Raw genomic sequence first — 112548 nt, 5'->3', positions numbered from 1 at the left:
CGCGCGGCGGCCATGAGCCCGGCGTACGCCGTGAGCCCCGGCATGCCGAGCACCCCGAGGTAGGCGGAGCCGGGGGCCAGCGCGGGGTCCACCACGGTGGCGGAGCCGGCGTCGAGCAGCGCGTGCTCGCGCCACCCGGCCCCGTGCAGCACCGTGGCGCCCACGGGCAGCTCGGGGGCGGACGAGGCGACGACCTCGCCCACGGCGCCGCCGTCGAGCGGGCGGTCCACCTGGAACGGCGGGACGTAGGACTTCACGTCGTTCATCCGGCCGCGCATGTACGGGTCCACGGACATCCAGCGGTTGGCGACGACGACCTGCCCGGGGCCGGGCTCGGGCAGCGCGACCTCCTCGAGCCGGAAGTTCTCGGGCACGGGGGCGCCGTCGGGGCGGGAGGCGAGCACGACCTGGCGGGTGCTGGTGGGCGGGGTCATCGGTTCTCCTGAGGGGACGAGGGGTGCGGGGAGGGCGGGGGCGGGGGATCAGTCCTCGGCGACGGTCACGCGGACGTCGACGTTGCCGCGCGTGGCGTTGGAGTACGGGCACACCTGGTGGGCCTTGTCGGCCAGCGACTGCGCGGTGTCCTGGTCGAGGTCGGGGAGCACGACCTCCAGGGTGACCTCGAGGCCGAAGCCGCCCTGACCATTGCCGCCGATGCCCACGCGGGCGCCGACGCTGGAGTCGCCGAGCCGGACCTTCTCCTGCCGGGCCACCATCTGCAGGGCGGAGTGGAAGCAGGCGGCGTAGCCGGCGGCGAAGAGCTGCTCGGGGTTCGCGCCGTCCCCGGAGCCGCCCATCTCCTGCGGGACGGCCAGGCCCAGGTCGATCCGGCCGTCGGTGGTGCGGGTGCGGCCGTTGCGGCCGGAGCCGGTGGCGAGGGCCTCGGCGGTGTAGACGGTGTCCATGCTGGTCACTCCCGGGTGTCGGTGTTGTCGGTGGTCGTGCTGTCCTCGTCGGCGGGGGCGCCGATCCTGCGGGCCAGATCGCGCAGCGCAGCCATCTCGGCGGCGGTCAGCCCCGAGGCCTCCAGGACCCGCCGCTGCACGGCCGGGGCGCGCTCGCGCAGCCGGTGGCCGGCCGGGGTGAGGTGGACGGTGACCCGCCGTTCGTCGTCGTGGCTCCGGCGGCGCTCGAGCAGGCCGCCGGTCTCCATCCGCTTCAGCAGCGGGGAGAGGGTGCCGCTGTCCAGGCGCAGGCGGGAGCCGAGCGCCGAGACGGTCTGGCCGTCCTCCTCCCACAGCGCGAGCAGCGCGAGGTACTGCGGATAGGTGAGGCCGAGCTCCGCCAGCGGCTCGCGGTAGGCCGCGGTCGTGGCGCGGGAGGCGGCGTAAAGCGCGAAGCACAGCTGCGCGTCGAGCCGGAGGTCTGCGTCCATGCCCTCATGGTGGCACAGCTTTCAGTTGGGCACAACTAGGTTGTGTCCAACCTATCGAAGGGAGCGGTCAGCGGGTCGCCTCCTCCAGGTGCTCGAGCACGTGCCGGTACGGGTGCCCGGTGGCCTCCGTCAGGCCCTGCTCGCACGTGCGGTTGAGCGACGCGTAGGCGTCGAAGCGGCGCCCGGTCACCTCACGGGCCTCCGCGGCGGTGGCCGAGGCCGTGAGCTCGGGGTGCAGCATGCCGCGGTCCCCGGCGTAGCCGCAGCAGCCCCAGTCCGCCGGCACGACCACGTCGCCGCTGATCGCCCGGGCCAGGGTCTCGAAGGCCCCGGTGGCGCCCAGGTGCACGCTCGAGCACGTGGGGTGCAGGGCCATCGACCCGATCGGCCGGCTCACGGTCAGCCGCCCCAGCACCCGGTCCGCCACGAACTCCACCGCGTCCACGAACCGCAGCGCGTGGTACTCGCTGGGCGCCGCCGCCAGCTCGGCCATGGTCTCCAGGCCCTCGGTGCAGGACGCGGCGTCGCAGACGACCGGCAGCTCGCCCTGGCGGGTCGCGGCCCACAGGCCCGCCAGCGTCCGCTCCGACATCGTGGCGTACCCCGTGGGCAGGCCCTTGGACTTCCACGGCGTCCCGCAGCACAGGCTCCCGATGCCCTCGGGGACCGTCACGTGCACCCCCGCGCGGTCGCACAGGGCGAGGAACGCCTGGGAGGCGGTCAGGGCCTCGCCGTCCCCGGACCGGGCGGCCGTGCCGAACATCGCGTTGATGCACGCCGGGAAGAACACGGCCTCCGCGGCCGGGTCCTGCCGCCGCGGCCGGGGCGGGCCGCCGGCGGGCAGCGCGTCCTGGTACTGCGGCACGTGCTCGGCGCCCAGCACGGCCCGGGCCGCGGCGGTCGCGGCGGCCGGCAGCACCGTGGGCAGGGCCTTGGCGGCGGTCAGGCCGAGGCCCGCCCCCGTCGTCGTCGCCCCCCACGCCCTCGCCGCCGCGCCCCAGCCGGCGTCCGCGACCCGGCTGTGGTCCTCGGCGCGCAGCCGGCGCACGAGGTCCCCCGTGTTGATCAGCACGGGGCAGGCCGTCACGCACATCCCGTCCACCGCGCACGTCTGCAGGCCCTCGTAGTCGTACTCGGCGCGCAGCCGGGCGGCGAGCTCGGCGTCCCCGCGCTCCTCGGCCGCCGCGATCTCCCGGCGGCCCACGATGCGCTGCCGCGGCGTGAGGGTGAGGTCCTTCGAGGGGCAGACCGGCTCGCAGTAGCCGCACTCCACGCACCGGTCCACCTCCTGCTCCACCGTGGGGGCGGTCTTGAGGTCCCGCACGTAGACGGTGGGGTCCTCGTTGAGCAGCACGCCCGGGTTCAGCAGTGCGCCCGGGTCCACGAGCCGCTTGAGCTCCACCATGACGTCGTAGAGCTCGTCCCCGTACTGCCGGCGCACGAACGGCGCCATGTTGCGCCCCGTGCCGTGCTCGGCCTTGAGCGAGCCGTGGTGGTCGAGGACCAGGGCCACCATGTCCTCGGTGAAGCGCTCGTAGCGGGCCAGCAGGTCCGGGCGGTCGAACTGCTCGTTGAGCATGAAGTGCACGTTGCCGTCCTTGGCGTGCCCGAAGATCACGGAGTCCCGGTAGCCGTGGGCGTCGAAGAGCTCCGTGAGCTGCTCGCACGTCTCGCCGAGCTCCGCGACGGGGACGACGACGTCCTCGAGCAGTGCGTTCGACCCGCTCGGCCGGGCCCCCGCCACCGTGGTGTAGAGGCCCTTGCGCACGGTCCACAGCGCGGCGCGCGCGGACCGGTCGTCCGTCAGGGCGGGCGGCGCCGCGAGGTCCAGGGTGCGGAACAGCTGCGCGGCGCCCGCGGAGAGCTCCTGCGCCTCCTCCCGCGTGCGGCCCTGGTACTCGACGAGCAGCGCCGCGTGGTCCTGGACGTCCACGTCGAGGATCTGCGCCGGGGCCAGGCCCGTGCGCTGGGAGACCTTCAGGGACGTGGCGTCGAGCAGCTCGACCGTGGCGGAGCGGGCCGCCACCAGCGCGGGGACGGTCCGGGTGGCCGCGGCGAGGTCCGGGAACACCAGCAGCCCGGTGGCGGCGAACGGCAGGATCTCCACCGTGCGGAAGACGGCCTCGGCCACGAAGCCCAGGGTGCCCTCGCTGCCGACCATCAGGTGCTCGAGGATCCGCGCCGGCTCGTCGTGGTCCAGGAAGGAGTTGAGGCCGTAGCCCATGGTGTTCTTCATCGAGAACTGCCGCTGGACCGTGCGCACCGACCCGGGGTTGCCGCGCACCCGGTCCCGCAGCCGCAGCAGGCCCTCGTGCAGGCCGGGCTCGAGCTCCCGCAGCCGCCGGTCGGCGTCCGGGTCCGCGGTGTCCACCCGGGTCCCGGAGGGCAGGACGAACACCATGGACTCGAGCGTGCGGTACGTGTTCGTCTCGGTCCCGCACGCCATGCCCGAGGAGTTGTTGGCCACCACGCCGCCGATCGTGCACGCCGCCTCGCTCGCCGGGTCCGGCCCCAGCCGGCGCCCGTGCGAGGCCAGCCGGGCGTTGACCTGCCGGACCGTGGCCCCCGGCTGGACGCGGACCCGCCGGCCGCCGTCCAGCACCTCGATCTCCCGGAAGTTCCGGCGGACGTCGACCAGCACCTGGTCCGTCACGGACTGCCCGGACAGCGAGGTCCCGCCGGAGCGGAAGGTCAGGCCCAGGCCGTGGCGGGCCGCCGTGCGGAAGAGCCCGCCCATGTCCGCGGCCGAGCGCGGGCGCACCACGGCGGCGGGCTGGAGCAGGTAGTGCGAGGCGTCGTGGGCCAGGGCGCGGTGCTCGAGCTGCGAGGTCACCACCGCGTCGCGGCCGCAGCTGCTCCGGAGCTCCTCCAGCAGCTCCGCGGGGACGGGGGCGGGGCCGGACACGGGGCCGGGGGAGCGGCGGGTGCTCGGGGCGATCATGGGGTCTCCTGACGGGGAGTCGGGGCGGCCGGTGTGGTCCGTGCCACATCTTATGGTAGGACCACAGGGTCGCGCGGCTCCCGCCCGCGACCACGTCGCCCGCCCCGGAACCGGGGCGGGGGGATTGTGGGCGGCGCCGATATGGGGGAAGCTCGGGCCACGGGCCGGAGCGCCCTGGAACCGACTCCCGGAGGAGACCACCATGGACCCCATCTGCCCCTCCTGCGGCGGACCCCTGCGCCAGATCCCCGAAGACCAGTGGCCCGAGGGCGGGCCCGTCCCCGAGGGGACGGTCGAGATGTACCTGTGCGACGAGACCAACCACCGGATCATCGTGGCGGTCCCCGAGATCTCCGGGTGAACCGCCCGGCGCCGGACGTCCGGAGGGTCGTGGTGGTGCACGGCTACGACGCCGCCCCCGACCAGCACTGGTTCCCGTGGCTGCGCGACCGGCTGACCGCCGAGGGCGTGCGGACGGACGTCGTGGAGCTCCCGGAGCCGTCCTTCCCGGAGGCCGGGGCGTGGCTGGCCGCCGTGGCGCGGGCGGTGGGGGAGCCGGACCGGCACACCCACCTGGTCGGTCACAGTCTCGGCTGCGTCACCCTCCTGCGCCACCTCGCCGGCCTGCCCCGGCCCTGGGAGCTGGGCGGGCTGGTGCTCGTCGCCGGCTTCACGGGACCGCTCGGGTCCGTGCCGCTTCTGGACGGGTTCCTCGCCGAGGACGTGGGCGTCTCCGCGGTGCGCGCGCACGCCCGGCGCCGGCTGGTGCTGCGCTCCGACGACGACCCGACCGTGCCGCCGGCGGCCACCGAGGCGCTCGCGGAGCGCCTCGGCGCCCCTGTGCAGGTGGTGCCCGGGGCCGGGCACTTCTGCGGCTCCGACGGCGTCACCCGCCTGCCCGCCGTGCTCGACGCCCTGGAGCCGCGCCGCGGCCCCGGGGCCGCGGCGCGCGCGGAGACCGGGGGCCCGCTCAGTCCGTGAGCGTCAGCAGCACGGCCTCCGGCGGGCAGAACAGCCGGATCGGGGCGAAGCGGGACGTGCCCAGGCCCGCCGAGACGTTGACCGGCACCCCGCCCTGGGTGATGAGCCCCTTGCAGCGCTCCGGCTCGAGGTCGCAGTTGCTGACCAGCGCCCGTCCGCCCGGCAGACAGACCTGCCCGCCGTGCGTGTGCCCCGCCAGCACCAGCTGCGCGCCGTCCGCCGCGAAGCGGTCCAGGGTCCGCAGGTAGGGGGCGTGGGCCACCCCGAGGCGCAGGTCCGCCGTCGCGGGGTCCCCGAAGCCGGGGTGCCGGTCGTAGCCCAGGTGCGGGTCGTCCACCCCGGAGAGGTCCAGGGTCAGGCCCGCGACCTCCATCCGCGCGGCGCGGTTGATCAGCGGCGTCCAGCCGGCGGCGTCGAACGCGTCGTGCATGTCCTGGGTGGGCAGCCGGGGCGCCTCGTCCCGCCCCTCCCCGGAGGTGTCGCGCCACAGGTAGCGGAACGGGTTCTTGGGCCGCGGCGCGAAGTAGCAGTTGGACCCCGGGACGTAGGCCCCGGGGAAGCGGAACAGCGGCTCGAGGACGTCCAGCAGCCACGGCAGGGCCCCGGGGTGGGAGAGGTTGTCCCCGGTGTCCACCACGAGGTCCGGCTCCAGGTCCGCGAGCGAGTGCACGAACCGGCGCACCGCGCGCTGGCCCGGCCAGACGTGCAGGTCCGACAGGTGCAGGATCCGCAGCGGCGCGCTGCCCGCGGGCAGCAGCCGGAGCCGCTCCGTGCGCAGCTGGAAGCGGCGGCGCTCGACGGCGACGCCCCACGCGCCGAGGCCCGCCGCGGTGACGGCACCGGCGGCCGTCACCGCGGCGGCGGTCCGCAGGGCGGGCGCGAGCGTGCTCCGGGGGGTGTGTACGGGATCCATCGACGGTGCCGGGATCAGCCGGGCTCCGAGGTGCCGTTGCGGCCCTCGAGCACGTCGTCGTCGGGCTCCTCGAACTCGTCCGTGTCGTAGTCCCGCGCCACCTCGCGCATGAACCGCTGCCACTGGCCGCCGGCGTAGGTGGAGCCGTCCACCCAGTCGTCGCCCTCGGTGCGCTCGCCGCCGATGGACAGCCCGTTCAGGGACCGGGAGCCGAACTCGTAGTTGCCGACCCACGACGCGGTGGCCAGGCCCTGGGTGTAGCCCACCATCCAGGTCTGGGTCGAGTTGTCCGTGGTGCCCGTCTTGGCCGCGGAGGCGCCCGGCAGGCCGATCTCCCGCTGCCAGCCCGAGCCGCGGATCAGGGTCTGGTTGAGCGCATAGTTCACGCCGTCGGCCACGTCCTCGCTGATGACGCGCTCGCAGGACGTCTCGGGGATGTCGTACTCCTTGCCCGTGTAGTCCACGACCCGCTCGAGGGCGCGTGGTTCGCACATCTCGCCGCGGTTGGCGAACGCGGAGTAGGCCCGGGCCATGGTCATCGGGGAGATGTCCACGGAACCGCCCAGCAGGGACGCCAGGACCGTGGTGTCCACGGGCTCGCCGTTCTTGCCGTTGACGATGCCCAGCGACTCGGAGATCTCGCCGATGTCGCACAGGTCGAGGTCCTCCGCCATCGCGTAGATCGCGGTGTTGATCGAGTTGTACAGGCCGAAGTCGGCCTCCATCTCCCGGGTGTAGCCGGGCTCCGCGTTCTGGATCTCGAAGCCCTCGCCGTTGTTGCCGGGCTCGATCTTGTAGCCGCGCTCCAGGCAGGACGCGTCCCACCGGTAGTCGGCGGGCCACTTGGTCCGGGTGGCGTCGATCTCGTCCTCGGCGCCGTTGCCGGCATCGATCCAGGCGGCGTAGGTCAGCGGCTTGTAGGTCGAGCCGACCTGGAAGCCGCCGGCCCCGCCCATCCACGAGTCCACGTTGAAGTTGTACGTGGTGTTGGAGTCGCCCTCCGCCGTGGAGTAGTAGGTGTTCTGCGCCATCGCCACGATGTCCCCGTTGGAGGGCTCGAGGGAGACGAGCGCGGTGGAGACGTTGTCCGGGTTGTCGTCCCGGGGCTGGGTCTCGTTGACCGACTCCTGGGCCGCGCGCTGGGCCTCGATGTCGAGCGTGGTGGTGATGGTGAGCCCGCCCAGCTGCAGCGTCTTGAGCCGCTCCTCGGGGGTCTCGCCGAACGCCGAGTCCTGGAGGATGGAGTTCTCCACGTAGTCGCAGAAGTAGGGGGCGATCTCGGCGGCCGTGCACCCGGAGTTCGTGGGGTTGAGGTCCACCTCGATCGGCTCGGCGGCCGCGGCCGCGTGCTCCTCCGGGGTGATCGCACCGGTGGTGAGCATCGTGTCCAGCACGATGTTGCGCCGCTCCGTGGCGGCCTCCGGGTTCGCGGCGGGGTCGTAGTAGTTGGGGGACTGCACCATCCCGGCCAGCACGGCGGACTGGGCGATGCTCAGCTCGGACGCGGGGATGCCCCAGTAGTACTGGGCGGCCGCCTCCACGCCGTAGTTCTGCCCGCCGAAGAGCACCATGTTGAGGTAGCCCTCGAGGATCTGGTCCTTGCTCAGCTCCTGCTCCATGGACAGGGCGAGCTTGATCTCCTTGATCTTGTCCGTGTACCCCTTGTCGGCGCCGATGGTCGTGGCCTCCTCGCCGGCCCGCACCTGGGAGTCGATGAGCAGGTTGTTCACGTACTGCTGCGTGATGGTCGACGCGCCCTGGCGGGCGTCCGGGCGGATGATGTTGTTGCCCAGGGCCCGCAGGATGCCGCCGAGGTCCACGCCGCCGTGCTCGTAGAAGTCGCGGTCCTCGATGGCGAGGATCGCGGCCTCCATGTGCGGGGAGATCTCGTCCAGGCTCACGGGGGTGCGGTTCTGCGCGTAGAACGTGGCGATCTCCGTCCCGTCCCGGGACACCACGGTGGAGGCGCGCGACATCGGCCCCGCCTCCATCTGGGCCGGGAGGTCCTTGAACCACCCGATGGAGGCGTTCGCGGCGAGGCCCGTGGCGGCTGCGGGGGGGACCAGGAGACCGGCGGCCACGATGCCGGCGACGATGCTCGTGGCGATGAACGCCACGACGTTGCCCAGGGCCGACGGTGCCTGCGCGGCAGGGTACTTGCGGGAAGCCATTCGGACAGTCTACAAGCGCGAACCCGGCCGCGGTCTGTGTGCCGCCCGTCACGGCGGAGCGCGTCCGGGCGTTCGTGGCTACGCTGGGGCCATGACTACCTGGGAATACGCCACCGTGCCGCTCATGATCCACGCCACCAAGCAGATCCTCGACAACTGGGGCGACGACGGGTGGGAGCTCGTCACCGTGCTGCCCGGCTCCACCCCCGCCGACGTCCCGGCGGGCAACGTGAACGCGCCCGTCCAGACCAACCCCATCGCCTACTTCAAGCGCCCCAAGGGCTGACGGCCGGACGCCGCCGACCCCGAGAACCCCGGAGGACTTCCATGCGCAACGGCTCCGCCGTCGAAACCCGCATCGCCGAGCTCGGCCTCGAGCTCCCGGCGGTCGCGGCCCCCGTGGCCGCCTACGTGCCCGCCGTGGTCACTGGCTCGTGGGTGCACACCTCGGGCCAGCTGCCCTTCGTGGACGGGCAGCTGCCCGCCACCGGCAAGGTGTCCGCGTCCGGGGCGGCGGGCACCGTCTCCCCCGAGGACGCCCACGAGCTCGCGGCCCGCGCCGCCCTCAACGCCGTGGCCGCGGTCAAGGAGGCCGTCGGGGACCTGGACCGGGTGGTCCGGGTCGTCAAGGTCGTCGGCTTCGTCGCCTCCGACCCCGGCTTCACCGGCCAGCCCGGCGTGATCAACGGCGCCTCGGAGCTGCTGGGCCGGATCTTCGGCGACGCGGGCGTGCACGCCCGCTCCGCGGTGGGCGTGGCGGTGCTGCCGCTCGACGCGCCGGTCGAGGTGGAGCTCGTTGCCGAGTTCCGCTGAGCCGCCGGTCCCGTCCCCGCGGACGGGGCGCCTGCCCGTGGTGCGCTGGTTCGAGATCCCGGAGGGCCAGCGCGAGGCCGCACAGGCGTGGCTCGAGCGCGGCGCCGGCATCCCGGGCAGCGCCCCCTCGCCGGCCGCCGCCGTGGTGTTCGTGCGGGACGGCGACCACGGCGTGGAGACCTACCTCACCTACCGGCCGGGCAACTCCCCGCTCGGCACCGTGGGCTTCCCCGGCGGCACCCTCGAGTCCCACGACGACGACCCCCTCGACTGGGCGGGCCCCAGCCCCTCGGACTGGGCGCGCAAGCTCGGCATGGAGGGCGACCTCGGCCGGGCCCGGCGCGCGGTGGTCGCCGCGGTCCGCAAGGCCTTCGAGGAGGCCGGCGTGCTGCTCGCGGGGGCGGACTCGATGAGCACCGTCGAGTCGGTGGAGGGCGCCGAGTGGATGCGCTCCCGGGAGGCGCTCGCGGTGGGGGACGTGTCCCTCGCCCAGGTGCTGGGACGGCGCCGCCTGGTGCTGCGCTCCGACCTGCTCAAGCCCCTCGCGCACTGGGTCACCTCCGACTTCGCCCATCGCCGCTACGACATCCACTACTTCACCGCGGTGGTCCCCGACGGGCAGGCCCCGTCCGTGCTGGAGTCCAAGGGCGTCTGGGGCCGGTGGGTGGACGCCGCCCAGGCCGTGGCCGACCCGCAGGGCAGCTGGCTCGGGGACCTCGTGGGGCGGCAGGACACCGTGGGCCGCACGATCGACGACCTCTCCTCGCCGGGCGTCCAGTGCATGCTCGAGTCCGTCGCCGAGTGCTCGTCGGCGATCGCCTTCCTCGCCAAGAAGCGGGCCGTGGTGGCCCGCAACCCGGTGCTCGAGGTGCACGAGGGCCGGCCCGTGCTGCGCCTCGACCTCTCCTGAGGCCTCGCCCCGGCCGTCCCGGCCCGCCCGCCGTGACCGGGCACGGCAGCGGCCCGGTCACCCGCGAGGGCGACCGGGCCGCTGCCGTGGGGCGGGGCTCAGCGGCTGCGCTGCTTGAGCCGCTGCAGGTCGAGGATCACCACGGCGCGCGCCTCGAGCCGGATCCAGCCGCGCTGGACGAACTCCGCCAGCGCCTTGTTCACCGTCTCGCGGGACGCGCCGACGAGCTGCGCCAGCTCCTCCTGGGTCAGCTCGTGCGCCACGAGGATGCCGTCCGTGGCGGGCCGGCCGAACCGGTCGGCCAGGTCCAGCAGCGCCTTGGCCACGCGGCCGGGCACGTCGGAGAAGACCAGGTCGGCGAGGCTCTCGTTGGTGCGCCGCAGCCGGCGGGCCAGGGCCTGCAGCAGCTGCGCCGAGACGTCGGGGGAGCGCTCGATGACCTTCTTGAGGTTCTCATGCTTGAGCCCGGCCAGGCGCGTCTCGGACACAGCGGTCGCGGACGTGGACCGCGGGCTGGGGTCGAACAGGGCCATCTCGCCGAACAGCTCGCCCGGGCCCATGATCGCCACGAGGCTCTCGCGGCCGTCCGGGGCGGTGCGGCCGAGCTTGATCTTCCCCGAGATGATGAAGTAGAGCTGGTCGCCCGGGTCGCCCTCGTGGAACAGCGTGGAGCCGCGCGAGAGGTCGACCTCGGTGAGCTCCTCGGTGAGGGCGGCGAACGCCTGGTCGTCCAGGGACGCGAACAGGGGAGCGCGGCGGAGGACGTCGATATCCATGGTTCTCCTCAAGAAGTGCCGCCGCCGGGCCGTGGCCCGCGGCGGCCGATGTCAGCGGGAGTCGCCCGCACCAGTGTGTGAGCGACCTAACGTACCTGACGTTCACTGTAGTGTCTCCGGCGCGCGATTCCCAAGGACGGGCGTGGCGGGCCGGGTGCGGCGACAGGAACGCCTCACGCATCTCACAGCCGGGCTCCCTATGCTGGTGGCTCGCTCCCCGGCCGCCGGCCCCACAGAACTCGCAGAGGAACCCGATGTCCCCGTCCTTCAACCTGCTCGACGTCCTGCTGGCCGTGGTGCTGCTGGGCTACCTCTTCTACGGGTTCAGCCGCGGCTTCTTCAACTCCCTGTTCTCCCTGGCCGGGCTCGTGCTCGGCGGCGTGGCGGCGTTCTCGGCCGCCCCGTGGGTCAGCGCGCAGGTGGATCCGCAGTACCGGGTGGGCGCCGTGCTCGTCACCGTGATCGTCCTCCTGGTGGTGGGCCAGATGCTGGGCGGGGTGCTGGGCCGCGCCCTGTCCGCCGTGACCGAGCGGATGCGCCTGGGCGCGCTCAACCGGATCGCCGGGGCGGCCCTGGACGTCGCCGTCGCCGCGCTCGTGCTCTCGCTGCTCGGCTCGCTCGTCGGCCAGCTCGGCGTCCCGACCCTGTCCCAGCAGGTGGCGTCCTCCACCGTGCTGCGCACGATCGACGAGAACACCCCCGGGCCCGTGCGCGAGGCGGTGACCGAGGCGCGCAACGCCGTGGGCGGGGCCACCGGCATCCGGCAGCTGGACGCCCTGCTGTTCCCCGCCGAGGAGGCCCCCGACGAGAGCGTCAGCACGCCCGCCTTCCAGGAGGCCGGGCAGTCCGTGGTGCAGGTCTACGGCATGGCGGTCGAGTGCCGGCAGAACCAGACGGGCTCGGGCTTCGTGACCGCCGCCGGGCAGGTGGTGACCAACGCCCACGTGGTGGCCGGGGTGGACGAACCGGTGGTGCAGACCCGGGACGGCCAGGTGCACTCCGCCGACGTGGTCCACTTCGACCCGGCCACCGACCTGGCCGTCCTCTCCGCGCCGTCCCTGCCGCTGCGCGCCCTGGCGCTCGGGGAGGACCCCGCGTCCGGGGACGTGGTCGCCTTCATGGGCTACCCGCTGGGCGGGCCGTTCGAGGCCGGGCCAGCCACCGTGCAGGGCACGGCGCTCGCCCCCGTGCAGGGGACCGGCGGGACCATGGAGATCATCCAGCTGGCCGGGCAGGTCCAGCAGGGCAACTCCGGCGGCCCGCTCGTGGCGCAGGACGGCACGGTCGTCGGCGTCGTCTTCGCCAAGGCCCTCGAGGGGCAGGTCGGCTACGCCCTGACCCTGGACGAGCTGCGCGGGGCGCTCGACGCCACCGGCGGCAGCACCCGGGCCGTGGACTCCGGGGCCTGCGCGGCCTGAGGCCCTAGCCCTCCAGGGTCCGCAGCAGGTGCTCGACCGCCAGCTCGTAGCCGAGGGCGCCCGCCCCGGCGATCACCGCGTCCGCCTGCAGCGACACGTAGGAGGTGTGCCGGAACGGCTCGCGCCGGTGCACGTTGGACAGGTGCACCTCCACCACCGGCAGCTCCGCGGCCTCGAGCGCGTCGTGGATCGCGATCGAGTAGTGGGTGAACGCCGCCGGGTTGATGATGATCGCCGCACCCTCGGTCCGGGCCTCCTGGATCAGGTCCACCAGGACGCCCTCGTGGTTGGACTGGTGGAACGCCACGTCCCGGCCGCCCGCGGCGGCCCGGGCGCGCACGGCCTCCTCGATGTCCGCGAGCGTCGTGGTGCCGTACACCTCCGGGCGCCGGACCCCGAGCAGGTTGAGGTTGGGGCCGTTGAGGACGTAGATCGGTCTGCGCGTGGTGGTCATGCCCGCATCCTCTCATCCGGGCACCGGGCCGGCCCCCGGACGCCGCAGCGCCCCCTCGCGCGGCAGGGGCGAGGGGGCGCTGCGGAGCGGGGCGCGCGGGACTACCGGGCGAGCGAGTCCACGATCTGCTGCATCACGGTCTGGTCCGCGAGGGTCGAGACGTCGCCGACCTCGCGCTCCTCGGCCACGTCCTTGAGCAGCCGGCGCATGATCTTCCCGGACCGGGTCTTGGGCAGCTCCGGGACGATGAGCACCTTCTTGGGCTTGGCGATCGGGGAGATCTCCTTGCCCACGTGGGCGCGCATCTCCTCGGACAGCTCGGCCTTGTCCCGGTCCTCGGCCGCGGCCTGGTCGGAGAGGATCACGAACGCGATCACGGCCTGGCCGGTGGTCTCGTCCGTCGCGCCCACCACCGCGGCCTCCGCCACGGACGGGTGGGAGACCAGGGCGGACTCGATCTCCGGGGTGGAGAGGCGGTGGCCGGAGACGTTCATGACGTCGTCCACACGGCCGAGGATCCACACGTCCCCGTCGGCGTCGCGCTTGGCGCCGTCACCGGCGAAGTACATCTCGCCGAAGCGCGACCAGTAGGTGTCCACGTAGCGGTCGTCGTCGCCCCAGATGGTGCGCAGCATCGCGGGCCACGGCTCGCGCAGCACGAGGAACCCGGAGGTCTCGTTCGGCACGGGCTGCCCGTTGTCGTCCACGACGTCGACCTTGATGCCGGGCATCGGCACCTGGGCGGAGCCCGGCTTGGCGACCGTCACGCCCGGCAGCTGGGAGATCATGATGGCGCCGGTCTCGGTCTGCCACCACGTGTCGACGATCGGGCAGCGGCCGCCGCCGATGACCCGGTGGAACCAGGTCCACGCCTCGGGGTTGATGGCCTCGCCCACGGTGCCGAGCACCCGAAGGGACGAGAGGTCGTACTCCGCCGGGATCTCCTCGCCCCACTTCATCATGGTGCGGATCGCGGTGGGGGAGGTGTACATGATGGACACCTTGTACTTCTGCACGATCTCCCAGAAGCGCCCGCGGTGCGGGGAGTCCGGGGTGCCCTCGTAGATCACCTGGGTGGAGCCGTTGACCAGGGGCGCGTAGGCGACGTAGGAGTGCCCGGTGACCCACCCGACGTCGGCGGTGCACCAGTAGACGTCCGTCTCCGGCTTGAGGTCGAACACGTACTTGTGGGTGAACGCGCCCTGGGTGAGGTAGCCGCCCGTGGTGTGCATGATGCCCTTGGGCTTGCCCGTGGTGCCCGAGGTGTAGAGGACGAACAGCGGGTCCTCGGCGCCCTGCTCGGAGGGGGTGTGCTCCGTGGAGGCGGCCTCGACGGCCTCGTGCCACCACACGTCCCGGCCCTCGGTCATCTCGATGTCGGCCTCGTTGCGGCGGACCACGAGCACGTGCTCCACGGTGGAGCCGCCGCGGGACAGGGCGTCGTCCACGGCCGGCTTGAGCATGGAGGGCTTGCCGCGGCGGAAGGTCCCGTCCGCGGTGACCACGAGCTTCGCCTCGCCGTCCTCGACGCGGGACAGCAGCGCGTCCGCGGAGAACCCGCCGAAGACCACGGAGTGGATCGCGCCGATGCGGGCGCAGGCCAGCATCGCGATGACGGCCTCGGCGATCATCGGCAGGTAGAGGGCCACGCGGTCGCCCTTGGTCACGCCGAGGCTCTCCATGGCGTTGGCGGCCTTCGACACCTCGTCCTTGAGCTGGGCGTAGGTGTAGCTGCGGCTGTCGCCGGGCTCGCCCTCGAAGTGGATGGCCACCCGGTCCCCGTTGCCGGCCTCCACGTGGCGGTCCACGGCGTTGTAGCACGCGTTGAGGGTGCCGTCCTGGAACCACTTCGCGAACGGGGGGTTGGTCCAGTCGAGGACCTCGGTGAACTCCTTGTTCCAGCTCAGCAGCTCCCGTGCCTGGCGGCCCCAGAAGTCGACACCCTCCTCCTCCGCCTGCCGGTACAGCTCCGCGGTGGCATTGGCCTGGGCCGCGAACTCGGGGCTCGGGGCAAAGGTCTTGGTCTCGACAGGTGTGGTCTCCGAAGCCATGTGGTCTTCCCTTCTCGTGGCACACCGCGCACGGACCCCCGGAGGCACCGGACGTCCGTGTCACAGCTCACATAGTGTCGTTTTCACCCTAGACGATCGGTGCACCCGGTTCCACAGGGGCCACGCCGCGCCGAGTCACGGAAGCGCTCCGGGGGCCCCGCCTAGAATCGTGGCATGGTCCTCCCCGCTGTGCCCCGTCCGCCCGCCCACCTGCGCGTCGTGGACCCCGCCAAGGCGCGCGCCGGTGCCGCACGGCGCCGCCGGACCGGCGCGCCGGAGTCCCCGCTGGCGCGCAAGCGGCGGGCCCGCCGGATCAACGCGGTGCTCGCCGAGGCGTACCCGTACGCGGTCGCCGAGCTGGACTTCCGCTCCCCGTACGAGCTGCTCGTGGCCACGGTGCTCTCCGCCCAGACGACGGACGTGCGCGTGAACGCGACCACGCCGCGGCTGTTCGCCGCCTGTCCCACGCCGCGGGCGCTCGCCGAGGCGGACGAGGCGGAGATCGAGGAGATCATCCGCCCGCTCGGCTTCTACCGGGCCAAGACCCGGGCGATCCGGACGCTCGCGCAGAAGATCGTGGACGACCACGACGGCGAGGTGCCCGGGCGGCTGGAGGACCTGGTCACCCTGCCCGGCGTGGGCCGCAAGACCGCCAACGTGGTGCTCGGCAACGCCTTCGGGATCCCGGGGATCACCGTGGACACCCACTTCGGCCGGCTGGCCCGCCGCTTCGGCTGGACGGAGGAGGAGGACCCGGTCAAGGTCGAGCGGGACGTCGCCGCGCTGTTCGAGCCCCGCGACTGGACCGACCTGTCCCAGCGGCTCGTCTACCACGGGCGGCGCATCTGCCACTCCCGGCGGCCCGCGTGCGGGGTGTGCCCCGTCGCGGACCTCTGCCCGTCCTACGGCGAGGGACCCACGGACACGGCCCAGGCGGCGGCGCTGCTCAAGTACGAGTTCGCCCCGGGCCGGGAGGAGCTGCTGGAGCTGTTCCTCGCCGGCCGGACCCGGGCCGAGCTGCAGGCCGACGGCTGGCCCCTGAGCTCGTGAGCGGCACCGACGGGCGAGGAGGACGGCGCACGGGCGACGCCTACCAGGACCTGCTGCGGGTGGCCCGCAACGGCCGGCTGCTGCAGATGGAGGACCGCGAGCCGTGGCGGATCGGCCGGATCGACGAGAACTACCGCCGCTCGGCCGTGCTGATCCTCTTCGGGGCGCTCGACGACCTGCCCTCGCGCGCCGCCGAGCACGGGGAGGGGGTGGGCCGGGACCTCGACGTCCTGCTCGTCCAGCGGGCCGCCACGCTGCGCTCCCACCCCGGCCAGGTGGCCTTCCCGGGCGGCCGGCTGGACCCCGAGGACGGCGACCTGCACGAGGTGCTGTCCGTGCCCGGGGGAGAGGTCAGCGCCGCCCACGTGCGCGCCGCCGTCCGCGAGGCCGAGGAGGAGACCGGGCTGGACCCGCGGGGTGTGGAGGTGCTCGGCGCCCTCGCCCCGGTGCCGCTGCCCGTCTCCAACCACCTCGTCACCCCGGTGCTGGGCTGGTGGCGGGAGTCCTCGCCGGTGGACGTCGTGGACCACGCCGAGTCCTCCCTGGTGTTCCGCGTCCCCGTGCTGGACCTCATCGACCCGGCCAACCGGCACTCCGCCACCGTGACGCGCGGGCGGCAGACCTACCGCTCGCCCGCCTTCACGGTCCCCGTGGCCGGCACCGCGTCCACCGTGACCGTCTGGGGGTTCACCGGGGTGCTCCTGGACCGGGTGCTCACGGCGCTCGGCTGGGCCGTGCCCTGGGACGCCGGCCGGGTCCGGCCCGCCCCGCTCTAGCACGTCCCGGGCGCATGACGCCCCCGGTGCGCAACATTGCCGGTGCACCGGCAAGCCGCCTTACGATGCCAGGGTCCCCCGTGTCCACGACCCCCCCAGGAGGCTCCCGGTGGCCTCGCCCCGACCCGGCACTGAACGGCCCCGGCTCGCCGAGCAGCTCAGCGCCGCCCGTCGCCGCCGCGGCCTGTCGGTGCGCGCCCTGGCGGCCTCGTGCCGGGTCCCCGCCAGCACCATCCAGGGCTGGCTCAGCGGGGCGCACCTGCCCGGACCGGCCCTGCGCGGGGAGTTCACGGCCCTGCTGGACGCCCTCGGGCTGACCGACGAGCGCCCGGCGGAGCTGTGGTGGGCGGACGTCAACCGCTCCCGCACCCCCGTCCGGCCGGACTCCACCCCGTACGTGGGCCTGCGCTCCTACCGTCCCGAGGACGAGGCGCACTTCTTCGGCCGCGCCGCGGAGATCGCCGTGCTCGGCGAGCGGGTGGCCCGGCTCGCCGACGCGGACGGGCCCCGCATCCTGGCCGTGGTCGGGGCCTCCGGGGCGGGCAAGTCCTCGCTGCTGGGCGCCGGACTGCTCGGCCGGCTGCGGGCCGGGGGCGGGCCCCTGCACGGATGGAGCGCCGTGGCCACCACCCCGGGCCTCGACCCCGTGCACCGGCTCGCGGAGGCCGTCGGGACGGCACCGGACCTGCTCGTCGTCGACCAGCTGGAGGAGCTCTGGACGGGCGCCCGGGACGACGAGGAGCCCGGGCGCTTCCTGGACCGGCTCGCCGCGGCGAGCCGGGACCGGGTGGTCGTGGTCGGCCTGCGGGCGGACTTCTTCGGCACGGCCAGCCGGCACGCCGAGCTGCGCGCCGCCCTGGAGCGGCCGGTGCTGCTCGGCGCGCTGACCCGGGAGCAGCTCGAGCAGATCGTGGTGGGCCCCGCGGCCGCGGTCGGCGCCCGCGTCTCCCCGGACCTGGTCGAGGTGGTCCTGCGGGACGTCGCCCCCCGCGGCACGGAGGTCGGCGTGGGCCTGCTGCCGCTGCTCTCCCAGGCGATGCTCGGGACCTGGGAGCATGCCCGCTCCCGGGAGCTGACGGTGGCCGACTACCACGCGGCGGGCGGCATCACGGAGGCCGTGGAGCGCCGCGCCGAGGAGGTGCACGCCCGGCTGGGCCCGCGTGAACAGGAGGTGGCCCGGGCTGTGTTCCTGCGGCTGGTGCGCGTGGTGGGCACCGGGACCTCCGCCACGGTCGTGCGCACCCCGGTGCTCCGGGAGGAGCTGCCGGAGGGCGGGGCGGCGGTGGTCGAGGACTTCGCCCGCGCCCGGCTGCTGACCATCGACCGGGACGAGATCCAGCTCAGCCACGAGTCCCTGCTGGACCACTGGTCCCGGCTCAGCCGCTGGATCGAGGACAGCCGCCGCGACCTCTACGTCCGGCAGCAGCTGCAGCGCGCCACGCAGATGTGGCTGGCCAACGACCGCGATCCCCTTGCGCTGATCCCGCTGGGCCAGCTCGCGTCCTTCCGGGACTGGACCGGGGACCCGCGCCAGCAGGCGCTGCTGAGCCCGGCCGAGCGGGAGTACCTCGAGGAGAGCGAACGCCACTACGAGGACGCCCTGGAGCGGCAGAAGCGCAGCGCCCGGGAGATCGAGCGGCGCGGCCACGTGGCCCTCGTCCTGCTGGCGCTGGCGGTCTGCGCGGCCGTGGTGGCCGGTGCCCTGGGCCTCCGGGCGGAGCGCTTCCAGACCGTCGCGGAGACCGCCCGCGACGAGGCGCTCTCCCGCCAGACCGCGCTCGAGGCCTCACGGATCCGGGGCGAGTCGCCCAACCTGGCCTCGCAGCTGAGCCTCGCGGCCTACCGGATGGCCCCCACCCGGGAGGGCACCTCCGCCCTGATCGACGCGACCGCGGTGAACGCCCCGGAGCGGTGGCTCGGCCCGGACGGCGCGTCCCGGCTCGCGGCGCTGGACGACGGCTCCGTCGTCGCCCGGGCCTCGGGGGACGGCCGGCTGTCCGTGTGGCGGGACAGCGGCAGCCTGCACGAGAACCGGGAGGACCTGGCCGTGGTCGACGGTGCCCCCGGGCTCAGCGACGTGGACCTCCGCGCGGTGGACGGCCGCGTCCTCGCGGCGGTGGGCGGGCGCGGGCACGTGAGCCTGTGGGACGTCACCGACCGCCCGGCCCGTCGGCTGGGCGGCCTCGCCGTGGACGGGGGGACGCCGGTCAACGCGGTCGTCCTCTCGCCCGACGGCCGGCAGCTGCTGGCCGGGGCCCGCGGCGAGGTGCTGCGCTGGTCCCTCGACGACCCCCGCGCCCCCGTGCGGCTGCCGGCCCTGGCGCTGGGGGAGGACGCCGACGTCCTGGCCCTCGCGGCGGCGCCCGACGGCACCGTGTACGCGGGCGGGACGTCCGGGGAGATCGTCCGGTACGCCACGGACGGCCGCCGGGCGCAGCGCCTGGACCCGGTCCCGACCGGGCGGGTCGTCCGGGCCCTGGACCTCGGCGACGACGGCGCGCGCCTCGCCGCGGGGCTCAGCGCCCGCGAGCTGCGCCTCTACGACGTCGAGGGGGAGCAGGTCTCCCGCTCCGGGACCATCACGGACTTCGGCAGCTGGATCAGCGACGTCGCCCTCACCCCGGACGGGGAGCACGTCGTGGCCGCCAGCTTCGACCAGAGCGCCTACGTGCACCGGCTCTCCGACCTCGCGCGCGTGGACTCCTTCCCCACCGCCGCCCGGGTCACCAGCGCGCTGCGCGTGGGCGACCGGGTGCTCACCACCTCGCAGGACGGCACCACGCGCGCCTGGGACCGGCGGGGACCCGTCATCGAGCGGCGGGGCGAGCCCGTCTACCAGCTCTCCGTGGACCGGGAGCACACCGTGCTGAGCGCCGTCGGCATCGGCCCCGACATCGTCTCCCTCTTCGACGTCACGGAGGAGTCCCCCCGGCCGCTGCCGCCCCCGGAGGCCCCCGCCGGGGAGGCCCTCTGGTACGCGGGGGCCGTGGCCCCGGACGCCTCGTTCGTGGCCGGGGGCACGGAGGACGGGGACGTCCTCGTGTGGCCCCTGGAGGACGGGCGCCCGCAGGCGCCGGAGCGGGCCGACGCCATCGGCGCGGGCGTCACCGGCACCGACGTCACGACGGACGGCGGCACGATCGCGGCGTGGTCCGAGGTCGGCGCCGAGATCGCCCTCCTCCGCCGCGCCCCGGAGGGACCGGTCCGGCGGGTGGCGAGCATTCCGATCGGCGGCACGGAGGCCGCGCGCTTCGACGCGGACGGCACGCTCCTGGCCGCCGCCGACGACGTGAACGGCGTGGAGCTCTGGGACGTCACCGACCCCACCGCACCGCGGCGCACCGCGGAGCTGGCCCTCGACTCCGTCGCCACCTCGATCGCGTTCTCCCCGGTGGAGGAGCTGCTGGCCGTGGGCACCGAGGGGGGCCGGGTGCGCCTCTGGGACGTCACGGATCCCGCCGACCCCCGGCCGGTGGCGGAGACCTCGGACGCCCTGTCCTCCGTCAAGGGACTGCACTTCTCCGAGGACGGCGCCCTGCTGGCCGGCGCCTCCGGCGACAAGTTCGTGTGGATGTGGACCGTGGGCGCCGCGGACCTGGAGGTCCACGCAGCCCTGTCCGCCGCCGGCGACCGGATGAACGACGTGCGCTTCGTCGGGGACCGCCTCGTCGCCACCGGCGACGACGGCGTGGTGCGCAGCTGGCTGGTCGACGCCGAGGACGCGGTCGAGGCGATCTGCACCAACCGGGGCGACCCCATCACCGAGGACGAGTGGCGCCGGCACGTGACGGGCGCCCCCTACCGGGACCTGTGCTGAGTCCCGTGCGGAGTCCTCTGCGGAGCCGGCTGCCGAGTCCCGTGCTGGGCCCTCTGCCGGGTCCTCTGCCGGGGGCGGCTCACTTCGCGTCCGCGTAGGACTCCACCACGGCCACGCTGACGGGGAACTCCACGGGGATCCGCCCGAACACCAGCCGGGCCGCCTGCTCGGCGCAGCCGCGGACCAGCTCGGCGGCCCGTTCGGCGTCCTCCCGTGCGCAGTGCAGCACGACCTCGTCGTGCAGGAAGAACACGAGCTCCGCGTCGACGCCCTCCCGCGCCAGCGCCGAGCGGATGGCGCCCATCCAGCACACGGCCCACTCGGCCGCGGTGCCCTGGACCACGAAGTTGCGGGTGAACCGGCCCTGGCCGCGGGCCATCGCCCCGGCGCGCCGCTCGGCCTCCGCGGTGGCGGTGTCCCGCTGCGCCGCGTCCCACTCCGGGCCCGGCCGCGGGGACCAGCGGCCCAGGTGCGTGCACACCTGCCCGCCCGTCTCGCCCACGCGCGCCGCCCGCTCCACGTAGTCGACGGCGCGGGGGAACATCCGGGCGAGGTGCGGCATGAGCCGGCCCGACTGGCCGGTGGTGGCCCCGTACATCGCGCCCAGCATCGCGACCTTGGCCTGCGGGCGCTCGGTCAGCTCCGAGCCCCGCTCCTCGCCGAGGTCCGCGATGGCCTGGTAGAGGTCGCGGCCGCGGGACGCCGCGGCCAGGGCGTCGTCGTGGGCCAGCGCCGCCAGCACGCGCGGCTCGAGCTGGGCGGCGTCGGCCACCACGAGCACGCGTCCCGGGTCCGCCCGCACGGCGTCCCGCACCACGTGCGGGATCTGCAGGGCGCCCCCGCCGCGGGCCGACCAGCGGCCGGTGACCACCCCGCCCACCACGTACTCCGGGCGGAAGCGGCCGTCCCGCACCCACGTGGCCAGCCAGTGCCACCCGTTGGCGCTGAGCAGCCGGGCCTGCTTCTTGTGCTCCAGGACCGGCTCGATCAGCTCCTGGCGCCGGGCGGCCAGGCCGGGCACGGCCCGCGCCCACTCGACGAGCTCCCACTGCCGGGTGCTCGTCACGTCGATCCCCGCCGCCCGCATGGCCTTGAGCAGCTCCTGCGGGGAGTCCGGGTTGAGCCCCGGGGCGTGCAGCGCCTCCCGCAGCCGGGCCACGGTCGCCTCCATCCGCGGGGGCCGCTCCCCGGGCGCCGGCTCGGGGCCCAGCGCGTCCTCCAGCAGGGCGCGGTGCACGTCCTCCCGCCAGGGCACCCCGGCGTGCTGCATCTCCGCGGCGATCAGCGCGCCCTGGGACTCCGCGGCCAGGAGCAGGGTCAGCCGGCGGGGGTCCACGGCGCCCGACACCGCGGTGAGCTGCGCGCGCAGCTCGTCGACCAGTGCCGCGGTGCCGGGGCCCGTGGCCCGGGGCAGGTCGAAGAGGCTCGACTGGTCCTCGGCGGGGGACGGCGGCGGGAGCAGCCCGGGGGCCTCGTCGGCGGGCAGCGGGGCCAGCACCGGCTCGTAGGGCAGCGGGGACCCGGCGCCGGACCCGTGGGCGGTGGCGGCTGTGGCCAGGATCGCCTGGCACAGCCGCAGGTCGTGGCAGCGCTCCACGCGGGCGCCGGCGGCCAGCAGCTGCGGATAGACCGCGCCCGTGCGCTCCCAGGTCCAGCGCGGCGGGGTGGACCCGTCCCGCCGGGCGGTCTCCTCGCGCTCGGCGACGAACGCAGCCAGCTCCCCGGCGGGCACGTCGATCCCGGGGCCGTCCGGGGCGCCGGTGCCCGTCAGGGGCTGGACCCGGTGCCCGCCGCCGCCGTCCTGCGCTGGTCCCACCACGATGTGCATCCGCCCATTGTCCTGCACGGGTCCGTCACGCTAGGCCGGTGCCCGGACTGCACACGCCACCGGGCCCGCGGGGACCCGGTGCGCCGTCCACAGCGGCGCCCCGGCCGCCGACGGCCTGGCCCCGGCCGCCCCGACAGTGGGGCCATGAGCACCGCCGCCCACCTCCCCGCCCCGGCCCCTCCGCTGCCCGCCCCCGGAGCCCGTGCCCGCACCGTGCGCCTCGTCAGCGACGACGCCGGGCTGCGCGCCACGGTCGAGCGCGTCTGCGCCGCCGCCGGCGCCGACCTGCTGGCCGACCCGCCCGGTGCGCCGCCGCCGGGCACGACCGCGGACGTCGACCTCGTCGACGTGCGCCATGCCGTGCGGGGCCGGGTCCGGCCCGGCACGGTGCTCGTGGGCCGGCCCGAGGACCCGGGGGTCTGGGACCGTGCGGCCGAGCTCGGCGGCTGCGCCGTGGCCGTGCTGCCGGACGCCGCCGGGTGGCTCGCGGACCTGTTCACGGCCGGCCCGGGCGGGTCGGCCGGCCCCGCGGGCACGGGACGGGTGCTGGGCGTGCTCGGCGCCGTGGGCGGGGCCGGCGCCTCCACGCTGGCGTGCTGGCTCGCCGACCGGGCCGCGCACGAGGACCGGCCGGCCGTCCTCGTGGACGGGGACCGCGCGGGCTGCGGCATCGACGTCCTGCTGGGGCTCGAGGATCAGGACGGTCTGCGCTGGCCGGACCTGCTCCGGATCGCCGGGGCCGTGCACGCCGAGCAGCTGTGGCCGGCCCTGGCCCGGACGGGGCAGCTGCGCTGGCTGTCCTGGGACCGGTCCCTGCCGGACGGGACCGCCGCGCCGTACGCCGCCGTGCTCGAGGCGCTGCGCCGGGCGGCGGCCCTCGTCGTCGTGGACCTGGGACGGGCGGGGCCGGGCACGGCGGACACCGCGGCCCTGTGCGACGAGGTCCTCGTGCTGACGCCCCGGACGGTGCGCGGCGTGCTGGCCGCCCGGTGGGCCGCGGGCCTCCTGACGGGCGCCACGGCCCGTCTGGTCCCGGCGGGGCTCGACGTGGCCGACGTCGACGACGCCCTCGCCGCCGCCACGACCGGGCTGCCGGTCGCGGGCTCCGTGCGCTTCTCCGGCGCGGTGCCGGAGGCCGCCGAGACGGGCCGCCTGCTCGAGGCGGGCCGCTCCCGCCGGCTCGCCCGGGACGTGGCGCACCTGCTCGAGGCCGCCGGGGTCCCCCGGTGAGCGCCGCGCTCCCCGGCCGGCCGCCCGCGCTGCCGCCCGCCCTGCTGGACGACGTGCGGGACCGGCTGCTGTCCGCCCCCGGTCCGGTCACGGACACCGACATCGCCGAGGCCGTGCGCGCCGGCGGCAGGGTGCTCGGGGCCGCCGGCACCCTGCGCGCGGTGCAGGCCGTGCGCGCCGAGCTGACCGGTCTCGGCCCCCTCGAGCCGCTGCTGCCGCACCGCGGGCTCACCGACGTCTACGTCAACGGGCCGGACCAGGTGTGGCTCGAGACCGAGTCCGGGGTGCGGCGCGTCCCGTCCCCCTTCGGCTCCGACGCCGAGGTGCGCGCCCTGGCCGTGCGCCTCGTCACCGCCGCGGGACGGCGGCTCGACGCCGCCCACCCGTGCGCGGACGTCCAGACGGCCGCCGGCTACCGGGTGCACGCCGTCCTCCCGCCCGTGTCCACGGGAGGGACCCTGCTCTCCGTCCGCTTCCGGAGCACGAGGACCCTGTCCCTGCCGGACCTCGTGGCCGCGGGGACCGTCGACCCCGGCACCGCCGGGCTGCTGGTGGGCGCCGTGCGCGCGGGCGCCGGCTTCCTGGTCAGCGGCGCCACCGGTGCGGGGAAGACGACGGTGCTCAACGCCCTGCTCTCCTGCGTCCCCGAGCACGAGCGGATCGTGCTCATCGAGGACGCCGCCGAGCTGCGCCCCGAGCACCCCCACGTGGTCGGCCTGCAGGCACGCCACGCCAACACCGAGGGCGCGGGCGGCATCGACCTGGCGGAGCTCGTCCGGCAGGCCCTGCGGATGCGGCCGGACCGGCTCGTGGTGGGGGAGTGCCGGGGCGCCGAGGTCCGCGAGCTGTTCACGGCCCTGAACACCGGCCACGCCGGGGCGGGAACCGTGCACGCCAACTCCGCGGAGGCGGTCCCCGCCCGGCTCGCGGCCCTCGGCGCCCTGGCCGGGATGAGCCGGGAGGCCGTCACGCTGCAGGCCGCGAGCGCCCTCGACCTGGTCGTGCACGTGGCGCGCGCGGGAGGACGCCGGGAGGTGCGGGCCGTGTCCCTGCTCGAGGACCGCGCCGGCGCCCTCGTCACGGTGCCGGCGGCGCTCCGGGACCGCGACGGGGTGCGCCGCGGTCCCGGCTGGGACGGGCTGTGCGCCCTGCTCGGGCCTGCGCCCGCCGCCGGCGAGGAACCCGCGGGGCAGCGGCCGTGAGCACCACCGCGGTCCTCCCCCTGGCTCTCTGCCTGTGCCTCGCCGGGGGCGCGGCGGCGCTGCTCGCCGGACCGGTCCACCGTGTCCGGTCGGTCGCGCGGGCGCACGCCGGCGCGGTCCCCACGGTCCCGTGGCAGGCCCGGTTCCGGCGCGACGCCGCGGCGGAGGCCGCCGAGTGGATCGCGCTGCTGCGCCGGCTGGCCGCGCTGCTGCAGGCGGGCCGCTCCCCGGCGGCCGCCTTCGACGGCGCGGGCCCCGCCGGGGACCGGGGTCCCCGCACGGGTACCGGCCGGCACCTCGAGACGCTGTGCGCCTCCGTGGCGGCCGCCGCCCGGCTGGGGCTGGGCGTCTCGACCGCCCTGGCGGCGGTGCCCGCCCCGGCGCTCGGCCACCGCCCGCTGGAGCGGCGGGCGGCCGCCACCACGGCCGAGCTCTGCCTGTGCTGGGAGGTCTCGGAGCGCACCGGCGCGCCCCTCGCGGCGCTGCTCGGCGGCCTCGCCGACGCCCTCGAGGCGGAGCTGGACGCCGAGGCGGCACGCGGCACCGCCCTGGCCGGCCCCCGCTCCACCGTCCGGATCCTGACGTGGCTCCCGGTGCTCGGGATCGGGCTGGGCATGCTCATGGGCGTCGACCCGCTGCGCACGCTCCTCACCACCCCGTGGGGGCTGGCCGCCCTCGTCGCCGGTGCGGTGCTCACGGGCCTCGGACGGGTGTGGACGCGCACGCTGATCGGCCGCGCCGAGGCGGTGGGGGCGCGATGACCGCCCTCGCGGCACCCGCTGCCGGACTGCTCCTGCTGGTCGCCGCGGTGCTGGCCGTGCTCCCGTCCCGCGCCCGGCTCCGGGGGACGTCCGGGCCGGCCGCCCGCCGGCCGCCCGGCACGGACGTCTCCGCCGGCGTCCTCGTGGAGCTCACCGCCGCCATGCTGGACGCCGGCCTGCCCCTCGGGGAGGCCGTGGCCGTGCTGGGCGGGAGCCGGAGGGACGCCACCGGGGTCGTGCTGGAGGGGGTGGGCGCCCGGCTGCGGCTGGGGCTTCCGTGGCACACGGCGTGGGCCTCGGCGGGGGAGCTGCCCACGCACCTGGCCGACTACCGCGAGGCGCTCACGTTCACCGCGACCTCCGGGGCGCCCTCGGCCCGGAGCCTGCGCGCGCAGGCGGCCCAGGTGCGGCGGGCGGCCTACCGGCGCGCCGAGCGGGCCGCGGAGTCGCTGTCGGTCCAGCTCGTCCTGCCGCTGGGTCTGTGCTCCCTGCCGGCCTTCGTCTGCTGGGGCGTCCTGCCGGTCGTGCTGGGGCTCGTCCCCGAGGTGTTCGGATGACACGCCGCGCCCGGAGCCGCGGGCCCCCGACCGCGGGGACCGCGCCCGCTCCGCACCGGGTCCACGCCGTGCGCGGCCTCCGGGAGCGCTCCGGCGCCGCCGAGCCTCCCGTGCCGCACCGCCGTGCTGCACTGCTCGTCCCGCGTCCGCACGCGCTCGTCCCGTGCGGACCGTCCGGTGGGGCTCGTCCAGCACACCCCGTCCTGCACCTGTTCGTCCTGTTCGTCCTGCTCGAAAGGAACGTCATGTCCCAGCTCCAGATCTCCCGGCCCCGGTCCGCGCGGAAGCGCCGCAGCCTCCCGGGGCTCGCCCCGCGGACCGTCACCGGGGCCCGCCCCGCCGCGCCGTCCGTCCGCGGGACCACCGGGGCGCCGCCGCGCCCGCCCGCCCGCACCGGGGACGCGGACCTCGGCGCGACCACCGTGGAGTACGCCATGGTCGTGCTCGCCGCCGCGGCCTTCGGCGGCGTCATGGCCGCGGTGCTGTCCTCCGGGCAGGTGCGCGAGCTCCTGACCGCGATCGTCGAGAAGGCGCTCGGCGTCTGAGTGTCCGCCCCGCAGGGACCGCGGCGCCGCACCCGGTGCCGCGGCCCCTGCGGGCGGGCCTTTTCCGTTCCGCCCGGCCCCCGCCACCACGCACCCCGTCCCGCCCGAGGAGACCGCCATGACCGCCGACCGACCCCGTTCCCGTCCAGCCGCCGGTCCGCGCTCGCGGGCTCGTTCCCGGTCCCGTCCCGGGACCCGTTCCTGTCTCCGCTCCCGATCCATCCCCTGGTGCTCTCCCGGGTCCCGGTCGCGGCCCCCAGCGCCGGACCGCGGCGCCGTCACCGCCGAGACCGCCGTGCTCCTGCCCGCGATCGTGCTGCTCCTGGCCGTGCTCCTGGCCGCCGCCGCGGCGGGGATGACCCTGATCCGGTACGAGGAGGCGGCGCGGGCCTCGGCCCGGGCCGCCGCCCGCGGCGAGAGCGCCGCCGTGGTCCGCGCCACGGCGCTGCGCGTGGCCGGGGAGGACGCCGCCGTCCGACTGGGTGGGGGCGGCGGGACGGCGACGGTCACCGTCACCGGCCCCGCCCCCGGCGTCCTCGGGACCTGGGGTGGCTGGGAGCTGCGCGCGGACGCCGCCGCGGAGACCGAGGGAGCCGGGGCCGCCGGTGCACACAGTGGCTGAGCGCACGGTGACTGAGTGCCTGATGTCTGAAAGCCCGGTGGCTGAGCGCCCGGTGCCGCGGGGCCCGCGGGGGCGCCGCCGCGGTCGTGACCGGGACGGCGACCTGGGGAGCGGCACAGTGCACGCGCTGACGCTCACCCTGGTGCTGGGCGTGCTGCTGCTGACCGTGCTGCTGCTCGCGCAGGCGGGCATCGCGACCCACCGCGCCGGCAAGGCCGCCGACCTCGCGGCGCTCGCCGCCGCCGACACCGCCCGGGGCCTGGTGGCCGGCGACCCGTGCGGCACCGCCGAGCGCGTGGCCCGGGAGAACGGGGCGCGGCTCGAGCAGTGCGAGCTCGTGGAGCCGGAGCGCGTCGTCGTCGACGTGCGCACCACCGTGGCCCTCGACGGGCCGCTCGCCCGGATCGGGTCCGCCCGCGGCGTGTCCCGGGCGGGGCCGCCGGAGGCCACGGGCCCTCCGTGAGGACTCAGGTCCCGGGGGCGTCCTGCAGCACCGCGTCGATCAGCCGCACCGCGCCGGCCTTGTCCAGGGGGTTGTTCCGGTTCCCGCACTTGGGCGACTGCACGCAGGACGGGCACCCGTGCTCGCACTCGCACGAGGAGATCGCCTCCCGGGTGGCGCGCAGCCACGCCACGGCCGTGGCGTAGCCGCGCTCCGCGAAGCCCGCGCCGCCGGGGTGGCCGTCGTAGACGAAGACCGTGGGCAGCTCCGTGTCGGCGTGCAGCGCCGTGGAGAGCCCGCCCACGTCCCAGCGGTCGCAGGAGGCCACGAGCGGGAGCAGGCCGATCGCGGCGTGCTCGGCCGCGTGCAGCGCCCCGGGCACGTCGGGCTCCTCGATCCCCGCGCCGCTCAGCACGGGACCCGGCACGGTGAACCACACGGACTTGGTGAACAGGTCCCGGGCCCCGAGGTCGAGGGGCTCCTCGCCCAGGACCTCGTTCGAGACCACGGCCTTGCGCTGGAACGAGACCACCTTCGTGGTGACCTGCACCTGGCCGAAGTGGACGGTCACCGGCCCCCAGTGCTCCGAGCGCTCCTCGGCGACCACGCTCACCTGCGTGACGTCCCGCGCGGTGGTGTAGAAGTCCGGGTGCGCCCGCGTCACGGCGGCGACCGAGCCCGCCTCGTCCAGCTCGTCCACGATGTAGGTCCGGCCCTGGTGCACGTACACGGCCCCCGGGTGGGCCTGGTAGTGGGACTGCGGGGCGTCCATCGTGCCGAGCACCGCACCGGTGTCCGTCTCGATGATCCGGATCGGCCCGCCGCCGTCCGAGCGCAGCGAGACCATTCCTGCCGCGGACTCCGGGTGCGTCCAGTACCAGCCGTTCGGGCGGCGGCGCAGGTGCCCGCTCGCCACGAGGGAGCCGAGCACCTCCGGGGCCGTGGGCCCGAAGCCGGCCACCTCCTCGGCGCGCAGCGGCTGCTCGGCCGCGGCCGCGCACAGGTGCGGGGCCAGCACGTAGGGGTTCGAGGGGTCGAAGACCGTGGCCTCGACGTCCACGTCGAAGATCGCCTCCGGGTGGTTCACGAGGTACGTGTCGAGGGGGTCGTCGCCGGCCACGAAGGCCGCCAGGGCCTCCTGCCCGGCGCGGCCCGCCCGGCCGATCTGCTGGAAGAAGGACGCCCGGGTGCCGGGCCACCCCGCCACGACCACGGCGTCCAGCCCGGCCACGTCGATGCCCAGCTCGAGGGCGGACGTGCTGGCGATCCCGAGCAGCCGCCCGTCGCGCAGCGCCTCCTCGAGCTCGCGCCGCTCCTCGGGGAGGAACCCGGAGCGGTAGGCCGCCACCCGGTGGGCCAGCGAGGGGTCGACCTCCTCCAGCTGGCGGTGGGCGATCTGGGCGATCGTCTCCGCGCCGCGGCGGGACTTGATGAACGCGATGGTCCGGACCTGGTGCAGCACCAGGTCCGTGAGCATGTCGGCGGTCTCGGCCAGGGCGGTGCGGCGCACCGGGGCGTCGTTCTCGCCGCCGCCGTCCGTCTGCTCCGGCTCCCACAGCACCACGGTGACCGGCCCGTGCGGGGAGAAGTCCGTGGTCACCGGCGTCACCTCGGCCTCCGGGACGCCGACGAGGCGGGCGAAGGAGGCGTGCGGCTCGAAGGAGGTCGCGGACGCCCCGATGAAGACCGGGTCCGCGCCGTAGGCGCGGCAGATCCGGCGCAGCCGCCGCATCAGGTTGGCCACGTGCGAGCCGAAGACGCCCCGGTACGAGTGGGCCTCGTCCACCACCACGTACTTCAGGCGGCGGAAGAACCGGGACCAGCGCGCGTGGTTGGGCAGCACCCCGTAGTGCAGCATGTCCGGGTTGCACAGCACCACGTCGGCGTGGTCCCGGACCCACCGGCGTTCCGCGGGGTCCGTGTCGCCGTCGTAGGTCGCGGCGCGCAGGGTCGGGAGGCGGAGGGCGTCCAGGCCCTTGAGCTGGTCGGCGGCCAGGGCCTTGGTGGGGGAGAGGTAGAGGGCCGTGGCCTCGTCCGGGTGGTGGAGCATGCCCGGATGGGCCAGCGCCGCGAGCCGGCCGCGGTGCACGGCGTCGGCCACGGGCGCCTGGTAGGCCAGGGACTTCCCGGAGGCGGTGCCCGTGGCGACCACCACGTGCCGGGGGGCCAGCACCGCCTGGACCTGGTGCAGGTACGGCGCGTGCACGCCGAGCCGTTCGTAGGCCGCGACCACGTCCGGATGGAGATGCTCGGGCCACGGCGCGGTCACGGCGTCCCGGTCCGGGAGCTCCCGCACGTGGCGCACCTGCTCCGGCGCGTCGCCGCGGCCGAGCAGGGGGATCAGGGAGTCGTGGTCGGAGGACGGCACCGGTTCATTGTGCCACCGCCGTCCCGGCGGGCCCATGGAGGGCGGGCCGCCGGGACGGCGGTGCACGGGGGCGGGCCGGGCCCTCAGGACTGCCGCGCGGCCTCCCGGGTCCGCCGGTGCACGCGGGCCTCCCACGGCCGCAGCAGCCCCTCCTCGCCGGGGGCGACGACGCCGGGACGGTTGCCGATCAGCAGCTCGGCGCCGGCCCAGCCGGCGGGCAGGTCGGCACGGACCGGCTCGCCCGAGACGTTGGCGAGCACCAGCAGCTCGACGTCGTCGAGCCGCCGGGTGAAGGCGTAGACCTGCTCGTGGCGGGGCAGCAGCATGGTGAAGTCGCCCAGGGCGACCACGGGCTCGGTGTGCCGCAGCCCGATGAGGCGCCGGTAGTGGTGGAACACCGAGCCCGGCTCGGCCCGGGCGGCCTCGGCGTTGACCTCGTGGTGGTTCGGGTTGACCGCGATCCAGGGGGTGCCGGTGGTGAACCCGGCGTGCTCCCCGCCGGTCCACTGGACCGGGGTGCGGGCGTTGTCCCGGCTCGACCAGCGCAGCCCGGCCAGCACGGTCTCCGGGTCCGCCCCGGCGGCCACGGCGTGGCGGTGGTGGTTGACCGACTCGATGTCGCGGAAGTCCTCGATCGTGTCGAACGGCGCGTTGGTCATGCCCAGCTCCTCGCCCTGGTACACGTAGGGCGTGCCGCGGTGCAGGTGCAGCAGCGTGGCCAGGCACGTGGCCGAGGCCACCCGGTGCTCGGGGCCGTCGTCGCCGAAGCGGGAGACCGCACGGGGCTGGTCGTGGTTGTTCCAGTACAGGGAGTTCCAGCCGACCTCCTCCAGGCCCTCCTGCCAGCGGCCCAGCGAGGCCTTGAGGTCCGTCAGGCGCAGCGGGCGCGGGTCGAACTTGCCCCCGGGGCCGTGGTCCAGGCCCACGTGCTCGAACTGGAAGACCATGTCCACCTCGGCCCGGGCCGGGTCGGTGAACAGCTGGGCCTGCTCCACGGTGACCCCGGGCATCTCGCCCACCGTGATGAGCTCGGCGTCCCGGCCGGCGAAGACCTCGCGGTGCATCTCCTGGAGGAACTCGTGGATCCGCGGGCCGCAGAGGTAGGACGCCGAGCCGTCGCCCCAGGGCGTCCCGTCCACCGGCGGCCCGTCGTGCAGGTGACCGTCCTCGGCGACGTCCTTGCTGATCATGTTGATGACGTCCATGCGGAAGCCGTCCACGCCGCGGTCCAGCCACCAGCGCATCATGGCGTGCACGGCCCGGCGCACCTCGGGGTTCTCCCAGTTGAGGTCCGGCTGCTTGGCCGAGAACAGGTGCAGGTAGTACTCGCCCGAGGCCTCGTCGAGCTCCCAGGTCGGCCCGGAGAAGAAGCTCTGCCAGTTCGTGGGCTCGGCGCCCGGGGCGCCGGGCTCCATCCCCTTCCGGGGGGCGCGCCACCAGTACCAGTCCCGCTTGGGGGAGTCCGGGGAGGAGCGGGACTCGACGAACCACGGGTGCTCGTCGGAGGTGTGGTTGACCACGAGATCCATCACCAGTTTCATGCCGCGGGCGTGCACCGCGGCGAGCAGCTCGTCGAACTGCTCGAGGGTGCCGAAGACCGGGTCGATGTCCTGGTAGTCGCTGATGTCGTAGCCGTTGTCGTCCTGCGGGGAGGAGTAGATCGGTGAGAGCCAGACGACGTCCACGCCCAGGTCCTGCAGGTGGTCCAGGTGGGCGATGATGCCGCCGAGGTCGCCGATGCCGTCGCCGTCGGAGTCCGCGAAGGACCGCGGGTAGATCTGGTAGACGACCGCGTCGGTCCACCACGCGGGGACGTCCCCGGCGCCGCTGCCGGTGCCGGGGCGCTGGGCGGTGCCGGGGCGCTGGGCGGTGATGTCCTGCTGCTGGTGATCGGTGCTCATTCGACTGCTCCTCGGGTCGTGCCGCGGACGGCCGGTCGAGGGAGGGGCCGGCACCCGGGACGGTGCCGTCGCTCCGGTGGGACCGGTCTCGGTACCGACCCAGTCTGCTCGAACGACCTCCTCCGGCGACACCGAGCAGAGGTCAACACTTTCGTACAAGAAATGTGTTGAGATGAACACGGTGCACCCGAACTGTGCACTGCCACGCCTCGGGTGCACCGCACCGGAGCGTCCGCCGGAACCAGGAGACACGATGACCGAGATGCTTCCCGACCGCCGGCGGCGGGAGATCCTCGACCGCGTCCGCGCGGCCGGCGCCGTGCGGGTCGCCGACCTGGTCGCCGAGCTGGGCGTGTCGGACATGACGGTGCGCCGGGACCTGGACCGGTTGGCCCGGGACGGGGAGCTGCAGAAGGTGCACGGCGGGGCGAAGCTGCCCGCGGGGTCCTCCGCGGCCGAGCCGGGCTTTCCGCACAAGTCCGAGCTGCAGCTGCCGGAGAAGGCCGCGATCGCCGCCGCGGCCGAGGCCATGGTGGAACCCGGGATGTCGGTCTCGCTGAACTCCGGGACCACCACCTTCGCCCTGGCCCGCGCCCTGCGCCGCGTCTCCGGGATCACGGTGGTGACGAACTCCCCGCGCATCGCCGACGTGCTCCAGGACGCGCCGGCCACGGGCCAGACCGTGGTCCTCCTCGGCGGCGTCCGCACCCCCTCGGACGCCCTGGTGGGCCCGCTGGCCACTGCGGCCCTGCGCACCCTGCACGTGGACCTGTGCTTCCTGGGCGTGCACGGGCTGTCGGTGCGCGACGGGCTGACCACCCCGAACATGATGGAGGCCGAGATCAACCGCCTCTTCCTGGAGCGCTGCGACCGCAGCGTGGTGCTGGCCGACTCCACCAAGTGGGGTCTGTCCGGTCTGCACCGCATCGCCGGTCTCGAGGAGGTCGACACCGTCGTGACCGACGACGGCCTCGACGCCGCGGACCGCGAGACCCTGAACCAGCACGTCCCCGACCTGCGACTGGAGCCCGTCCGATGACACTTCCCCTGCCCACCGGACGCGCCGGGACCCTCGCGCACCGCACTCACCACCTCGCCGACGGGCGGGAAGCCGTGTTCTTCTGCGACCGCGGCACCCCGCCCGTGGAGCACGTCGTGGACCACAGGCCCCTCGACGCCCGGTCCGGTGGCGGCGAGGTGCGCTTCGACCGGCTGACGGGGGAGTGGGTGGCCGTGGCCGCCCACCGGCAGGCGCGCACCTATCTGCCCCCGGCCGACCAGTGCCCGCTGTGCCCGAGCGCGGGCGGGCGGGAGTCGGAGATCCCCGCGGAGGACTTCGACGTCGTCGTCTTCGAGAACCGCTTCCCCTCGCTGGGTCCGGAGCTGGCCGAACTGCCGGACCCGCGGCTGGTGGGGGAGCGGTCCCTGTGGGGCGCCCCGTCCCCGGCCGTGGGGCGCTGCGAGGTGGTGGTGTTCACCCCCGAGCACCAGGGCTCCTTCGCGTCCCTGCCTCCCGAGCGGGCGCGCACCGTGGTGGAGGCCTGGGCCCAGCGCACCGAGGTGCTCTCGGCCATGGCCGGCGTCCGGCACGTCTTCCCCTTCGAGAACCGCGGCGAGCAGATCGGCGTGACCCTGCACCATCCGCACGGGCAGATCTACGCCTATCCCTATCCGGCTCCGCACGCCGCCCGGCTGGCCGCCCGCTCGAGGGCCCACCTGGCCGCCACGGGACGGGCGCTGATGGGGGAGGTCCTGGCCGACGAGACCGCCTCCGGGGACCGGATGGTGATCGAGGGCGAGCACTTCTCCGCGTTCGTGCCCTATGCCGCGCGCTGGCCACTGGAGGTCCACCTCGTCCCGCACCGGCAGGTGCCGGACCTCGCCGCGCTCACCGGGCCCGAGCGGGACGAGCTGGCGGTGGTGTACCAGGACCTGGTCAAGCGCGTCGACCGGCTCTACACGACCCCGACCCCCTACATCGCCGCCTGGCACCAGACCCCCGTGGACGCGGCGGACCGGGAGGCCGGCCGGCTGCACCTGCAGCTCACCAGCCCGCGCCGGGCCGAGGACAAGCTGAAGTTCCTCGCCGGCTCCGAGGCCGCCATGGGGGCGTTCATCAACGACGTCACCGCCGAGCAGACCGCCGCACGCCTGAGGGAGGCCGCACGATGACCCGCCGACAGACCGCTCCGCCGCCCGCGCACGACGACGCCGTCCGGGCCGAGCAGCTCGCCCGGCGCTTCGCCGAGGTGTACGGCCACGTCCCCGACGGGGTGTGGCGGGCCCCGGGCCGGGTGAACCTCATCGGGGAGCACACCGACTACAACGAGGGCTTCGTGCTCCCGTTCGCCATCGACCGCTCCGCCATGGTCGCCGTCCGGCTGCGCCGCGATCCCGGGCCGGCGCCGGAGCACGGGCAGGAGCCCGGACCGGGGCACGGCGAGGAACGGGAGCCGGCCGGGCACGACGTCGTCGACCTGGCCTCCACCTGGGCCCCGGACGGCTCCGGGCTGTCCCGGGCCCGGTTCCGGATCCCGGAGCTGCGCCCGGGGACGGTCCCCGGGTGGGGGGCCTATCCGGCCGGGGTCGTGCACGTGCTCGCCGGCCTCGACGGGGTCCGGGTCCCCGGCTTCGAGCTGCTGCTCGACTCGACCGTCCCCGTGGGCGCGGGCCTGTCCTCCTCCCACGCGGTGGAGGTCGCCACCGTCGTGGCGCTGGACGACCTGCTGGGGCTGGGCCTGGACCGCCCCGCGATGGCGCGGCTGACGCAGCGGGCGGAGAACGAGTTCGTCGGCGCCCCGACCGGGATCATGGACCAGTCGGCCTCGCTGCGGGGCCGGGCGGGAGCCGCGCTGTTCCTGGACTGCCGCACCCAGGCAGCCGAGCTCGTGCCGCTGCCGGTGGCCGAGCACGGGCTGACGGTGCTGGTGCTGGACACGGGGGTCGCCCACTCCCACGCCGACGGCGGCTACGCCGCCCGCCGCGCCGCCTGCGAGCGCGGGGCCGCCGCCCTCGGCGCGGCCTCCCTGCGCGACGTCCCGGAGCAGGCCGAGCTGACCGCGCTCGACGAGCAGACCGCCCGCCGGGTCCGGCACGTGCTCGGCGAGAACCGCCGGGTGCTGGAGACCGTCGAGCGGCTGCGGGCCGGTGACGTCCGGGGCATCGGGGAGCTGCTGGTCGCCTCCCACGCCTCGCTGCGGGACGACTACGAGGTGTCCTGCCCGGAACTGGACCTGGCCGTGGACACCGCCCTCGCCGCGGGGGCCCTGGGCGCCCGGATGACCGGCGGCGGCTTCGGCGGGTCCGCGATCGCCCTCGTGCCCGAGGAGCGGGCGGACCGGGTGCGGAGCGCGGTCGCGGAGGCCTTCGCGGAGGCGGGCCGCCGGGCGCCGGACGTCTTCGCCGTCGTTCCGGGGGAGGGGGCCGGCCGGGTGCGGTGACGGGCCCCGCCCGGGGCCGCCGGTCACGTTCAGGACACGGGTCACCGCCGTGGGGCCCGCGTGCCAGAATGACCGCATGAGCAACCCCATGAACATCTCCGGGCGCAACCCCGACAAGGAGGCCCGCGCGCACCGGCCCCCGGTCACGGAGCTGTCCCCGGAGCAGTGCTGGGAGCACCTCTACAGCGCCCGCTTCGGCCGGATCGCCACCATGGACGGCGACGAGATCGAGATCACCCCGATCAACCTCGTGGCCGACGACGGGAAGATCTACTTCCGCACGGCCAAGGGCACCAAGCTGCTGCACCTGGTGCTCAACGAGCACGTGGCCGTGCAGGTCGACCAGGCGCAGGGCGGGGAGGCGTGGTCCGTGATCGTGCGCGGCACGGCCCGCCAGCTGACCGATCCGGAGGAGACCGCCCGGGTTGACGAGCTGCCGCTGCGGCCGTGGCTGGAGACCACCAAGCTCGAGTACGTCGAGGTGGTCCCCACGAAGGTCACCGGCCGCGTGTTCCACCTGGGCCACTGACCCCGCACCGCGGACCGGGGTCCGGCCCGGCGCCGGGGGTCCCGCCGCGCTTGTAGCCTGGACCCGTGGCACAGCACCGGATCGTCCTGCACTACGTCTTCGTCCCGCTCCCCGACCCCACGGCCGTGATGCTCTGGCAGCGCGCCCTGTGCGCGGGCCTGGGCCTGCGCGGCCGGATCATCGTGTCCCCGCACGGGCTCAACGCCACCGTGGGCGGTGAGGTCGGGGCGCTCAAGCAGTACACCCGGGCCACCCGCTCCTATCCCGGCTTCCGGGACACGGTGTTCACGTGGTCGGACGGCTCGGCCGAGGACTTCCCGCGGCTGTCGGTCAAGGTCCGCGACGAGCTCGTGTCCTTCGGCGCGCCGGGCGAGCTCCGGGTCGACGAGCACGGCGTCGTGGGCGGCGGCACCCGCCTGGCCCCCGCCGAGGTGGACGAGCTCGTGGCCCGCCGGGGCGAGGACGTCGTGTTCTTCGACGGCCGCAACGCCCACGAGGCGCGGATCGGGCGCTTCCGCGGGGCCGTGGTCCCGGACGTGGCGCACACCCGCGACTTCGTGGCCGAGCTGGACTCCGGGAAGTACGACCACCTGAGGACCCGGCCCGTGGTCACCTACTGCACCGGCGGGATCCGCTGCGAGGTGCTCTCCGCGCTGATGCGCGACCGCGGCTTCGAGGAGGTCTACCAGCTCGACGGCGGCATCGCCGCGTACGGGCGCGAGCGCGGGGACCGGGGGCTGTGGGAGGGCTCCCTCTACGTCTTCGACCGGCGGATGCACGTGCCGTTCACCCCGGCCGCGGTCACGATCGGGCGCTGCGACCGGTGCGCCGGCCCCGCGAACCGCTTCGTCAACTGCGCGGACGCGTCCTGCCGCGCCCTCGTCCTCGCGTGCCCGGCCTGCCACGAGGAGCACCCGCAGCTCACGTGCCCCGCGGGGTGCGGGACCGCCCCGCGCCCCGCACCCGACGACGGCGCCCCGGTCGCCTCGGGGGCCGCCCCGGCACCCGTGCCCGGCGGCGGCGCGCCGGCCGCCTCCCTGCCGGTCCCGGCGCTCTCACCCGACGACGGCGCCCCGGTCGCCTCGGGGGCCGCCCCGGCACCCGTGCCCGTGCCGACGAGCGCCGCATGAGCCCCGCCGCACCCGGTCCCTCCGCGGCGCCAGCCTTCTCCCGGGTCCCGGGCACCCCCGTCTCCGACGACCCGCGGGCACCGGCCGCCCTGCACGACGCCCTCCGCCGCACGGGCTTCACCCACGACCGCGTGGCGGAGCTGCTGGGGGAGGCGGCCATGGACGCGCTCGCGCGGGACCAGGCGGTGCCCGCCCTGCGGGTGCTCGAGCCGGCCCTCCGCACGCCGGGGCACCCGGACCGGGCGCTCGCCGGGATCACCACCCTCTTCCTGCTGGGGCGCACCGTCCCCGCGGAGACGCTCGAGCCCGCCCCGGTGCGTCCCGAACAGCTCGTGGGCCTGGGCCTCGCGGAGGAGACGGCGGGCGGGCTGCGCTCCACCGTGGACCTGCGCCCCCACGCCTCCGACGACGGGACGGAGCTGTACGTCGCGAGCGACCTGGGCGAGTCCCAGCGCCCCGGTGCGCTGCGCCGGGACCACGTGCTGGGCATCGGGCAGGCGTCCCTGACGCTGGCCCAGACCACCGACCGCCGCCGGGTGGACCGGGCGCTGGACCTGGGGACCGGCTGCGGCATCCAGGCGTTCCACCTCCTGGCGCACGCGGGGCACGTCACCGCGACCGACGTCTCGGACCGGGCGCTGGGCTTCACCCGGTTCAACCTGCTGCTCAACGCGGCGGCCCTCGGCATCGACCCCGGCCGGCTGGAGGACCGGGTGAGCCTGCGCGCGGGCTCCCTGCTCGAGCCCGTGCGCGGCGAGCAGTTCGACCTCGTGGTGTCCAACCCGCCGTTCGTGATCACCCCGCGGCCCGCCGGGGAGGCCCCGCAGGACCGCTACACCTACCGGGACGGCGGCCTGCCGGGGGACCGGATCGTGGCCGACCTCGTGCGCGAGCTCCCCGCGGTCATGGCCCCCGGGGCCACGGCCCACCTGCTCGGCAACTGGGAGGTGCTCGCCCCGCCGCCGGGGGACGCGCGCCCGGCCGCCGAGCGCTGGGCGCTGCGGCCCGAGCAGTGGGTTCCCGGAGGCGTGGACGCGTGGTTCGTCCAGCGGGAGCTGGCCACCCCGGAGGAGTACGCCGAGACGTGGCTGCGGGACGCGGCGGAGTCCCGCGACCTCGAGCACTACGAGCGCGCCTACCGCGCCTACCTCGACGACTTCGCCGCCCGCGGCGTCGAGGCCGTGGGCTTCGGGATGATCCGCCTCCGCCGCCCGGCCCCGTCCCGCCCCGGGGACGTGCTCCGCCGCTTCGAGCACGTCCCCCACCCGGTCCAGCAGCCGCTGGCCCCGGCGCTCGCCGCCGCGTGGGAGCGGGCCGACTGGCTCGCGACGCACCCGCAGGACTGGCTCGACGCCCGGCTCGTGGCCCCCGAGGACGTCACCGAGGAGCGCCACCAGCGTCCCGGCGCGGAGCACCCCGGCGTGATCCTGCTCCGGCAGGGGGCCGGGCTGCGCCGGACCGTGGTGCTCTCGAGCGAGGCCGCCGGCTTCGCCGGGGCGTGCGACGGCGAGCTGAGCGCCCGGCAGATCCTCGGGGCGCTCGCCGCCCTGCTGGACTGGGCCGGCGAGGAGCGGCAGCGGCTGACCGAGGAGGTCCGCCACCTCGTGCTCGACGGCTTCCTCGTGCCGCAGGAACCGGTGCCGTCCCCGGCGTGAGCGGCCGTGCCGGGCCGCTCCCAACGGCGTCCCGGGCGGTGCCGGGGCGGTCGGGGTCGTGGGCCGCGTCGCGGGCGCAGGAGCTGTGGGCGGATGAGCAGGCGGCGCCGCGGCCGCCGGGGTGGAAGGATGGGGGCATGAGCATCGGAGACAACCTGAGCCCCATCAAGACCCTCGACAAGGACGCCGTCTGGCAGCTCCTCGAGAAGCACCCGTTCGGGCGGCTCGCCGTCGAGGCGGCCGGACTCGTGGACATCTTCCCCGTGAACTACGTGGTGCACCAGCACAAGCTGTACTTCCGCACCGCCCAGGGCTCCAAGCTCTCGAGCCTGATCGTCAACGACCAGGTGGCGTTCGAGATCGACGAGGTCTCGGAGGACGACGTCGTGCGCTCCGTGGTGGTGCACGGGCGGGCCCGGCGGCTCGAGACCCGTGCCGAGGTGGACGCCGCGGAGGAGCTGCCGCTGAAGCCGTGGGCGCCCACGCTCAAGTACAACTTCGTGGTCATCGACGTGGAGACCGCCACCGGCCGCGAGTTCACGATCGGCGCCGAGCCCGAGCGCTACCCCTCCTGAGCGCGGCCCCGGCCGCGGCCCGGCCGATCGGAGCCGTCCGGGCCCCGGGCGGCCGGGCGCCCGGTCCGGGAGCCGCCGCGGCCCCCGGCCGGGCCACCGGGCGGGGACCGACGGCGGTGAGGCGTTATGGTGGAGCGCAACGGCGGGCCGACGCCCGCCCGTTCGACCCGACGTCCAGCAGCGCCGCGGCCCGCGGCACCGCGGAGCGCAGCAAGGAGTACCGTGCCAACGAAGGCCACCCAGAGCCCCGGAACGGGCAAGAGCCTGCTCATCGTGGAGTCCCCCTCGAAGGTCAAGACCATCGCCGGGTACCTCGGCGACGCCTACGAGGTCGAGTCCTCGATGGGGCACATCCGTGATCTCCCGCAGCCCTCGGAGCTGCCGGCGGAGCTCAAGAAGGGGCCCTACGGCAAGTTCGCGGTGGACGTGGAGCACGGCTTCGAGCCGTACTACGTGGTCAACCCGGACAAGAAGAAGAAGGTCACCGAGCTCCGGCGCAAGCTCAAGGACGCCGACGCCCTCTACCTCGCCACCGACGGCGACCGCGAGGGGGAGGCGATCGCGTGGCACCTCCTGGAGGTGCTCAAGCCCAAGGTCCCCGTCTACCGGCTCACCTTCCCCGAGATCACCCGCGAGGCCATCGAGCGGGCCTTCGGCGAGCTGCGCGAGCTCGACCAGGACCTGGTCGACGCGCAGGAGACCCGGCGCATCCTGGACCGGCTCTACGGCTACGAGATCTCCCCGGTGCTGTGGCGCAAGATCGCCTCCGGCCTGTCCGCAGGGCGCGTGCAGTCCGTAGCCACGCGCCTGGTGGTGGAGCGGGAGCGGCAGCGCATGGCCTTCGTGCCCGCCGACTACTGGGACCTCAGCGGGACCTTCGCCCGCACCGCCGGCGAGGACGCCGGCACCGCCTTCAGCGCCCGGCTCTCCTCCGTGGACGGCAAGCGGGTGGCTGGGGGCCGCGACTTCGGCGACGACGGCGTGCTCAAGGGCGCCGTCGACAAGCTCGCGCACCTCGACGAGCAGGCCGCCCGCGAGCTGGCCGCCGGCCTCGAGGACGCGGCGTTCACGGTCCGGTCGCTGGAGACCAAGCCCTACACCCGCCGCCCGGCCGCGCCGTTCACCACCTCCACGCTGCAGCAGGAGGCGGCGCGCAAGCTGCGCTTCACGTCCCGGACCACCATGCAGGTGGCGCAGAAGCTGTACGAGAACGGCTACATCACCTACATGCGCACCGACTCCGTGGCGCTGTCGGACCAGGCGGTCACGGCCGCCCGGCGCCAGGCCACGGAGCTCTACGGCGCGGACTTCGTGCCCGGCTCCCCGCGGCTCTACAGCTCCAAGTCGAAGAACGCGCAGGAGGCGCACGAGGCCGTGCGCCCCGCCGGGGACTCCTTCCGCACCCCCAACCAGGTCCGCGGCGAGCTCTCCGCGGACGCCTACCGGCTCTACGAGCTGATCTGGAAGCGCACCGTGGCCTCCCAGATGGCCGACGCCAAGGGCTCGACGGCGACCGTGCGGCTCGGGGCGACCTCGTCCACCGGCCGGGACGCCGAGTTCTCCGCGTCCGGCACCGTCATCACCTTCCGCGGCTTCCTGGCCGCCTACGAGGAGGGCCGGGACGAGGACCCCGCCACCGACAAGGACGGCGGCAAGGACGGGGACAAGCGGCTCCCGCGGATGGCGGAGGGCGACCGCCTGGACGCCACCGACGTCGAGGCGGACGGGCACCGCACCTCGCCCCCGCCCCGCTACACCGAGGCGTCCCTGGTCAAGGTCCTCGACGAGCTCGGCATCGGCCGGCCCTCGACCTACGCGGCCGTCATCTCGACGATCATGGACCGCGGCTACGTCCGGGTGCGGGGCTCCGCGCTCATCCCCTCGTGGACCGCGTTCTCCGTGGTGCGCCTGCTCGAGGAGCACTTCTCCGACTACGTGGACTACGACTTCACGGCGGAGATGGAGGAGGGCCTCGACCGGATCGCCCGCGGCGAGGAGGACAGCACCGACTGGCTGCAGGACTTCTACTTCGGCTCCCAGGGCCACGAGAACGGGCTCAAGCCCATCGTCGACGACCTCGGCGAGATCGACGCGCGCGCCGTGAACTCGATCCCCGTGACCGAGGACATCACCCTGCGGGTCGGCAAGTTCGGCCCCTACCTCGAGGTGGCCGGGACCCTGGACCCGGAGACCGGGGAGCTCACCGACCCGGTCCGGGCCAACGTGCCGGAGGACCTCGCCCCCGACGAGCTCACGCCCGACAAGGCCCGCGAGCTCATCGAGACCGGCAAGGCCGACGGCCGCGAACTCGGCCGCGACCCCGTGACCGGGCGCACCATCGTGGCCAAGGACGGCCGCTACGGGCCCTACGTCACCGAGGTGATCCCCGAGCCCACCGCCGAGGAGCTCGCGGCCCAGCCCGTCGAGTACTACAAGAACGGCAAGCCCAAGCCCCCGAAGAAGCCGGTCAAGGAGAAGCCCCGCACGGGGTCCCTGCTCTCCACGATGACCCTGCAGGACGTGACCCTCGAGGACGCCCTCAAGATCCTGTCCCTGCCGCGCACGCTGGGCACGGACGCCGAGGGCAACGAGATCACGGTGCAGAACGGCCGGTTCGGCCCCTACCTCAAGAAGGGCGGCGACTCGCGCTCGCTGCAGTCCGAGGAGCAGCTGTTCACGGTCACCCTCGACGAGGCCCTGAAGATCTACGCCCAGCCGAAGCAGCGCGGCCGCGGCACCGCGAAGCCGCCGCTCGCGGACCTGGGCACCGACCAGATCACGGAGCGGCCCATGGTGATCAAGGACGGTCGCTTCGGCCCGTACATCACCGACGGGGAGACCAACGTGACGGTTCCGCGCGGTGAGACGGTGGAGCAGATCACCCCGGCGCGCGCGAGCCAGCTGCTCGCGGAGAAGCGCGCCCAGGGCCCCGCCCCGAAGAAGACGGCGCGGTCCTCGGCCAAGGGCACGACGAGGACCGGCACGAAGAAGAGCACGGCCAAGAAGCCCGCGGCGGCCAAGCCCGCCCGCGCCGGGTCCAAGGGCTGAGCCGTCCCGCGCGGGGCGGACACGGAACTCGAAGGAGCACCACGGCATGCGTCTCGGAGTCCTCGACGTGGGGTCGAACACCGTCCACCTCCTCCTGCTCGACGTCTACCCGGGCTCCCGGCCCGAGCCGTACGCGTCCCACAAGCTCGGCCTGCGGCTCGTGCAGTACCTCGACGCGGACGGCCGCATCTCCGACGCCGGCCGGGACGCCCTCACGGCGTTCGTGATCGAGGCCCGGGACTTCGCCGTGGACAACCGGGCCGAGGACTTCCTGGCGTTCGCGACCTCCGCGATCCGCGAGGCCGGCAACGGGGCGGAGGTGCTGGACCACGTGCAGTCCCGCTCCGGCGTCACCCTCACGGAGCTGGCCGGGGACCAGGAGGCGGCCGTCACGTTCTTCGCGGTGCGCCGCTGGTTCGGCTGGGGCGCGGGGACCGTCCTGGACCTCGACATCGGGGGCGGGTCCTTCGAGATGGCCCTGGGCGACAACGCGCTGCCCACCGTGGCGACGTCCGTGCCGCTGGGCGCGGGGCGTCTCACCCGCACGTTCATCGCCGGCGACCTCGCGACCCCCAAGGAGATGAAGGCGCTGCGCAAGCACGTGCGCCAGGAGCTCAAGCCCGCCGTCGAGAAGGTCCGCGCCGCGGGGGAGCCCACCTGCGTGGCCGGCACGTCCAAGACGTTCCGTTCCCTGGCGCGGATCTGCGGGGCCGCACCGTATGCGATGGGCCCCTACGTGCCCCGCACCCTCCACCTCGAGGACTTGCGGCTGTGGGCCCGCCGGATGGAGGCCATGTCCCCCGACGAGCGCGCCGAGCTCCCGGGCGTCTCCGCCATCAGGGCCGCGCAGATCCTCGCCGGAGCCGTGGTGGCCGAGTCGGCCATGGACGCCTACGGCGTCGACTCGATCCGGATCTGCCCGTGGGCGCTGCGCGAGGGTCTGATCCTGCGCCGGCTGGACCAGCTGAACAGCCACTCCGACGTCCGCACCGTGGACCCCCGGCACCTGGTGGGTGCGGCATGAGCGAGCAGCCGGGCCCCGCCGCGGAGCCGTACCGCCCCCACGTGGCGCTGTCCACCAGCTCCCTCTATCCGCTCGGGGTCCCGGAGACCTTCGAGGCCGCCGTGGAGCTGGGCTACGACAGCGTGGAGGTGCTCGTCACGCACGAGCGGATGAGCCAGCTCACCCACCAGCTGCAGGACCTCGTGCAGCGCCACCAGCTCCCCATCTCGACCATCCACGCGCCCACCCTGCTGCTCACCCAGCAGGTGTGGGGCAAGTCCTGGACCAAGATCCAGATGGCCGCCGCCCTCACCGAGCAGGTGGGCGCGGAGGTCGTCGTGGTCCACCCGCCCTTCCGCTGGCAGCGCCGGTACGCCGCGAACTTCGTGGAGGGCGTGCGGGTGGTCTCCCAGGCCACGGGCGTGAAGATCTCCGTGGAGAACATGTACCCCTGGCGGGTCCGCGGCCGCGACACCGTGGTCTACGCCCCCCACTACAGCCCGCTGGGCCAGGACTACGACTGGGTGACGTGGGACTTCTCGCACGCCGCGACCGCCCGGATGGACTCCCTGGCCGCCATCCAGGAGCTGGGCCCCCGGCTCGGCCACGTGCACCTGACCGACGGCTCGGGCGAGACCACGACCGACGAGCACCTGCTCCCCGGCCACGGCGTCCAGCCGGTCGCCGAGTCCCTCCGGTACCTCGCCTCCACCCGGTGGCAGGGCATCATCGGGGTCGAGGTCTCGACCCGCCGCTCGAAGAGCCCCGAGGAGCGCACCCAGTGGCTCGCGGCGTCCCTCGAGTTCGCCCGCCGGCACACGAGCCTGTCCGACGACGCCGACAGCTCCGCCGAGCCCGGCAGCACTGCTGAGCCCGGCGGCACTGCCGAGCCCGGCGGCACCGGGAGCTCGGGCGGCACCGGGGGCCCTGCCGGTGCCGACAGCGCCGAGGCCACCGGGGTCGGCGACGGCTGACTCCCGGAGCGCGCGCCGGCCCGAGCCCACCGCCCCGCCCGCGCCGCGCCCGACCGCTCCCGTGCCACCGTTCCAGTCCGACCGTTCCCGTTCCACCGTTCCACTGCCACCGATGAGAGGACCTCACCGACCATGACTCCTGTGCTCGCCTTCCTGGGCTGCGGCTCCATGAACGGATCCATCCTGCGGGGGGTGCTGGCCTCCGGCGTGCCCGTCGACCGGGTCCGGGCCACCGTCCGCTCCGCGGAGAGCGCGCGCCGGCTCGAGGACGAGACGGGCGTGCGGCCCTACGTCACCGGGGAGGACCCCGAGGCGAACCGGCGGGCCGCGCAGGAGGCGGACGTCGTGCTGCTCGGGGTGAAGCCCGTCGGCATCCTCGAGCTCGCCCGCGAGATCGCCCCCGCGCTGCGCCCCGGCACGGTCGTGGCGTCGGTGGCCGCGGGGATCTCCGTCGGCGCCCTTGAGCGCGCCCTCCCCGCCGGCCAGCCGGTGGTGCGCACGATGCCGAACACGCCCTCCAGCGTGGGCCGCGGGGTCGTCTCGGTGACCCCGGGCAGCGCCACCGCCCCGGAGCAGACGGAGGCCGTGCGCCGGGTGCTCGAAGCCGTGGGCACCGTGGTCGAGGTCCCCGAGGAGCAGGTGGACGCCGTGACCGGGGTCTCGGGCTCCGGGCCCGCCTACGTGTTCCTGCTGGCCGAGGCCATGCAGCACGCGGGGGAGCGGATGGGGCTGTCGCCGGACGTGGCCCGGGTCCTCGCGAAGGAGACCGTCTCCGGGGCCGGGGAGCTGCTGCGCCCCGCGGAGGCCGACCCCGCGGCCCTGCGCAAGGCGGTCACCAGCCCCAAGGGCACCACGGACCGGGCCATCACGACCTTCCAGGAGAACGGTTTCGAGGACCTCGTCGCCTCCGCCGCCCGCGCCTCCGCGGACCGCTCGGCGGAGCTCACGCGCGAGTTCAGCGACTGAGCCGGCGCCGCGGGGACCCCGGGATCAGGGGCGGGCCGCGAAGCGCTCCAGCAGGTCCACGTGCCCCGAGACGATCAGCAGGTCGCGCGAGGTGACCTTGGTGTCGGGGCGGGCGTAGGTGAAGTCCTCGCCCGGGGACTTCACGCCCACCACGGTCACGCCGTACTTCGAGCGGACGTTGGAGTCGCCCAGCGTGAAGCCCTGCACCTCCCGCGGCGGATACATCTTGACGATCGCGAAGTCGTCGTCGAACTCGATGTAGTCCAGCAGCCGGCCCGAGACGAGGTGCGCCGTGCGCCGCCCCGCGTCCGCCTCGGGGAAGATCACGTGGTGCGCCCCGATGCGGGAGAGGATCTTGCCGTGCGAGGGCGTGATGGCCTTCGCCCAGATCCGGCTCACGCCGAGGTCCACGAGGTTCGCCGTGATCAGCACGCTCGACTCGATGGACGTGCCGACGCCCACCACGGCCGAGTCGAACTCGGCCGCCCCCAGCTGGCGCAGGGCGTCGATGTCGGTGGCCTCGGCCTCGACCACGTGCGTGAGCTGCCCCGAGAGCTTCTGGACGAGCTGGGCGTCCCGCTCCACGCCCAGGACCTCCCGGCCCTGGCGGGCCAGCTGGAGCGCGGTGGCCGTGCCGAAGCGGCCGAGGCCGATCACGAGCACGGGGACGCTGTGGGACGAACGGTCAGCCAATGATGGGCCTTTCCTCGGGGTACTTGTACAGGCGCCGGCGCGAGCGCAGCGCCAGGGCGGCGGCCACGGTGGTGATGCCGATGCGCCCGACGAACATGGTCGCCGCGAGCACGTACTTGCCCTCCGGCGGAAGCTCCGCGGACAGGCCCACGCTCAGCCCGCACGTGGCGTAGGCCGAGATCACCTCGAAGAGCACCCGGTCCAGGGGCGCGTCCGAGACGGCCAGCAGGATCCCGCAGGCCACCAGCACGATCGTGGCCCCCATCATGGTGACCGAGATCGCGATCCGCAACGCCTCCTCGGGGATGGTGCGGTAGAACGCGATGACGGACCGGTCACCGCGGGCCTCGGCCAGGACCGCGAGGAACAGGACGGCGAGCGTGGTGACCTTGATGCCGCCGGCCGTGGACGCCGAGCCGCCGCCCGCGAACATCATGGCGTCCGTCATCAGCAGGGTCTGCGGCAGCTCGCTGTTGGTGTCCACGAGGGCGAAGCCCCCGGAGCGCATGTTGACCGAGGAGAAGAACCCGTTGAAGATCTTCTCGCCCACGGGGAGGTCCCGCAGTGTCCCCGGGTTGGACCACTCGAACGCGGTGTACATGATCCAGGCCAGCACGAGCAGCGCCGTCGTGGTCGTCACGGTGAGCTTCGTGTTGAGATTCCACCGGGTGAACCGCAGCCCGACCTGCCGCACCACCAGGATCACGGGGAAGCCCAGGGAGCCGATGAACACCCCGAGGGCGATGGGCACGACGATCAGCCACGCCGTGGTGTAGGGCCCGAGGCCGGCCTCGTTGGGCACGAAGCCGCCGTTGTTGAACGCCGAGATCGCGTAGAAGACGCCCTGCCACAGGGCCAGGAGGAACGGCTCGCCCTCGACGAGGAAGCCGACCGTGAGGACGGCGGCGAGCACCGCCTCGATGCTCACGGACGTCAGCACGATGATCTGCAGGAGCGAGCCGACCTCGCCGAGCCGCCCGATGTTGAGCGCCTCCTGCGTCAGCAGCCGCGAGCGGAGACCGAGCTTGCGGCCCACGGCGAGCGCCAGGATCGACGTCATCGTCAGGGTTCCCAGCCCGCCGATCTGCATCGCGACCATGATCACGAACTGCCCGAAGAAGGACCAGTTCGCACCGGTGGGGACCGTGGTCAGGCCCGTCACGGTGACGGCCGACGTCGCCGTGAACACGGCGTCCTCCAGCGACGTCTCGATCCCGGGGGCGGACGAGACCGGCAGCCACAGCAGCAGGGAGAAGGCGGCGACCACGACGGCGAAGACGATGAGCGCCAGCCGCGCCGGGGAGGACGCCGCGATCCGGTCCACGAGGTCGCGCAGCGAGGTGAGCAGCCAGAACCGGCCGCGCTCCTCCGGGCGGATCCAGGAACCGCGCTGCAGGTTGCTCACGGGTCCTCCTCCTGGTGTCCGGGCCGCCGGGGCGAGGCGGGGCGGCCCGGCGGCCGCCGCGACCGCTGACAGTATCGCACTGCCGGTCGCGCGCGGGCGTGTCGACACATAGGCGGGCGCGGGCGGGCCCCGGGACCCCGTCCGGCGTCCCGGGTGGTCTAATGATCGGTGTGACTCCTGCTACACCCGGGCCCGGCGCCCCGTACCCCACCCGACTGTTCTGGGACCCCGCCCTGCTCGAGTACAACTTCGGCGACCACCACCCGATGCACCCGACGCGGCTCGAGGCCACCTACCGCCTGGTCCAGGAGTTCGGCCTCGACCGGCGGGACAACGTCACCGTGGAGGCGCCCGAGGTGGCCCCGGACGAGGTCCTCAACCTCGTCCACCCGCAGCACTACGTGGACTCGGTCCGGGCCGTCAGCGCCGACCCCTCCGTGGAGATCCCGGAGTGCGGGCTCGGCACCGAGGACACCCCCGCCTATCCGGGGGTGCACGAGGCGAGCGCCCGGCTCGTGGGCGGCTCCTACCAGGGGGCCGCGGCCGTGCTCGCGGGGGAGGTGGTGCACGCCGTGAACTTCGGGGGCGGGATGCACCACGCCCACGCCGAGAAGGCCAGCGGCTTCTGCATCTACAACGACTGCGCCGTGGCGGTCCAGCACCTGCTCGACCAGGGGGTCCGGCGGGTGGCCTACGTGGACGTCGACGGCCACCACGGCGACGGGACGCAGTCGATCTTCTACGACGACCCACGCGTCCTCACCGTCTCGCTGCACGAGACGGGCCTGACCCTGTTCCCGGGCACGGGCTTCGCCAACGAGACCGGCCGCGGGGAGGCCGAGGGGCACTCCGTCAACGTGGCGATGCCCACGGCCTCCGACGACTCGATGTGGCTGCGCGCGTTCGACGCCGTGGTCCCGCCCCTGCTGCGCCAGTTCGGGCCCGAGGTGATCGTGAGCCAGCACGGCTGCGACTCCCACTTCGCGGACGAGCTCACCCACCTGCGGGTCAGCGTGGACGCGCAGCGGCAGACCGCCGTGGCCGTGGCCGGCCTGGCCCACGAGCTGTGCGAGGGCCGGTGGATCGCCACCGGCGGCGGCGGGTACAACTGCTACGACGTGGTGCCCCGGTCCTGGACGCACCTGGTCGGCGTCGCCGCGGGCCACCCGATCGACGTGCGCACCGCGGTGCCGCAGCCGTGGCGCGAGTACGTGCGCGAACGCTACGGCGCCGACGCGCCGCGGGTCATGGGCGACGAGGTGGACCTGTGGTGGCGCTCCTGGGAGGTGGGCTTCGACCCGAACGACGAGACGGACCGGACCATCATGGCGACCCGCAAGGAGGTCTTCCCCCAGTGGGGGCTGGATCCGTGGTTCGACTGAGCGCGCCGCCCGCGGGCCCCGGCGGGCGCGGGAGCGACCGCGCAGGCGGTCGCGGCGGCGCGGACGTGCCGGTGCCGGGAGCCGCACGGCATCCCGTTTACAGTGTTCGGATGGGCAACAACGACGTGTTCGCGGTGATCGCCGACAAGACCAGGCGAGGGATCCTCACCGCGCTCAAGGACGGCGAACGACCCGTGGGGGACCTCGTGGACGAGCTGGGAGTGTCCCAGCCCACCGTCTCCAAGCATCTGAAGATCCTGCGCGAGGCCGGTATGGTGTCCATGGAGGCACAGGGGCAGCGACGTCTCTACGCCGTGCAGCCGGAGCCGCTGGCCGAGGTCACCGCATGGGTCCACGAGGTCGTGGGCGGGGCGGCCCGCGAGGCGGCCGCGCCGACGCGCGCCCCGGACGACGCCGCGGTGGCCGCCGGCGTCGCCGTGACCGCCGGGGCCGACGCGGTCGGGACGACCGCGCGGGACACGGAGGTGACGCCCGGGAGCGGCTTCGCGGACGCCGAGCCGGCTCCCGCGCCGGCCGTCGTGGCCGGTGCGGAGCCGGCCGTCGAGCGCGGTCCGGAGCCGTCCGCCGGCAGGCCCGCCCGCCCGACCAGGGGGGCGGGGGCCCGCGCCGCGGACATCCTGTCCAGCCTCTCCGGCCTGCGCCGCCGCACCAGGAACCCGCGGCGGTGACCGGTCCGGCCCACCCGATCCGAACGAGGAGCACCATGCACGAGGACCTGTACCCGATCCGCCAGGCCGTACTCGCCCGCAATCCAGGAGAGGTGGAGTTCCACCAGGCCGTGGACGAGGTCTTCGACTCCCTGGGGCCCGTGGTCGCGCGCCACCCCGAACTGCTCGACGCCGCGGTGCTCGAGCGGATCTGCGAGCCGGAGCGGCAGATCATCTTCCGCGTCCCGTGGACCGACGACCAGGGCCGCGTGCACATCAACCGCGGTTTCCGCGTGGAGTTCAACTCCGCGCTCGGGCCCTACAAGGGCGGCCTGCGCTTCCACCCGTCCGTGTACCTGGGCATCGTGAAGTTCCTGGGCTTCGAGCAGATCTTCAAGAACGCCCTCACGGGCATGCCCATCGGCGGCGGCAAGGGCGGCTCGGACTTCGACCCGAGCGGGCGCTCCGACGCGGAGATCATGCGCTTCTGCCAGTCCTTCATGACCGAGCTCTACCGCCACATCGGCGAGTACACCGACGTCCCCGCCGGTGACATCGGCGTGGGCGGGCGCGAGATCGGCTACCTGTTCGGCCAGTACAAGCGCATCACCAACCGGTACGAGTCCAGCGTCCTCACCGGCAAGGGCCTCAGCTGGGGCGGTTCCCTGGTGCGCACCGAGGCCACCGGGTACGGCACCGTGATGTTCGCCGAGGAGATGCTGCGGACCCGCGGGAAGTCCTTCGACGGACAGACCGTGCTGGTCTCCGGCTCGGGCAACGTGGCGACCTTCGCGATCCACCGCGCGCAGCAGCTCGGCGCCACCGTGGTCACCGCCTCGGACTCCAGCGGCTACGTGGTGGACCCGGACGGCATCGAGCTGGACCTGCTCCGCGAGGTCAAGGAGGTCGAGCGCGGCCGGATCTCCGAGTACGCCGAGCGCCGCGGCGGACGCGCCCGGTTCATCGGGAAAGGCTCCGTGTGGGACGTCCCCGGCACCGTGGCCCTGCCGTGCGCCACCCAGAACGAGCTGGACGGCTCCCACGCCAAGAAGCTGCTCGAGCACGGCGTGCTCGCCGTGGCGGAGGGCGCCAACATGCCCACCACCGGCGAGGCCACCCGGCTGTTCCAGGAGGCGGACGTGCTCTTCGGCCCGGGCAAGGCGGCCAACGCCGGTGGTGTGGCTACCTCCGCGCTGGAGATGCAGCAGAACGCCTCCCGCGACTCGTGGACCTTCGAGTACACGGAGGAGCGGCTCGGCCAGATCATGAAGTCGATCCACGACACGTGCGCCGAGACCGCCGAGGACTACGGCATGCCCGGCAACTACGTGGCCGGCGCGAACATCGCCGGCTTCGTCAAGGTGGCCGGCGCCATGATGGCGCAGGGCCTCATCTGAGCCCCGGCCGGTCCGGGTCCCACGGGGCCCGGACCGGCCGCGGACCGCACTTCCGACACGTCCGGACCCGCGATCGCCCCACGGAGGGCCGCGGTGGTCCTACCCTGGAGACTATGGCAACGCATCGGCAGGTCCTGCAGTGGCTGGAGAACGAGCTGTTCGACGGCCATCTCGTGCTGGGCCAACAACTGCCCTCGGACCGCGACCTCGCGGCCATCCACCGCGTGTCCCGCAGCACCATGCGGGAGGCGCTCAAGACCCTGGAGGCCCAGGGCATCGTGCGGCTCTTCGACGGCCCGCGCAAGTCGATCCTGCCCATGCTGGTGCGGGAGCCGGCGGCCTCCGCGGGTCCCGCGCTGCAGCTGCACATGGCCACCTCGGACTACCCGCTGCGGGACATCGTGGAGACCCGGGTGCTGCTCGAGACGTGGGCCCTGGAGCGCTCGGACCCGGAGCACCCGGCCATGGCCGAGCTGCGGGCGCTGCTCGAGCAGATGGCCCGGGACGACCTGTCCCTCAAGGAGTTCCACCACCTCGAGGTGAGCTTCCACATCGCACTGTGCAAGACCGCCGGCAACTCGGTGGTCTCGGCCCTGATGTCCTCCCTGCGGGACTCGATCTACGAGTACACGATGGCCCTCGTGGGCCACGTGCCCCTGTGGAGCACCACCTCCGAGCGGCTGCGCGCGGAGCACCACGCCATCTACTCCGCCGTGGCGGCCGGCGACCGCCGGCTCGCGTCCCGGCTGGTGGCCGAGCACATCGAGTACCAGTACCGGGAGGCCGGGGTGGACCCCGACCAGGAGCAGCGCACTCCGGGCCCCGCGCCGGACGCGCCCGCCGAGCTCAACCCGCCCGGCGCCGCGGCGGAGCCGCGGGAGCCCGCCGCGGACGAGCCCGGCGGCGGCCCCGCGCAGGTGCCCCGCAGCGCCTGAGGCGTCCGCGGCCGGGCCGAATGCAGCAATTTCCCGCCGAGACGGTAGGGTGTCAGTGAACGTTTGCCCGGCTGTCACCGTCCGCAGGCCGGCACCCCCGGTTCCCGCCTGTCGCGCGGAGCTCCCGGGGACCACCACCGAGACATGAAGATGCGAGGGATCCTATGGGTTCAGTGATCAAGAAGCGCCGCAAGCGGATGTCCAAGAAGAAGCACCGCAAGCTGCTCCGCAAGACCCGTCACCAGCGCCGCAACAAGAAGTGACCCTGCGCTGAGCGCGCCACCGGGGCCGCCGTCCACTCCTGGACGGCGGCCCCGGTGCGTTCCCGGGACGCTCCGGCGGGGTCGTAGCATGGCCTCATGACCCCTCCGCAGCCTCCCGCCGTGACCCTCCTCACCCGCCCGGGGTGCCACCTCTGCGAGGCCGCCCGGGAGTCCGTGGGCCGGGTCACCTCCGCGCTGGGCCTGGGCTGGGCGGAGGTCGACGTCGACACCGACCCCGAGCTGGCCCGCCGGCACGCCGAGGAGATCCCCGTGGTGCTCGTCGACGGCGTCCCGCGCGACTTCTGGCAGATCGACGAGCGGCGCCTCGCCCGGCTGCTGCGCGAGCGCCTGGCCGGCTGAGCCGCCACCGTTTTGGGGCCCGTGCGCCCGGTCTGGGATCATGGGAGCCATGCCCTCCTCGACGGTCCATCTGCTGCGCCACGGCCAGGTCCTCAACCCGGACCGCATCGTCTACGGCAGGATGCCCAGCTACGGCCTCACGGAGCTGGGCGCGCGCATGGCGGAGGCCGCCGCCGCGGAGCTCGCCCGCCGCGTGAACACCGGCTCGCACATCGTCCACCTCGTCTCCTCCCCGCTGCAGCGGGCGCGGGAGACGGCCGCTCCCGTGGCCCGGGAGCTGCACCTGCCGGTGCACCCGGACGAGCGCGTCATCGAGGCCCACAACCACTTCGAGGGCCTGCACGTGGACGTCCCCGAGCTGCTCAGGCCCCGGCACTGGCCGCATCTGCGCAACCCCCTGCGCCCGTCCTGGGGCGAGCCCTACCGGCAGCAGGTCGCGCGCATGGTGGAAGCCGTGCTGGACGCCGGGCGCACCGCCGTGGAGCGCGGCGGCAGCGGCGCCGAGGCCGTGCTGGTGTCCCACCAGCTGCCGATCTGGCTCACCCGGCGCTCCGCCGAGGGGCGTCCCCTGCCGCACGACCCCCGCCGGCGGCAGTGCAACCTCGCCTCCATCACGTCGCTCGTCTTCGACGACCTCGACGCCGGCCGCCCGCCCCGGGTGGTCTACACCGAGCCGGCAGCCGCCCTCTACCCAGGGGTCAACCAGCTTCCCGGTTCATAATGGCCGGGCGCCGCCGCCCTCCCCGTCCCGTCCAGAGCACCAGGTGATCCGCCCGTGACCTCCCGCCCCTCGCCCTCCTCCCGCCCGTCCCGCCGCCGCGTGCTCTCGCTCGCGGGCCTCGGCGTCCTCGGGCTCGCCCTCGCCGGGTGCACGGAGGAGGACTCCCTGGCCCAGCAGGCGAACTCGGGGGACCAGAAGGGCTACATCGCCGGGGACGGCACGGTCTCCGAGTACCCCGCCGCCGAGCGGGGGGAGCCGGTGCAGTTCTCCGGCACGCTCTTCGACGGCACGGCCCTCTCCGCCGCGGACCTGCGCGGGAAGCCGGCCCTGCTGAACTTCTGGTACGCCGGGTGCGCCCCGTGCCGGGTCGAGGCCCCCGACCTCCGCGAGCTCGCCGAGCGGTTCGAGGGGCAGGCCGCCTTCTACGGGGTGAACCTGCGCGACGAGCAGGCCACCGCCCGGGCGTTCGAGCGCACCTTCGAGATCCCGTACCCCTCCTTCGAGGACAAGGACGGCGGCGTGCTCATGGCGCTGAGCGCCTACGTGCCGCCGCAGGCCGTGCCCACCACCCTCGTGCTCGACGCCCAGGGGCGGGTGGCCGCCCGCATCCTCGGCATCGCGGACCGCTCCGTGCTCGAGACCCTCCTCGAGGACACGGTGGCCGAGGCGGCATGACGGCAGGCAATCCCTTCGCCGAGATCGTCCTCGACGGCTCCCTCCTCGTCGCGCTGCCCGTGGCGCTGCTCGCGGGCCTCGTCTCCTTCGCCTCCCCGTGCGTGCTGCCCCTCGTGCCCGGCTACCTCGGCTACGTCACCGGCCTGACCGGCGCGGACCTGCAGGAGCAGCGGCGCGGCCGCGTGCTCGCGGGGATCACGCTGTTCGTCCTCGGCTTCTCCGCCGTGTTCCTGCTGATGTCCGTGCTCCTGGCCCAGCTGGGCGCCTACGCCTGGTTCCTGGGGCAGAACTGGATCACCGTGGTCCTCGGCGCCCTCGTGATGCTCATGGGCGTCGTGTTCCTCGGCGGGTTCTCCTTCTTCCAGCGGGACCGCAAGATCGAGCGCCGCCCCCCGCCCGGGCTCTGGGGCGCCCCCCTGCTCGGCGTGACGTTCGGCCTCGGCTGGGCGCCGTGCATCGGCCCCACCTTCGCGGCCGTGCAGGCGCTCGTCTACGTGGACGGCGCCTCGACCGGCAAGGCGGCCGTCCTCACGGTCGCCTACTGCCTGGGCCTGGGCGTGCCGTTCCTGGTCCTGGCCATGGCCCTGCGCCGGGGCATGGGCGCCATGGGCGTCTTCCGCCGGCACCGCCTGGGCATCCAGCGCGCCGGGGGCGGCCTGCTCGTGCTGGTCGGCCTGCTCATGGTCACGGGCGCCTGGACCGCGTTCGTCTCGTGGGTCCAGGCCGAGCTCGTCACCGACTGGGTGATGCCGATCTGAGCACCTCCGAGCCCCGGCCCCGTCCCGACCGCAGAAAGGCCGGCATGAGCACCACAGCGCCCCCGTCGTCGTCGGGCCCCTCGACCCCGGACCCGTCCGGGGCGCGGAGCCCGGACGTCGAGCTCCCGGCCCTCGGGCCCCTCGGCATGGCCCGGTGGGCCTGGACGCAGCTGACCAAGATGAACACCGCACTGTTCCTGCTGCTGCTCCTCGCGGTCGCCGCGGTGCCGGGATCGATCTTCCCGCAGCGGATCCAGGACCCGGCGGCGGTCCAGGACTATCTCGACAACAACCCGGTGCTGGGGGAGTGGCTGGACCGGGTGCAGCTGTTCGACGTCTTCTCGTCGGCGTGGTTCTCCGCGATCTACATCCTGCTGTTCGTCTCCCTCGTGGGGTGCGTCCTCCCGCGCGCGGCCAAGCACTGGCGGGCGTGGCGGGCCGAGCCCCCGCGCACCCCGCGGCGGCTCGAGCGGCTGCCCGAGCACCGCTCCCTCGCCCTCGGCGGGCGCGACGGCGCCGAGCCGCCCGCCCCGGACGACGTCGTCGCCGACGCCGCCCGGCTGCTCAGGAGGCGGGGCTACCGGGTGGCGGTGCGGGACACCGGGACCGCCGCCCCGTCGGTGGCCGCCGAGCGCGGGATGTGGAAGGAGGTCGGCAACATCGTCTTCCACCTGGCCCTGCTGGGCGTGCTGGTGTCCGTGGCCGTCGGCTCCCTCTTCGGCTACAAGGGCCAGCGGGTGGTCGTGGAGGGCGAGTCCTTCGTCAACACCCTCATCGGCTACGACTCCTTCACCCCCGGCACCAACTACGACGCCGACTGGCTCGAGCCCTTCTCGGTGCGGCTCGACAGCTTCGAGGCCGTGTTCAACCGGGACACCACCGACCCGCGCAACTACGGGGCGCCCCTGGACTTCACCGCGGAGGTCACGGTGCAGGACGAGCCCGGCGCCGAGCCGCGGCAGGAGGTCCTCAAGGTCAACCAGCCGCTGAACGTGGACGGCGTGAAGAGCTATCTCGTGGGCAACGGCTACGCCCCGGTGATCCGGGTGACCGACGGCAACGGGGACGTCGCCTTCGAGGGGCCCGTGGTGACGGTCCCCTCCGACGGCGTCTACACGTCCTCGCTCGTGCTCAAGGTCCCGGACGCCCGCCCCGACCAGCTCGGGTTCGTGGGTCTGCTGCTGCCCACCGCCGTGGGCGGGGACGGCGAGATGCCCCGCTCGGTGGACCCGGGCCTCGCCAACCCCCGGCTGATCCTCTCCGCCTACCACGGCGACCTCGGCCTGGACAGCGGCGAGCCCCAGAACGTGTACGTGCTCGACGTCGAGCCGCTCACGGAGCTCAACGCCATGACCAGCGAGAACGGCGCGATCACGCTCGACGCCGCGAACCCCGTGCACGAGCTGCCCGACGGCAAGGGCACGGTGGAGTTCCTGGACGTCAAGCGCTACGTGGGCCTGGACATCCACTACGACCCCGGCAAGACGGGCGCGTTCGTCTCCTTCGTCGCCGCGTTCGCCGGCCTGCTCATGTCCCTGTTCATCGCCCGCCGCCGCGTCTGGGTGCGTGCGGCCGAGGGCGTCGACGGGGACGGCCGGGCCTGCACGGTGCTGGAGTACGGGCTGCTGGCCCGCGGCGAGGACCCCCGGCTGAGCGCCGAGGCCGAGCGGCTGGACCGGCTGTGGACCGAGCAGTGGCAGGACGCCGGCGTGCGGGACACGGAGAGCACGGCGACCGCCGCGGCGGTGAGCACGAGCACGACAACGAGCACGGGATCGACCCCGGCAACGAGCACGACAACGAGCACGGCAACGGCCCCGGCGACGACCGCGGGGACGACCGCGGCGACGACCACGGCGGCGGACCGCCGGGTGCGGACCGGCAGCCGGCCGGAGACCGGGCCCGACGCCCGGTCCGGCCACGAGTGAGAGGATGGGCGGCATGACCGTCGTCAACGAGACCCTGGGCGCCTGGAGCCAGCTGTTCATGCTCCTGGCCGCCCTGACCTATCTGGTGGCCTTCGTGGCTTTCGCGTGGGACGTGGCGTCCCACTCCCGGACCCTGCGCGGGGCCGGGGGAGACGAGGAGCACGAGCTGGTGGGCGCCGCGGCGGCCGCCTCCGCGGCGTCCCCGCAGGCGGCCTCGGAGCCCGCCGACGCCCGGGCCGGCCACGGCGCGGGCCACCGCGGGCGCGGCTACCGCACGGGAGCGCGCTCGGCCCTGGCCGGGCACGTGGCGGACGAGGAGATGCGCTACACCGGTGAGCGCCGGCCCGCCGCCCGCGTGGCCGTGGCCGTCATGGTCCTGGGCTTCGCGGTGCACACCGCCGCCGTGCTCAGCCGGGCGTTCGCGGCCGGACGGGTGCCGTGGGGCAACATGTACGAGTTCTGCACCACGGGCGCCCTGGTCGTCGCGGGCGTGTACCTGCTGTCCCTGCTGGCCCGGGACCTGCGCTTCGTGGGCTCCCTCGTGTCCGGGCTCGTGGTGATCATGCTCTGCGCGGCCACCATCGGCTTTCCCACCCCGGTGGGACCGCTGCAGCCCGCGCTGCAGTCCTGGTGGCTGGTGATCCACGTGTCCATCGCCGTGGCCGCCTCCGGGGTCTTCACCATCACGTTCGCGATGGCCGTCCTGCAGCTGCTGCAGGCTCGGCGCGAGCGGGTCATCCTGGCCGGCGAGGGGACCGGCGCGGGCTTCCTCGGCCTGGTCCCGTCCTCCCAGGCGCTGGAGAACCTGTCCTTCCGGCTCAACGCGGTCGGGTTCGCGTTCTGGACCTTCACCCTCGCCGCCGGCGCGATCTGGGCCGAGCAGGCGTGGGGGCGCTACTGGGGCTGGGACACGAAGGAGGTCTGGACCTTCGTGATCTGGGTGGTCTACGCCGCCTACATGCACGCCCGCGCCACGCGGGGCTGGACCGGCAACCGCTCGGCCTGGCTCTCGATCGTCGGCTACCTCTGCGTCATCTTCAACTTCACCGTGGTCAACACGGTCTTCCCCGGCCTGCACTCCTACTCGGGGGTCTGATCCCGGCCGCCCCCGCCGGGCGACGACGAACGGCCCGCACCGGGAGGTGCGGGCCGTTCGTCGTGGTCGGGGCGGTCGCGGCAGGGACGTCGGGCCGGGGCGGGTCCACTGCGGGGCGGTTCCGTCACGTGGTCCGGTCTGGCGGTCCTCCCGCTTGGTCCTGACGGGAGGTCCTGCCCGGTCCGGCCGGGTGGTCCTGCCCGGGTGGTCCCGCCCGGTGGTCTCGCCGGGTGGATCAGTCGTGCGGGGGCCGGTTGCCGGGGGAGCCGTCGGTGGGCCCGTCCGAGCGGCCGGCGGACGAGCCGTCCGAGGGCCCCTCGTCGGGGCGCCCGCCGGGACCGTCGTCCGGGCCGGTGTCCCCGTCCGCGCCCGGCCCGCCGTTGCGCCGCAGCTCCTCCTCCCACTGCCGGAGCTTCTCGGCCTTCTCCTGCTGCCGTCGGCGCTCCTCGAGGTTGCGCAGGAACTGGGGGTCGTCGTCGGGGCCCTTGCCGCGCACGGGGCGCGCGGACTCCGCGGTGCCCTTGGGGCGCCCGAGGAACAGCCACAGGACGGCGCCGACGAGCGGGAGGAGGAGGATCACCGCGATCCAGCCGCCCTTGCGGAGACCGCGCATGTCGCTGCTGTCGGTCCGGGCGCACTCGATGAGGGAGTAGACGATGACGCCCACCGCCAGTGCGGCGGCGCCGATGATGAGGATGGCTCTGCCCATGCCGACAATCGTAGGGGAGTTGCCTGGACGCCAGCTCAGCGCCCCGGGAGTTCCCGGGAGTTCTTCAGTGCGGCCCCGGTAGACTGGGCGCGTGAACTTCCTGAAGTACTCCCTGCTCCGGTTCGCGCTGCTCGTGCTGGCCTTCCTGCTCAGCATGTGGCTGGGCGTGGGCCTGGTCCTGTCCGGGGTCGCCGCGGTGGCGATCTCGTTCGCGGTCTCCTACCTCTTCTTCCCGCGCCTGCACGCCGCCGCGGGGGAGGAGTTCCACCGCTGGTTCGCCCGGGCGCCGCGGCCCCGCAACCGGGTGGCGCTCGAGGACCAGGAGGTCGAGGACGCCTACGTGGACCGGCGGCTGCGCGAGGACGGCCGCGAGGTCTGAGCGCCGGTCGCGGATCCCCGGCGGGGCCTCACCACTGCCGCAGCAGCACCGCCAGCAGGAAGAGCACGGCCCAGCCCACGTTGAGCACCCCGCACTGCCGGAGCACGGGAATGAGCCGGCGCCGGTCCTGCACCCGCAGCACCGTGGCCACGGGCGCCCAGGCCACCGGCACGAGCAGCAGCACGAGGAGCATCCACGGGTTGTAGGGCACCAGGAACAGCACCAGGGCGAACGCCACGGCGATCTCCGCGGTGAACACCACCCGTGCCAGCGGGTCGCCCAGCCGCACGGCCAGCGTCCGCTTGCCGACCTCCCGGTCCCCGGGCAGGTCCCGGATGTTGTTGGCCATCAGCAGGGCGGTGGCGATCAGGCCGGTGGACAGGGCCGCGACGAACGCCTCGAGGTTGAGGGTGCCGGCCTGGGTGAGCGTGGTGCCGAGCACGGCCACGAGGCCGAAGTAGACGAACACGAACAGGTCCCCGAGCCCGCGGTAGCCGTACGGGCTCCGCCCCCCGGTGTAGCCCCACGCGGCGAGCACGGCCGAGAGGCCGACGGGGATGAACCACCACTGGCGGCTCAGCACCACCAGGACCGCGCCGGCGAGCGCGGCGAGGCCGAAGCACAGCAGCGCCGCCGCCTTCACCTGCCCCGGCGCGGCGGCCCCGGACCCGGTCAGGCGCAGGGGGCCCACGCGGACGTCGTCGGTGCCGCGGATGCCGTCGGAGTAGTCGTTGGCGTAGTTCACGCCGATCTGCAGGAAGAGGGCCACCAGCAGGGCGAGCAGCGCGCGGACGGGCTCGAAGGAGAACAGGGCCTGGGCCGCGGCGGAGCCGGCCACCACGGGGGCGAGGGCCATCGGCAGCGTCCGGAGCCTGGCTCCCTCGATCCACTGTGCTGGCGTGGCCACGGGGTACCTCCGTCGAGAACGACCCGCACGGGATGCGGGATGCGGGATGCGGGCCACGGCGGGGGTCCGGGGCCGCGGACCATTGTGCCACGGCCCCCGTTCCGGACCCCGGTCCGGATCCGGGCCGGGGCGGGTGCTCAGCCGAGCAGCCCGGCCACGGCCGCGCGGTCCGGCTTGCCGGTGGGCAGCAGGGGCAGCTCCTCCGGCCAGGCCCAGCGCCGGGGCACCGCGGCGGCTCCGTGCCGGGCGCGCACCGCCTCCTCGAGCTCGGCGCGCAGCCGCCGCCGGTCGGCGCCGGGAGCGGCGACGACCGCCGCCCCCACCGCCTGCCCCCACTCGGCGTCGGGCACGCCCAGCACCATGGCCTGGCGCACCGCGGGGTGCTCGGCCAGCACGGCGGTCACGAGTCCCGCGGCGACCTTGACCCCGCCCGTGTTCACGACGTCGTCGACCCGCCCGTGCACCGTGAGCACGCCGTCGGGGGAGAGCTCGCCGAGGTCGTCCGTGCGGTACCAGCGCGTGCCGGCGGTCTCCCGGAAGTGCCGTGCGGTCTGCTCGGGGTCCCCGGCGTAGCCGGCGGCCACGACGTCCCCGCCGAGCCAGATCCGGCCCGGCCCGGGCCCGCGGGCGGACCCGGGGCGCGGGGCGTCGTCGTCCCCCGCCGTCCCGACGTGCACGGAGACGCCGTCCAGCGGCACGCCGTCGTAGACGCAGCCCCCGCACGTCTCGGACATCCCGTAGGTGGCGACCACCCGGACGTCGGCGTCCCGGGCGGCCGCGAGCAGGCGCGGGGGAGCGGCCGAGCCGCCGAGCAGGACCGCGGAGAAGCTCTTCAGCGCCGAGACCGCGTCCCCGTTGCGCACCCCGGACGCCGGGTCCAGGATCCGCTGCAGCTGGGTGGGCACGAGCGAGGTGAAGCGCACCGGGTCGTCCAGCTCCTCGGCCGCCGCGGCGAAGGCCTCGGGGGTGAAGCGGGCCGCCGGGTCGAGGACCACGGGGTCCGTCCCGGCGTAGAGGGAGCGCACGAGCACCTGCACGCCCGCCACGTAGTGGACGGGCAGGGCGAGCAGCCACTGGCCCACCCCGCCGGTGCGCACCGCGGTGGCCATCGAGGACGCCGCGAGCGCGTCACGGGTGAGGACCGTGCGCTTGGCCCGGCCGGTGGACCCGGAGGTGCGCACGACGACGGCGGGGCCCTCGCGCGCCAGCGCCCGGGTCAGCGGGGACAGCAGCCGCAGGGGGTCCCCGGGCACGGGCCCGTCGAGCACCACGGCGTCGCCGGGGACGGTCAGCTCGGCCATCGCGGCCTCCTCCTCGTGCCGCCGGCCGGACCGTGACCCGGGGACGGGCCGTGGCCCGGCGGCGGGCGCCCTAGAAGTAGTAGGGGAAGCCGGACCAGTCCGGGTCGCGCTTGCCCAGGAACGCGTCCCGGCCCTCGACGGCCTCGTCGGTCATGTAGGCCAGGCGGGTCGCCTCGCCCGCGAAGACCTGCTGGCCGACCATCCCGTCGTCGGGCAGGTTGAACGCGAACTTCAGCATCCGGATGGCCTGCGGGGACTGGGCGGCCACGTCCCGGGCGGCGTCGATCGCCGCGTTCTCCAGCTCCGCGTGCGGGACGACCTCGTTGACCGCGCCCAGCTCGTGCATCCGCTGCGCGTCGTACTCCCGGGCCAGGAAGAAGATCTCGCGGGCCGCCTTCTGCCCCACCTGACGGGCGAGCAGCGCGGAGCCGTAGCCGGCGTCGAAGGAGCCGACGGTCGCGTCCGTCTGCTTGAACCGCCCGTGCTCCCGGGAGGCGATCGTGAGGTCGCAGACCACGTGCAGGGAGTGCCCGCCGCCCGCGGCCCAGCCGGGGACCGCGGCGATGACCACCTTGGGCATGGTGCGGATCAGGCGCTGCACCTCGAGGATGTGCAGCCGCCCGGCGCGGGCCGGGTCGATGCTCTCCGCGGTCTCGCCCCCGGCGTAGCGGTAGCCGTCCCGGCCGCGGATGCGCTGGTCCCCGCCCGAGCAGAAGGCCCAGCCGCCGTCCCGGGGGGAGGGCCCGTTGCCGGTGAGGACCACGGCGCCCACGTCGGAGGACATCCGCGCGTGGTCGAGCGCGCGGTAGAGCTCGTCGACCGTGCCCGGGCGGAAGGCGTTGCGCACCTCGGGGCGGTCGAAGGCGATCCGCACCCACGGGAGGTCCCGGACGACCGTGCCGTCCGGGGCCCGCTCCACGCCGCGGTGGTAGGTGAGGTCCTGCAGGTCCCGGAAGCCCTCGACCGTCCGCCACTGCGCGGGGTCGAAGAGCTCCGAGACCTGCTCGGGGAGGTCGCTGCCGGTGGTGGGGGTGGAGTCAGTCACGCCCCGAGTCTACGTGCGGCGCCCGCCCGGGGGCGGGCGCGGGAGCGAGCGCCGCCGCCGCGCGGGACGCGGGCGCCGGGACCTGGCTAAGCTCGGAGGATGGCTGAGACCCGGACGAGCACTCTGCACACCACCCCCGTCGGGGACGACGGCGAGCCCGTCGTCTTCCTGCACGGCCTGTTCGGCCGGGGCAAGAACTTCACCCGGATCGCCAAGGACCTCCGGCCGGACTTCCGGAGCCTGCTGGTGGACCTGCCCAACCACGGCCGGTCGGAGTGGACGGACCGGGTGGACTACGCGCAGATGGCCGACTCCGTGGCCGAGACCCTGCGGGACGACTTCGCCGCGGCGGGCCCGGTCGCCGTCGTCGGGCACTCCCTCGGCGGCAAGGTGGCCATGGTGCTGGCGCTGCGGCACCCGGAGCTCGTCTCCCGGCTCGTCGTGGTGGACATCTCGCCCACGCGGACCGGGGGCGGCGAGGGCGAGTTCGCGCACCTGCTGGACAGTCTCGCGGCCGTGGACCTGAGCGCCCTCGAGCGCCGCTCGGACGCGGACGAGGCCCTCAAGGAGCCCATCCCGTGGGACACCACCCGCAGCTTCCTGCTGCAGAACCTGCGCAGCGGCGAGGACGGCTTCTCCTGGGAGCCCAACCTCGAGCTGCTGCGGACCAGCCTGGACGCCATCGGCGGCTTCCCGGACACCGGGGACGCCGTCTACGAGGGGCCCGTGCTGTGGATCGCCGGCGGGCGCTCGGACTACGTCCGGGACGAGCACGCACCGGTCATGCGCGGCCTGTTCCCCCGGGCGCACCGGGTGACGATCCGCGAGGCAGGCCACTGGGTGCACTCGCAGGCACCGGAGAAGTTCGCCGAGGTGCTGCGCGGGTTCCTGGCGCACACCGGGGACTGACCGTCCGGCCCGCGCCGGGCACGGCCGCTGCGGACGGTGGCCGCCCGCGACGGCCGGACCGGCGCGACCGGCCCCCTGCGGCGGTGTCAGACTGGGGACCGTGAGCACCGCACCCTTCGACCTCGCCCGGATCGGCGCCGGCCTGCCGGTCGCCGGGGTGCTCGGCGAGCTGCGCGCGGCGCTCGGGCACGGTGCCGCCGTGGTGCAGGCCCCGCCCGGCACCGGCAAGACCACCCTGGTGCCCCCGCTGGTCGCCGACCTGCTGCACGAGCGCGCCACCGGGGCCGCGCCCGGCCGGGTGGTCGTCACCCAGCCCCGCCGGGTCGCCGCGCGCTCGGCGGCGCGCCGGCTGGCGCACCTGGCGGGCACCCGGGTGGGCGGGCTCGTCGGCCACACGGTGCGCGGCGACCGGCGCGCCGGCCCCGGCACGCTCGTCGAGTTCGTCACCCCCGGCGTGCTCCTGCGCCGGCTGCTGCAGGATCCGGGGCTGCCCGGCACGGACGCCGTGGTCCTGGACGAGGTGCACGAGCGCGGTCTCGAGTCCGACCTGCTCGTCGGCCTGCTGGCCGAGGTCCGGCAGCTGCGCGAGGACCTCGTGCTCGTCGCGATGTCCGCGACCCTCGACGCCGCGCGCTTCGCCGGCCTGCTGGGCGAGGACGGCCCGGCCCCCGTGGTCGACTGCCCGGCCGCCCTGCACCCGCTCACGGTCCGGTGGGCCCCGGCCCCCGGCCGGCGCACCGACGAGCGCGGGGCGACCCGCCCGTTCCTCGACCACGTCGCCCGGACGGCGGCCGGCGCCCACGCGCAGGCGCTGGCCCGGGACGCCGCCACGGACGCGCTCGTGTTCGTCCCCGGGGCGTGGGAGGTCGCCCAGGTGGCCCGGCGGCTGCGGGAGACCTGCCGGGGGACCGAGGTGCTCGAGCTGCACGGCCGGGTGGGCGCCGCCGAGCAGGACCGGGCGACGTCGGGGCGCGGACCGGGCGACCCGCCCCGCGTGGTCGTCTCCACGTCCCTCGCCGAGTCCTCCCTGACGGTCCCGGGCGTGCGCCTGGTGGTCGACTCCGGGCTGTCCCGGGAGCCGCGGCGCGACGCCGGCCGCGGAATGACGGGACTGGTCACGGTCGCGGCCTCCCGGGCCTCCGCGGAGCAGCGGGCGGGCCGCGCCGCCCGGCTCGGGCCCGGGGAGGTCGTGCGCTGCTACGACGAGCGCGCCTGGGCCGCGATGCCCCGCCACCTGACGCCCGAGCTCGCGGCCGCCGACCTCACGGGCGCCGCCCTGCTGCTGGCCTGCTGGGGCGCCCCCGGCGGACGGGGCCTGTCCCTGCCGGACCCGCTGCCCGCACCGGCCCTGGCCGATGCCCTCGCGGTGCTGCGGGGGCTCGGCGCCCTCGACGACGACGGCCGGGCCACCTCGACCGGCCGACTGCTCGCGGCCGTGCCCGTGGACCCGCGCCTGGCCCGCGGCCTGCTCGACGGCGCCCGCGCCGTGGGCGCCCGGCCGGCGGCCGAGGTCGTCGCGATGGTCTCGGACGACCACCGCCCGCCCGGCGGGGACCTCTCCCGGCTGCTGGCCGAGCTGCGCTCCGGACGGGCCCCGGACGCCCGCCGCTGGGCGAAGGAGGCCCGCCGGCTGGAGCGCACGGCGAGGGACGCGGCGCCCTCCGCGGCGCCGGCGGGGACCGGAGAGGTCCCGGCCGAGCTCGTGACCGGCGCCGTGGTGGCGCTGGCGCTGCCGGAGCGGGTCGCCCGGAAGGTGGGGGACACGTACCTGCTCGCCTCCGGGACCCGGGCCGGGCTGGCGCCGGGCAGCGCCCTGGCGGGCCAGGAGTGGCTGGCCGTCGCCGACGTCACCCGGGCGGCCGGACAGGCCGCCGCCGGGACCGGGGCGGTGGTGCGGTCCGCGGCCCCCCTCGACCGTCCCCTCGCCGAGCGCTGCGCCGAGCACCTGCTCACCGACGAGGTGCGCACCCGGTTCGAGGGCGGGCGGGCGAGCGCCCGCCGGGTCCGTGCGCTCGGGGCGATCGAGCTGTCCTCGACCCCCGTGCGGCCTGCCCCGGCGGCGGCGCGGGCGGCGGTGCGCGCGGCCCTGGCCGAGCAGGGCCTCGGCCTGCTCGGCTGGTCGGACGGCGCCGACCGGCTCCGGCGCCGGCTCGCGCTGCTCCACCACCGGCTCGGGGAGCCGTGGCCCGACGTGGCCGACGCCGCCCTGCTCGACCGGCTCGACGAGTGGCTCGCCCCCGAGCTCGACGGCCTCGCCGGGGGCGGACGGGCGGACCTCGCCGCGCCCCTGCGCCGGCTGCTCCCGTGGCCGGAGGCCGCCCGCCTCGACGAGCTCGCGCCCGAGCGGCTGGCCGTGGCCAGCGGCAGCCGGGTCCGGATCGACTACCCGGCCGCCGACGACCCCGAGGGCCGGCCCGTGGTCAGCGTCAAGCTGCAGGAGTGCTTCGGGTGGGCGGCGTCCCCGACGGTCGCCGACGGCCGGGTCCCCGTCCTGTTCCACCTGCTCTCCCCGGCGGGCCGGCCCCTGGCCGTGACCGACGACCTCGCCTCGTTCTGGTCCGGTCCCTACGCCCAGGTGCGCGCCGAGATGCGCGGCCGCTACCCGAAGCACCCGTGGCCCGAGGACCCGTGGGCCGCCCCCGCGACCGCCCGCACGGCGCGCCGCTCCTGAGCCCGGGTCCCGGGCCCGCGCACGGCGGGTGGCGTCCGCGTGTGATCTGCGTTACGGTGGGGTCACCGCACCTGCCGAGCGCGTTGATCCAGCGCGCACGGACCGGCTCGCCCACCTCGCGATCCCCGGTCCGGGGCACGCACCGGCCGGACCCCCGCGACGCGATCGTTCCCGCGGGCCCGGCACCGGTCACGGTTCCGCCGGGCAGCACCAGCCCTCCCCGCTCGGGTGCCCCGGCACGCTCTTGCACCGCAGCACGCTGCACCTCACGGAGAACGGGTACGCCCTCATGACTGCCACCTCGATCGAGACCTCGTCGACGACCCCGACCACCTCGTCCCTGCCGCTGGTTCCCCAGGCCGCCGTTCCCGCGGTCGGCCCGGAGCTCGCCCGCTCCTGGCTGCTCGTCAACGGCGCCCAGGCCGAGCGGTTCGCGGCGGCCCGGGCGAGCGCGGCCGACGTCGTGGTCCTGGACATCGAGGACTCCGTGGCGCCCAAGGACAAGGAGCGGGCCCGCCGCAACGTCATCAGCTGGCTGGACGCCCAGGACGAGAACGGCGAGCAGCACCACGCGTGGGTGCGGGTCAACGGCTTCGGCACCCAGTGGTGGGAGGAGGACCTCCGGGCCCTCGCCGGGGTCCGCGGCCTCGACGGCGTCATGCTGGCCATGGTCGAGTCCCCGGAGCACGTCACCCGCACCGCGGAGCTGCTCAAGGACACGAAGATCGTCGCGCTCGTCGAGACGGCCCGCGGCGTGCAGCACCTGCAGGCCATCGCCGGCGCCCGCTCCACGTACCGCCTCGGCTTCGGCCTGGGCGACTTCCGGCGCGACACGGGCTTCGGCGAGAACCCCATGACGCTGGCCTACACGCGCTCGCAGTTCACCATCGCCTCCCGGGCCGCCAACCTGCCCGGGCCCATCGACGGGCCCGCCGTCGGGGCGCTCGGGCCCAAGCTGGCCGAGGCCACGTCCGTGACCCTGGAGTTCGGCATGACGGGCAAGCTGTGCCTGATGCCCGAGCAGACCGCCACGGTCAACGAGGGCCTGAGCCCGTCCCTGTCCGAGCTGTCCTGGGCCACGGAGTTCCTCCAGGAGTTCGACGCCGACGGCGGGGAGATCCGCAACGGCTCGGACCTGCCCCGGCTCGCCCGCGCGAAGAAGATCCTGGGCCTGGCCGGCGCCTTCGGCCTGAGCATCCCCGAGGGCTACGACGTCCACTTCGAGGCGCCGACCGACACGTACCACTGCTGATCCGGTGGTGAGGGGCCGGTTCCCGGCCCCGCCTCGCGCGGGAGCGCATCCCCTCCCGCCGCGTCCGACGGACCGGTGGGCGCCGTGCAGACACGGCGCCCACCGGTTCTTCCGTGCCCGGCCCCATTCCGGCCTGTGCCGCCCGGGCGGGCCGGACTACATTGAGGGCGTGCAGACTCCACGCCCCGCCCCGCAGCCCCCGGCGTCCCAGCCGCACCGCCGGCGGCCGGGCACGGCGGCCCCGGCCGTCCTCTCCGCCGTCCTCCTCGCGACCGGCTGCTCGGTGCTCGGCCCCGACGACGGCCGGGAGTCCGCCGAGCAGGTCGCCGCGGCCCTGAGCGCGGGCAGCGTCGCGGAGCTGTCCTTCGGCGACGTCGGCGGCGCGTCCGCCCAGGAGCAGTACGAGCAGGCGGTCGCCCGGCTCGGCGAGGCCGCCCCGGCCGTCGAGGTCGCCGCGGTCGAGGACACGGAGGAGGAGGGGCGGCGCGAGGCCACCCTCTCCTGGTCCTGGGACCTCCCCGGAACGGAGCAGGACTGGTCCTACGACTCCGTCCTCCCGCTGGTCCGGAGCGGGTCCGGCGAGTGGGTCCCCGAGTGGTCCCCGGCCGTGGTGCGGCCGGGACTGGAGGAGGGGGAGGCCCTGCGCGCCCGGACGGTGGACGCGGACCGCGGGGACATCCTCGGGGCGGGCGGCGAGACGCTGGTGACGGAGCGGCCCGTCCGGCGGGTCGGCATCGACCGGTCGCGGCTGGCGGGGGCGGACCCCGGCGAGGCCGCGCGCCGGCTCGCCGAGGTCGTGGACCTCGACGCCGACGCCTACGCCGAGGCCGTCGAGCAGGCCGGGCCCGAGGCGTTCGTCGAGGCCCTGCCGCTGCGCGAGGAGGACTTCCGGGAGCTGGACGCCCGGCGGCTGGAGGCGGTCCCGGGGCTGCTCGCGGTCGAGGACGAGATGCCGCTGGCCCCGTCCCGCGGCTTCGCCGCCGACCTCCTGGGCGGCGTGGGCGAGGCGACGGCCGAGGACGTGACGGACTCCGGCGGGGAGCTCGCCCCCGGGACGGCGATCGGCCACGGGGGAGTCCAGGAGCGCTTCGACGAGCGGCTGCGCGGCACGCCCGGCGTCGTCGTGGAGGAGATCGTGACGGAGACCGGGGGGAGGTCCGGGGAGGAGCCCGGGTCCGGTGCCGACGGCGTGCGGCCGGCCGCCGGCGAGCCGCTGTTCGAGGTGCCGCCGCAGGCCGGGGAGCCGGTCGTGGTGACCCTGGACCGCGGGCTCCAGGCCACCGCGGAGGAGCTGCTGGCCGGGATCGAGTCCCCGTCCGCGGTCGTGGCGGTCCGGCCCTCCACGGGCGAGCTCGTCGCCTCGGCCAACGGGCCGGGCTCGGAGGGCTACTCCACCGCGCTGCTGGGCCGGTACGCCCCCGGCTCCACCTTCAAGGTCGTCACGGCCCTGGGGATGCTCCGGGAGGGCGACACCCCCGGGACGGAGGTGCCGTGCCCGCCGTCCACGACCGCGGCGGGCGTGCGGATCGACAACGTCGAGTCCTATCCGGACGAGTTCACCGGCTCGATCACCCTCACCGAGGCCCTCGCCCACTCCTGCAACACCACCTTCGTGGACCAGCACGAGCGGATCGGCCAGGCGGACCTCGCCGAGGCCGCGGCCGCGCTCGGGATCGGCGTGCCCGCCGAGTCGGCCGTGCCCGCGTTCTGGGGCGAGATCCCGCAGGACGAGCCGCCCGCCCAGCACGCCGCGGCGATGTTCGGGCAGGGCCGCACGCTCGTGTCCCCGCTGAGCATGGCCCGGCTCACCGCCTCGGTGGCCGCCGGGCAGCTGGTCACCCCCCGGCTGGTCAGCACCGAGGGCCTGGCCCAGGACGACGCCCCCGGCGCCACCAGCACGGCCGCTGCCGGATCCGGCCCGCAGGAGCCCCTGACCGCCGAGGAGGCGGAGCAGCTGCGCACCATGATGCGGGCCGTCGTCTCCTCCGGGCACCTGGGCGTGCTCCAGGAGCTCGAGCCGGACACCGCGATCGGCAAGACCGGCACGGCCGAGTTCGGCGAGGAGGACCCGCCCCGGACCCACTCCTGGGTGATCGCCGAGCACGAGGACCTCGCCGTGGCGGTCTTCGTGGAGGACGGGGACCTGGGCTCGGTCACCGGCGGCCCCATCATGCGCGACTTCCTGGCCGCGGCGGCCTCCGCGTCCCGCGCCGGCTGAGGGACGCCGGGGCGAGGCGCCGGCGTCCCCCTTCCGCGACCGGCGCCGCTGGCCCAGGATGGGAGGACACCGTCCGCCGCCGCGGACCGCCGAGACCGTCAGGAGCCCCTCGTGCCCGAGACCGTGCCCACCACCCCCGCGAGGACCAAGATCGGCGTGGTCGGCGCCGGGTCCGTCGGCTCGTCCCTGGCCTACGCGGCCCTCATCAAGGGCGTCGCCCAGGAGGTGGCCCTCTACGACCTCGCCGGGGACCGGGTCCGCGCCGAGGGCCTGGACCTGGCCCACGGGGCTTTGTTCACCCCCAGCTCCCGGGTGACCGGCTCCGACGACGTCGCGGTGCTGGCCGGCTCGGACGTGGTCTTCGTGACCGCCGGGGCCAAGCAGCGGCCCGGCCAGACCCGGATGGAGCTGGCGGGCGCCAACGCGGCGATCCTCGAGGGGCTGATGCCGCGCCTGGTGGAGCAGGCGCCCGAGGCCGTGTACGTCCTGGTGACCAATCCGTGCGACGTGCTCACGGTGATCGCGCAGAAGCTCACCGGGCTGCCCCCGGAGCAGGTGATGTCCTCCGGGACCGTGCTGGACACCTCCCGGCTGCGGTGGCTGCTGGCCGAGGAGGGCGGGGTGTCCACCACGAGCGTGCACGCCACGATCGTCGGCGAGCACGGGGACACCGAGTTCCCCCTGTGGTCGAACGCGAACATCGGGCAGATCCCGCTGCGCGAGTGGACGGTCGAGGGGCGCCGCCCCTTCACCGACGACCGGCTCGACGAGATCACGCACCGCACGATCAACGCGGCGTACACGGTGATCCAGGGCAAGGGCGCCACCAACTACGCGATCGGCCTGGCCGGGGCGCGCGTGGCCGAGGCCGTGCTGCGGGACGAGCACGCCGTGCTGCCGGTGTCCACGGTCCTCGACGACTACCGGGGGATCAGCGGGGTCGCCCTGTCCGTGCCGTCGGTCGTCGCCCGGCGGGGCGTCGTGGAACGGCTGGTCGTGCCCATGGACGAGCAGGAGCTGGCGATGCTGCACCGCTCCGCCGAGGTGATCCGGGCCACGCTGGCCTCGATCGGGTACTGAGCCGCGAGCAGCCGCGGGCCCTGGGCGGGAGGCCGGCCCGCGAACGGCACCGGGGCCCGTTCCGACGTGCGGAACGGGCCCCGGCGCGCGGGCAGCGAGAGGTCAGCGGTTGGCCATCTCGTCCTGCGCCGCGTGGGTGAGGCGCACGGCGTCGTCGAACTCGCGCTCGACCTCCTCGTCGCGCCGGTAGGTGGCCTTCGAGACCAGCATGGCGGAGACGAGGCCCACGACGAAGCCGGGGATGATCTCGTAGAGGTCGGCCCACGGGGTCACGGTCCACACGAACACGGTGACCGCGCCCAGGACCATGCCGGTGATCGCGCCCAGGTTCGTGAGCTTGCGCCAGAACAGGGAGAGGATCACGACCGGGCCGAACGAGGCGCCGAAGCCGGCCCACGCGAAGGCCACGAGGCCGAGGATCGTGTTGTTCTGCTCCCAGGCCAGGAACGTCGCCACGACGGCGACGGCGGCCACGCCCGCGCGGCCCATCCACACCTGCTTGCGCTCGGACGGGGACTGCTTGACGGTCAGCTTGTACAGGTCCTCCACCAGGGCGGAGGAGGAGACGATGAGCTGGGAGGAGACCGTGGACATGATCGCCGCGAGCACGGCCGCCAGGACGAAGCCCGCGACGACGGGGTGGAAGAAGACCTGCGCGAGGTCCAGGAACACGGACTCGGGATCGGTCGGGCTCTCGTCGGGGCGGTTGCCGTAGTAGGCCAGTCCGACCAGGGCGGTGGCGACCGCGCCGATGACGCTCAGCACCATCCAGGTCAGCCCGATCCGGCGGCCGGTCTTGGCGTCGGAGGGGGAGCGCATGGCCATGAAGCGGACGATGATGTGCGGCTGGCCGAAGTAGCCGAGACCCCACGCCAGGGCCGAGACGACGCCGATCACGGTGGCGCCGCGCACGAGCGAGAGGGCGTCCGGGTCCACCGCGGTGATGTTCTCCGCCATCTGCCCGAAGCCGCCGACGTTGATGATCCCGACGACCGGGACCATGATCAGGGCGATGAACATGAGGATGCCCTGTGCCACGTCGGTGTAGGTCGCGCCCAGGAAGCCGCCGAAGAGCGTGTAGGCGATGGTCACGCCCACGACCAGGAGCAGGCCGGCGTGGTACGTGGAGCCGAAGGACGACTGGAAGAACAGCCCGCCGGCGACCATGCCGGAGGAGACGTAGAACGTGAAGAACACCAGGATGATGAGACCGGAGACGATGCGCAGCAGCCGGGACCCGCTCTTGAGCCGGTTGTCCAGGAAGGACGGGATCGTGATCGAGTTGTGCGAGACCTCGGTGTAGGAGCGCAGCCGGGGCGCGATGAACTTCCAGTTGACCCACGCGCCGATGATCAGGCCGATCGCGATCCAGGCCTCGACCAGGCCGGAGAGGAAGACCGCGCCCGGCAGGCCCAGGAGCAGCCAGCCGGACATGTCGGAGGCGCCGGCGCTGAGCGCGGCGACGCCGGGCTTGAGGTTGCGCCCGCCGAGCATGTAGTCGTCGAGGTTCTTCGTCCTGCTGTTGGCGTAGAGGCCGATGCCGATCATGGCGGCGAAATAGATGACGATCGCGATCGTCTGGGATATCTCTTGGGTCATGGTGTCCTTTCCGCCCGGAGCCGGCCCGGTGGAGCGCAGCGTCCAGGGGGGTGGGTGGAACAAAGGTCCCACAGGACTTTACGCCCGCTCCGAGGCAGTGGCCAGCCACTACGGGTATAGGCGTCGGGGCGCCGGCACGGCGGGCGGCCCGCTCAGGCGTCGTCGTGCGCCTGCAGGAACTCGTAGACCTCGCGCTCGTCGACGCCCGGGAAGGCCCCCTCCGGGAGGGCGGCCAGCACGTGCGAGTGCGCCCGGGTGTTGGGCCAGGCGTGCCCGGCCCACACGCGGCTGAGCTCCTCGGGCGGACGCCGGCAGCACGAGGGGTCGGGGCACGTCGACACGGTGCGGTGCGGGGTGTCGCGGCCGCGGAACCAGCGGGCGTCGGTGAAGGCGACGCCCACGCCGATCGAGAACGCGCCCTGGCCCGAGAGCTCCGTGCGCGTGGAGCACCAGTACGTGCCGGAGGGGGTGTCCGTGTACTGGGCGAACGCCGTGAACTGGTTGGGCTGGTCGAACACGGTGCGCCCGGACCACTTGCGGCACGAGATCTGGCCCTCGATCGCGCCGGTGTGGTCCGTGGGGAACGCCAGGCCGTTGTTCTCGTAGGCCTTGTGGATCACCCCGGACGAGTGCACCTTGTGGAAGTGGGTCCGGATGCCCAGGTGGCGGGTCGCCAGGTTCGTGAAGCGGTGCCCCGCCGTCTCGTGCGAGACGGCGAAGCGGTCCTTGAGGTCCTCCAGGAACAGGTCCCGGTTCCGCTTGGCCTCGAGCAGGAACGGGACGGTCTTGTCCTCCGGCAGCATCACCGCGGCCGCGAAGTAGTTGCTCTGCACCCGCTGGGCGAGGAACTCGGCGTAGTCCTTCGGGGGCTCGTGGCCCAGCACCTGGTGGCCCACGGCCTGGAGCAGCACCGCGCGGGGGTCGTGGTCCGCCCGCGGGCTCTGCACGAGGTAGATCCGCCGGTTGAGCAGGTCGGTCACCGAGCGCGTCGAGTGCGGCAGGTCGGTGACGTGGTGGATGCTGTAGCCGAGCCGGCCCACCATCTCGGAGATCACGGAGTTGGACACGGGGCCCGAGGAGTAGCCGCCCAGCGTCAGCAGCTCCTTGGCGGCCTGCTCCAGGTCGGGGAAGTAGTTGTCCTGCTCCCGCATGAGCCGGCGCAGCTGCACGTTGGCCCGGCGGGCCTCCTCCGGGGTGGCCGAGTTCTTCTCGAGGGCCTCCGCCAGCCGCTCCTGCAGGCCCACGAGGGCCTCGAGCACCTCGGTGGACAGGGCGGAGCTGACGCGGACGGTCGGCAGCCCCAGCTGCTCGTAGAACGGGGAGCGCTGGGCGCGCTCGAGCTGGATCTCGAGCGCCTCGCGACGGTTCCCGGGCTCGGCCCCGAGCAGGGCGTCCACGCTCGTGCCCAGGACCTCGGCGAGGCGCTGCAGCAGGCTGAGCCGGGGCTCGCGCCGCCCGTTCTCGATCACGGACAGCTGCGACGTGGCGGTGCCGGCCCGGTCCGCGAGCTCCGCGAGCGTCAGCCCCCGGTCCTTGCGCAGCGCCCGGATGCGCCGGCCGAGACCGATCAGGTCGGTGGTGCCGGACTGCTCGGCCGACGTCGGTTCCTCGTAGCCCCAGGCGCTGGTCGTCATTTCTTCACCCTACGTGAAAAACGACGAAAGTTCACGAAGAAATGTGGGGTTCACCCGGTCCGAACTGGGGCAAAGTGGGATGTGTCACCGCGGGAGAGCGAACTTCCCGGTGACCCACAAGCCGACGAGCACCCGTCCACGGACCACTCAACGAGGAGCCGACATGTCCTACCCCAACGCCCCCAAGACCGCCGACGAGATCCGCCAGGAGTGGGACGCCGATCCCCGCTGGGCGCAGATCACCCGCGAGTACACGGCGGAGGAGGTCGTCCGCCTGCGCGGCACGGTGCAGGAGGAGATGACCCTGGCCCGCCGCGGCGCCGAGCAGCTGTGGGAGAAGCTGCACACCGAGGACTTCGTCAACTCCCTCGGCGCCCTGACCGGCAACCAGGCGGTCCAGCAGGTGAAGGCCGGCCTCAAGGCCATCTACCTCTCCGGCTGGCAGGTCGCCGGCGACGCGAACCTCGCGGGCCAGACCTACCCCGACCAGTCGATCTACCCCGCGAACTCCGTCCCGGCGGTCGTGCGGCGGATCAACAACGCGCTGATGCGCGCCGACCAGATCGAGCACTCCGAGGGCACGAGGACCGTCGAGGACTGGCTGGTCCCGATCGTGGCCGACGCCGAGGCCGGCTTCGGCGGCCCGCTCAACGCCTACGAGCTCATGAAGTCCATGATCGCCGCCGGCGCGGCCGGGGTGCACTGGGAGGACCAGCTGGCCTCCGAGAAGAAGTGCGGCCACCTGGGCGGCAAGGTGCTCATCCCCACCCAGCAGCACGTCCGCACCCTCAGCGCGGCCCGGCTCGCGGCCGACGTCGCCGACGTCCCCTCGCTGATCATCGCCCGCACCGACGCGGAGGCGGCCACCCTGATCACCTCGGACGTCGACGACCGCGACAAGCCGTTCGTCACCGGGGAGCGCACCGCGGAGGGCTACTACAAGGTCCGCAACGGCCTCGAGGCCTGCATCGCCCGCGGCAACGCGTACGCCCCGTACGCCGACCTGCTGTGGATGGAGACCGGCACCCCGGACCTCGAGCTCGCCAAGAAGTTCGCCGAGGGCATCCACGCGGAGCACCCCGACCAGATGCTCGCCTACAACTGCTCGCCGTCCTTCAACTGGAAGAAGCACCTGGACGACGCCACGATCGCGAAGTTCCAGCGGGAGCTGGGCGCGATGGGCTTCAAGTTCCAGTTCATCACCCTGGCCGGCTTCCACGCCCTGAACTACTCGATGTTCGACCTGGCCCACGGCTACGCCCGCAACCAGATGACGGCCTACGTGGAGCTGCAGGAGCGGGAGTTCGCGGCCGAGGAGCGCGGCTACACCGCCACCCGGCACCAGCGCGAGGTCGGCACCGGCTACTTCGACCTGGTCTCCACCGTCCTCAACCCGGAGTCCTCCACCACGGCGCTGGCCGGCTCCACCGAGACCGCCCAGTTCTGAGCTGAGCGGCGGCGACCGGCCGGGGGCCCGACAGGGTCCCCGGCCGCACCGCATCCGACGACGACCCGCTCCGATCCGCACCGGAGCCGCCCCACCCGATCTTCCCCAGGACACTCTTCAGGCGAGGAACCAGCCATGATGACCATGACCAGCAATCCCGTGACGATCAACGGCGTGACCCTGACCGGTCACCACGTCCCCCGGCAGAACAGTGTGCTCACCCCCGACGCGCTCGGCTTCCTGGCGGCCCTGCACCGCGAGTTCGAGCCCCGCCGCCGCGAGCTGCTGGCCGCGCGCGAGGAGCGGCGCAAGGCGATCGCCCGCGGCACCGACCCCGCCTTCCTGCCGGAGACGCGGCGGATCCGCGAGGACGACTCCTGGCGCGTGCCGCCGCCCCCGCCCGGGCTCGAGGACCGCCGCGTGGAGATCACCGGCCCCACCGAGCGCAAGATGACCATCAACGCCCTCAACTCCGGGGCGAAGGTGTGGCTCGCGGACATGGAGGACGCCAACACCCCGCACTGGACCAACGTGGTCACCAACCAGCTCAACCTCATCGACGCGCTCGAGGGGACCATCGAGTTCACCAACCCGGACGGCAAGAAGTACACGCTGAAGAACAAGGACGCCCGGTCCAACCCGACCGTCGTGGTGCGGCCCCGCGGCTGGCACTTCGAGGAGAAGCACCTGTCCGTGCGGGACGAGCCCATCGCGGGCGCCATCGTGGACTTCGGCCTGTACTTCTTCCACAACGCCCGCCGGCTCAAGAAGCTCGGGCTGGGCCCGTACTTCTACCTGCCCAAGACCGAGTCCCACCAGGAGGCGCGGCTGTGGCACGACATCTTCAGCCGTGCGGAGTCCATGCTCGGGGCGGACCGCGGCACCATCCGCGCCACCGTCCTCATCGAGACGATCACCGCGGCCTTCGAGATGGAGGAGATCCTGTACGAGCTCGGCGAGCACGCCGCGGGGCTCAACGCCGGGCGCTGGGACTACATCTTCTCGATCATCAAGAACTTCCGGACCCGCGGACCCCGCTTCATCCTCCCGGACCGCAACGCCGTGACCATGACGCAGCCGTTCATGCGGGCCTACACCGAGCAGCTCGTGCGGGCCTGCCACCGCCGCGGGGCGATGGCCATCGGCGGGATGGCCGCGTTCATCCCCTCGCGCCGGGACGAGGAGGTCAACCGCACCGCGATCGAGAAGGTGCGGGCGGACAAGACCCGTGAGGCGAACGACGGCTTCGACGGGTCGTGGGTGGCCCACCCGGACCTGGTGCCGGTGTGCCGCGAGGTCTTCGACGAGGTGCTCGGCGAGAAGCCCAACCAGCTGGACCGGCTCCGCGAGGACGTGGTGCCCGACGACAAGGCGCTCATCGACATCGCCTCCGCCGAGGGGAAGATCACCGAGGAGGGGATCCGCAACAACATCGAGGTGGGGATCCGCTACATCGAGGCGTGGCTGCGCGGCAACGGCGCGGTGGGCATCCACAACCTCATGGAGGACGCCGCGACCGCTGAGATCTCCCGCTCGCAGATCTGGCAGTGGGTGAACACCCGGGCCATCACCGACGAGGGCGAGGAGATCACCCGGGACTGGGTCCAGGAGCTGATGGAGGAGGAGTTCGCGCGGATCGAGCGCGCCGAGGGCGACCGGTTCGACGACGCCCGCTCCATCTTCGAGGAGGTGGCCCTGGGCGACGACTACCCCGCCTTCCTGACCACCCCCGCCTACGAGCGCTTCCTGGCCGAGCCCGAGGACCCGCACGCCCCGGAGGAGGCCGAGGCCTCCGCGTCCGCGCGCTCCTGAGCGGTCCACCGGGCCGGGTCCACGACCCAGGGCTCCCGGGGCAGGAGGTCCTCGTCGAGGACGGCGAGGACGTCCCGGGCCGTCCGGACCGGGCCCGGGAGGCGCAGCGACGCGGCCGTCCAGGCCAGCACCTCCTCGGCGCCGTGACCCGCCGCCGCGAGCTCGGCGAGGGTCACGGCGCCGTCGCGCTTGGCGAGGCGCTGCCCGTGCGCGTTGAGCACGAGCGGGACGTGCACCCACTCCGGCTCGTCCAGCCCGAGCACCGAGGCGAGGTACGCCTGCCGGGGGGTGGAGGGCAGCAGGTCGTCGCCCCGGACCACCTGGTCCACGCCCTGGTGGGCGTCGTCCAGGACCACCGCGAGGTTGTAGGCGGGGCGGCCGTCGTTGCGCAGCAGCACGAAGTCGTCGACGAGCCCGGTGTACGCCCCGGCCCAGCGGTCCACGACCGTGCGGGAGCGCACGTCCGCGCGCAGCCGCACCGCAGGAGGACGCTCCTGCCGGCGCCGTGCCCGCTCGGCGTCGCCGAGGTCCCGGCACGTGCCCGGATAGGCGCCCGGCGCCCCGTGCGGCGCGCTCGCGGCCGCCTGGATCTCCCGGCGGGTGCAGAAGCACTCGTAGGTGCGCCCCGCCGCGGTGAGCCGCTCCACCACGGCCCGGTGCTCGGCCTCCCGCGAGGACTGCAGCAGCGGCGGGCCGTCCCAGTCGAGGCCCAGCCGGGCGAGGTCCGCCAGCTGCCGCTCGGCCGACCCCGGCCGCACCCGGTCGATGTCCTCGACGCGCAGGACGAAGCGCCGGCCCGTCGAGCGCGCGAGGGCCCACGCGAGCAGCGCCGTGCGGAGATTGCCGAGGTGGAGGTCCCCCGAGGGCGAGGGAGCATAGCGGCCGGCGCCTCCGACCGCACGGTCCGAGGCGGAAGTGGTCATGGGTGCCAGGATAGCCAGCGGCGGTCGGTACCCTGGTCGAGTGGCGCGCATCAACGAAATCCGCGACGGCGTCTTCGCCGTGAGCACGGACAACTGGAGGCTCAACTCCGGCGTCGTGCTCGGGACCCGGCGCGCCCTCGTGATCGACACGGGAGCGGGCCCGCGCCAGGCCCGGGAGATCCTGGGGGCCGTCCGCTCGCTCACGGGCCTGCCGCTGACGGTCGTGAACACCCACGCCCACTACGACCACTTCCTGGGCAACGCCGTGTTCCAGCGCGCCGGGGCCGAGGACTTCTGGGCCCACCGCGGCTGCGCGGCGGCGATCGAGGCGCACGGGGACTTCCAGCGCTCGTTCGTGGGCATCCACGAGCCCGAGATGGCCGCCGCCGAGGGACCGGACACCCGTCTCGTCGTGCCCAACCGGCACCTGCCGGGCACGGGCCGGCGCCCCGCCCTCACCCGGGTGGACCTGGGGGAGCGCGCGGCCGTGCTCTTCTCCTTCGGGCCGGGCCACACCGACAACGACCTCTGCGTGGGCGTCGACGACGTCGTGTTCACCGGGGACCTCGTGGAGCAGGGCGCCGACCCCAGCTTCGACGACTCCTACCCGCGGGGCTGGGCCTCGGCCCTCGAGAACCTGGCCGCCCTCGACCGGTACCAGGTCTTCGTCCCCGGCCACGGCAACCCCGTGGAGCGCGGCTACGTGCTCCAGCAGGCCCGGCTCATGCGCACGGCGATCGACCGGGTGGACGCGAGCGAGGCCGCGGCGGCGCAGCCCGACGGCATGCGCCCCGTGACCGCCTCGATGTTCCGCCTGCCCTACAACGCGGGGGCGGCACGGATCCTGCTGGACCGGCTCGAGCGGATCAGGGCCGAGGACGCCGCGACCGAGGAGCTTGCAGCGCTGTCAGCGCCGCAGCCGCCAGCAGACTGACGCCCAGGATCGCCGCGCACGCCGCGACCGCGGCCCAGCCGCCGCCCGGGACGCGCAGGGCCGCCCAGAGCGGCAGCAGGCCGGCCAGGATCGATCCCGCGCCGAGGACGGCCAGCAGGACGGTCAGGCCCCCGCCCGGCGCCGGACGCTCCACGGGCCCGGTCAGCCGCAGCACCAGGCCGCCCAGGGCCGCCCAGCCCGCCACGACCAGCAGCGCCGCCACCACGTCCGAGGGCCGGTGCCAGCCGTTCAGCAGCGTGGCCACCCCGGTCGCGGTCATGGCCCCCGCCCCGAGGAGCGCGACGAACGGCCGGGACGGGGCGGGCGCCGCGAGCAGCACCACCGCCACGGCGGCGGCCGCGGCGGCCGTGTGCCCGGACGGGAAGGAGTTGACGGCGGCCTCCTGGATCCCGAGGTCGGGCTTCTCCAGCAGCACCCGCTTGAGCAGCTGGACCGTCAGGTTGGAGAGCAGGACGACCGCCGCCCCGACCACGGCCGGGGCGAGGCGCCGGGAGCGCACGGCCAGGACCGCGAGGCACAGGGCCGAGACCGCGCCCACCGCCCACGGGACCGCGTCGAGCAGCTGGCCGACACGGTCGGACAGGTCCGGGAAGGCGTGGTTCGCCTGGCGCAGGGCCAGTTCGTCGAGCCACTGCCCGGTCGCCGTGGTCAGGGCCACGACCCCGACCAGCGCCGCCGCCGCCCACGCGGCGGCGGCGCCGAACAGGTGGCCCAGGACCTGCAGGACGGTGGGAACGGGGCGGCGGGCGGTGGTGGTCATCGAGCTCCTGGGCGGTGGGGCGGGGCGTGCGGGTGCCGGCACGGCCACGGCCGTGCCGGCACCCGCGGAGCCCTCATTCTTCCACGCACGCATCGGAGCAGGCTGAGAAGCGCCCCCTAGGCTGGGGGCATGCTCCCTGCCGCGGACCTGCCCCCGCTCGACGACCTGCTCGCGGACGCGCACGTCGTCGCCCTCCCGATGCGCGTGCGCTTCCGCGGCATCGACGTGCGCGAGACGGTGCTCCTGCGCGGCCCCGCGGGGTGGGGGGAGTTCGGCCCGTTCCCGGAGTACGGCGACGCCGAGTCCGGCGCGTGGCTGCGCGCCGCCGCCGACGCGGCGTGGCACGGCTTCCCGGCGCCCCGGCGCACGCGCGTGCCCGTCAACGCGACCGTGCCCGCCGTGCCGGCGGCCCGCGTCCCGGACGTGCTCGCCGGCTTCGGGGGCGGTGTGCGCGCGGTCAAGGTCAAGGTCGCCGAGCGCGGCCAGGGCCCGGAGGACGACGACGCCCGGGTCGCGGCGGTGCGGGCCCTGCTGCCGGAGGCGGAGCTGCGGGTGGACGCGAACGGCGGCTGGGACGTGCCCACGGCGCTCGAGGCCCTGGAGCGGCTGGGGCGGCACGGGCTCGCGTACGCGGAGCAGCCGGTGCCCACGATCGAGGGTCTCGCGGCCGTCCGGGCGGGCCTCGCCGACCGGGGCGTGCCGGTGCTGGTGGCCGCGGACGAGTCCGTGCGCAAGGAGAGCGATCCCCTGGCGGTGGCCCGGGCGGGCGCCGCCGACCTGCTCGTGGTCAAGGCGGCCCCGCTCGGCGGGGTGCGCCGGGCCCTGGAGGTGGTCGGGCAGGCCGGGCTGCCCGCGGTGGTCAGCTCCGCCCTGGACTCCTCGGTGGGCATCCGGGCGGGTCTCGCGCTCGCCGCCGCCCTGCCCGAGCTGCCGTACGCGTGCGGGCTCGGGACCGTGTCCCTCATGCGGGCGGACGTCCTGCGGGATCCGCTGCGGCCGGTGGGCGGGATGCTCGAGCTGCGGGACGCGGTCCCGGACCCCGCGCTGCTGGAGCGCCACGCGGTGCCCGCCGGCCGGCGCCGGTGGTGGCTGGAGCGGGTGCGCCGGGTGCACGCCCTGGTCGCGGCTCAGGGCTGAGCGGCGCCTCCCAGGACCTCGGCCCGCAGCCGGTCCAGGTCCACGGGCTCGCCCTCGCGCAGCCCGTGGCGGCGGACCCACGCCCGGGCGGCGCGCCAGACGTCGTCGCAGCCGAGCTCCACGTCGGGGTGGGCGGCGCCGATCCGCGTCTGGGCCGGGTGCTCGGGGTCGTCGCCCGTGAAGGAGAAGACCGCCACGGGACTGCAGGCGAGGCCCACCACCCCGCGGACGGAGGCGATGACGCGCCCGTGCAGGCAGTCCCCCGGGTGCAGGTCCCAGGCGCGGTGGACGTGCCGGCAGTCCACGGCCGCGCGCCGGTGCCCGTGCGCGTGGCGGTGAGCGGGTTCCCAGTGGTCATGCGGGGTGATCGGTGCCGGCCCCGGTTCCGTGTGCATTCCGCGCCTCCCTCGACGGCGTCCGGCCCGCCCGCGTCCGTCCACGGTGGCACGGCCCGTGGGCGGGTGGGGCAGAAGGAGGGGGGTCTTCCGGAGTTCCCGGTCACGGTCCGGGGCGCTGGACGGATGGGGACGGCCTGACGGCACGAGCATCCCAGAACCGGGGCGGGGGCGGAATCGGCCGGCGCATTGTTTCTTCCTGTGAACGCGCACCAGGGACGGACGCACTGACCAGGAGGGGGTCCGTCCCCGGCCGGTCACCGCTCGTTCACCCGCGGTTCGTGCGGCAGCCCCCGCCCCCTCACCGGGCGGTGGTGCAGTGGCGGAGCACCCGTTCCCCGACCGCGGTCCGCCGCGGCCCCGACCCTCCCTGGGGGAGCCATGACCGACACCGCCAAGCGCACCTTCCTCCCGCTGCTGGGCCACACCCGTGGCAAGCGCAGCCCCCTCACCTGTCAGCTGAAGTGCGGCAGCGCCTGCGCCGGCCCGGAGTGCAACACCTCCGGCAACGGCTATTTCCGCGACATCGCGAGCGCCGCCCTGACCCGCCGGTCCGCCCTGGGCCTGGGCGCCGCGGCGGCCGTGACCGTCGGCGTCGCCGGGGCCGTCCCCGAGGCCGCCCAGGCCCATGGCCGCGGCCGCTCCGGGCTGTCCTTCGCCCCGATCTCCCCCGTGCCGAACACCGTGGACGACCTCACGGTCCCCGAGGGCTTCGACTGGTCCCCGATCATCCGCTGGGGCGACCCGCTGTTCGCGGACTCCCCGGAGTTCGACCCCTATGCGCAGACGCCCGAGGCCCAGGCGCGCCAGTTCGGCTACAACTGCGACTACCTCGACATCCTCCGCGACCGGGGCGGGCGCACGGCCGTGCTCGTGAGCAACCACGAGTACACCAACGAGAACCTCATGTTCCCGGCCGAGCAGCAGGACGACCTCCAGCGCGTGGCCGGGGTGGCCCTGGCCGCGCACGGCATGTCCGTGGTCGACCTGACCCGCGCCGGCGCGGGAAAGCCCTGGTCCTACGTCCGCGGCGGCGCCCGGAACCGGCGCATCACGATGAGCACCCCCTTCCGGGTGGACGGGCCCGCGGCGGGCTCCGACCTGCTGAGGACCCAGGCCGACCCCGCCGGGGAGCTGGTGCTGGGTACTCTGAACAACTGCGCCGGCGGCACCACCCCGTGGGGCACGGTCCTGTCCGGGGAGGAGAACTTCAACCAGTACTTCAAGGGCAACGGCTCGCCCGAGCAGCAGCGCTACGGGATCTCCGCCGAGGCCCCGAGCCGCCGCTGGCACAAGGTCGACCCCCGCTTCGACTCGACCGTGCCGGGCTACGAGAACGAGCCCCACCGCTTCGGCTGGGTCGTGGAGATCGACCCCCAGGACCCGGCCTCCACCCCCGTCAAGCACACGGCCCTGGGCCGCTTCAAGCACGAGGGCGCCAACGTGCGCGTGGCCGGGGACGGGACCGTGGTGGCCTACTCCGGCGACGACGAGCGCTTCGACTACCTCTACAAGTTCGTCTCTGCCCAGAAGTACGTCGTGGGCGACCGCGCCCACAACATGACGCTGCTCTCCGAGGGCAACCTCTACGTGGCGCAGTTCACCGGGGACACGGAGGCCGAGATCGACGGCTCCGGCCGGCTGCCCTCCGACGGCGCGTTCGACGGCTCCGGGCGGTGGCTGCCGCTCGTCGTGGACGGCGAGTCGGCCGTGGACGGCATGTCCGTCGAGGAGGTCCTGGTGTTCACCCGCCTGGCCGCGGACCGGGCCGGCGCCACCAAGATGGACCGGCCCGAGGACGTCGAGCCCTCCCCGCACACCGGCAAGCTCTACGTGGCGCTGACCAACAACACCAACCGCGGCACCCCGGGCAAGGCGGGCCCGGACGAGGCCAACCCGCGCACCCAGAACCGCGACGGCCACGTGCTCGAGCTCACCGAGCGGAACAACCTCGCCGCCGCGCTGGAGTTCGACTGGAACCTGCTGATCGTGGCCGGGGACCCCTCGAAGAACGCCTCGGCGTACTTCGCCGGGTTCCCCGCGGACCAGGTGTCCCCGATCTCCTGCCCGGACAACCTGGCCTTCGACTCCGCGGGCGGCCTGTGGGTCTCCACCGACGGCGCCCCCGGGACCATCGGCTACAACGACGGGCTGTTCAGGGTGGGCCTGTCCGGGCGCGAGCGCGGCAACGTCGAGCAGTTCCTCGCGGTGCCCCAGGACGCGGAGACCTGCGGCCCGGTCGTTCACGACGACGACCGGATGGTGTACGTCAACGTCCAGCACCCGGGGGAGGACGGCTCCTTCGAGGAGCCCCGCTCCTACTTCCCGGACTACGTGGTGGAGACCCGCCAGGGCGAGGGCGAGTGGTCCCTGCCGCGGCCGTCCGTGGCCCAGGTCTTCGCCGTGGGCCGGGGCGGGGAGCCCGAGTTCCCCGGTGCCATCCACGACGGGCCGGGCCGGGGCCGCAACCAGCACAAGCGCCGCAAGAACGGCGAGCGCGGGCCCCGCTACCGCGGCTACAGGGGCAAGGCCACCCCGGAGACGAGGACGGCGGCGAGGACCGCGGCCCGCTCCTACTGAGCCCTGCCTCCCGGGCCCTGTCTCCCGAGCCCTGTCCCCGGCGTCCTGCCCCCGACGTCGTTCCGGAGACCTCGGGGCCCACCGCTCCCCGGTCCGCCCCGCGGCGTGCCGGGGAGCGGTGCCCTGCCGGACTACCCTGGTCTCCTGTGACCACACCGTCCCTCGACACCGCCCGCACCGTCCTGGAGGAGCTCGTCGACGCCGGGATGCGGCACCTCGTCGTCGCCCCCGGCTCCCGGTCCGCGCCGCTGGCCTACGCCGCGGCGGCCGCCCAGGCCGCCGGGGCGCTCGAGGTCCACGTGCGGGTGGACGAGCGGGGCGCGGCGTTCACCGCCCTCGGCATCGCCCGGGCCACCGGCCGGCCCGCCGGGGTGCTCACCACCTCCGGCACGGCCGTGGGCAACCTGCTGCCCGCGGTGCTGGAGGCCGACCACGCCGAGGTGCCGCTCGTGGTGCTCTCCGCGGACCGCCCGCCGGAGCTGCGGGGCACCGGCGCCAACCAGACCACCCGCCAGCCGGGGATCTTCGGCGACCACGTGCGTGCCGCCGTGGACCTCCTCCCGGAGGACGACGTGCCGGCCCGTCTCGCGGGAGTCCTCGACGCCCTGGCCGGCCGTGGGCCGGAGGGGTCCCGGCCCACGGGGCCGGTCCAGCTCAACGTGGCCCTGCGCGAGCCGCTGCACCCGGGGCCGGAGGACGGCCCGGAGCTCGCCGCCCGGGCGGCCCGGCTGGCGTCCCGGCGGGGAGCCCGGCCGGACCCGGGCCCGGCCGCCGTGGCCGCCGGGCCCGTCCGCGCGCCGCGGCCGGATGCGGGAACGGCGTGCTCCGTGGTGGTCGCCGGGGACGGCGCCGGTCCCGCCGCGGCCCGCTTCGCCGCGGCGTGCGGGCTGCCGCTGCTCGCGGAGCCGTCGTCGAACGCGCGGTGCGGCCCGCACGCCGTGGGGGCCTACCGGCTGCTCCTGGACTCCCCGCTGGGCCGGCGGATCGAGCGCGTCCTGCTGGTGGGCCGGCCCACGCTCTCCCGCCCGGTCGGGGCCCTGCTCGCCCGGGAGGACGCCGTCACGGCGGCCGTGCGGCCGGCGCCCGTGGCCTGGTTCGAGCCCGGGCGGCGCCGCGAGCGGGAGCTCACGAGCTGGACCGAGGCGGCGGCCTTCACGGGCCGCGGCGCCCCCGGCTGGGCGGACGCCTGGCGGCAGGCGGGTGCTGCCGCGGACGAGGCCGTCGTGCGGCTGCTCTCCGCCGGGACACCGGCGGCCACGGGCCCGGCCGTGGCCGCCGCCGTGTGGGAGGCCTGCCGGCGGGACGGGTCCGTGCTCGTGGCGGGCTCCTCCAACCCGGTGCGCGACCTGGACCTCGCCGCCCGGCCCGGCCCCGGGTCCCCGCTCGTGCTCGCCAACCGGGGCCTCGCCGGGATCGACGGGACGGTGGCCACCGCCACCGGCGCGGCCCTCGGCACCGGCCGGCCGGTCCGCGCCCTCCTGGGCGACCTGACGTTCCTGCACGACGTCTCCTCCCTGCTGCTGGGCCGCGGCGAGCGCGAGCCCGACCTGCAGCTGGTGGTCGTCAACGACGGCGGCGGAGGCATCTTCACGACCCTCGAGCACGGCGCCCTGGGGGAGCAGGAGGAGTACCGGGCGGTCGTGGAGCGGTTCTTCGGCACCCCGCACGAGGCCCGCCTCGAGGCGCTGTGCGCCGGCTACGGCGTGGCCCACCGGCGCGCGGAGGACCTCGCCGAGCTCGAGCAGGCGCTCACCGCGCCCGTGCGCGGGCGATCGGTCCTGGAGATCGTGGTGGACCGGAGCGGCCTGCGGGACCTCCACGCCGCGATCCGCGCCGCAGTCGCGCAGGCCGCCGGGCAGGCGGCCGCGCAGTCCGTCGCGCAGTCCGTCGCACGGACCGCCGGCGAGCGCTGAGGGGCTCGCGCCGGGCCGCTGCCGGGTCCGGAGGAGCGCGCCCCGGACCGGGGGACGCGGACGGGCCCCGTCCCCCGGGAGGGGGGACGGGGCCCGGAGGCGGTGCCGCGGCTCAACCGCGGACGGTGGGCGCCTGGTGCCCGGCGGGGGCGTGGTGCTCGACGAGCTCCTCCACCTGGTGCTCGGCCTCCTCCAGCTTGCGCTGGTGGGGCACCACGAGGGTGACGACCGCGCCGAGCAGGGCCACACCGGCGAAGACGTAGAACGCCTGGGGGCCGCCGAAGCCCGCCGCGGCGAGCCAGCCGCCGATGATCGGGCCGAAGATCCCGCCGAACCGGCCCATGCTGGCGCAGAAGGCCACGCCGGCGGCCCGGGCGTTGGTGGTGTAGTAGTTCGACTGGAACCCGTAGACCAGGACCTGGGTGCCGATGGTGCCCACGCCGGCCACGCCGATGAAGACGAGCAGCAGCGGCAGCGGGAAGCTGAACGTCATGAGGATCAGGGCCACCGCGGCCAGGGCGAACGTGGTGGCGATCATCCGCTGCGGACCGGTGCGGTCCGCGAAGCGGGAGGCCAGGAGACCGCCGACCAGGGCGGACCCGTTGAGCACCAGGACGAAGTACAGCGGGCTGAGGCTGTGCCCGTAGCCGTTCATGATGACGGCGAGCCAGGTGTTGAGCCCGTAGGTGAGCAGCAGACCGCAGAAGGACATGAAGCCCAGCAGGATCGAGGCCAGGGCGAACTGCTTGGAGAACACGGCCGCGTAGCCGGTCCGGCGCGGTGCCGCGCCGACCTTCCGGATGACCTGCTCCTCGATCAGCGGGACCCCGGTCCGGAGGGCGACGGCCTCGGCCCGCTCGGTGTGGCCGCGGGCCAGCAGCCAGCGCGGGGACTCGGGGAGCTTCCAGATCATGAGCGGGACCAGCAGGACGAGGGGGAGGGCGCCGATCATGAACAGCCCGCGCCAGCCCAGGTCGGAGAGGAGGGCGATGCCCACGACGGCGGCGAACACGCCGCCGGCCGGGATGCCGGAGTAGACGATGCCGTTGTAGAACTGCCGGCGGCCGCCGGGGGCGAACTCCGCCATGGTGGCGCCGGCGGTGGCGATCACGAGGCCGAGGCCGATGCCCGTGAGGAAGCGCATCGCGCCGAAGGCGAGCACGCTCGTGGTGAGCGCGGTGACGAACATGCCGATCGAGAACCAGGCGACCCCGGCGATCAGCAGCCGGCGCCGGCCGAAGAAGTCGCCGACGGCCCCGCAGATGAGCGAGCCGATGAGCACGCCGATCAGGGCGTAGGAGCCCACCAGGCCGGCGACCGCCGGCTCCAGGGTGCCGATCTGCGTGGGATCGGCGAGCAGGCCCGGCAGGACCACGCCGTAGACGACGAGGTCGTAGCCGTCGAAGAGCAGCGCGAGACAGATCACGAACGCCACGAAGCGGGCGGTCCTCCGCTCGAGCTGCGGGTTCTCCGCGATGTCGATGTGTGGTTGGGTCATGTTCCCCGGACCTCTCTGGGCAGCGCGTGGACAAGGCAGGAAGGCGGAGGAGCCGAGAGCGTTCCCCCTGGTGCTCTCCAGCCTGACAGAGCTGTGATCCGGGTCATATGAGGCAAAGACCCAGGGATCCACCAGGGGGGCATTCAGTGTCTGAGAATATCAGTGGGAGCGTCCCGAGTGATTGCGGATATGAGTCCGGGCCCGTCGTCCGAGGACGACGGGCCCGGGGCGTGCTGCGCAGTGCTCAGTGCTCCGTGCTCACCGCTCCGGCGCCTGCACCTGGGTGGGGTTGAGCACGCGGGCGAGGAAGGACTGGGTGCGGGGCTCCTTCGGCTCGCCGATGACCTGCGCGGCGGGGCCCTCCTCGACGACCACGCCGCCGTCCATGAAGACGACCTTGTCGGCGACGTCGCGGGCGAACTCCATCTCGTGGGTGACCACGAGCATCGTCATGCCCTCGGCGGCGAGATCGCGCATGATGGCCAGGACGTCGCCCACCGTCTCGGGGTCCAGGGCGGAGGTCGGCTCGTCGAAGAGCATCAGGGACGGGTCCATGGACAGGGCCCGGGCGATGGCCACGCGCTGCTGCTGCCCGCCGGAGAGCTGGTCGGGGTAGCTGCCGGCCTTCTCGGACAGGCCCACGCGCTCGAGGTTGCCGCGGGCGATCCGCTCGGCCTCGGCCTTGTCCCGCTTGAGCACCTTGAGCTGGGCCACGGTGCAGTTCTCGAGGACGCTCAGGTGCGGGAAGAGGTTGAACTGCTGGAAGACCATGCCCACGTGCCGGCGCATCCGGTCGACGTCGGCCTCGGGGTCGGTGACGTCGAAGTCGCCGATCGTGATCCGGCCCTGCTGGGGCGTCTCGAGCAGGTTGACGCAGCGCAGCAGGGTGGACTTGCCGGAGCCCGAGGGGCCGATGAGGCAGACCACCTGGCCGGCGCCGACGCTGAGGGAGATGCCCTTGAGCACCTCGAGGGAGCCGTAGGACTTGTGCAGGCCCTCGATCACGACGGAGGCGGCGCCGGCGAGGCCGTCGGCGGGGCCGGGCTGCGGGCTGGGGGAGGATGCAGTGCTCACGGTCAGGCTCCTAGGACTTCTTCATGCGGTCGGTCTTGGACTCGAAGCGTCGGGTCAGGATGCCCAGGGGCACCGTGATGACGAGGTAGGCGACGCCCGCCACCACCAGCGGGGTGAGGCCGGCGCCGGCGCTCGAGATGGCCTCGCGGCCGTACTTGGTGAGCTCGTACTGGCCCACGCCCATGCCCAGCAGGTAGACCAGCGACGAGTCCTTGGTCAGCAGGATCACCTCGTTGGTCAGCGGCGGCAGCACGATCCGCAGGGCCTGCGGGATGACGATGGTGACCATCGCCCGGGCGTGGGACATGCCCAGGGAGCGGGCGGCCTCGTACTGGCCCTTCGGCACGGCCTGCAGGCCCGCGCGCAGCGACTCGGCGATGTAGGCTGCGGCCACGAGGCCCAGGGCGATCATGACCGTGACGTAGTGGTTGAAGCGGAAGCCGAAGGCCAGCGGGATGCCGTAGCCGAAGGCGAGGAAGACCAGCAGGGCGGGCACGCCGCGGAAGAACTCGATGTAGAGCGTGGCCAGCCACCGGTAGGGCGCCACGGAGGAGAGCTTCATGAGGGCGAGCACCACACCGCCGGTGAGGCCCACCACGAAGCCGAGGAACGTGTAGATGAGGGTGTTCTTCAGCGCCACGACGAGGATGCCGGGGAACTGCTGGGCCGCGATCGCCGGGTTGAACACCTTCTCGACCAGCAGCGGCCAGTCCGCGATCGCGATCAGCGCGAGGGCGAGGAGGATCAGGACGGCGTACTGGACGCCGCGGGAGAGACGTGCTCTCTGGTGCATGGTCATGGCCATGGATGGGTCCGTTCTGGGTGGTACGGGTGGGACGGTGTCGGGGCCGGTGTCCCGGGTGCGGGTCACCGGCCCCCGGGTCAGTTCTCCTGGACGGGGATCCACGTCTCGACGATCCGCTCGAGCGTGCCGTCCTCCTCGATGCGGTCCAGGGTGGCGTCGACCGCCCGGAGCATCGCCTCGTCGCCCTCGGCCACGGCCACGCCGAGCTGGTCGTCGAGCTCCGCGGTCTCCTGGACCACGAAGTCCGGGTCGTCCTGGGCGTGCTGGGCGATCGCGGTCACGTCGTCGAGCACCGCGTCCACGCTGCCGGTGCTGAGCCCGGTGAACAGCGTGGTGGCGTCCTCGAACTGGACGGTGTTCAGGCCGAGCTCCCGCGCCTGCGTCTCGCCGACCGTGCCCTGCATGACCCCGACCCGCACCTGCTCCTCGCGGGCGGCGTCGATCGAGTCGACACCGTCCTCGCCGTCGGTCACGAGGCCGACCTCGTTGTCGTAGTAGGGGTCGGAGAAGTCCATCACCGTCTGCCGCTCCTCGGTGATGGACAGGGCGGAGATCGCGACGTCGCACTGGTCGGTCTCGAGGGCCGCCCCGGACTGGATCGACTCGAAGGCGAGCGTGACGTTCTTCATCTCCACCCCGAGGTCCTTCGCGATCTCCCGGCCGAGGTCCATGTCGAGGCCGACCATCTCGCCGCCCTCCTCCATCTCGAACGGCGGGTAGTTGGACTCCGAGCACACGGTGAGGAACCCGGGCTCCACCAGGGCCACGGCCGAGGACGAGGTGGCCCCGGCGGTCTGCCCGCCGCCGTCCGCGGCGTCCCCGGAGGAGCTCTCGGACGTGCAGGCGGTCAGGGCCAGGGCGGCGAGGGCGGACAGCGCCGCCAGGGCGTGCGCGCGGGACGGGCGGGTGGTCGGACGGGGCATGCGGAGATCCTCCGGTGGGAGCAGTGGTCGTCGGCGCGGTCGGGCCGGGCACGGGGCCGGCCCTGCGGGGCGGTGGCCCCGACCGTGTTCGGGCACCAGGATACGGTGCGATCCCCGTGGCGGCTCAGCCGGCGGACAGCCCGGGGGCGGGCACGAGGCGCTCCGGCGCCCCGGCGGCCCGCTGCCCCAGGGCCTGGAGCATGGGCCGCAGCTTCGCCCAGGTCTCGGCCAGCTCGGACTCGGGGTCGGAGGCGGCCACGATGCCGCACCCCGCGTAGAGCCGCACGGTGCGCTCGTCCTCCTGCACCGCCCCGCGCAGGGCGATGCCCCAGTCCCCGTTGCCCGCCGCGTCGAGCCAGCCGACGGGGCCCGCGTACAGTCCCCGGTCCATCTGCTCCAGCTCCGGGATCGTGGCGGCGGCCACGGCCGTGGGCGTCCCGCAGACGGCGGCGGTGGGGTGGAGGGCCTCGGCGAGCTCGAGGGAGGACGGCGGGTCCCCGGCCGGGCCCGGCCGCAGCGCGGCGGTGACGTCCGAGGCCAGGTGCCACACATTGGGCAGCTCGAGGATGAACGGCTCCGGGGAGGTCGTGACGGCGTCGGTGTAGGGGGCCAGCGACGCCTCGAGGGAGTCGATCGCGAACCCGTGCTCGTGCTGCTGCTTCTCCGACTCCCCGAGCACCCGCGCGGCGTAGTCGTGCGGGTCCTCCCCGGGGGGCGCGGCGTCCCGGTCCAGGGTGCCCGCGAGCACGCGGGCGTGCGCGACGCCGTCCAGCACCCGCACCAGCATCTCGGGGGTGGCCCCCATCAGCCGGCCCGCGCCGGAGGGGTCCCCGCCGAGGCCCACGCAGTACGTCCAGCACTGCTCGTAGCGCCGGGCGAGGTCCCGGACCACGGCCACGGCGTCCAGCGGGGCGTCCGTGCGCGCCACGACGTCCCGGGCCAGGACGAGCTTGTCGAGCCCGCCCGTGCGGATGCGCTCCACGCCCTCGCGCACCGCCTCCGTCCACTCGTGCTCGCCCAGCGTGCCCGGGGACAGCCGGACCACGGCGGGGGCCGCGGGCCGATCGCCGGCGGCGGGCGCCCGGCCGGGAAGGGAGCCGGCTCGGCGCAGCCACGCGGCCGCGACGTCGTCGGCGCTCAGCGCGAAGGGCGTCCCGGGGGCCACGGCCACCACGAGGCTCGCCCACGCGACGTCGCCGCGGCGCCCCACGAGCAGCTCCGGGACCACGAGCCCGGAGTCCACGGCGGAGCTGGTCGCGAACGTGAACGCCCCGAAGGCGGCGAGCCCGGTCCCGGGCACGCGCACCCGGTCCTCGACCACGGCGGCGGCGGCGACGTCGTCCCACCACACGCGCGCGGCCGTGAACCGGTCCGCGCCGCGCACCGTGTGCTCGGCGGCCCGGCCCCACGCCACCAGGCCGCGCCCGTCCACCGTCCAGGTGAGCAGCTCCGGCCCCGCCAGCAGCTCCCGCAGGTCCGGCAGGGCCGCGGGGTCCGCGCCGAGCGCGGACAGCGGCACCGTGAGGGCGTGCAGCACGGGGACCGCGGGGGCGGCGGCGGGATCGGCGGCGGGGTCGGTGGAGGACATCGCCCACCAGTCTAAGCCGCCCGCCGGACAGCCCCGGGCCCGGCGGGCGCGGGGCCGGCCCCGGCGGGCGGGTCCGGCGGACGGGCCGGGCGGGGGCGTCGGAGCGAGGTGCGACAATGGCCGGGTGAACCGAGCAGACCTGTCCAAGCAGCCGCACGAAGTCTCCGCCATGTTCGACGACGTGGCGCCCCGCTACGACCTCGTCAACGACATCCTCTCGCTGGGGCGGACCCGCGGATGGCGCCGGGTCGTCGCGGAGGCCGTCGGCGCCGTCCCGGGGGAGCGGGTCCTCGACCTCGCCGCCGGGACCGGGACCTCGTCCGAGCCGTACGCGGACGCGGGCGTCGACGTCGTGGCCGCGGACCTCTCGCTCGGGATGCTCGAGGTGGGCCGCGCCCGCCGCCCCGACATCGAGTTCGTCCAGGCGGACGCCACGCGGCTGCCGTTCGCCGACGCCTCCTTCGACGCCGTGACCATCTCCTTCGGGCTGCGCAACATCCAGGACTTCCGCCGCGCGCTCGCCGAGATGCTGCGGGTCGTCCGCCCGGGCGGCCGGCTCGTGATCGGCGAGTTCTCGACCCCCACGGCGGCCCCGCTGCGCACCGTCTACACGGAGTACCTCATGAAGGCGCTGCCCGGGATCGCCGCGCGCGCGGCGTCCAACCCGGAGGCCTACCGCTACCTCGCCGAGTCCATCGCGGCGTGGCCGGACCAGGAGGACCTCGCCGCCGAGATCCTCGCGGCCGGCTGGACCGGGGTGCAGTACCGCAACCTCACCGGCGGCATCGTGGCCGTGCACCGGGCCGTCAGGCCCACCGCGGACGCCCCCGCCCGATGAGGGCCCTCGTCCTCGGCGGCGGGCCGGCCGGCGCCACGGCCGGGTACTGGCTCGCGGCGCACGGCATCGAGGTCACCGTCCTGGAGAAGACCGCGTACCCGCGGGAGAAGGTCTGCGGCGACGGGCTGACCCCGCGCGCCGTGCGCGAGATGCAGCTCATGGGCCTCCCGCACGGGCCCGAGCTCGGCTACGCCCGCAACCGGGGGCTGCGGCTGGTGGCCCGCGAGCGCAGCGTCGAGGTGCCGTGGCCCGCGCTGAGCGACTTCCCGTCCTACGGGCTCGTGCGCACCCGGCTGGGTTTCGACGAGCAGCTGGCCGGGCACGCCCGCGGCGCGGGGGCCCGGGTGCTCGAGCGCCGGGCCGTGACCGGGGTGCTGCGCGACGGCTCCGGGCGCGTCGTCGGCGCGCGCGCCAACGTCCTCGACGCCGCCGGGCGGCGCACCGGCGAGACCGAGGAGCACCGCGCCGACGTCGTGCTCGCCGCCGACGGCAACTCCTCCCGCACCGCGGTGTCCGCCGGGCTGCACAAGCGCGACGACCGGCCGATGGGGGTCGCGGTGCGCGCCTACTACGAGTCCCCGCGCTCGGACCTGGACTGGATGGAGGGCTGGCTCGAGCTCACCGACGGCACCGACCCGGACCGGGCGCTGCTGCCCGGCTACGGCTGGGTCTTCGGCGTCGGCGACGGCACGGCCAACGTGGGCCTCGGGATCCTGGACAGCTCCCCGGCGTTCGGGGCGCTGGACTACCGCAAGGTGCTCGCCGACTGGACCGCCTCCATGCCCGCCGAGTGGACGTTCGACGACGAGCACCGCCGCGGGCGCGTGCTCGGCGCGGCCCTGCCGATGGCCTTCAACCGCACGCCGCACCACGTGCCGGGGATGCTGCTGCTGGGCGACGCCGCGGGCCTCGTCTCCCCGTTCAACGGGGAGGGCATCTCCAACGCCATGGAGTCCGCCCGCTACGCGGCCGAGCACGTCGTGGCGGCCGCGGCCGCCAACGGCCCGGCCCAGCGCGAGCTCGTGCTCGCCGGCTACCCCGGCCGGGTCCGCCAGGAGTGGGGCGCCCACTTCACGCAGGGCCGGGTGCTGGCCCAGCTCATCGGCAGCCCCGCCGTGATGCAGGCCGCCGTGCGCACCGGCATGGCCGTGCCCGCGCTGATGCGCTTCGTGGTCCGGGTCATGACGGAGCTCTCCGACCGGCCCGCCGCCACGTGGGAGGACCGCGTGGTCGCCCTCCTCGACGCCCTCACGCCCGCGACCGGCAACACCCGCCCCCCGAAAACTCGCTAGAGTGGTGGACCGTGACTGAAACCTCCTCCTCGAGCGCCGACGGCCCCGCCACGGGCCTCGGCACCGATCAGGTGAGGCTGCCCGCCGGCTTCGACCTCATCGCGTCCGACGACCGGCTGGGCCCGGTCGTGCTGCGGTCGCTCGCCCGGATCGAGGAGCGGCTGGACGACGCGGTGCGCAGCGCCGACCACCTGGCCGACGTCACCTCCCGGCACCTGCTCCAGGCCGGCGGCAAGCGGGTGCGGCCCCTGCTGACCGTGCTGGCCGGGGAGATCGGCGGCGGCATCAACGACGCCGTGCTCGAGTCCGCGGCCGTCGTCGAGCTCACCCATCTGGCCACCCTCTACCACGACGACGTCATGGACTCCGCGCCGCTGCGCCGCGGCGTCGCGACCGCCCAGACGGTGTGGGGGAACTCGGTGGCCATCCTCACCGGCGACCTCATCTTCGCCCGCGCCTCGTCGATGGTCTCCGAGCTCGGCCAGCGCGCCCTCAAGATCCAGGCGGACACGTTCGAGCGGCTCGTGCTCGGCCAGCTGCACGAGACGGTCGGCCCGCGCGAGGGGCAGGACCCGCTGGAGCACTACCTCGACGTCCTCGCGGGCAAGACCGGCTCCCTCATCGCGGCGTGCGGCCACTTCGGCACGGTCCTGGCCGGGGCCGAGCAGGACGTCGTGGACGTCATGGTCGAGTACGGGGAGAAGGTCGGCATCGCCTTCCAGCTCGCCGACGACGTGATCGACGTGACCGGCGAGGACGAGGTCTCCGGGAAGTCGCCCGGCACCGACCTCCGGGAGGGCGTGCCCACCCTGCCCGTGCTCATCCTGCGCCGGATGGCGGGGGAGGGCGACGCCGAGGCGGTGCGCGTCCTCGAGCACCTCGACTCCGACCTCACCTCGGACGAGGCCCTGGCCCGGGCCGTGGCCGCGGTCTCGGGCCACCGCGCCACCGAGGAGGCGTGGCGGATCGCCCGGCAGTGGGCCGACGAGGCCATCGCGTCGCTCGAGCCGCTGCCGGACACGGTGGCCAAGCGCGCGCTCGTGGCCTTCGCCCACGCCGTCGTGCACCGCGAGGCCTGAGCCGGCCCGCCGTGCCGGATGTGGTTCCCGCGGTGCCACGGGCTAGCCTGTAGCCGTCCGCAGACCACTTCCCGCACCCGAGGACGACCATGACCCCACAGTCCCCACCCGGCCGTGCCGCCGCGCCCCGCGAGGCGTTCTCCAGCCGCACGGTCTTCATCCTGGCCGCGATCGGCTCCGCCGTCGGCCTCGGCAACATCTGGCGCTTCCCCTACATCGCCTACGAGAACGGCGGCGGGGCGTTCCTGATCCCGTACCTCGTCGCGCTGCTCACGGCCGGGCTGCCGCTGCTGATGCTCGAGTACGGCATCGGGCACCGCTTCCGCGCCTCGGCCCCCCTGGCCTACCGCCGCCTGCACCCGAAGACGGAGTGGATCGGCTGGTGGCAGATGGGCATCAGCTTCGTGATCGCCGTCTACTACGCCGTCATCCTCGGCTGGGCGATGCTCTACACCTACTTCTCGTTCGGCAAGGCCTGGGGCGACGACCCCGGCACGTTCTTCGTCTCGGAGGTCCTGCAGAGCTCCGAGGAGATCACCGTGGGCCTCGACTTCGTGCCGAACGTGCTGGCCGTCACCGCCGTCGCCTGGATCGCGCTGCTCGTGGTGCTCCTGCTCGGCGTGCAGAAGGGCATCGGCCGGGTCAACCTCGTGCTGATCCCGCTGCTGGTGCTGATGTTCCTGACCATCGTGGTCATCGCCCTGACGCTGCCGGGCGCCGCCGACGGCCTCAACGCCTTCTTCACGCCCAACTGGGCGGCGCTCACCGACAGCGCCGTGTGGGTCGCCGCCTACGGACAGATCTTCTTCTCGCTCTCGGTGGGCTTCGGCATCATGATCACCTACTCGTCCTACCTCAAGCCGAAGACGAACCTCACCGGCTCGGGGCTCGTGGTCGGCTTCGGAAACTCCAGCTTCGAGATCCTCGCCGGCATCGGCGTCTTCGCGGCGCTGGGCTTCATGGCCGGGGTCTCCGGCGTGGGCGTGGACGAGGTCGCCACCTCGGGCATCGGCCTGGCGTTCATCGCGTTCCCCACGATCATCTCCCAGGCGCCGCTCGGCACGCTCCTCGGCGTGCTCTTCTTCGCGACCCTCACCTTCGCCGGCTTCACCTCGCTCGTGTCGATCGTCGAGGTGGTCGTGGCGGCCGCCCAGGACAAGCTCGGCCTGCGCCGGCGCACTGCCGTGCTGGCCGTCGTGGTGCCCATGGCGCTGATCTCCCTGTCCCTGTTCACCACCACCACGGGGCTGAACCTGCTGGACGTCACGGACAACTTCGTGAACCAGTTCGGCATCGTCGCGGCGGCGCTGGTGTCGATCATGCTGCTCACGGCCGGCTTCTCCGCGCTGCCCACGCTGCGGGACCACCTGAACTCGGTGTCCTCCTTCAAGCTGGGCCGCACCTGGATGGTGGTGGTCGGCGGGATCACCCCGATCATGCTGGGCTACATCCTCATCAACACGCTCACCACCACCCTGGCGGAGGGCTACGGCGGGATGCCCGCGTGGTTCGTCAACACGTTCGGCTGGGGCACGGCCCTCGCGATCGTCGTCGTCGCCCTGCTGCTCTCCCGGCTGCCGTGGCCGGCCGCGTCCGCGGCCTCGGACCTCAGCCCGTCCCCGGCCATCGTCGACGCGTCCGTGGACCGGCGCCGGCTGCAGGGCGGCCAGCCGCTCTCGCGCTGGTCGGACACCGCCCTGCGCACCCCGGCCCTCGACCAGGACTTCTCCTACCGGGCCCTCGCCGAGGGCCCGGCCGGGTCCCCGGGCCGGCACGCGGAGGTCCCCGCCGAGGGGGCCGGCCGGGCGCCCTGGAGCTCGGGCACCCCGTCCAGCACCACCGGATCCCAGGAGGACCCCCGATGACCACTCCCGCCATCATCATGCTCGTCGTCGCCGTGTGCACGGTGTGGGGCGGCTTCATCGCCGCCGTGCTCCACCTCCGGCGCACTCCGGAGGTCGACGAGAACGACCAGGGCTTCGGCAGCGACGACTACGCCCGCACCACCTGATCCGCGCCGGTCCCCGGCACCGCACCGCAGGAGGCCCCCGGCGCCGCACGGCGCCGGGGGCCTCCTGCGTGCCCGGGGCCGCGGCACCCCGTGCGGCCCCGGCGACGGGCCGGCGCGGTGCTCAGGCGCGGCGGACCCGCGGGGCGCGCACCGCGTCCAGCACGAGCAGCAGCACCGCGAGCCACACGAAGCAGAAGCTGACCCAGCGCTCCACGGGCATCTGCTCGCCGAACACGAGCACGGCCAGCAGGAACTGCCCGATGGGCGCCACGTACTGGATCATGCCCACGGTGCTCAGCGGCAGCCGGGTCGCGGCGACCCCGAACAGGATCAGCGGCACGGCCGTGATCACGCCCGCGGACAGCATCAGCAGGAGGTGCCCCGTGCCCTCGGTGCCCAGCGTCAGCCCGCCGTCCGCCCCGAGCAGCCCCACGACCAGCGCGGCCAGCGGGGTCAGTGCCAGCGTCTCGACGGTCAGGGTCACGATGGCGGGGTAGGACCCGCCCATCCGGTTCTTCACCAGGCCGTAGAAGCCGAAGGAGAAGGCCAGGCCCAGCGACAGCCACGGCACCCGCCCGTAGAAGACGGCCATCACCACGACCGCCACGAATCCGATGCCCACGGCCGTCCACTGCAGGGCCCGCATCCGCTCCCGCAGCACCACCACGCCGAGCAGGATGGCCACGAGCGGGTTGATGAAGTAGCCGAGGGACGCCTCCAGGGTGTTCCCGGTGGTCGTCGCGACCGTGTAGAGCAGCCAGTTGACCCCGATCAGGAGGCCGGCCACGGCCAGGGCCCCGAGGGTGCGCGGGGAGCGCAGCGCCCGGCCCAGCGGGGACAGCTGCCCGGTGAGCGCCAGCAGCAGCAGGCAGAAGACCAGGGAGAACAGCACGCGCAGCGCGACGATCTCCACGGGCGTGGCCGGCTCCAGCGCCACGAAGTACAGCGGCAGCAGGCCCCAGACCCCGTAGGCGGCGAACCCGGACAGCACCCCGGCCCGGGTCCTCGACTGCTCGTCGGGATCCGGGCCGGGCGCTGTGTTGTATGCGGTCACGCTCGAGGGTACCGCCGGGGCTCAGAGGCCGAAGAATCGGCTGAAGAACCCCTTCTTCCGCTCGCCCTGCTCCTCCTCGGCGGTCTCCTCGCCCTCCACCACGGGCTCCGCCGTGGCGCTGCCCGGGACGCCGGGGCCGGCCACGACCTCGCGCTCGGCCTCGGGCTCCGCGACGGGCTCCCGGTGCTGCGCGGCCGCGGGCTCGGGCGCCTCCTCGGGGCCCGGCCGGACCGGCTCGGGGCCGGGCACCACCGTGGTGCTCACCCGGCCCGGGCGCACGTCCCGGCCGGAGGGCTCCTGGTCGAAGGGCAGGTCGGCGGCATCCGCGTGCGCGGCGACCGGCTCCTCGGCCTCCCGCGGCTCCTCGACGGGCTCCTCGATCGGCTCCGGGCGCTCCTGCGCGTGCTCCGTCCCGACGAACTCGGGCACCTCGAGGGGCTCGGGCTGCTCCTGCGGAAGCTCCGCGGGGACCGGGGTCTCCTCGGGCGCCGCGGCCTGCCGCGGCTCGGCCTCCTGCCGGGCGGCCGTGGCCTCGGCGGCGGCGCGGTCCTCGCGCAGCGTGGCGGCGCGGGCCCGGGCGTCGGCCGCCAGGTCCGCGAGGATCTCGGGGCCCACGGCCGGCTCGGCGGGCTCGACGCCGGAGATCTGGTGGTCGTCGAACCAGAACCGCTGGGCACCGTCCCGGACGGTGACCACGCACGTGGCCTCGGTGTCCCACTCGACGTGCGCGCCGCGCAGCTTGGCGTAGGAGTCGACGGCGAGGTTGTGGTCCACCGCGGTGTCCGTGGTCAGCGCCTCGGCGATGACCCGCATCATCCGCTCCACGGTGAGCTCGGGCAGCTCGAACTCCGGCCCGTCCAGCAGCAGCCACGCCGTGACGCCGCCGCCCGCGCCCGCGGGGTAGTGCGCGTACACGCCCGTGACCGCCTTGGCCGCCAGGGTCAGCCGGCGGGCCAGGCCCTCCGCCACGGGCAGCTCGTCGGTGGACAGCTCGTCCACGCCCAGCCGCTCCCCGGCCTCGCGGGCCTGCACCGCGGCGGAGACGACCTCGGCCGGGAAGTGGCCCAGCTCCTGCCAGGACCAGATCCAGGTCCCGCGGGAGGCGGACTCGGTGCCCAGCAGGTAGGGGGTCAGGGTCACGGGGGGCTCGGTCTGCAGGGTGAACGCCGGCGCGGAGAAGTCGACGTCCCACCCGGCGCCCTGGGTCAGCTCGGCCAGCCTGGCCTGGTACTCGGTGGAGATGAAGATCGACTCGTCGATCAGGTCCTGCAGCGTTTTCGTCATGCGTCCAGGCTAGCAACCCTCACGGGTGCAGGAGCGTCACGGCGGGCGCCGCCCGGTGGGTCGGCACCGCCCCGGCGGCCGCCCCGTCCCCGGGCGGCCGGGGACCGCTTGGGTAGGGTGGGGGCGAGGCCCCCGGGGCTCGGCGACGCCGCGTCGGGCCCTGCGCCCGTCCCGTGACCACCACGATCCGAGCAGGCCCCCTCGCGGGCCGGGAACGAGCCACCGCATGAGCGAGACCCCCGCCACCCCGACCCCCGGACCCGCACGGCAGGAGCTGCTGAACACCATCGGCTCGTGGGTGCTCTCCGTGCTGCGCGCGGAGCCGGGCTGGGACCGGATGGTCGTGGACCTCAAGTTCCAGGGGGGACGCGTGCACCTGCGCGTGCGCGAGCAGCGGGGCCAGGAGGTGGTGCCCGGCACCGCGGGTCCCATCAAGGAGGACAGCGCCGTCATCCCCGCCGTCGAGCAGCTGCGCGAGAGCGTCCACGTCCCGGGGCGCGGGACGTGGTTCACCGCCACGGTCGTGATCCTCGCCGAGGGCTGGCCCGAGCCGACCCACCGGATCGGGGGGACCTACGACCTCGACGGCGAGCCCCGCCAGTGGGGGAGCGAGGGCCCCTTCACGGGACAGGACGTCCTGGCGCACCTCGAGCGCTTCCCCCGCACCCGCGCCCGGATCCCGGCGTGGGCCGCCGAGCTCGCCGCGCGGGACGGCGTCGAGCTGCCCGTCCTCCCGGCGGACGCCGAGCAGCAGGACGACACCGGAGGCGTCGTCCACCCCCTGGTGCGGGCGGCCGTCGACCGGTTCGTGAGCGCCCCCGACAACACGGCCATGATCGAGGTCCTCCGCCAGTGCATGGCGGGCTCCCTGCTGCTGGACGTCACCGCGAGCGACCTCGTGGAGGGCCCGGACGGGCAGGCCGTGGGGCCGGAGTCGACCCTGCGCGTCCAGACGCTGGGGGAGCCCGACGGCACGCGCTCGCTGGCCGTGTACACGTCGGCGGCCGAGGCCCAGGCCATGTTCGACCGCCACCACCCGGACGGCGGGAGACCCGTGCTGCTGCGCGAGTCCGCCGTCAAGGTGCTGAAGATGCTCGCGGACGACCCGCAGTACGACCACCTGGTCATCGACCCGGCCCGGCAGGGCTGCCGGATCGGCCGCCCCCAGGTGGAGTGGGCCATGCGGGCCCCGCGAAACGACGCCGTGAAGACCGCCATGCTGGAGAACAACATGTCCCAGCTGCTCGCCGGGCTCCTGGCCCCGGAGGCGGTGCTGCTGCTCGGGGCCCGAGTGCAGGACGGACGGGCCGTGCCCGTCTACGCGAAGCCCGCGGAGGAGGGCTCCGCACCGGACACCCTGATGCTGTTCACGTCCGCGGCCGAGATCGCCGTGCTGGACAGCACGCTCGAGGTCCGCTCCGCGCCGGCCCGCCAGGCGCTGCGCTTCGCCCTCGACGCCGGGGCGCGGAAGGTCAGCATCAACGCGCACCCCCCGGTGGCCACGCTGACCGCCGAGCAGCTCCGGGAGCTCCTGGCCCTCGTGGAGAAGGAGCAGGCCGGTCAGGAACGGGCGACGGAGGAGCAGGGGCCCGGGGCGCCCGGCGGGGAGGACACGCAGGGTCCGGCCGGGGCCTGAGCCCGGGACGGGCCGTTCAGCCCGCGGCGGGGGCGGGCCGCGGGGAGGCAGGGCCCGCCGCGAGGCAGTCGGCGCAGATGCCCTGGTAGACCACGTCGGCGGCGAGCAGCTGCATGCCGTGGTGCTCGGAGGGCGTGAGGCACGGGGTGTGGCCGACGGCGCAGTCGACGTCGGCGACCGTTCCGCAGCGCACGCAGTACGCGTGGTGGTGGTTGTCCCCGGTGCGGGTCTCGTACAGGGCGGGCGACGCGGGCGGCTCGAACTTGCGGAGCATGCCCACGGCGGTGAGGTCGGAGAGGACCACGTAGACGGACTGGAGCGTGATCGCCGGCAGCGCCGTGCGGACCTCGGCGAGGACTTCCTCGGCGGTGGAGTGCGGGTGGCGGTCCACCGCGTCGAGGACGGCCAGCCGCTGCTTGGTGACGCGGCGGCCGTGGGAGCGCAGCAGGTCCGACCACGCGGCGGCCCGGGCGGCGTCCGGTGCGGGGCGATCCGTGGTCTGCATCCCTCCAGAGTAGCGTTATCACGATGGACTCACAATAGTGGGGCAGGCGTGCCCGGGCGGCGTCCGCACCGGCCGATCTCCCGTGACGGTTCTGGTCGCGCGGCGTCGGCACGACCTTTCACCTGCCTCTGACCAGGGCTTACGATGTGCGCGGGGGACGGGGGTCCGGTGCTGTCGTCGAGGCGTGCGCGCCTGCGAGCCGGACGGGACGTTTCCGGAGCTCTTTCTTCGCTCTGTCCTCCCGAACGCCCGCGACCACCACGGAGTACAGACATGACGCGTCCTGCCCACGCCCCCTCGCACGGCCCCACCGGCGGATCGGAGACCTCCCGCGACGACGTCCTCCTCGACGCCGCCCACTCCGGGGACGCCGAGGCCTTCCGGGCGCTGCGGGAGCGGTACCACGGCACGGCCCTCGCCGTGGCGCGGTCGCGGACCGGCAGCGAGGAGGAGTCCGAGCGCCTCGCCGCGGCGGCCTTCGAGCGGATCGAGCAGATCGTCCGCGAGGGCGGCGGACCGCGCGCCTTCCTCGGCGCCTTCGTCGTGTGGATGGTCGGGCGGGAGGCCGACGGCGGCACGCGGCCGGTCGCGCTGCCGGACGACCCCTCCGACCCGGCTTCACTGGTCCGGGTCTTCAGCGGACTGCCCGCCGAGTGGCAGGGCCTCCTCTGGCGCACCGAAGTGCTGGGCCACAGCCCCCGCCGGGCCGCGGCGGCCCTGGGGCTCGGTGCGGTCGCGTCCGCCGGCCTGCACCGCGACATGGTCCGGGGGCTCCGCGGGCTCTACGCCCGGGCGGCCTCGGAGCGTGCGGCGGGGCAGGACTGCGCGGAGTTCTCCGGGGAGCTCGCCCACTTCGTCCGGGGCACCCGCGGGCAGCGGAGCCGGCACGACGTCAAGGCCCACCTGGGCGGGTGCGCCCGCTGCACCGCCGAGTACCTGAGCCGTCAGGACGTCGGGACGGGTCTGCGCACGTGGACGCTCCCCGTGCTGGCCGGCCTGCCGCTGTGGGGCACCGAGGCCCTCGAGCTCGCCACCGTCGTCGCCGGGGCCGGCGATGCCGCGGCGGCAGATGCCGGCACGGGCGCCGCCGGGACAGGCGCGGGAACCGCCACCGTCGCCGGGGCAGGAGCGGCCGGGGCGGGCGCCGCCGGTGCCCGCCCGGACGAGGCGCCGGGCACCTCGGCGTGGTCCGGCCGCAGGACGAAGGTCCTCCTCGGCGTCGGTGCCCTGGCGACCGCCGTGGCCGTCGCCGCGGTAGGGGTCTCCGGCGGCGGGGACCCCGTGCCCGCCGCGGACGGCGTGGCCGCCGAACAGGCGCCGCGCACCGCCCAGGACCTCGAGCGCTCGAGCGCGGAGGACGCGGCGGCCCGGGACGCACGGACCGACGACGACGAGGCCGGTGACTCCGGGCCGGAGCGTGAGCCGGGCTCGGTCGAGGCGGGGGAGCCCGGGGCCGGTCCGCTCGACGTCCCGGCCGGAGCGCCGGAGGCCGCCGCCCTGGTCGCCGCGGCCGACCGCGGCACCGGCGAGGCGGGCACCGCAGCGTCGGAGGCCGGCGGCGACGCCGCGGCCGCCACGGGCCCCTCGGCGGGGGACCGGGCGCCCCTCCCGGAAGCCGTCGGGGAGCGCTCGGCGCCCGGGCGCGACGGGGCCCGGGCCGCGGAGGCCCCGGCTCCCGGCGCCGCGGCCGTGGGCGGCTCCGCCCAGGACCCGGGCGCCCAGGACCCGGGCGCCCGGGTCTCGGCCGCCGAGGACTCGCCGGCCGGCGCGCCGTCGGCGCGCCGGTCGGAGGCGCCCTCGGCCGCTCCCGCTCCGGCGCGGAAGGCGGCCGCTCCGGCGCCGGCCCCTTCGGTGAGCTCCCTGCCGACCGTGGAGGCCAGCCCCGCGCCGCTCAGGGCTCCGGCGCCCCCGGCCCGGACGACCGCACCGCCGAGCGACCCGGCGCGCCCGGGGACCGCTCCCCGGGCCGGCCATCGGCACGCGCACGCGGAGACCGGCGCCCGCGGAGGGCACCACGACGAGCGCAAGCGGGGGCACCGCGAGCGGAGCTGGGACGACGACCGGCGCGAGGGCCGGGGCGAGGCCGGCCGTCAGGGCCGGGACCAGCACCGGGGGCAGCACGGCCGGTCCGGCGGCGACGACCGGGAACGGGGCCGCTCGCCCCGCTGAGCGCAGGTCCCCGCCGGCGCCCCGGCATCCTCCCGGGGCCAGTGTTACGAACGGGAACGGGCCGTGACGGGCCGCCGTGCCGCCCTCCGCCGCGGCGCTCTACCATGGGACCGGGGGACCGGGGGGTCCACAGTCAGGAATCGTGCGCCGTCGGCGTGCGCGTCGTCATCGTGATCGTCGGGGCCGCGTCCCCGCGGTGCCGCTCCCGGGTCGCCCGCACCGCAAGGTGACCGAGCGTTCCCGAGACCCACGGAGATCCCATGACGCGCACGACCGAGCCGCTCGCCCAGGGGCGCACGCCGCGCACCGACGAGGAGCTGCTCGCCGCGGTGCGGGCGCAGCGCCCCGACGCCTTCCCGGACCTCCGGGACCGGCACTGGCACACCGCCGTGGTCGTGGCCCGCCTCCACACGCCGAGCCGTCAGGACGCGGAGCAGCTGGCGGGCACGGCCTTCGACCAGGTCCTCGCCGAGCTCGACGAGGGGGCCGGCGGCGAGGACGGGCCGGGCGTCTTCCTGCGGGCACGGCTCGTCGCCGTCGTCGGCCGGGCCGGCGCGGAGCAGGAGCACGCGGCCGAGAGCGTCACGGGCGTCTATCTCGGCCTCCCGGCGTCCTGGCAGGCGGTGCTGTGGCACCTCGAGATCGAGGCCCTCGAGCTCGAGCGGACGGCTGCGGTGCTCGGGCTGAGCCCGGCCGCCACCACCGCGCTGCACCTCGAGGCGCGCGCCGGGCTGCGGGCCGCCTACCGCCAGGCCCGGCAGGACCTCCCCGCCCTCCCCGGCTGCGCCGACTGCGCGGCCGATCTCGGCGCCTTCGCCGACGGCGGCCTGCCCGCCGAGCGGGCGCAGGCCGTGCGGTCCCACCTCGACGAGTGCCCTCGCTGCACCGCCGACCACCTCTATCTGCAGGACACCGAAGCGGGCCTGCGCGGCTGGCTGCTGCCCGTGCTCGCCGGCGTGCCGCTGTGGGACACCCGGACCGACGAGCTCGTGGAGCTGATCCGGACCGCGGGACGGATGAGCGCCGGACGCCTGGGCGCGGCTCCGGGCACCGACGTGGCCGGTGGAGCCCTCGCCGCCGTCCACGTCTCCCGGCGGGGCCGGAAGGTGCTGCTCGGCGCCGGCGCCCTGGCGGCCGCCGCGGCGCTCGCCGGAGTGGCCGCGACGGGCTCCGGGGGTCTCGGCGACGGGACGACGCAGGCCGCGGGGGACACCGGCGGCGCCGGCGGCACAGCCTCCTCAGCGCCCGCCACGACCTCGGGGGCCGACGACGGCGCGGCCGCCGCGGCACGGGCCCCCGGTGCCGCGGTGCCGGGGCGTGCCGGCACGATGCTGTCCCTGCCGACCGCCGAACCGTCGCCCGGACCCCTGACCGAGGCCGCGGCCGAGGCGCGCACCGCGCGCGCGAGCAGCGGCACGATCATCACGGCCGCCGCGGCGGAGGGACCGGCCGCAGAGGGAGCCGAGGACGGCGCCCGCTTCGGCACGCAGGCGGAGCCCCGGACGCCGCGGAGCGCCCCGGACGACGACCGTGCGCCGCGTTCCGCGACGCCGGGCGCAGAGCGCCCGGAGGCAGGGTCCCCGGGGACGGCGTCCCCGGACGGCGGCGGCACATCCGCCGCCGGAGGAGGCGCCGGCGCCCCGGTCCCGCCCGCGGACGCCGGCGACACCCCGACCGGGGACCCTCCCGAGGAGCAGCCGCCGGCCCCTGGCACGCCTGCGCCCGAGGAGCCCGCAGCAGAGACTCCCGCGCCGGAGCCGGCGGTGCCCGGAACTCCGGCTCCCGAGGACCCGGTCACCGAGGCCCCGGCTCCTGTGGACCCGGCGACCGGGGCTCCGGCTCCCGCGGACCCGGCGACCGGGGCCCCGGCTCCTGCCGACCCGGTGAGCGAGGCCCCTGCGTCCGTGGCCCCGGCTCCGGTCGCACCGGCGACCGGAGCACCCGCGCCCGGCACCCCGGTGCCGGAGGCGCCCGGGTCCGAGGCTCCGGCCGCCCCGGCGACCGGGGCTCCGGCGGCCGGAGCGCCCGCGCCCGGCACCACGACCCCGGCCACCGGGGCGACCGGGGCAGCCGACCCGGCGCCGGGAAGCTGATCGCGGACCGTTCCGGGACGGAGCAGGAGGATGCCCCGGGCACGCTGGGAGATCCCTGCGCGTCCCCCGGGACGGGAAGACGGACGCCGCCCGCGAGGTTGTGCTCAGCGGAAGACCCACTCCCCCTGACGAAGGAGCCGCAGCCGCGATGCACCACCACAACAACGGACTCAAGACCGTCCTGCTCCTCGGCGGCTTGTGGGCGGTGCTGCTGGCCATCGGGTGGTTCGTGGCGAGCGGTACGGGCAGCAGCGTCTTCATCTGGGTCTTCGCCCTGATCGGCCTGGCGTCCACGGCGTACAGCTACTGGAACAGCGACAAGCTCGCACTGCGCTCCATGCGGGCCATCCCGGTCACCGAGCAGCAGGCGCCGGGGTACTACCGCATCGTGCGGGAGCTGTCCCAGCGGGCGAACCAGCCGATGCCCCGCTTGTTCATCGCGCCGACGATGAGCCCCAACGCCTTCGCCACCGGGCGGAACCCGGAGAACTCCGCGGTCTGTGTGACGGAGGGCATCCTCCAGATGCTCGACGAGCGCGAGCTGCGGGGCGTGCTCGGCCACGAGCTGATGCACGTCTACAACCGGGACATCCTCACGTCCTCGATCGCCGCCGCCGTGGCCGGCATCATCACCTCGGCCGCGCAGTTCCTCCAGTTCACGGCCATCTTCGGCGGCGGCCGGGACGGTGACCGCGGCAACCCCCTCGTCGGGCTGCTCCTGGCCTTCCTGGCGCCCCTCGCCGCGACCGTCATCCAGCTCGCGGTCTCGCGCACCCGCGAGTACGACGCCGACGAGGACGGCGCGCAGCTCACGGGGGACCCGCTGGCCCTGGCCTCCGCCCTGCGGAAGATCGAGATGGGCACGAACGCCCGGCCGCTGGACCCCGCCGACCAGAAGCTCGTCAACACCTCGCACCTGATGATCGCCAACCCGTTCCGGGGCGGCGCGGCGAGCCTGTTCCGCACCCACCCGCCGACCGCGGACCGGGTGGCACGGCTCGAGGGCATGGCGGGGATCGGCCGCCGCTGACCTCGCCCGGCAGGACCGCCCGGCATGGGGTGATCGGCCCATGCCGGGCGGCCGGCCCCTGCGGCATCCTCCCGATGCGACCCGGACCGCCGGCTTCCTAGCCTGGTGCTGTCCCAGCAGGTCCACGGAGGTCCCGGTCATGAACGCGCAGCACATCGAAACGCTCATCATCGGCGCCGGCCAGGCCGGCCTCGCCACGGGGAGCTCCTTGAAGCAGCTCGGCCGGCCGTTCCTGATCGTGGACGCCGAGGCCCGGGTGGGGGGACCAATGGCGGCACCAGTGGGACAGCCTCCGGCTCTACACCCCGGCCAAGTACGACGGGCTGCCCGGCCTGCCCTTCCCGCAGGACCCCTGGTCCTATCCGGGCAAGGACGATGTCGCCGCCTACCTCGAGAGCTTCGCCCTCCACCGGGACCTGCCCGTGCGCACGAGCACCACCGTCGACGCCGTGCGGGCCCGCCCGGGCGGTGGCTACGCGGTGGACCTGGGCGCACGCACGGTTCCACGGGGCCCCGATGCTGCGGGTGAAGCAGGAGGACCTGCGGGAGCGCGGGGTGGAACGGCTCACGGAGCCGGTCACCGGGGTCGCGGACGGCCTGCCCGTCGAGGGGGACCGGCGGGTGGACGTGCAGAACGTGGTCTGGTGCACCGGCTTCGGGCAGCGGTTCGGCTGGATCCCCCTGGACGTGTTCCAGGAGGACGAATGGCCCCGGGAGTTCCGCGGAGTCATGGAGGATGCCCCGGGCACGCCGCGCGGCCTCACGGACCGGGAGGTCGAGGTCCTGCGGCGGGTGGCGACCGGCCGGACCAATCCGGAGATCGCCGCGGAGCTGTTCCTGAGCGAGAAGACGGTCTCCCGCCACCTGTCCAACATCTTCACCGAGCTCGACGTGCCCACGCGCACCGCGGCCGCCGCGTTCGCGTACGAGCACGGACTCGTCCGAGCCGCGTCGCGAGGACCGGTGCACCGCCGGGGCGTGACGGCGGAGCGAGCCGAGGAGTCCGGCGGACCCGGGCCGTCCCCGTCCGTGCCGGGGTGAACGGACCGGCACCACCGGGTGAACCCCCGGTGAACGGGTAACGTAACGGTACTAGTCGTCAACGGGCCCGGGAACGGGAGGGATGTCAAGGGTGTTCGGCGAGCACGCGCGCATCCGGAACGCGAGGTGTTGCCATGTCCGGCCGGACTCTTCAGCTGATCCGACGGGTCGGAGCCGTCGGGGGACGCCTCCTGGTCTACGTCCTGATCTGGGCGGGACTCGCGCTGCTGATCGCCGCCGCCGGCATCCGATTCTTCTGGGGCGAGATCTCCGTGGGACAGATGCTCCTGAACCTCGTCTCCGTGGAGATCGACGGCGGGGGCGGACCCATCGTCTGGATGGGCATCCTGGGGGTCGGCGTCCTGCCCCTGCTCATCACCGCAGGGATCGCCCTGTGGCAGCACGCCCGGCGCCGGCGGCGCCGCATCGGCGGCGACCGGCGTCCGCGCCGCTCGCGGTGGGCCGTGCGCACCGTCTCCACCGCCCTGGTCGCCGCGGTGGTCGTCGGCGGCACCACGGCCTTCGCCACCACGGTGGGAGTGGCGGACTACATCAGGGCCGGGAACTCCGAGTACGACCTCGGCGACCACTACGTGGAGCCGACCGTCACCGGCGACGAGCAGAAGCGGAACCTGGTGCTGATCTACCTCGAGTCCGGCGAGGCCACTCTCGCGAACGACGAGCACTTCGAGAAGGACGCGTTCGCCCCGCTGAAGGCGGTGACCCGGGCCTCGGACGGCTGGCAGAGCGTGGCGGACTTCCAGCAGTACGAGGGCGGAGGCTGGACCATGGCCGGTCTCACCTCGACACAGTGCGGCGTCCCGCTGAAGGGCATCGGCTCCGCCGCCGGCAGCGGCGCCCTCAACGATCTCGGCGGCGACGTCGACACCTACCTGCGGGGAATTCCCTGCCTGGGCGACGTCCTGGAGGAGCACGGCTACACCAGCGTCTTCCTGGGCGGCGCCAACGCCTCCTTCGCCGCGAAGGACGCCTTCCTGCGCACCCACGGCTACTCGGAGATCAAGGACCTCTCCGACTGGCGCGCCGCCGGCGAACCGGAGCGGAACTTCCGCGGCGACTGGGGCCTGAGCGACGGACGCCTCATGGCCCACGCGGCGGACGAGGTCGACGCGCTGCACGCCGAGGCGGAGCGGACCGGGCGGCCGTTCAACCTCTCCGTGCTGACGCTGGACACCCACGAGCCGGTGCACGTCTACGACTACTGCGACGTGGACACCCGGGACGAGGTCACCTCCGTGTTCGCCTGTTCCATGGCCCAGGTCGCCGGTTTCGTGGACCACATGGAGGAGAAGGGCTATCTCGAGGACACCGCCGTGGTGATCATGGGCGACCACCTCAAGCACATGAGCGCCGGGGACGCCTTCCACGAGCAGCTGGACCACCACGGCAACCGCACCATCTTCAACCGGATCCGGGTTCCGGGCGCGGACGCGAGCAGCGCGCTGCGCCCCCGGGCGGACCAGCTGAACATGTACCCCACGATCCTGGAGGCCGCCGGCCTGACCCTGGCGGACCACGAGGCCGGACTGGGCGTGTCCGCCTTCACGTCGGAGATCCCGGAGGGCTCGGCGCAGGCCCTGGAGCCGGACGCCTACGCCGAGCTGCTGGACTCGCGGTCCTCCCGGTTCTACGCGGGGGCGTGGGTCGGCGAGGTCGCCGCCCCGTAGCCCCGTCCGGTCCGCGCGGCCGTGGCGTGCCCGCCGGGGCGGGTCAGCGGTAGTTGATGAACTGCAGGTCCACCTCGAGCTCCGAGCCCTTGAGGAGCGTGATGACGTCCTGCAGGTCGTCGCGGGACTTCGAGGACACCCGGAGCTCGTCGCCCTGGATGGTGGCCTTCACGCCCTTGGGGCCCTCGTCGCGGATGAGCTTGGTGATCTTCTTCGCCTGGTCCTGGGCGATGCCCTCCTTGACGGAGGCCTCGATCCGGTACTCCTTGCCGGAGGCGAAGGGCTCCCCGGCGTCGAGGGACTTCAGGGAGATGCCGCGCTTGACCAGCTTCGACTGGAAGACGTCGAGGACCGCGTTGACGCGCTCCTCGGAGTTCGCCTTCATGAGGATCTTCTCGCCGGAGAAGTCGATCTCGGCGCCCACGCCCTTGAAGTCGTAGCGCTGCGCGATCTCCTTCTGGGCCTGGTTCAGGGCGTTGGACACCTCCTGCTTGTCGACCTTGCTGACGACGTCGAACGAGGAATCGCTGGCCATGCTGCCTCCTGTGCTGTGGCGGTGGACGGGCGGGGCGTGCGGCCCGTGGGGCTGTGCTCCAGCCTACCGGGCGGTCCCGTCACCGTTTCGTGACCTGCGCCCAAGGAACTGTTCAGGTCGGTCTCCCAGGATGGCGGCATGAGCACACCTCTGGGCCACGACGACGTGGTGCCGGCACCGGGCCGGTCCCGGCGCGGCGGTGCCGTGGCGGCCACCGCGCTGGCGGCGGTCCTGCTGATGGGCATCGGGCTGGGCCCGGCGGCGGCCGGCGGCGAGGCGGAGCCCCCGCCGCGCCCCGGCTCGGGGGTCGCGGCGCCCGAGCGGATCGACTTCGAGACGGCGCAGCGGCTGCTCGGCGTGGCCCAGGACCTCGCGGAGGCCGTGACCCACGGAGAGATCACCACCGAGCAGGCCGAGAAGTTCCTCCGGCAGGTCTGCGAGCGGCTCGCGTCCTGACCCGGTCCCGGCAATTTCGCATCGCGGCGGATGTTCTGTACTGTTGAAGTGCTCCCGATCGCGGGAGCAGCCACCACCGGTCCGGACGGACCGGCGGCAGCACCCCGGCAGATTACCCGAGCGGCCAAAGGGGGCTGACTGTAAATCAGCTGGCAATGCCTACGGGGGTTCGAATCCCTCATCTGCCACGAGCGTCACGACGAAGGCCCCGGTCCCCGGACCGGGGCCTTCGTCGTTGCCGCCCGCGACCGGCCGAGCGGTCCCTCGTCGCCGGGACGCGGGACGCCGTTGCGGCCGCCGCGGGCGCCACGGGGCCCGGGCCGCCTTCCCGCCGAGGGAGCCCGTGCCGACCCGACATCCCGGCTCCGGACCCCCGATGCGGGGACACGCGGAAGAGGTCGGCGCGCCGTTCCAGCCTTAACAATTGCTAAGAACATGAATATCCTTGTAGCTTGAGGCGACAGCATCATCCGGCCACGTGCCAGCACACCCCGAGCCGGCACGTCGGGACCCCCTACACCGGATGACGAGCAGCACGACCGACCCCGCAGCGCTCCCCCGGTGGACCACATCGAGGACGCCGGGACGGGCCGTGCCGCCCGCTGGTACCCCAGGGGCAGGCCCGGGGTTCTGAATGACTTGAGGAGACAGACCGAAATGACTGCTGTGAAGAAGTGGGTGGCCGCGGGTTCGTCGGCTGCCGTCCTGGCCGGTGGCTTGTTCCTGGGCGCCCCCGCCGCCCACGCCGACACCTGCGTGGCCCCCGCCGCGAGCACCACGGTGAGCAACCTGGTCACCGCGGCCGACCACCTCTACGACACGGGCACGCACTTCAACTCGCTCGTCACGGACCCGGCGGTCCTGAGCCAGCTCCAGACCCAGCAGGCCGTGCTGGAGGACGCCATCGTCAACGACGCCACCATGGACCGCGCCCGGGCCGCCTGGACCGAGATCCTGCGCCTGCAGGAGTCCTACGCCGCGTCGACCGACGACCCCGCCGTGGACGAGGCCTACGCGGCCAGCTCCGCGGCCGCCGCCGGCTTCCAGACCGCCGCCACGGAGGCCCGCGCGGAGGGTGAGGTCTTCATGGAGGACGGCGCCGACCTCGTGGCGCTGTTCCAGAACAACTGCGAGGTCCTGGGCACCGGGACCGGCGGGGACGGGACCGGCTCCGGCGACTGGAGCGACTCGGACGACTGGGCCGGCGCCGACTCCGGTTCCGGCGTGAACCAGGGCATCAACATGCAGACCGCCGAGGAGGGCGGGCTCAGCACGGGTGTGCTGGCCGGCCTGCTGGCCGCCGGTGCTGCCGTGTCCGGGGCCGTGGCCCTCCGGGTGCGCCGCGGGCGCGCCTGACCGACCACCGCTGACCGCCCTGGTGCCGCGCTCGCGCGGCACCAGGGCGCCGCCACATCCCGCACCGACTCCTCGAGGACCGCAAGATGCACGCACCCGGGCCGAAGGCCGCTCCGCGCCGTGGCGCGGGCACGCGCTGGGCCGCCGCCGGCGGTCTCGGGGCCGTGGCCGCCGTCTCCGCGGTGCTGCTGACGGACCCCTGGGGAGCGGAGGGCCACGAGGCCGGCCCCCCGGCCGCGACGGCGACCACCCCGGCGGCGACCGCCCCGGCGGCGCCCGGCACCGGGACGGCCGCGCCCGCGCCGTCCCCCGCGGACACCGCCGACCGGCCGGCGGCCGCGGCGCCCGTGCGGCTGGCGGTCGAGGACGCCCGGTTCGACGTTTCCGTCCTGCCGCTGACGCCCAGCGAGCAGGAGCTGGCCTCCGAGCTGCTGGTCCCGCCGGACACCCTGGACGGCTACTGGCTCACCCCCTACGGCATGCCGGGCGAAGACTCGGAGAACACCACGTACATCACCGGCCACAGCTGGGAGGACCGGGACGCCCCCTTCAACCGGCTGAGCGACCCCGGCCTGGTGGGCAGCGAGATCGTGCTGGAGACCGGGACCGGGACCCTGGAGTACGTGGTGGACTCCGTGGTCACCCACGACAAGAACACCTTGAAGGACAGCGACATCTGGCGGATCGTGCCGGACCGGCTGGTCATCGTCAGCTGCTACACCGAGGACCTGTGGGGCAAGAACGTCGTGCTCACGGCGTCCCCCGCGCAGGGCTGAGACCCGCCGCGGGCCTCAGCCCAGGACGGCGCGCACCCGGGGCGCCACCTCGGCGCCGAGGAGCGTGATCGACTCCAGCGCCAGGTGGTGCGGGATCCCGCCCGCGTCCATCCGCAGCAGCAGGCGCTCGTGGCCGATCGCGCGCTGCCGCGCCACGATCTTGGTGACGACCTCGTCCACGTCCCCCACCACGAGGGTCCCCTCGGGACCGCACTCCCGGTCGTACTCCTTCCGGGACCAGCGGGGATCGTCCGGGCGGACCGGCCCGTGGCTGCGGGCCCCCGCGGCGAAGCAGGGGTGGCTGAGCTCCCGGGCCTGCGCCGGGGTGCGCGCCACGAAGCCCGGCACGCTGAGGCTCACGGGGGTCCGGACGTCCCGGCCGGACGCCTCGAGGGCCCGCCGGTAGGCGGCGACGACGGGCACGGCCCCGGCGAACGGGCCGTGCGTGCGCAGCAGGGCGAGAGGCAGCCCCAGGGCCGCGGCGCGGGACACGGAGGCCGGAGTGCCGGTGGTGCCCAGCCAGATCGGCAGGCACGGCTGCAGCGGGCGGGGCCTGAGGTCGAGGTCCACGCCGTGCTGCGGGAGCGGGCCGGCCAGGGTCACGGGATCCGTCTCGCGCACCCGGAGCAGCTGGCGCAGCTTCTCCTCGAACACGGTGTCGTGGTCGTCCTGCGCCAGGCCCAGGGCC

General features: G+C 74.7%; 98 protein-coding genes and 1 tRNA gene (2 of these 99 only partly in view). 66 read left to right on the top strand and 33 right to left on the bottom strand.

Features of this window, described 5'->3' with window-relative positions:
• From RCG67_RS03585 to RCG67_RS03570, 4 genes are all read right to left on the bottom strand, one after another.
• Positions 1–434: the 5' portion of an NADP-dependent oxidoreductase gene (locus RCG67_RS03585; RefSeq protein WP_368824858.1), read on the bottom strand. 574 nt of this gene lie to the left of the window's left edge; 434 of the gene's 1008 nt are visible here — the first part of the coding sequence; it begins with the start codon at positions 432–434; its stop codon lies beyond the left edge, outside the window.
• A 48-nt stretch (positions 435–482) separates the two neighbouring features.
• Positions 483–905 (bottom strand): organic hydroperoxide resistance protein, encoded by a 423-nt coding sequence (locus RCG67_RS03580; RefSeq protein ID WP_368824857.1) that lies wholly within the window; start codon positions 903–905, stop codon positions 483–485.
• Positions 906–910: 5 nt separating this feature from the next.
• Positions 911–1375 carry a MarR family winged helix-turn-helix transcriptional regulator gene (locus RCG67_RS03575; protein WP_368824856.1) on the bottom strand — a complete coding sequence of 155 codons (465 nt, stop codon included), beginning with the start codon at positions 1373–1375 and terminating at the stop codon, positions 911–913.
• Positions 1376–1442: 67 nt separating this feature from the next.
• The gene (locus RCG67_RS03570) at positions 1443–4316 is read right to left on the bottom strand and encodes an FAD-binding and (Fe-S)-binding domain-containing protein (protein WP_368824855.1); all 2874 of its coding nucleotides are present in this window, start codon (positions 4314–4316) and stop codon (positions 1443–1445) included.
• Positions 4317–4518: 202 nt separating this feature from the next.
• Between RCG67_RS03570 and RCG67_RS03565 the strand changes: the two genes are divergently transcribed.
• On the top strand, positions 4519–4677 hold the full coding sequence (locus RCG67_RS03565) for a hypothetical protein (protein ID WP_197412603.1): 159 nt from the start codon (positions 4519–4521) through the stop codon (positions 4675–4677).
• Complete coding sequence (locus RCG67_RS03560) at positions 4674–5297, top strand: RBBP9/YdeN family alpha/beta hydrolase (RefSeq protein WP_368824854.1); 624 nt, start codon at positions 4674–4676, stop codon at positions 5295–5297. Before RCG67_RS03565 ends, RCG67_RS03560 begins: the two co-directional genes overlap by 4 nt.
• On the opposite strand, the gene RCG67_RS03555 is transcribed toward RCG67_RS03560, so the two are convergent.
• Together RCG67_RS03555 and RCG67_RS03550 are read right to left on the bottom strand one after the other, a co-directional pair.
• The gene (locus RCG67_RS03555) at positions 5287–6210 is read right to left on the bottom strand and encodes a metallophosphoesterase (RefSeq protein WP_368824853.1); all 924 of its coding nucleotides are present in this window, start codon (positions 6208–6210) and stop codon (positions 5287–5289) included. The two genes, RCG67_RS03560 and RCG67_RS03555, sit on opposite strands and share 11 nt — an antisense overlap.
• Before the next feature lie 14 nt (positions 6211–6224).
• A complete protein-coding gene (locus tag RCG67_RS03550; protein WP_368824852.1) occupies positions 6225–8381 on the bottom strand; it encodes a transglycosylase domain-containing protein in 2157 nt (718 codons plus the stop codon).
• A 91-nt stretch (positions 8382–8472) separates the two neighbouring features.
• On the opposite strand from RCG67_RS03550, the gene RCG67_RS03545 reads away from it, so the two are divergent.
• The 3 genes from RCG67_RS03545 to RCG67_RS03535 are packed head-to-tail and all read left to right on the top strand — an operon-like array spanning position 8473 to position 10104.
• Complete coding sequence (locus RCG67_RS03545) at positions 8473–8667, top strand: DUF4177 domain-containing protein (RefSeq protein ID WP_031282517.1); 195 nt, start codon at positions 8473–8475, stop codon at positions 8665–8667.
• A gap of 41 nt (positions 8668–8708) precedes the next feature.
• The gene (locus tag RCG67_RS03540) at positions 8709–9194 is read left to right on the top strand and encodes a RidA family protein (protein WP_058872394.1); all 486 of its coding nucleotides are present in this window, start codon (positions 8709–8711) and stop codon (positions 9192–9194) included.
• Complete coding sequence (locus RCG67_RS03535; RefSeq protein ID WP_368824851.1) at positions 9178–10104, top strand: NUDIX hydrolase; 927 nt, start codon at positions 9178–9180, stop codon at positions 10102–10104. Before RCG67_RS03540 ends, RCG67_RS03535 begins: the two co-directional genes overlap by 17 nt.
• Before the next feature lie 98 nt (positions 10105–10202).
• Here the strand turns inward: RCG67_RS03535 and RCG67_RS03530 are convergent, their stop codons facing one another.
• Positions 10203–10880 (bottom strand): Crp/Fnr family transcriptional regulator, encoded by a 678-nt coding sequence (locus RCG67_RS03530; protein WP_017832519.1) that lies wholly within the window; start codon positions 10878–10880, stop codon positions 10203–10205.
• A gap of 254 nt (positions 10881–11134) precedes the next feature.
• Here RCG67_RS03530 and RCG67_RS03525 point away from each other — a divergent pair, with 254 nt between their 5' ends.
• Positions 11135–12298, top strand: coding sequence for a MarP family serine protease (locus RCG67_RS03525; RefSeq protein WP_368824850.1), 1164 nt, complete (start codon positions 11135–11137; stop codon positions 12296–12298).
• A 4-nt stretch (positions 12299–12302) separates the two neighbouring features.
• On the opposite strand, the gene aroQ is transcribed toward RCG67_RS03525, so the two are convergent.
• Together aroQ and acs are read right to left on the bottom strand one after the other, a co-directional pair.
• A complete protein-coding gene (gene aroQ, locus RCG67_RS03520) occupies positions 12303–12752 on the bottom strand; it encodes a type II 3-dehydroquinate dehydratase (protein ID WP_368824849.1) in 450 nt (149 codons plus the stop codon).
• Between the two features lie 101 nt (positions 12753–12853).
• Positions 12854–14803: an acetate--CoA ligase gene (gene acs / locus RCG67_RS03515; protein WP_368824848.1), complete on the bottom strand. Its 1950-nt coding sequence runs from the start codon at positions 14801–14803 to the stop codon at positions 12854–12856.
• A gap of 174 nt (positions 14804–14977) precedes the next feature.
• Here acs and nth point away from each other — a divergent pair, with 174 nt between their 5' ends.
• The 3 genes from nth (at position 14978) to RCG67_RS03500 (ending at position 20446) form a co-directional block, all read left to right on the top strand.
• Positions 14978–15853 (top strand): endonuclease III, encoded by an 876-nt coding sequence (gene nth, locus RCG67_RS03510; protein ID WP_368824847.1) that lies wholly within the window; start codon positions 14978–14980, stop codon positions 15851–15853.
• Between the two features lie 86 nt (positions 15854–15939).
• Complete coding sequence (locus RCG67_RS03505; RefSeq protein ID WP_157571242.1) at positions 15940–16629, top strand: NUDIX hydrolase; 690 nt, start codon at positions 15940–15942, stop codon at positions 16627–16629.
• Positions 16630–16738: 109 nt separating this feature from the next.
• The gene (locus RCG67_RS03500) at positions 16739–20446 is read left to right on the top strand and encodes an nSTAND1 domain-containing NTPase (protein WP_368824846.1); all 3708 of its coding nucleotides are present in this window, start codon (positions 16739–16741) and stop codon (positions 20444–20446) included.
• Positions 20447–20525: 79 nt separating this feature from the next.
• Here the strand turns inward: RCG67_RS03500 and RCG67_RS03495 are convergent, their stop codons facing one another.
• Positions 20526–22274, bottom strand: coding sequence for a bifunctional 3'-5' exonuclease/DNA polymerase (locus tag RCG67_RS03495; RefSeq protein ID WP_368824845.1), 1749 nt, complete (start codon positions 22272–22274; stop codon positions 20526–20528).
• Between the two features lie 144 nt (positions 22275–22418).
• Here RCG67_RS03495 and ssd point away from each other — a divergent pair, with 144 nt between their 5' ends.
• The 7 genes from ssd to RCG67_RS03460 all read left to right on the top strand — a co-directional run bounded on the left by ssd (position 22419) and on the right by RCG67_RS03460 (position 27654).
• The gene (gene ssd, locus RCG67_RS03490; RefSeq protein ID WP_368824844.1) at positions 22419–23504 is read left to right on the top strand and encodes a septum site-determining protein Ssd; all 1086 of its coding nucleotides are present in this window, start codon (positions 22419–22421) and stop codon (positions 23502–23504) included.
• Positions 23501–24706, top strand: a complete 1206-nt coding sequence (locus RCG67_RS03485) for a TadA family conjugal transfer-associated ATPase (protein WP_368824843.1) — start codon at positions 23501–23503, stop codon at positions 24704–24706. The genes ssd and RCG67_RS03485 overlap by 4 nt, the downstream gene beginning before the upstream one ends.
• On the top strand, positions 24703–25467 hold the full coding sequence (locus tag RCG67_RS03480; RefSeq protein ID WP_368824842.1) for a type II secretion system F family protein: 765 nt from the start codon (positions 24703–24705) through the stop codon (positions 25465–25467). Before RCG67_RS03485 ends, RCG67_RS03480 begins: the two co-directional genes overlap by 4 nt.
• Complete coding sequence (locus tag RCG67_RS03475) at positions 25464–26024, top strand: type II secretion system F family protein (protein WP_368824841.1); 561 nt, start codon at positions 25464–25466, stop codon at positions 26022–26024. Before RCG67_RS03480 ends, RCG67_RS03475 begins: the two co-directional genes overlap by 4 nt.
• A 245-nt stretch (positions 26025–26269) precedes the next feature.
• Entirely contained in the window at positions 26270–26569 is a 300-nt protein-coding gene (locus RCG67_RS03470; protein WP_368824840.1) for a DUF4244 domain-containing protein, read from the top strand.
• A gap of 295 nt (positions 26570–26864) precedes the next feature.
• The gene (locus RCG67_RS03465; protein ID WP_368824839.1) at positions 26865–27191 is read left to right on the top strand and encodes a TadE family type IV pilus minor pilin; all 327 of its coding nucleotides are present in this window, start codon (positions 26865–26867) and stop codon (positions 27189–27191) included.
• Positions 27192–27213: 22 nt separating this feature from the next.
• The gene (locus RCG67_RS03460; RefSeq protein ID WP_438612633.1) at positions 27214–27654 is read left to right on the top strand and encodes an Rv3654c family TadE-like protein; all 441 of its coding nucleotides are present in this window, start codon (positions 27214–27216) and stop codon (positions 27652–27654) included.
• 4 nt (positions 27655–27658) lie between these two features.
• Here the strand turns inward: RCG67_RS03460 and RCG67_RS03455 are convergent, their stop codons facing one another.
• Positions 27659–30037 (bottom strand): DEAD/DEAH box helicase, encoded by a 2379-nt coding sequence (locus RCG67_RS03455; RefSeq protein WP_438612636.1) that lies wholly within the window; start codon positions 30035–30037, stop codon positions 27659–27661.
• Positions 30038–30084: 47 nt separating this feature from the next.
• Positions 30085–31902, bottom strand: a complete 1818-nt coding sequence (locus RCG67_RS03450; RefSeq protein WP_368824836.1) for a glycoside hydrolase family 13 protein — start codon at positions 31900–31902, stop codon at positions 30085–30087.
• 253 nt (positions 31903–32155) lie between these two features.
• Between RCG67_RS03450 and RCG67_RS03445 the strand changes: the two genes are divergently transcribed.
• The 11 genes from RCG67_RS03445 (at position 32156) to proC (ending at position 45222) form a co-directional block, all read left to right on the top strand.
• Entirely contained in the window at positions 32156–32941 is a 786-nt protein-coding gene (locus RCG67_RS03445) for a DeoR/GlpR family DNA-binding transcription regulator (RefSeq protein ID WP_368824835.1), read from the top strand.
• Entirely contained in the window at positions 32938–34074 is a 1137-nt protein-coding gene (gene galT / locus RCG67_RS03440; RefSeq protein WP_368824834.1) for a galactose-1-phosphate uridylyltransferase, read from the top strand. The genes RCG67_RS03445 and galT overlap by 4 nt, the downstream gene beginning before the upstream one ends.
• Positions 34071–35342: a galactokinase gene (locus RCG67_RS03435; RefSeq protein WP_368824833.1), complete on the top strand. Its 1272-nt coding sequence runs from the start codon at positions 34071–34073 to the stop codon at positions 35340–35342. The genes galT and RCG67_RS03435 overlap by 4 nt, the downstream gene beginning before the upstream one ends.
• Before the next feature lie 76 nt (positions 35343–35418).
• Positions 35419–35871 carry a pyridoxamine 5'-phosphate oxidase family protein gene (locus RCG67_RS03430; RefSeq protein WP_231738225.1) on the top strand — a complete coding sequence of 151 codons (453 nt, stop codon included), beginning with the start codon at positions 35419–35421 and terminating at the stop codon, positions 35869–35871.
• Positions 35872–35936: 65 nt separating this feature from the next.
• Positions 35937–37001, top strand: a complete 1065-nt coding sequence (trhO, locus tag RCG67_RS03425; protein WP_231738226.1) for an oxygen-dependent tRNA uridine(34) hydroxylase TrhO — start codon at positions 35937–35939, stop codon at positions 36999–37001.
• Positions 36998–38656: a DUF7059 domain-containing protein gene (locus RCG67_RS03420; RefSeq protein WP_368824832.1), complete on the top strand. Its 1659-nt coding sequence runs from the start codon at positions 36998–37000 to the stop codon at positions 38654–38656. Before trhO ends, RCG67_RS03420 begins: the two co-directional genes overlap by 4 nt.
• A gap of 137 nt (positions 38657–38793) precedes the next feature.
• The gene (locus RCG67_RS03415) at positions 38794–39231 is read left to right on the top strand and encodes a pyridoxamine 5'-phosphate oxidase family protein (protein ID WP_058872421.1); all 438 of its coding nucleotides are present in this window, start codon (positions 38794–38796) and stop codon (positions 39229–39231) included.
• 222 nt (positions 39232–39453) lie between these two features.
• On the top strand, positions 39454–42279 hold the full coding sequence (topA, locus tag RCG67_RS03410; protein WP_368824831.1) for a type I DNA topoisomerase: 2826 nt from the start codon (positions 39454–39456) through the stop codon (positions 42277–42279).
• A 46-nt stretch (positions 42280–42325) separates the two neighbouring features.
• Complete coding sequence (locus RCG67_RS03405; protein WP_368824830.1) at positions 42326–43303, top strand: Ppx/GppA family phosphatase; 978 nt, start codon at positions 42326–42328, stop codon at positions 43301–43303.
• On the top strand, positions 43300–44256 hold the full coding sequence (locus RCG67_RS03400; RefSeq protein ID WP_368824829.1) for a sugar phosphate isomerase/epimerase family protein: 957 nt from the start codon (positions 43300–43302) through the stop codon (positions 44254–44256). Before RCG67_RS03405 ends, RCG67_RS03400 begins: the two co-directional genes overlap by 4 nt.
• Before the next feature lie 132 nt (positions 44257–44388).
• Positions 44389–45222 carry a pyrroline-5-carboxylate reductase gene (gene proC, locus RCG67_RS03395; RefSeq protein ID WP_368824828.1) on the top strand — a complete coding sequence of 278 codons (834 nt, stop codon included), beginning with the start codon at positions 44389–44391 and terminating at the stop codon, positions 45220–45222.
• Positions 45223–45246: 24 nt separating this feature from the next.
• Here the strand turns inward: proC and RCG67_RS03390 are convergent, their stop codons facing one another.
• Both RCG67_RS03390 and RCG67_RS03385 read right to left on the bottom strand, forming a co-directional pair.
• A complete protein-coding gene (locus tag RCG67_RS03390) occupies positions 45247–45915 on the bottom strand; it encodes a potassium channel family protein (protein ID WP_017832491.1) in 669 nt (222 codons plus the stop codon).
• On the bottom strand, positions 45908–47311 hold the full coding sequence (locus RCG67_RS03385; RefSeq protein WP_058872626.1) for a TrkH family potassium uptake protein: 1404 nt from the start codon (positions 47309–47311) through the stop codon (positions 45908–45910). Before RCG67_RS03385 ends, RCG67_RS03390 begins: the two co-directional genes overlap by 8 nt.
• A 179-nt stretch (positions 47312–47490) precedes the next feature.
• On the opposite strand from RCG67_RS03385, the gene RCG67_RS03380 reads away from it, so the two are divergent.
• The 11 genes from RCG67_RS03380 to ccsB all read left to right on the top strand — a co-directional run bounded on the left by RCG67_RS03380 (position 47491) and on the right by ccsB (position 57503).
• Positions 47491–48702 (top strand): acetoin utilization protein AcuC, encoded by a 1212-nt coding sequence (locus RCG67_RS03380; RefSeq protein WP_368824827.1) that lies wholly within the window; start codon positions 47491–47493, stop codon positions 48700–48702.
• A gap of 110 nt (positions 48703–48812) precedes the next feature.
• On the top strand, positions 48813–49391 hold the full coding sequence (locus tag RCG67_RS03375) for an ArsR/SmtB family transcription factor (protein ID WP_058872426.1): 579 nt from the start codon (positions 48813–48815) through the stop codon (positions 49389–49391).
• A 35-nt stretch (positions 49392–49426) separates the two neighbouring features.
• Entirely contained in the window at positions 49427–50767 is a 1341-nt protein-coding gene (gdhA, locus tag RCG67_RS03370; protein ID WP_058872427.1) for an NADP-specific glutamate dehydrogenase, read from the top strand.
• A 113-nt stretch (positions 50768–50880) separates the two neighbouring features.
• Positions 50881–51702 (top strand): FadR/GntR family transcriptional regulator, encoded by an 822-nt coding sequence (locus RCG67_RS03365; protein ID WP_058872428.1) that lies wholly within the window; start codon positions 50881–50883, stop codon positions 51700–51702.
• A gap of 164 nt (positions 51703–51866) precedes the next feature.
• Positions 51867–51965 carry a 30S ribosomal protein bS22 gene (locus RCG67_RS03360; protein WP_005504750.1) on the top strand — a complete coding sequence of 33 codons (99 nt, stop codon included), beginning with the start codon at positions 51867–51869 and terminating at the stop codon, positions 51963–51965.
• 96 nt (positions 51966–52061) lie between these two features.
• A complete protein-coding gene (locus RCG67_RS03355; protein ID WP_058872429.1) occupies positions 52062–52325 on the top strand; it encodes a glutaredoxin family protein in 264 nt (87 codons plus the stop codon).
• A gap of 49 nt (positions 52326–52374) precedes the next feature.
• On the top strand, positions 52375–53046 hold the full coding sequence (locus RCG67_RS03350; protein ID WP_157571236.1) for a histidine phosphatase family protein: 672 nt from the start codon (positions 52375–52377) through the stop codon (positions 53044–53046).
• A gap of 54 nt (positions 53047–53100) precedes the next feature.
• Complete coding sequence (locus tag RCG67_RS03345; RefSeq protein WP_058872431.1) at positions 53101–53721, top strand: TlpA family protein disulfide reductase; 621 nt, start codon at positions 53101–53103, stop codon at positions 53719–53721.
• Complete coding sequence (locus tag RCG67_RS03340) at positions 53718–54479, top strand: cytochrome c biogenesis CcdA family protein (protein WP_058872432.1); 762 nt, start codon at positions 53718–53720, stop codon at positions 54477–54479. Before RCG67_RS03345 ends, RCG67_RS03340 begins: the two co-directional genes overlap by 4 nt.
• A 44-nt stretch (positions 54480–54523) precedes the next feature.
• Positions 54524–56407 carry a cytochrome c biogenesis protein ResB gene (gene resB, locus RCG67_RS03335; protein ID WP_368824826.1) on the top strand — a complete coding sequence of 628 codons (1884 nt, stop codon included), beginning with the start codon at positions 54524–54526 and terminating at the stop codon, positions 56405–56407.
• A 13-nt stretch (positions 56408–56420) separates the two neighbouring features.
• On the top strand, positions 56421–57503 hold the full coding sequence (gene ccsB / locus RCG67_RS03330) for a c-type cytochrome biogenesis protein CcsB (RefSeq protein ID WP_368824825.1): 1083 nt from the start codon (positions 56421–56423) through the stop codon (positions 57501–57503).
• A gap of 235 nt (positions 57504–57738) precedes the next feature.
• Here the strand turns inward: ccsB and RCG67_RS03325 are convergent, their stop codons facing one another.
• Positions 57739–58212, bottom strand: a complete 474-nt coding sequence (locus tag RCG67_RS03325; protein ID WP_058872434.1) for a PLD nuclease N-terminal domain-containing protein — start codon at positions 58210–58212, stop codon at positions 57739–57741.
• Positions 58213–58303: 91 nt separating this feature from the next.
• Between RCG67_RS03325 and RCG67_RS03320 the strand changes: the two genes are divergently transcribed.
• Positions 58304–58591: a DUF4229 domain-containing protein gene (locus RCG67_RS03320; protein WP_368824824.1), complete on the top strand. Its 288-nt coding sequence runs from the start codon at positions 58304–58306 to the stop codon at positions 58589–58591.
• Between the two features lie 28 nt (positions 58592–58619).
• Here the strand turns inward: RCG67_RS03320 and RCG67_RS03315 are convergent, their stop codons facing one another.
• The 3 genes from RCG67_RS03315 to RCG67_RS03305 form a co-directional block, all read right to left on the bottom strand.
• Positions 58620–59498, bottom strand: coding sequence for a 1,4-dihydroxy-2-naphthoate polyprenyltransferase (locus tag RCG67_RS03315; protein WP_058872436.1), 879 nt, complete (start codon positions 59496–59498; stop codon positions 58620–58622).
• A gap of 137 nt (positions 59499–59635) precedes the next feature.
• Positions 59636–60799: an AMP-binding protein gene (locus tag RCG67_RS03310; protein WP_368824823.1), complete on the bottom strand. Its 1164-nt coding sequence runs from the start codon at positions 60797–60799 to the stop codon at positions 59636–59638.
• Positions 60800–60869: 70 nt separating this feature from the next.
• Positions 60870–61844: a 1,4-dihydroxy-2-naphthoyl-CoA synthase gene (locus RCG67_RS03305; protein ID WP_058872438.1), complete on the bottom strand. Its 975-nt coding sequence runs from the start codon at positions 61842–61844 to the stop codon at positions 60870–60872.
• Between the two features lie 99 nt (positions 61845–61943).
• On the opposite strand from RCG67_RS03305, the gene RCG67_RS03300 reads away from it, so the two are divergent.
• The 5 genes from RCG67_RS03300 (at position 61944) to RCG67_RS03280 (ending at position 69974) form a co-directional block, all read left to right on the top strand.
• Positions 61944–62753, top strand: a complete 810-nt coding sequence (locus RCG67_RS03300) for an alpha/beta fold hydrolase (protein WP_058872439.1) — start codon at positions 61944–61946, stop codon at positions 62751–62753.
• 100 nt (positions 62754–62853) lie between these two features.
• Positions 62854–65424, top strand: coding sequence for an ATP-dependent helicase HrpB (gene hrpB, locus RCG67_RS03295; RefSeq protein WP_368824822.1), 2571 nt, complete (start codon positions 62854–62856; stop codon positions 65422–65424).
• Positions 65425–65713: 289 nt separating this feature from the next.
• Positions 65714–66676, top strand: a complete 963-nt coding sequence (locus tag RCG67_RS03290) for an HpcH/HpaI aldolase/citrate lyase family protein (protein WP_368824821.1) — start codon at positions 65714–65716, stop codon at positions 66674–66676.
• Positions 66677–66845: 169 nt separating this feature from the next.
• Positions 66846–68894, top strand: a complete 2049-nt coding sequence (locus tag RCG67_RS03285; RefSeq protein ID WP_368824820.1) for a penicillin-binding transpeptidase domain-containing protein — start codon at positions 66846–66848, stop codon at positions 68892–68894.
• Positions 68895–69005: 111 nt separating this feature from the next.
• Positions 69006–69974 carry an L-lactate dehydrogenase gene (locus tag RCG67_RS03280; RefSeq protein WP_368824819.1) on the top strand — a complete coding sequence of 323 codons (969 nt, stop codon included), beginning with the start codon at positions 69006–69008 and terminating at the stop codon, positions 69972–69974.
• A gap of 102 nt (positions 69975–70076) precedes the next feature.
• Here RCG67_RS03280 and putP read toward each other — a convergent pair whose 3' ends face one another.
• On the bottom strand, positions 70077–71573 hold the full coding sequence (gene putP, locus RCG67_RS03275) for a sodium/proline symporter PutP (RefSeq protein ID WP_368824818.1): 1497 nt from the start codon (positions 71571–71573) through the stop codon (positions 70077–70079).
• A gap of 152 nt (positions 71574–71725) precedes the next feature.
• Positions 71726–73207: a helix-turn-helix domain-containing protein gene (locus RCG67_RS03270; RefSeq protein WP_058872444.1), complete on the bottom strand. Its 1482-nt coding sequence runs from the start codon at positions 73205–73207 to the stop codon at positions 71726–71728.
• Positions 73208–73370: 163 nt separating this feature from the next.
• Here RCG67_RS03270 and aceA point away from each other — a divergent pair, with 163 nt between their 5' ends.
• Both aceA and aceB read left to right on the top strand, forming a co-directional pair.
• Positions 73371–74654, top strand: a complete 1284-nt coding sequence (aceA, locus tag RCG67_RS03265; RefSeq protein ID WP_058872445.1) for an isocitrate lyase — start codon at positions 73371–73373, stop codon at positions 74652–74654.
• Between the two features lie 138 nt (positions 74655–74792).
• Positions 74793–76466 (top strand): malate synthase A, encoded by a 1674-nt coding sequence (gene aceB, locus RCG67_RS03260; protein WP_424346458.1) that lies wholly within the window; start codon positions 74793–74795, stop codon positions 76464–76466.
• Here aceB and gluQRS read toward each other — a convergent pair.
• Entirely contained in the window at positions 76388–77389 is a 1002-nt protein-coding gene (gene gluQRS, locus RCG67_RS03255) for a tRNA glutamyl-Q(34) synthetase GluQRS (protein WP_368824816.1), read from the bottom strand. The two genes, aceB and gluQRS, sit on opposite strands and share 79 nt — an antisense overlap.
• Before the next feature lie 40 nt (positions 77390–77429).
• Between gluQRS and RCG67_RS03250 the strand changes: the two genes are divergently transcribed.
• The gene (locus RCG67_RS03250) at positions 77430–78323 is read left to right on the top strand and encodes an MBL fold metallo-hydrolase (protein ID WP_058872447.1); all 894 of its coding nucleotides are present in this window, start codon (positions 77430–77432) and stop codon (positions 78321–78323) included.
• On the opposite strand, the gene RCG67_RS03245 is transcribed toward RCG67_RS03250, so the two are convergent.
• On the bottom strand, positions 78256–79104 hold the full coding sequence (locus RCG67_RS03245; RefSeq protein ID WP_368824815.1) for a phosphatase PAP2 family protein: 849 nt from the start codon (positions 79102–79104) through the stop codon (positions 78256–78258). The two genes, RCG67_RS03250 and RCG67_RS03245, sit on opposite strands and share 68 nt — an antisense overlap.
• Positions 79105–79233: 129 nt before the next feature.
• Between RCG67_RS03245 and RCG67_RS03240 the strand changes: the two genes are divergently transcribed.
• Entirely contained in the window at positions 79234–80241 is a 1008-nt protein-coding gene (locus RCG67_RS03240; protein ID WP_368824814.1) for an o-succinylbenzoate synthase, read from the top strand.
• Here the strand turns inward: RCG67_RS03240 and RCG67_RS03235 are convergent.
• A complete protein-coding gene (locus RCG67_RS03235) occupies positions 80232–80636 on the bottom strand; it encodes a hypothetical protein (protein ID WP_368824813.1) in 405 nt (134 codons plus the stop codon). The two genes, RCG67_RS03240 and RCG67_RS03235, sit on opposite strands and share 10 nt — an antisense overlap.
• Positions 80637–81017: 381 nt before the next feature.
• On the opposite strand from RCG67_RS03235, the gene RCG67_RS03230 reads away from it, so the two are divergent.
• Together RCG67_RS03230 and menD are read left to right on the top strand one after the other, a co-directional pair.
• A complete protein-coding gene (locus RCG67_RS03230; protein ID WP_368824812.1) occupies positions 81018–83216 on the top strand; it encodes a PhoX family protein in 2199 nt (732 codons plus the stop codon).
• 146 nt (positions 83217–83362) lie between these two features.
• Complete coding sequence (gene menD / locus RCG67_RS03225) at positions 83363–85129, top strand: 2-succinyl-5-enolpyruvyl-6-hydroxy-3-cyclohexene-1-carboxylic-acid synthase (RefSeq protein ID WP_368824811.1); 1767 nt, start codon at positions 83363–83365, stop codon at positions 85127–85129.
• Positions 85130–85241: 112 nt separating this feature from the next.
• Here the strand turns inward: menD and RCG67_RS03220 are convergent, their stop codons facing one another.
• The 5 genes from RCG67_RS03220 to RCG67_RS03200 all read right to left on the bottom strand — a co-directional run bounded on the left by RCG67_RS03220 (position 85242) and on the right by RCG67_RS03200 (position 91017).
• Entirely contained in the window at positions 85242–86627 is a 1386-nt protein-coding gene (locus RCG67_RS03220) for an MFS transporter (RefSeq protein WP_368824810.1), read from the bottom strand.
• Positions 86628–86885: 258 nt separating this feature from the next.
• Positions 86886–87701 carry an amino acid ABC transporter ATP-binding protein gene (locus RCG67_RS03215; RefSeq protein ID WP_368824809.1) on the bottom strand — a complete coding sequence of 272 codons (816 nt, stop codon included), beginning with the start codon at positions 87699–87701 and terminating at the stop codon, positions 86886–86888.
• 10 nt (positions 87702–87711) lie between these two features.
• On the bottom strand, positions 87712–88506 hold the full coding sequence (locus RCG67_RS03210) for an amino acid ABC transporter permease (protein ID WP_058872455.1): 795 nt from the start codon (positions 88504–88506) through the stop codon (positions 87712–87714).
• A 77-nt stretch (positions 88507–88583) separates the two neighbouring features.
• The gene (locus RCG67_RS03205; protein WP_368824808.1) at positions 88584–89429 is read right to left on the bottom strand and encodes an ABC transporter substrate-binding protein; all 846 of its coding nucleotides are present in this window, start codon (positions 89427–89429) and stop codon (positions 88584–88586) included.
• A 124-nt stretch (positions 89430–89553) separates the two neighbouring features.
• Positions 89554–91017, bottom strand: coding sequence for an isochorismate synthase (locus RCG67_RS03200; RefSeq protein ID WP_368824807.1), 1464 nt, complete (start codon positions 91015–91017; stop codon positions 89554–89556).
• Between the two features lie 124 nt (positions 91018–91141).
• Here RCG67_RS03200 and RCG67_RS03195 point away from each other — a divergent pair, with 124 nt between their 5' ends.
• The 5 genes from RCG67_RS03195 (at position 91142) to RCG67_RS03175 (ending at position 96237) form a co-directional block, all read left to right on the top strand.
• Positions 91142–91855: a demethylmenaquinone methyltransferase gene (locus RCG67_RS03195; RefSeq protein ID WP_368824806.1), complete on the top strand. Its 714-nt coding sequence runs from the start codon at positions 91142–91144 to the stop codon at positions 91853–91855.
• The gene (locus tag RCG67_RS03190; protein ID WP_368824805.1) at positions 91852–93147 is read left to right on the top strand and encodes a geranylgeranyl reductase family protein; all 1296 of its coding nucleotides are present in this window, start codon (positions 91852–91854) and stop codon (positions 93145–93147) included. The genes RCG67_RS03195 and RCG67_RS03190 overlap by 4 nt, the downstream gene beginning before the upstream one ends.
• 11 nt (positions 93148–93158) lie before the next feature.
• Positions 93159–94226 (top strand): polyprenyl synthetase family protein, encoded by a 1068-nt coding sequence (locus RCG67_RS03185; RefSeq protein WP_438612632.1) that lies wholly within the window; start codon positions 93159–93161, stop codon positions 94224–94226.
• A gap of 89 nt (positions 94227–94315) precedes the next feature.
• Positions 94316–96091: a sodium-dependent transporter gene (locus RCG67_RS03180; protein WP_368824804.1), complete on the top strand. Its 1776-nt coding sequence runs from the start codon at positions 94316–94318 to the stop codon at positions 96089–96091.
• Positions 96088–96237, top strand: coding sequence for a methionine/alanine import family NSS transporter small subunit (locus RCG67_RS03175; protein ID WP_368824803.1), 150 nt, complete (start codon positions 96088–96090; stop codon positions 96235–96237). The genes RCG67_RS03180 and RCG67_RS03175 overlap by 4 nt, the downstream gene beginning before the upstream one ends.
• A 121-nt stretch (positions 96238–96358) precedes the next feature.
• On the opposite strand, the gene rarD is transcribed toward RCG67_RS03175, so the two are convergent.
• Entirely contained in the window at positions 96359–97291 is a 933-nt protein-coding gene (gene rarD / locus RCG67_RS03170; protein ID WP_368824802.1) for an EamA family transporter RarD, read from the bottom strand.
• 21 nt (positions 97292–97312) lie between these two features.
• Positions 97313–98575, bottom strand: a complete 1263-nt coding sequence (locus tag RCG67_RS03165; protein WP_368824801.1) for a DUF6882 domain-containing protein — start codon at positions 98573–98575, stop codon at positions 97313–97315.
• Between the two features lie 226 nt (positions 98576–98801).
• On the opposite strand from RCG67_RS03165, the gene RCG67_RS03160 reads away from it, so the two are divergent.
• Entirely contained in the window at positions 98802–100211 is a 1410-nt protein-coding gene (locus RCG67_RS03160; RefSeq protein ID WP_368824800.1) for an SseB family protein, read from the top strand.
• Positions 100212–100227: 16 nt separating this feature from the next.
• On the opposite strand, the gene RCG67_RS03155 is transcribed toward RCG67_RS03160, so the two are convergent.
• Positions 100228–100716, bottom strand: a complete 489-nt coding sequence (locus RCG67_RS03155) for a Fur family transcriptional regulator (protein WP_368824799.1) — start codon at positions 100714–100716, stop codon at positions 100228–100230.
• Between the two features lie 273 nt (positions 100717–100989).
• Here RCG67_RS03155 and RCG67_RS03150 point away from each other — a divergent pair, with 273 nt between their 5' ends.
• From RCG67_RS03150 to RCG67_RS03125, 6 genes are all read left to right on the top strand, one after another.
• Complete coding sequence (locus RCG67_RS03150; RefSeq protein WP_368824798.1) at positions 100990–102885, top strand: hypothetical protein; 1896 nt, start codon at positions 100990–100992, stop codon at positions 102883–102885.
• Between the two features lie 260 nt (positions 102886–103145).
• Entirely contained in the window at positions 103146–104978 is a 1833-nt protein-coding gene (locus tag RCG67_RS03145; protein ID WP_368824797.1) for a zf-HC2 domain-containing protein, read from the top strand.
• A 148-nt stretch (positions 104979–105126) separates the two neighbouring features.
• Complete coding sequence (gene htpX / locus RCG67_RS03140) at positions 105127–106008, top strand: zinc metalloprotease HtpX (protein ID WP_058872467.1); 882 nt, start codon at positions 105127–105129, stop codon at positions 106006–106008.
• Between the two features lie 40 nt (positions 106009–106048).
• Positions 106049–106537, top strand: coding sequence for an NAD(P)-binding protein (locus RCG67_RS03135; RefSeq protein WP_368824796.1), 489 nt, complete (start codon positions 106049–106051; stop codon positions 106535–106537).
• Positions 106525–107049 (top strand): response regulator transcription factor, encoded by a 525-nt coding sequence (locus tag RCG67_RS03130; protein ID WP_368824795.1) that lies wholly within the window; start codon positions 106525–106527, stop codon positions 107047–107049. The genes RCG67_RS03135 and RCG67_RS03130 overlap by 13 nt, the downstream gene beginning before the upstream one ends.
• A 134-nt stretch (positions 107050–107183) precedes the next feature.
• Positions 107184–108737, top strand: coding sequence for an LTA synthase family protein (locus tag RCG67_RS03125; protein WP_368824794.1), 1554 nt, complete (start codon positions 107184–107186; stop codon positions 108735–108737).
• Positions 108738–108780: 43 nt separating this feature from the next.
• Here RCG67_RS03125 and RCG67_RS03120 read toward each other — a convergent pair whose 3' ends face one another.
• Positions 108781–109272 carry a YajQ family cyclic di-GMP-binding protein gene (locus RCG67_RS03120; protein WP_368807831.1) on the bottom strand — a complete coding sequence of 164 codons (492 nt, stop codon included), beginning with the start codon at positions 109270–109272 and terminating at the stop codon, positions 108781–108783.
• A 138-nt stretch (positions 109273–109410) separates the two neighbouring features.
• Here RCG67_RS03120 and RCG67_RS03115 point away from each other — a divergent pair, with 138 nt between their 5' ends.
• The 4 genes from RCG67_RS03115 to RCG67_RS03100 all read left to right on the top strand — a co-directional run bounded on the left by RCG67_RS03115 (position 109411) and on the right by RCG67_RS03100 (position 111860).
• Positions 109411–109728, top strand: coding sequence for a hypothetical protein (locus RCG67_RS03115; RefSeq protein ID WP_368824793.1), 318 nt, complete (start codon positions 109411–109413; stop codon positions 109726–109728).
• Between the two features lie 106 nt (positions 109729–109834).
• Positions 109835–109916: transfer RNA gene (locus RCG67_RS03110), tRNA-Tyr, on the top strand.
• Between the two features lie 469 nt (positions 109917–110385).
• The gene (locus RCG67_RS03105; RefSeq protein WP_368824792.1) at positions 110386–111084 is read left to right on the top strand and encodes a hypothetical protein; all 699 of its coding nucleotides are present in this window, start codon (positions 110386–110388) and stop codon (positions 111082–111084) included.
• Between the two features lie 86 nt (positions 111085–111170).
• Positions 111171–111860 (top strand): class F sortase, encoded by a 690-nt coding sequence (locus RCG67_RS03100; protein ID WP_368824791.1) that lies wholly within the window; start codon positions 111171–111173, stop codon positions 111858–111860.
• A 15-nt stretch (positions 111861–111875) separates the two neighbouring features.
• On the opposite strand, the gene RCG67_RS03095 is transcribed toward RCG67_RS03100, so the two are convergent.
• A protein-coding gene (locus RCG67_RS03095; protein WP_368824790.1) for an LLM class flavin-dependent oxidoreductase crosses the window boundary here: on the bottom strand, positions 111876–112548 show its 3' portion. It continues 365 nt past the right edge of the window; only the last 673 of its 1038 coding nucleotides appear in the window; its start codon lies off the right edge, out of view; it ends in the stop codon at positions 111876–111878.

Source organism: Kocuria cellulosilytica (assembly GCF_040981245.1).
In the GTDB taxonomy this organism is placed as follows: domain Bacteria; phylum Actinomycetota; class Actinomycetes; order Actinomycetales; family Micrococcaceae; genus Kocuria; species Kocuria cellulosilytica.
The sequence above is the reverse complement of the archived record's forward strand: the minus strand, read 5'-3'. Positions and strand labels throughout refer to the sequence as shown.

Excerpts from the sequence above, each read along its gene's own strand:
- RCG67_RS03325 (WP_058872434.1), bottom strand. The coding sequence starts at position 58,212 with ATGGGCAGAGCCATCCTCATCATCGGCGCCGCCGCACTGGCGGTGGGC.
- RCG67_RS03470 (WP_368824840.1), top strand. The coding sequence starts at position 26,270 with ATGTCCCAGCTCCAGATCTCCCGGCCCCGGTCCGCGCGGAAGCGCCGC.
- RCG67_RS03565 (WP_197412603.1), top strand. The coding sequence starts at position 4,519 with ATGGACCCCATCTGCCCCTCCTGCGGCGGACCCCTGCGCCAGATCCCC.
- RCG67_RS03450 (WP_368824836.1), bottom strand. The coding sequence starts at position 31,902 with ATGAGCACCGATCACCAGCAGCAGGACATCACCGCCCAGCGCCCCGGC.
- RCG67_RS03530 (WP_017832519.1), bottom strand. The coding sequence starts at position 10,880 with ATGGATATCGACGTCCTCCGCCGCGCTCCCCTGTTCGCGTCCCTGGAC.
- RCG67_RS03175 (WP_368824803.1), top strand. The coding sequence starts at position 96,088 with ATGACCACTCCCGCCATCATCATGCTCGTCGTCGCCGTGTGCACGGTG.
- RCG67_RS03430 (WP_231738225.1), top strand. The coding sequence starts at position 35,419 with ATGAGCAACCCCATGAACATCTCCGGGCGCAACCCCGACAAGGAGGCC.
- RCG67_RS03290 (WP_368824821.1), top strand. The coding sequence starts at position 65,714 with ATGACTGCCACCTCGATCGAGACCTCGTCGACGACCCCGACCACCTCG.
- RCG67_RS03120 (WP_368807831.1), bottom strand. The coding sequence starts at position 109,272 with ATGGCCAGCGATTCCTCGTTCGACGTCGTCAGCAAGGTCGACAAGCAG.
- RCG67_RS03240 (WP_368824814.1), top strand. The coding sequence starts at position 79,234 with ATGCTCCCTGCCGCGGACCTGCCCCCGCTCGACGACCTGCTCGCGGAC.
- RCG67_RS03570 (WP_368824855.1), bottom strand. The coding sequence starts at position 4,316 with ATGATCGCCCCGAGCACCCGCCGCTCCCCCGGCCCCGTGTCCGGCCCC.
- RCG67_RS03350 (WP_157571236.1), top strand. The coding sequence starts at position 52,375 with ATGCCCTCCTCGACGGTCCATCTGCTGCGCCACGGCCAGGTCCTCAAC.
- RCG67_RS03105 (WP_368824792.1), top strand. The coding sequence starts at position 110,386 with ATGACTGCTGTGAAGAAGTGGGTGGCCGCGGGTTCGTCGGCTGCCGTC.
- RCG67_RS03420 (WP_368824832.1), top strand. The coding sequence starts at position 36,998 with ATGAGCCCCGCCGCACCCGGTCCCTCCGCGGCGCCAGCCTTCTCCCGG.
- RCG67_RS03210 (WP_058872455.1), bottom strand. The coding sequence starts at position 88,506 with ATGGCCATGACCATGCACCAGAGAGCACGTCTCTCCCGCGGCGTCCAG.
- aceA (WP_058872445.1), top strand. The coding sequence starts at position 73,371 with ATGTCCTACCCCAACGCCCCCAAGACCGCCGACGAGATCCGCCAGGAG.
- aceB (WP_424346458.1), top strand. The coding sequence starts at position 74,793 with ATGACCATGACCAGCAATCCCGTGACGATCAACGGCGTGACCCTGACC.
- resB (WP_368824826.1), top strand. The coding sequence starts at position 54,524 with ATGAGCACCACAGCGCCCCCGTCGTCGTCGGGCCCCTCGACCCCGGAC.
- RCG67_RS03360 (WP_005504750.1), top strand. The coding sequence starts at position 51,867 with ATGGGTTCAGTGATCAAGAAGCGCCGCAAGCGGATGTCCAAGAAGAAG.
- RCG67_RS03415 (WP_058872421.1), top strand. The coding sequence starts at position 38,794 with ATGAGCATCGGAGACAACCTGAGCCCCATCAAGACCCTCGACAAGGAC.
- RCG67_RS03575 (WP_368824856.1), bottom strand. The coding sequence starts at position 1,375 with ATGGACGCAGACCTCCGGCTCGACGCGCAGCTGTGCTTCGCGCTTTAC.
- gluQRS (WP_368824816.1), bottom strand. The coding sequence starts at position 77,389 with ATGACCACTTCCGCCTCGGACCGTGCGGTCGGAGGCGCCGGCCGCTAT.
- RCG67_RS03160 (WP_368824800.1), top strand. The coding sequence starts at position 98,802 with ATGAGCGAGACCCCCGCCACCCCGACCCCCGGACCCGCACGGCAGGAG.
- gdhA (WP_058872427.1), top strand. The coding sequence starts at position 49,427 with ATGCACGAGGACCTGTACCCGATCCGCCAGGCCGTACTCGCCCGCAAT.
- RCG67_RS03205 (WP_368824808.1), bottom strand. The coding sequence starts at position 89,429 with ATGCCCCGTCCGACCACCCGCCCGTCCCGCGCGCACGCCCTGGCGGCG.
- RCG67_RS03135 (WP_368824796.1), top strand. The coding sequence starts at position 106,049 with ATGCCGGGCGGCCGGCCCCTGCGGCATCCTCCCGATGCGACCCGGACC.
- ccsB (WP_368824825.1), top strand. The coding sequence starts at position 56,421 with ATGACCGTCGTCAACGAGACCCTGGGCGCCTGGAGCCAGCTGTTCATG.
- RCG67_RS03455 (WP_438612636.1), bottom strand. The coding sequence starts at position 30,037 with ATGGGCCCGCCGGGACGGCGGTGGCACAATGAACCGGTGCCGTCCTCC.
- RCG67_RS03165 (WP_368824801.1), bottom strand. The coding sequence starts at position 98,575 with ATGACGAAAACGCTGCAGGACCTGATCGACGAGTCGATCTTCATCTCC.
- RCG67_RS03190 (WP_368824805.1), top strand. The coding sequence starts at position 91,852 with ATGAGGGCCCTCGTCCTCGGCGGCGGGCCGGCCGGCGCCACGGCCGGG.
- RCG67_RS03145 (WP_368824797.1), top strand. The coding sequence starts at position 103,146 with ATGACGCGCACGACCGAGCCGCTCGCCCAGGGGCGCACGCCGCGCACC.
- RCG67_RS03245 (WP_368824815.1), bottom strand. The coding sequence starts at position 79,104 with ATGACCACCACCGCCCGCCGCCCCGTTCCCACCGTCCTGCAGGTCCTG.
- RCG67_RS03220 (WP_368824810.1), bottom strand. The coding sequence starts at position 86,627 with ATGACCCAACCACACATCGACATCGCGGAGAACCCGCAGCTCGAGCGG.
- RCG67_RS03130 (WP_368824795.1), top strand. The coding sequence starts at position 106,525 with ATGCTGCGGGTGAAGCAGGAGGACCTGCGGGAGCGCGGGGTGGAACGG.
- RCG67_RS03155 (WP_368824799.1), bottom strand. The coding sequence starts at position 100,716 with ATGCAGACCACGGATCGCCCCGCACCGGACGCCGCCCGGGCCGCCGCG.
- RCG67_RS03435 (WP_368824833.1), top strand. The coding sequence starts at position 34,071 with ATGACCCGCCGACAGACCGCTCCGCCGCCCGCGCACGACGACGCCGTC.
- acs (WP_368824848.1), bottom strand. The coding sequence starts at position 14,803 with ATGGCTTCGGAGACCACACCTGTCGAGACCAAGACCTTTGCCCCGAGC.
- RCG67_RS03365 (WP_058872428.1), top strand. The coding sequence starts at position 50,881 with ATGGCAACGCATCGGCAGGTCCTGCAGTGGCTGGAGAACGAGCTGTTC.
- RCG67_RS03150 (WP_368824798.1), top strand. The coding sequence starts at position 100,990 with ATGACGCGTCCTGCCCACGCCCCCTCGCACGGCCCCACCGGCGGATCG.
- putP (WP_368824818.1), bottom strand. The coding sequence starts at position 71,573 with ATGACCCAAGAGATATCCCAGACGATCGCGATCGTCATCTATTTCGCC.
- RCG67_RS03495 (WP_368824845.1), bottom strand. The coding sequence starts at position 22,274 with ATGCACATCGTGGTGGGACCAGCGCAGGACGGCGGCGGCGGGCACCGG.
- RCG67_RS03475 (WP_368824841.1), top strand. The coding sequence starts at position 25,464 with ATGACCGCCCTCGCGGCACCCGCTGCCGGACTGCTCCTGCTGGTCGCC.
- RCG67_RS03400 (WP_368824829.1), top strand. The coding sequence starts at position 43,300 with ATGAGCGAGCAGCCGGGCCCCGCCGCGGAGCCGTACCGCCCCCACGTG.
- RCG67_RS03405 (WP_368824830.1), top strand. The coding sequence starts at position 42,326 with ATGCGTCTCGGAGTCCTCGACGTGGGGTCGAACACCGTCCACCTCCTC.
- RCG67_RS03200 (WP_368824807.1), bottom strand. The coding sequence starts at position 91,017 with ATGTCCTCCACCGACCCCGCCGCCGATCCCGCCGCCGCCCCCGCGGTC.
- RCG67_RS03180 (WP_368824804.1), top strand. The coding sequence starts at position 94,316 with ATGACCCCACAGTCCCCACCCGGCCGTGCCGCCGCGCCCCGCGAGGCG.
- RCG67_RS03300 (WP_058872439.1), top strand. The coding sequence starts at position 61,944 with ATGGCTGAGACCCGGACGAGCACTCTGCACACCACCCCCGTCGGGGAC.
- RCG67_RS03445 (WP_368824835.1), top strand. The coding sequence starts at position 32,156 with ATGACCGAGATGCTTCCCGACCGCCGGCGGCGGGAGATCCTCGACCGC.
- proC (WP_368824828.1), top strand. The coding sequence starts at position 44,389 with ATGACTCCTGTGCTCGCCTTCCTGGGCTGCGGCTCCATGAACGGATCC.
- aroQ (WP_368824849.1), bottom strand. The coding sequence starts at position 12,752 with ATGACCACCACGCGCAGACCGATCTACGTCCTCAACGGCCCCAACCTC.
- RCG67_RS03505 (WP_157571242.1), top strand. The coding sequence starts at position 15,940 with ATGGAGGACCGCGAGCCGTGGCGGATCGGCCGGATCGACGAGAACTAC.
- RCG67_RS03115 (WP_368824793.1), top strand. The coding sequence starts at position 109,411 with ATGAGCACACCTCTGGGCCACGACGACGTGGTGCCGGCACCGGGCCGG.
- RCG67_RS03550 (WP_368824852.1), bottom strand. The coding sequence starts at position 8,381 with ATGGCTTCCCGCAAGTACCCTGCCGCGCAGGCACCGTCGGCCCTGGGC.
- RCG67_RS03555 (WP_368824853.1), bottom strand. The coding sequence starts at position 6,210 with ATGGATCCCGTACACACCCCCCGGAGCACGCTCGCGCCCGCCCTGCGG.
- ssd (WP_368824844.1), top strand. The coding sequence starts at position 22,419 with ATGAGCACCGCCGCCCACCTCCCCGCCCCGGCCCCTCCGCTGCCCGCC.
- RCG67_RS03310 (WP_368824823.1), bottom strand. The coding sequence starts at position 60,799 with ATGGCCGAGCTGACCGTCCCCGGCGACGCCGTGGTGCTCGACGGGCCC.
- RCG67_RS03540 (WP_058872394.1), top strand. The coding sequence starts at position 8,709 with ATGCGCAACGGCTCCGCCGTCGAAACCCGCATCGCCGAGCTCGGCCTC.
- htpX (WP_058872467.1), top strand. The coding sequence starts at position 105,127 with ATGCACCACCACAACAACGGACTCAAGACCGTCCTGCTCCTCGGCGGC.
- RCG67_RS03460 (WP_438612633.1), top strand. The coding sequence starts at position 27,214 with ATGTCTGAAAGCCCGGTGGCTGAGCGCCCGGTGCCGCGGGGCCCGCGG.
- RCG67_RS03340 (WP_058872432.1), top strand. The coding sequence starts at position 53,718 with ATGACGGCAGGCAATCCCTTCGCCGAGATCGTCCTCGACGGCTCCCTC.
- nth (WP_368824847.1), top strand. The coding sequence starts at position 14,978 with ATGGTCCTCCCCGCTGTGCCCCGTCCGCCCGCCCACCTGCGCGTCGTG.
- RCG67_RS03125 (WP_368824794.1), top strand. The coding sequence starts at position 107,184 with ATGTCCGGCCGGACTCTTCAGCTGATCCGACGGGTCGGAGCCGTCGGG.
- RCG67_RS03230 (WP_368824812.1), top strand. The coding sequence starts at position 81,018 with ATGACCGACACCGCCAAGCGCACCTTCCTCCCGCTGCTGGGCCACACC.
- RCG67_RS03525 (WP_368824850.1), top strand. The coding sequence starts at position 11,135 with ATGTCCCCGTCCTTCAACCTGCTCGACGTCCTGCTGGCCGTGGTGCTG.
- RCG67_RS03235 (WP_368824813.1), bottom strand. The coding sequence starts at position 80,636 with ATGCACACGGAACCGGGGCCGGCACCGATCACCCCGCATGACCACTGG.
- RCG67_RS03545 (WP_031282517.1), top strand. The coding sequence starts at position 8,473 with ATGACTACCTGGGAATACGCCACCGTGCCGCTCATGATCCACGCCACC.
- galT (WP_368824834.1), top strand. The coding sequence starts at position 32,938 with ATGACACTTCCCCTGCCCACCGGACGCGCCGGGACCCTCGCGCACCGC.
- RCG67_RS03270 (WP_058872444.1), bottom strand. The coding sequence starts at position 73,207 with ATGACGACCAGCGCCTGGGGCTACGAGGAACCGACGTCGGCCGAGCAG.
- RCG67_RS03100 (WP_368824791.1), top strand. The coding sequence starts at position 111,171 with ATGCACGCACCCGGGCCGAAGGCCGCTCCGCGCCGTGGCGCGGGCACG.
- RCG67_RS03375 (WP_058872426.1), top strand. The coding sequence starts at position 48,813 with ATGGGCAACAACGACGTGTTCGCGGTGATCGCCGACAAGACCAGGCGA.
- RCG67_RS03580 (WP_368824857.1), bottom strand. The coding sequence starts at position 905 with ATGGACACCGTCTACACCGCCGAGGCCCTCGCCACCGGCTCCGGCCGC.
- RCG67_RS03355 (WP_058872429.1), top strand. The coding sequence starts at position 52,062 with ATGACCCCTCCGCAGCCTCCCGCCGTGACCCTCCTCACCCGCCCGGGG.